The 113,690-nt window shown below is 65.7% G+C and carries 101 protein-coding genes, 2 tRNA genes and 1 pseudogene (2 of these 104 only partly in view); 76 read left to right on the top strand and 28 right to left on the bottom strand.

The features are described from left to right. A protein-coding gene (locus tag DFR31_RS03975; RefSeq protein WP_121441343.1) for a sodium:solute symporter family protein crosses the window boundary here: on the top strand, positions 1 to 1,311 show its 3' portion. It extends 471 nt beyond the left edge of the window; 1,311 of the gene's 1,782 nt are visible here — the last part of the coding sequence; the start codon falls outside the window, past its left edge; it ends in the stop codon at positions 1,309 to 1,311. A 224-nt stretch (positions 1,312 to 1,535) separates the two neighbouring features. Next, on the top strand, positions 1,536 to 2,621 hold the full coding sequence (locus tag DFR31_RS03970; protein ID WP_245971122.1) for a DUF294 nucleotidyltransferase-like domain-containing protein: 1,086 nt from the start codon (positions 1,536 to 1,538) through the stop codon (positions 2,619 to 2,621). A 33-nt stretch (positions 2,622 to 2,654) separates the two neighbouring features. Here DFR31_RS03970 and DFR31_RS03965 read toward each other — a convergent pair whose 3' ends face one another. From DFR31_RS03965 to DFR31_RS03940, 6 genes are all read right to left on the bottom strand, one after another. Beyond that, positions 2,655 to 3,752: a histone deacetylase family protein gene (locus DFR31_RS03965; protein ID WP_211328229.1), complete on the bottom strand. Its 1,098-nt coding sequence runs from the start codon at positions 3,750 to 3,752 to the stop codon at positions 2,655 to 2,657. A gap of 45 nt (positions 3,753 to 3,797) precedes the next feature. Continuing rightward, the gene (locus tag DFR31_RS03960; protein ID WP_121441341.1) at positions 3,798 to 6,836 is read right to left on the bottom strand and encodes a molybdopterin dinucleotide binding domain-containing protein; all 3,039 of its coding nucleotides are present in this window, start codon (positions 6,834 to 6,836) and stop codon (positions 3,798 to 3,800) included. A gap of 3 nt (positions 6,837 to 6,839) precedes the next feature. Next, positions 6,840 to 7,973, bottom strand: a complete 1,134-nt coding sequence (gene nrfD / locus DFR31_RS03955; protein ID WP_121441340.1) for an NrfD/PsrC family molybdoenzyme membrane anchor subunit — start codon at positions 7,971 to 7,973, stop codon at positions 6,840 to 6,842. A 5-nt stretch (positions 7,974 to 7,978) separates the two neighbouring features. Then, positions 7,979 to 8,689 (bottom strand): sulfate reduction electron transfer complex DsrMKJOP subunit DsrO, encoded by a 711-nt coding sequence (gene dsrO / locus DFR31_RS03950; protein WP_121441339.1) that lies wholly within the window; start codon positions 8,687 to 8,689, stop codon positions 7,979 to 7,981. Positions 8,690 to 8,831: 142 nt separating this feature from the next. Beyond that, a complete protein-coding gene (locus tag DFR31_RS03945) occupies positions 8,832 to 9,476 on the bottom strand; it encodes a response regulator transcription factor (protein ID WP_121441338.1) in 645 nt (214 codons plus the stop codon). Beyond that, positions 9,473 to 11,371 carry a sensor histidine kinase gene (locus tag DFR31_RS03940; protein WP_170153586.1) on the bottom strand — a complete coding sequence of 633 codons (1,899 nt, stop codon included), beginning with the start codon at positions 11,369 to 11,371 and terminating at the stop codon, positions 9,473 to 9,475. The genes DFR31_RS03945 and DFR31_RS03940 overlap by 4 nt, the downstream gene beginning before the upstream one ends. 360 nt (positions 11,372 to 11,731) lie before the next feature. On the opposite strand from DFR31_RS03940, the gene DFR31_RS03935 reads away from it, so the two are divergent. The 5 genes from DFR31_RS03935 to DFR31_RS03915 all read left to right on the top strand — a co-directional run bounded on the left by DFR31_RS03935 (position 11,732) and on the right by DFR31_RS03915 (position 17,311). After that, positions 11,732 to 12,853 carry a TRAP transporter substrate-binding protein gene (locus DFR31_RS03935; protein ID WP_121441336.1) on the top strand — a complete coding sequence of 374 codons (1,122 nt, stop codon included), beginning with the start codon at positions 11,732 to 11,734 and terminating at the stop codon, positions 12,851 to 12,853. Between the two features lie 68 nt (positions 12,854 to 12,921). After that, the gene (locus DFR31_RS03930) at positions 12,922 to 13,482 is read left to right on the top strand and encodes a TRAP transporter small permease subunit (protein ID WP_121441335.1); all 561 of its coding nucleotides are present in this window, start codon (positions 12,922 to 12,924) and stop codon (positions 13,480 to 13,482) included. A 4-nt stretch (positions 13,483 to 13,486) separates the two neighbouring features. Continuing rightward, complete coding sequence (locus DFR31_RS03925; protein ID WP_121441334.1) at positions 13,487 to 14,812, top strand: TRAP transporter large permease; 1,326 nt, start codon at positions 13,487 to 13,489, stop codon at positions 14,810 to 14,812. Between the two features lie 79 nt (positions 14,813 to 14,891). Next, a complete protein-coding gene (locus tag DFR31_RS03920) occupies positions 14,892 to 16,493 on the top strand; it encodes a gamma-glutamyltransferase family protein (protein ID WP_121441333.1) in 1,602 nt (533 codons plus the stop codon). After that, the gene (locus tag DFR31_RS03915; protein ID WP_121441332.1) at positions 16,490 to 17,311 is read left to right on the top strand and encodes a sulfite exporter TauE/SafE family protein; all 822 of its coding nucleotides are present in this window, start codon (positions 16,490 to 16,492) and stop codon (positions 17,309 to 17,311) included. The genes DFR31_RS03920 and DFR31_RS03915 overlap by 4 nt, the downstream gene beginning before the upstream one ends. Before the next feature lie 25 nt (positions 17,312 to 17,336). Here the strand turns inward: DFR31_RS03915 and DFR31_RS03910 are convergent, their stop codons facing one another. After that, entirely contained in the window at positions 17,337 to 17,780 is a 444-nt protein-coding gene (locus tag DFR31_RS03910; protein WP_121441331.1) for an Lrp/AsnC family transcriptional regulator, read from the bottom strand. A gap of 428 nt (positions 17,781 to 18,208) precedes the next feature. Between DFR31_RS03910 and DFR31_RS03905 the strand changes: the two genes are divergently transcribed. The 3 genes from DFR31_RS03905 to DFR31_RS03895 all read left to right on the top strand — a co-directional run bounded on the left by DFR31_RS03905 (position 18,209) and on the right by DFR31_RS03895 (position 22,104). Beyond that, positions 18,209 to 19,621 (top strand): cytochrome ubiquinol oxidase subunit I, encoded by a 1,413-nt coding sequence (locus tag DFR31_RS03905; RefSeq protein WP_121441330.1) that lies wholly within the window; start codon positions 18,209 to 18,211, stop codon positions 19,619 to 19,621. A gap of 7 nt (positions 19,622 to 19,628) precedes the next feature. Then, positions 19,629 to 20,633: a cytochrome d ubiquinol oxidase subunit II gene (gene cydB / locus DFR31_RS03900; protein WP_121441329.1), complete on the top strand. Its 1,005-nt coding sequence runs from the start codon at positions 19,629 to 19,631 to the stop codon at positions 20,631 to 20,633. A gap of 199 nt (positions 20,634 to 20,832) precedes the next feature. Next, a complete protein-coding gene (locus DFR31_RS03895; RefSeq protein WP_121442161.1) occupies positions 20,833 to 22,104 on the top strand; it encodes a sigma-54 interaction domain-containing protein in 1,272 nt (423 codons plus the stop codon). 20 nt (positions 22,105 to 22,124) lie between these two features. Here the strand turns inward: DFR31_RS03895 and DFR31_RS03890 are convergent, their stop codons facing one another. After that, entirely contained in the window at positions 22,125 to 23,183 is a 1,059-nt protein-coding gene (locus DFR31_RS03890; RefSeq protein WP_121441328.1) for an EAL domain-containing protein, read from the bottom strand. Between the two features lie 93 nt (positions 23,184 to 23,276). Beyond that, the gene (gene serB / locus DFR31_RS03885; protein ID WP_121441327.1) at positions 23,277 to 24,491 is read right to left on the bottom strand and encodes a phosphoserine phosphatase SerB; all 1,215 of its coding nucleotides are present in this window, start codon (positions 24,489 to 24,491) and stop codon (positions 23,277 to 23,279) included. An 88-nt stretch (positions 24,492 to 24,579) separates the two neighbouring features. Between serB and DFR31_RS03880 the strand changes: the two genes are divergently transcribed. The 6 genes from DFR31_RS03880 to htpG all read left to right on the top strand — a co-directional run bounded on the left by DFR31_RS03880 (position 24,580) and on the right by htpG (position 30,545). Continuing rightward, positions 24,580 to 25,302 carry an SIR2 family NAD-dependent protein deacylase gene (locus DFR31_RS03880; protein WP_121442160.1) on the top strand — a complete coding sequence of 241 codons (723 nt, stop codon included), beginning with the start codon at positions 24,580 to 24,582 and terminating at the stop codon, positions 25,300 to 25,302. Between the two features lie 37 nt (positions 25,303 to 25,339). Further along, entirely contained in the window at positions 25,340 to 25,732 is a 393-nt protein-coding gene (gene msrB, locus DFR31_RS03875; RefSeq protein ID WP_121441326.1) for a peptide-methionine (R)-S-oxide reductase MsrB, read from the top strand. A 142-nt stretch (positions 25,733 to 25,874) separates the two neighbouring features. Beyond that, the gene (gene ilvB / locus DFR31_RS03870) at positions 25,875 to 27,752 is read left to right on the top strand and encodes a biosynthetic-type acetolactate synthase large subunit (protein ID WP_121442159.1); all 1,878 of its coding nucleotides are present in this window, start codon (positions 25,875 to 25,877) and stop codon (positions 27,750 to 27,752) included. Between the two features lie 30 nt (positions 27,753 to 27,782). After that, positions 27,783 to 28,259, top strand: a complete 477-nt coding sequence (locus tag DFR31_RS03865) for a methylated-DNA--[protein]-cysteine S-methyltransferase (protein WP_281273342.1) — start codon at positions 27,783 to 27,785, stop codon at positions 28,257 to 28,259. Then, entirely contained in the window at positions 28,260 to 28,445 is a 186-nt protein-coding gene (locus tag DFR31_RS03860) for a hypothetical protein (RefSeq protein WP_121441325.1), read from the top strand. A 141-nt stretch (positions 28,446 to 28,586) separates the two neighbouring features. Continuing rightward, positions 28,587 to 30,545, top strand: coding sequence for a molecular chaperone HtpG (gene htpG, locus DFR31_RS03855; RefSeq protein WP_121441324.1), 1,959 nt, complete (start codon positions 28,587 to 28,589; stop codon positions 30,543 to 30,545). Between the two features lie 63 nt (positions 30,546 to 30,608). On the opposite strand, the gene DFR31_RS03850 is transcribed toward htpG, so the two are convergent. From DFR31_RS03850 to DFR31_RS03840, 3 genes are read right to left on the bottom strand one after another with little or no spacing between them, the layout of a single operon-like run. After that, on the bottom strand, positions 30,609 to 32,798 hold the full coding sequence (locus DFR31_RS03850) for a 3'-5' exonuclease (protein WP_121441323.1): 2,190 nt from the start codon (positions 32,796 to 32,798) through the stop codon (positions 30,609 to 30,611). 15 nt (positions 32,799 to 32,813) lie between these two features. Beyond that, positions 32,814 to 33,959: a DUF294 nucleotidyltransferase-like domain-containing protein gene (locus DFR31_RS03845; protein ID WP_121441322.1), complete on the bottom strand. Its 1,146-nt coding sequence runs from the start codon at positions 33,957 to 33,959 to the stop codon at positions 32,814 to 32,816. 14 nt (positions 33,960 to 33,973) lie between these two features. Next, on the bottom strand, positions 33,974 to 35,842 hold the full coding sequence (locus DFR31_RS03840; RefSeq protein WP_121441321.1) for a putative nucleotidyltransferase substrate binding domain-containing protein: 1,869 nt from the start codon (positions 35,840 to 35,842) through the stop codon (positions 33,974 to 33,976). Between the two features lie 407 nt (positions 35,843 to 36,249). On the opposite strand from DFR31_RS03840, the gene DFR31_RS03835 reads away from it, so the two are divergent. The 3 genes from DFR31_RS03835 to DFR31_RS03825 all read left to right on the top strand — a co-directional run bounded on the left by DFR31_RS03835 (position 36,250) and on the right by DFR31_RS03825 (position 39,304). Continuing rightward, a complete protein-coding gene (locus DFR31_RS03835) occupies positions 36,250 to 38,427 on the top strand; it encodes a sodium:solute symporter family protein (RefSeq protein WP_121441320.1) in 2,178 nt (725 codons plus the stop codon). A 63-nt stretch (positions 38,428 to 38,490) separates the two neighbouring features. Then, entirely contained in the window at positions 38,491 to 38,730 is a 240-nt protein-coding gene (locus DFR31_RS03830) for a hypothetical protein (RefSeq protein ID WP_121441319.1), read from the top strand. After that, positions 38,723 to 39,304, top strand: coding sequence for a tetratricopeptide repeat protein (locus DFR31_RS03825; protein WP_121441318.1), 582 nt, complete (start codon positions 38,723 to 38,725; stop codon positions 39,302 to 39,304). The genes DFR31_RS03830 and DFR31_RS03825 overlap by 8 nt, the downstream gene beginning before the upstream one ends. 33 nt (positions 39,305 to 39,337) lie before the next feature. Here DFR31_RS03825 and DFR31_RS03820 read toward each other — a convergent pair whose 3' ends face one another. Then, a complete protein-coding gene (locus DFR31_RS03820; protein ID WP_121441317.1) occupies positions 39,338 to 39,520 on the bottom strand; it encodes a hypothetical protein in 183 nt (60 codons plus the stop codon). 331 nt (positions 39,521 to 39,851) lie between these two features. Here DFR31_RS03820 and DFR31_RS03815 point away from each other — a divergent pair, with 331 nt between their 5' ends. Then, the gene (locus tag DFR31_RS03815) at positions 39,852 to 40,595 is read left to right on the top strand and encodes a S24 family peptidase (protein ID WP_121441316.1); all 744 of its coding nucleotides are present in this window, start codon (positions 39,852 to 39,854) and stop codon (positions 40,593 to 40,595) included. 31 nt (positions 40,596 to 40,626) lie between these two features. On the opposite strand, the gene DFR31_RS03810 is transcribed toward DFR31_RS03815, so the two are convergent. Beyond that, a complete protein-coding gene (locus DFR31_RS03810) occupies positions 40,627 to 41,508 on the bottom strand; it encodes a LysR family transcriptional regulator (protein ID WP_121441315.1) in 882 nt (293 codons plus the stop codon). Positions 41,509 to 41,599: 91 nt separating this feature from the next. On the opposite strand from DFR31_RS03810, the gene DFR31_RS03805 reads away from it, so the two are divergent. The 4 genes from DFR31_RS03805 to minE all read left to right on the top strand — a co-directional run bounded on the left by DFR31_RS03805 (position 41,600) and on the right by minE (position 44,610). Beyond that, positions 41,600 to 42,559 carry a cation diffusion facilitator family transporter gene (locus tag DFR31_RS03805; protein ID WP_121441314.1) on the top strand — a complete coding sequence of 320 codons (960 nt, stop codon included), beginning with the start codon at positions 41,600 to 41,602 and terminating at the stop codon, positions 42,557 to 42,559. 195 nt (positions 42,560 to 42,754) lie between these two features. Next, positions 42,755 to 43,486, top strand: a complete 732-nt coding sequence (gene minC, locus DFR31_RS03800; protein ID WP_121441313.1) for a septum site-determining protein MinC — start codon at positions 42,755 to 42,757, stop codon at positions 43,484 to 43,486. Between the two features lie 33 nt (positions 43,487 to 43,519). After that, the gene (gene minD, locus DFR31_RS03795; RefSeq protein WP_121441312.1) at positions 43,520 to 44,329 is read left to right on the top strand and encodes a septum site-determining protein MinD; all 810 of its coding nucleotides are present in this window, start codon (positions 43,520 to 43,522) and stop codon (positions 44,327 to 44,329) included. A 2-nt stretch (positions 44,330 to 44,331) separates the two neighbouring features. Next, positions 44,332 to 44,610 (top strand): cell division topological specificity factor MinE, encoded by a 279-nt coding sequence (gene minE / locus DFR31_RS03790; RefSeq protein WP_121441311.1) that lies wholly within the window; start codon positions 44,332 to 44,334, stop codon positions 44,608 to 44,610. A gap of 96 nt (positions 44,611 to 44,706) precedes the next feature. Here the strand turns inward: minE and DFR31_RS03785 are convergent, their stop codons facing one another. Both DFR31_RS03785 and gloB read right to left on the bottom strand, forming a co-directional pair. After that, positions 44,707 to 46,311, bottom strand: coding sequence for a lytic transglycosylase (locus DFR31_RS03785; protein WP_121441310.1), 1,605 nt, complete (start codon positions 46,309 to 46,311; stop codon positions 44,707 to 44,709). A gap of 59 nt (positions 46,312 to 46,370) precedes the next feature. Further along, positions 46,371 to 47,141, bottom strand: coding sequence for a hydroxyacylglutathione hydrolase (gloB, locus tag DFR31_RS03780; protein WP_121441309.1), 771 nt, complete (start codon positions 47,139 to 47,141; stop codon positions 46,371 to 46,373). A gap of 151 nt (positions 47,142 to 47,292) precedes the next feature. Here gloB and DFR31_RS03775 point away from each other — a divergent pair, with 151 nt between their 5' ends. The 6 genes from DFR31_RS03775 to pdxH all read left to right on the top strand — a co-directional run bounded on the left by DFR31_RS03775 (position 47,293) and on the right by pdxH (position 52,076). Next, complete coding sequence (locus DFR31_RS03775) at positions 47,293 to 48,063, top strand: methyltransferase domain-containing protein (RefSeq protein ID WP_121441308.1); 771 nt, start codon at positions 47,293 to 47,295, stop codon at positions 48,061 to 48,063. After that, positions 48,041 to 48,505 (top strand): ribonuclease HI, encoded by a 465-nt coding sequence (gene rnhA / locus DFR31_RS03770; RefSeq protein WP_121441307.1) that lies wholly within the window; start codon positions 48,041 to 48,043, stop codon positions 48,503 to 48,505. Before DFR31_RS03775 ends, rnhA begins: the two co-directional genes overlap by 23 nt. Next, positions 48,502 to 49,233 carry a DNA polymerase III subunit epsilon gene (gene dnaQ, locus DFR31_RS03765; RefSeq protein ID WP_121441306.1) on the top strand — a complete coding sequence of 244 codons (732 nt, stop codon included), beginning with the start codon at positions 48,502 to 48,504 and terminating at the stop codon, positions 49,231 to 49,233. The genes rnhA and dnaQ overlap by 4 nt, the downstream gene beginning before the upstream one ends. After that, entirely contained in the window at positions 49,226 to 49,927 is a 702-nt protein-coding gene (locus tag DFR31_RS03760) for an HAD family hydrolase (protein ID WP_121441305.1), read from the top strand. Before dnaQ ends, DFR31_RS03760 begins: the two co-directional genes overlap by 8 nt. A gap of 82 nt (positions 49,928 to 50,009) precedes the next feature. Further along, the gene (locus tag DFR31_RS03755) at positions 50,010 to 51,422 is read left to right on the top strand and encodes an NfeD family protein (RefSeq protein ID WP_121441304.1); all 1,413 of its coding nucleotides are present in this window, start codon (positions 50,010 to 50,012) and stop codon (positions 51,420 to 51,422) included. A 63-nt stretch (positions 51,423 to 51,485) separates the two neighbouring features. Beyond that, positions 51,486 to 52,076, top strand: a complete 591-nt coding sequence (gene pdxH / locus DFR31_RS03750; protein ID WP_121441303.1) for a pyridoxamine 5'-phosphate oxidase — start codon at positions 51,486 to 51,488, stop codon at positions 52,074 to 52,076. Here the strand turns inward: pdxH and DFR31_RS03745 are convergent. Beyond that, positions 52,066 to 53,286, bottom strand: coding sequence for a hypothetical protein (locus tag DFR31_RS03745; RefSeq protein ID WP_121441302.1), 1,221 nt, complete (start codon positions 53,284 to 53,286; stop codon positions 52,066 to 52,068). The genes pdxH and DFR31_RS03745 overlap by 11 nt on opposite strands. 361 nt (positions 53,287 to 53,647) lie before the next feature. Between DFR31_RS03745 and DFR31_RS03740 the strand changes: the two genes are divergently transcribed. Then, entirely contained in the window at positions 53,648 to 53,965 is a 318-nt protein-coding gene (locus DFR31_RS03740) for an H-NS histone family protein (RefSeq protein ID WP_121441301.1), read from the top strand. A 72-nt stretch (positions 53,966 to 54,037) separates the two neighbouring features. Here DFR31_RS03740 and DFR31_RS03735 read toward each other — a convergent pair whose 3' ends face one another. Genes DFR31_RS03735 through DFR31_RS03725 form a run of 3 tightly spaced genes read right to left on the bottom strand, consistent with a single transcriptional unit; the run spans position 54,038 to position 57,093 of the window. After that, positions 54,038 to 55,381, bottom strand: a complete 1,344-nt coding sequence (locus DFR31_RS03735) for a nicotinate phosphoribosyltransferase (protein ID WP_121441300.1) — start codon at positions 55,379 to 55,381, stop codon at positions 54,038 to 54,040. A gap of 4 nt (positions 55,382 to 55,385) precedes the next feature. Further along, the gene (locus DFR31_RS03730; protein WP_121441299.1) at positions 55,386 to 56,168 is read right to left on the bottom strand and encodes an ABC transporter permease; all 783 of its coding nucleotides are present in this window, start codon (positions 56,166 to 56,168) and stop codon (positions 55,386 to 55,388) included. After that, complete coding sequence (locus tag DFR31_RS03725) at positions 56,161 to 57,093, bottom strand: ABC transporter ATP-binding protein (RefSeq protein ID WP_121441298.1); 933 nt, start codon at positions 57,091 to 57,093, stop codon at positions 56,161 to 56,163. Before DFR31_RS03725 ends, DFR31_RS03730 begins: the two co-directional genes overlap by 8 nt. Before the next feature lie 241 nt (positions 57,094 to 57,334). On the opposite strand from DFR31_RS03725, the gene carA reads away from it, so the two are divergent. The 4 genes from carA (at position 57,335) to DFR31_RS03705 (ending at position 62,738) form a co-directional block, all read left to right on the top strand. Further along, a complete protein-coding gene (gene carA / locus DFR31_RS03720; RefSeq protein WP_121441297.1) occupies positions 57,335 to 58,471 on the top strand; it encodes a glutamine-hydrolyzing carbamoyl-phosphate synthase small subunit in 1,137 nt (378 codons plus the stop codon). 52 nt (positions 58,472 to 58,523) lie between these two features. Beyond that, positions 58,524 to 61,745 carry a carbamoyl-phosphate synthase large subunit gene (gene carB / locus DFR31_RS03715; protein ID WP_121441296.1) on the top strand — a complete coding sequence of 1,074 codons (3,222 nt, stop codon included), beginning with the start codon at positions 58,524 to 58,526 and terminating at the stop codon, positions 61,743 to 61,745. Then, positions 61,742 to 62,218, top strand: a complete 477-nt coding sequence (greA, locus tag DFR31_RS03710; protein ID WP_121441295.1) for a transcription elongation factor GreA — start codon at positions 61,742 to 61,744, stop codon at positions 62,216 to 62,218. The genes carB and greA overlap by 4 nt, the downstream gene beginning before the upstream one ends. Positions 62,219 to 62,279: 61 nt before the next feature. Continuing rightward, complete coding sequence (locus DFR31_RS03705; protein WP_170153585.1) at positions 62,280 to 62,738, top strand: DUF4149 domain-containing protein; 459 nt, start codon at positions 62,280 to 62,282, stop codon at positions 62,736 to 62,738. On the opposite strand, the gene yhbY is transcribed toward DFR31_RS03705, so the two are convergent. Beyond that, the gene (yhbY, locus tag DFR31_RS03700; protein ID WP_121441293.1) at positions 62,725 to 63,027 is read right to left on the bottom strand and encodes a ribosome assembly RNA-binding protein YhbY; all 303 of its coding nucleotides are present in this window, start codon (positions 63,025 to 63,027) and stop codon (positions 62,725 to 62,727) included. The genes DFR31_RS03705 and yhbY overlap by 14 nt on opposite strands. Positions 63,028 to 63,044: 17 nt before the next feature. On the opposite strand from yhbY, the gene DFR31_RS03695 reads away from it, so the two are divergent. From DFR31_RS03695 to DFR31_RS03580, 24 genes are all read left to right on the top strand, one after another. Further along, positions 63,045 to 63,323 carry a hypothetical protein gene (locus tag DFR31_RS03695; protein ID WP_121441292.1) on the top strand — a complete coding sequence of 93 codons (279 nt, stop codon included), beginning with the start codon at positions 63,045 to 63,047 and terminating at the stop codon, positions 63,321 to 63,323. Continuing rightward, a complete protein-coding gene (rlmE, locus tag DFR31_RS03690; protein ID WP_121441291.1) occupies positions 63,310 to 63,939 on the top strand; it encodes a 23S rRNA (uridine(2552)-2'-O)-methyltransferase RlmE in 630 nt (209 codons plus the stop codon). Before DFR31_RS03695 ends, rlmE begins: the two co-directional genes overlap by 14 nt. Positions 63,940 to 64,020: 81 nt before the next feature. Beyond that, entirely contained in the window at positions 64,021 to 65,961 is a 1,941-nt protein-coding gene (gene ftsH, locus DFR31_RS03685; protein ID WP_121441290.1) for an ATP-dependent zinc metalloprotease FtsH, read from the top strand. Beyond that, complete coding sequence (gene folP / locus DFR31_RS03680) at positions 65,961 to 66,854, top strand: dihydropteroate synthase (RefSeq protein ID WP_121441289.1); 894 nt, start codon at positions 65,961 to 65,963, stop codon at positions 66,852 to 66,854. Before ftsH ends, folP begins: the two co-directional genes overlap by 1 nt. A gap of 4 nt (positions 66,855 to 66,858) precedes the next feature. Then, positions 66,859 to 68,214, top strand: a complete 1,356-nt coding sequence (glmM, locus tag DFR31_RS03675; RefSeq protein WP_121441288.1) for a phosphoglucosamine mutase — start codon at positions 66,859 to 66,861, stop codon at positions 68,212 to 68,214. A 65-nt stretch (positions 68,215 to 68,279) separates the two neighbouring features. Next, a complete protein-coding gene (gene tpiA / locus DFR31_RS03670) occupies positions 68,280 to 69,032 on the top strand; it encodes a triose-phosphate isomerase (RefSeq protein WP_121441287.1) in 753 nt (250 codons plus the stop codon). A gap of 48 nt (positions 69,033 to 69,080) precedes the next feature. After that, on the top strand, positions 69,081 to 69,437 hold the full coding sequence (secG, locus tag DFR31_RS03665; protein WP_121441286.1) for a preprotein translocase subunit SecG: 357 nt from the start codon (positions 69,081 to 69,083) through the stop codon (positions 69,435 to 69,437). A 110-nt stretch (positions 69,438 to 69,547) separates the two neighbouring features. Continuing rightward, positions 69,548 to 69,632 (top strand) — tRNA-Leu (locus DFR31_RS03660). A 137-nt stretch (positions 69,633 to 69,769) separates the two neighbouring features. After that, positions 69,770 to 70,126 (top strand): NADH-quinone oxidoreductase subunit A, encoded by a 357-nt coding sequence (locus tag DFR31_RS03655; protein WP_121441285.1) that lies wholly within the window; start codon positions 69,770 to 69,772, stop codon positions 70,124 to 70,126. After that, positions 70,117 to 70,593, top strand: a complete 477-nt coding sequence (locus tag DFR31_RS03650; protein WP_121441284.1) for a NuoB/complex I 20 kDa subunit family protein — start codon at positions 70,117 to 70,119, stop codon at positions 70,591 to 70,593. Before DFR31_RS03655 ends, DFR31_RS03650 begins: the two co-directional genes overlap by 10 nt. A 10-nt stretch (positions 70,594 to 70,603) precedes the next feature. Next, on the top strand, positions 70,604 to 71,347 hold the full coding sequence (locus DFR31_RS03645; RefSeq protein ID WP_121441283.1) for an NADH-quinone oxidoreductase subunit C: 744 nt from the start codon (positions 70,604 to 70,606) through the stop codon (positions 71,345 to 71,347). Next, positions 71,340 to 72,593 carry an NADH-quinone oxidoreductase subunit D gene (locus DFR31_RS03640; RefSeq protein WP_121441282.1) on the top strand — a complete coding sequence of 418 codons (1,254 nt, stop codon included), beginning with the start codon at positions 71,340 to 71,342 and terminating at the stop codon, positions 72,591 to 72,593. Before DFR31_RS03645 ends, DFR31_RS03640 begins: the two co-directional genes overlap by 8 nt. Next, positions 72,590 to 73,090, top strand: coding sequence for an NADH-quinone oxidoreductase subunit NuoE (nuoE, locus tag DFR31_RS03635; protein WP_121441281.1), 501 nt, complete (start codon positions 72,590 to 72,592; stop codon positions 73,088 to 73,090). The genes DFR31_RS03640 and nuoE overlap by 4 nt, the downstream gene beginning before the upstream one ends. A gap of 3 nt (positions 73,091 to 73,093) precedes the next feature. After that, positions 73,094 to 74,371 carry an NADH-quinone oxidoreductase subunit NuoF gene (nuoF, locus tag DFR31_RS03630; protein WP_121441280.1) on the top strand — a complete coding sequence of 426 codons (1,278 nt, stop codon included), beginning with the start codon at positions 73,094 to 73,096 and terminating at the stop codon, positions 74,369 to 74,371. A gap of 2 nt (positions 74,372 to 74,373) precedes the next feature. Continuing rightward, positions 74,374 to 76,767 carry an NADH-quinone oxidoreductase subunit NuoG gene (nuoG, locus tag DFR31_RS03625; RefSeq protein ID WP_121441279.1) on the top strand — a complete coding sequence of 798 codons (2,394 nt, stop codon included), beginning with the start codon at positions 74,374 to 74,376 and terminating at the stop codon, positions 76,765 to 76,767. Between the two features lie 31 nt (positions 76,768 to 76,798). Next, a complete protein-coding gene (gene nuoH / locus DFR31_RS03620) occupies positions 76,799 to 77,818 on the top strand; it encodes an NADH-quinone oxidoreductase subunit NuoH (RefSeq protein WP_121441278.1) in 1,020 nt (339 codons plus the stop codon). Between the two features lie 11 nt (positions 77,819 to 77,829). After that, positions 77,830 to 78,321 (top strand): NADH-quinone oxidoreductase subunit NuoI, encoded by a 492-nt coding sequence (nuoI, locus tag DFR31_RS03615; protein WP_121441277.1) that lies wholly within the window; start codon positions 77,830 to 77,832, stop codon positions 78,319 to 78,321. A 95-nt stretch (positions 78,322 to 78,416) separates the two neighbouring features. Continuing rightward, positions 78,417 to 79,013 carry an NADH-quinone oxidoreductase subunit J gene (locus DFR31_RS03610; RefSeq protein WP_121441276.1) on the top strand — a complete coding sequence of 199 codons (597 nt, stop codon included), beginning with the start codon at positions 78,417 to 78,419 and terminating at the stop codon, positions 79,011 to 79,013. 43 nt (positions 79,014 to 79,056) lie between these two features. Continuing rightward, positions 79,057 to 79,362 carry an NADH-quinone oxidoreductase subunit NuoK gene (nuoK, locus tag DFR31_RS03605; protein WP_121441275.1) on the top strand — a complete coding sequence of 102 codons (306 nt, stop codon included), beginning with the start codon at positions 79,057 to 79,059 and terminating at the stop codon, positions 79,360 to 79,362. 5 nt (positions 79,363 to 79,367) lie between these two features. Further along, a complete protein-coding gene (nuoL, locus tag DFR31_RS03600) occupies positions 79,368 to 81,329 on the top strand; it encodes an NADH-quinone oxidoreductase subunit L (protein WP_121442157.1) in 1,962 nt (653 codons plus the stop codon). A gap of 63 nt (positions 81,330 to 81,392) precedes the next feature. Continuing rightward, complete coding sequence (locus DFR31_RS03595; RefSeq protein WP_121441274.1) at positions 81,393 to 82,898, top strand: NADH-quinone oxidoreductase subunit M; 1,506 nt, start codon at positions 81,393 to 81,395, stop codon at positions 82,896 to 82,898. Positions 82,899 to 82,978: 80 nt separating this feature from the next. Beyond that, the gene (gene nuoN / locus DFR31_RS03590; protein ID WP_121441273.1) at positions 82,979 to 84,445 is read left to right on the top strand and encodes an NADH-quinone oxidoreductase subunit NuoN; all 1,467 of its coding nucleotides are present in this window, start codon (positions 82,979 to 82,981) and stop codon (positions 84,443 to 84,445) included. Continuing rightward, positions 84,438 to 84,797, top strand: a complete 360-nt coding sequence (locus DFR31_RS03585; protein ID WP_121441272.1) for a DUF2818 family protein — start codon at positions 84,438 to 84,440, stop codon at positions 84,795 to 84,797. Before nuoN ends, DFR31_RS03585 begins: the two co-directional genes overlap by 8 nt. Before the next feature lie 75 nt (positions 84,798 to 84,872). Then, the gene (locus DFR31_RS03580; protein ID WP_121441271.1) at positions 84,873 to 85,586 is read left to right on the top strand and encodes a pseudouridine synthase; all 714 of its coding nucleotides are present in this window, start codon (positions 84,873 to 84,875) and stop codon (positions 85,584 to 85,586) included. Between the two features lie 64 nt (positions 85,587 to 85,650). On the opposite strand, the gene DFR31_RS03575 is transcribed toward DFR31_RS03580, so the two are convergent. Next, complete coding sequence (locus DFR31_RS03575; RefSeq protein WP_121441270.1) at positions 85,651 to 86,871, bottom strand: hypothetical protein; 1,221 nt, start codon at positions 86,869 to 86,871, stop codon at positions 85,651 to 85,653. Positions 86,872 to 87,192: 321 nt separating this feature from the next. Here DFR31_RS03575 and DFR31_RS03570 point away from each other — a divergent pair, with 321 nt between their 5' ends. The 10 genes from DFR31_RS03570 (at position 87,193) to pnp (ending at position 98,855) form a co-directional block, all read left to right on the top strand. Continuing rightward, positions 87,193 to 87,747 (top strand): DUF2058 domain-containing protein, encoded by a 555-nt coding sequence (locus DFR31_RS03570; protein WP_121441269.1) that lies wholly within the window; start codon positions 87,193 to 87,195, stop codon positions 87,745 to 87,747. Between the two features lie 7 nt (positions 87,748 to 87,754). Further along, positions 87,755 to 89,890, top strand: a complete 2,136-nt coding sequence (gene rlmKL / locus DFR31_RS03565) for a bifunctional 23S rRNA (guanine(2069)-N(7))-methyltransferase RlmK/23S rRNA (guanine(2445)-N(2))-methyltransferase RlmL (RefSeq protein ID WP_121441268.1) — start codon at positions 87,755 to 87,757, stop codon at positions 89,888 to 89,890. A 155-nt stretch (positions 89,891 to 90,045) separates the two neighbouring features. After that, positions 90,046 to 90,122: transfer RNA gene (locus DFR31_RS03560), tRNA-Met, on the top strand. A gap of 127 nt (positions 90,123 to 90,249) precedes the next feature. Further along, positions 90,250 to 90,708 (top strand): ribosome maturation factor RimP, encoded by a 459-nt coding sequence (gene rimP / locus DFR31_RS03555; protein ID WP_121441267.1) that lies wholly within the window; start codon positions 90,250 to 90,252, stop codon positions 90,706 to 90,708. Between the two features lie 25 nt (positions 90,709 to 90,733). Then, a complete protein-coding gene (nusA, locus tag DFR31_RS03550) occupies positions 90,734 to 92,230 on the top strand; it encodes a transcription termination factor NusA (protein ID WP_121441266.1) in 1,497 nt (498 codons plus the stop codon). Positions 92,231 to 92,309: 79 nt separating this feature from the next. Then, positions 92,310 to 94,967: a translation initiation factor IF-2 gene (infB, locus tag DFR31_RS03545; protein WP_121441265.1), complete on the top strand. Its 2,658-nt coding sequence runs from the start codon at positions 92,310 to 92,312 to the stop codon at positions 94,965 to 94,967. Positions 94,968 to 94,974: 7 nt separating this feature from the next. After that, positions 94,975 to 95,361: a 30S ribosome-binding factor RbfA gene (gene rbfA / locus DFR31_RS03540; RefSeq protein ID WP_121441264.1), complete on the top strand. Its 387-nt coding sequence runs from the start codon at positions 94,975 to 94,977 to the stop codon at positions 95,359 to 95,361. An 11-nt stretch (positions 95,362 to 95,372) separates the two neighbouring features. Next, positions 95,373 to 96,296 (top strand): tRNA pseudouridine(55) synthase TruB, encoded by a 924-nt coding sequence (gene truB, locus DFR31_RS03535; RefSeq protein ID WP_121441263.1) that lies wholly within the window; start codon positions 95,373 to 95,375, stop codon positions 96,294 to 96,296. 96 nt (positions 96,297 to 96,392) lie between these two features. Continuing rightward, entirely contained in the window at positions 96,393 to 96,662 is a 270-nt protein-coding gene (gene rpsO, locus DFR31_RS03530) for a 30S ribosomal protein S15 (protein WP_121441262.1), read from the top strand. A gap of 96 nt (positions 96,663 to 96,758) precedes the next feature. Further along, on the top strand, positions 96,759 to 98,855 hold the full coding sequence (gene pnp / locus DFR31_RS03525; protein WP_121441261.1) for a polyribonucleotide nucleotidyltransferase: 2,097 nt from the start codon (positions 96,759 to 96,761) through the stop codon (positions 98,853 to 98,855). Positions 98,856 to 99,035: 180 nt separating this feature from the next. Here the strand turns inward: pnp and DFR31_RS03520 are convergent, their stop codons facing one another. Both DFR31_RS03520 and DFR31_RS03515 read right to left on the bottom strand, forming a co-directional pair. Next, positions 99,036 to 100,319, bottom strand: coding sequence for a TRAP transporter large permease (locus tag DFR31_RS03520; protein WP_121441260.1), 1,284 nt, complete (start codon positions 100,317 to 100,319; stop codon positions 99,036 to 99,038). A 66-nt stretch (positions 100,320 to 100,385) separates the two neighbouring features. Beyond that, positions 100,386 to 101,213 (bottom strand): TRAP transporter small permease, encoded by an 828-nt coding sequence (locus DFR31_RS03515; RefSeq protein ID WP_121441259.1) that lies wholly within the window; start codon positions 101,211 to 101,213, stop codon positions 100,386 to 100,388. Between the two features lie 258 nt (positions 101,214 to 101,471). Here DFR31_RS03515 and dctP point away from each other — a divergent pair, with 258 nt between their 5' ends. Then, positions 101,472 to 102,533 carry a TRAP transporter substrate-binding protein DctP gene (gene dctP / locus DFR31_RS03510; protein WP_121441258.1) on the top strand — a complete coding sequence of 354 codons (1,062 nt, stop codon included), beginning with the start codon at positions 101,472 to 101,474 and terminating at the stop codon, positions 102,531 to 102,533. A gap of 179 nt (positions 102,534 to 102,712) precedes the next feature. Continuing rightward, positions 102,713 to 103,297: a thioredoxin family protein gene (locus DFR31_RS03505; RefSeq protein WP_121441257.1), complete on the top strand. Its 585-nt coding sequence runs from the start codon at positions 102,713 to 102,715 to the stop codon at positions 103,295 to 103,297. Between the two features lie 22 nt (positions 103,298 to 103,319). Here DFR31_RS03505 and DFR31_RS03500 read toward each other — a convergent pair whose 3' ends face one another. Beyond that, on the bottom strand, positions 103,320 to 104,114 hold the full coding sequence (locus DFR31_RS03500; RefSeq protein ID WP_121441256.1) for a cytochrome C assembly family protein: 795 nt from the start codon (positions 104,112 to 104,114) through the stop codon (positions 103,320 to 103,322). Between the two features lie 179 nt (positions 104,115 to 104,293). Between DFR31_RS03500 and ffh the strand changes: the two genes are divergently transcribed. The 3 genes and pseudogenes from ffh to DFR31_RS03485 all read left to right on the top strand — a co-directional run. Then, positions 104,294 to 105,673, top strand: a complete 1,380-nt coding sequence (gene ffh, locus DFR31_RS03495) for a signal recognition particle protein (RefSeq protein WP_121441255.1) — start codon at positions 104,294 to 104,296, stop codon at positions 105,671 to 105,673. A gap of 162 nt (positions 105,674 to 105,835) precedes the next feature. Beyond that, complete coding sequence (locus tag DFR31_RS03490; protein ID WP_121441254.1) at positions 105,836 to 107,461, top strand: methyl-accepting chemotaxis protein; 1,626 nt, start codon at positions 105,836 to 105,838, stop codon at positions 107,459 to 107,461. A gap of 103 nt (positions 107,462 to 107,564) precedes the next feature. Further along, a pseudogene (locus DFR31_RS03485) lies at positions 107,565 to 108,857 on the top strand (SLC13 family permease); the annotation flags it as partial. A 386-nt stretch (positions 108,858 to 109,243) separates the two neighbouring features. Here the strand turns inward: DFR31_RS03485 and DFR31_RS03480 are convergent. Beyond that, positions 109,244 to 109,858 carry a glutathione S-transferase N-terminal domain-containing protein gene (locus DFR31_RS03480; protein WP_121441252.1) on the bottom strand — a complete coding sequence of 205 codons (615 nt, stop codon included), beginning with the start codon at positions 109,856 to 109,858 and terminating at the stop codon, positions 109,244 to 109,246. 2 nt (positions 109,859 to 109,860) lie between these two features. Then, positions 109,861 to 111,063: a YbfB/YjiJ family MFS transporter gene (locus tag DFR31_RS03475; protein ID WP_121441251.1), complete on the bottom strand. Its 1,203-nt coding sequence runs from the start codon at positions 111,061 to 111,063 to the stop codon at positions 109,861 to 109,863. Positions 111,064 to 111,184: 121 nt separating this feature from the next. On the opposite strand from DFR31_RS03475, the gene DFR31_RS03470 reads away from it, so the two are divergent. Beyond that, positions 111,185 to 112,066 carry a LysR family transcriptional regulator gene (locus tag DFR31_RS03470; RefSeq protein WP_121441250.1) on the top strand — a complete coding sequence of 294 codons (882 nt, stop codon included), beginning with the start codon at positions 111,185 to 111,187 and terminating at the stop codon, positions 112,064 to 112,066. Here the strand turns inward: DFR31_RS03470 and DFR31_RS03465 are convergent. Continuing rightward, positions 112,028 to 113,167, bottom strand: coding sequence for an NnrS family protein (locus DFR31_RS03465; protein WP_121441249.1), 1,140 nt, complete (start codon positions 113,165 to 113,167; stop codon positions 112,028 to 112,030). The two genes, DFR31_RS03470 and DFR31_RS03465, sit on opposite strands and share 39 nt — an antisense overlap. 132 nt (positions 113,168 to 113,299) lie before the next feature. On the opposite strand from DFR31_RS03465, the gene DFR31_RS03460 reads away from it, so the two are divergent. Then, positions 113,300 to 113,690, top strand: partial view of a putative zinc-binding protein gene (locus DFR31_RS03460; RefSeq protein WP_121441248.1) — the 5' portion only. It continues 23 nt past the right edge of the window; the window shows 391 of its 414 coding nt (coding positions 1-391); the start codon lies at positions 113,300 to 113,302; its stop codon lies off the right edge, out of view.

Below are 113,690 nucleotides of genomic sequence, written 5' to 3'. Positions count from 1 at the left end.
ATCTCCGGCATGTTCGTGGTGTTCCTGTACGCGGTGTTCGGCGGCATGAAGGGCATCACCTACACCCAGATTGCCCAGTACTGCGTGATGATCTTCGCCTACACCGTGCCGGCGGTCTTCATTGCCATCGCCATCACCGGTGTGCCGATCCCGCAGATCGGCCTGGGTAGCACCCTGGTGGGTTCCGATACCTACCTGCTCGAGGCGCTGGACCAGACCCTGGTGGACCTGGGCTTCACCGCCTACTCGGCCACTGAGGGCGGCATGAACATGCTCAACATGTTCCTGCTCACCGCCTCGCTGATGATCGGTACCGCCGGTCTGCCGCACGTGATCATCCGCTTCTTCACCGTGCCGCGTATCCGCGACGCGCGTAAGTCCGCCGGCTGGTCCCTGGTCTTCATCGCCATTCTGTACACCACTGCCCCGGCCGTGGGTGCGATGGCCATGTGGAACCTGATCGACACCGTGGTCACCGACCGTCACAACATTGGTCAGGAAGAGTCCCATCTGGCTTACGACGAGATGCCGGCCTGGATGGAGCGCTGGAGTGAGACCGGCCTGCTGGCGTTCGAGGACAAGAACAACGACGGCCGTATCCAGTACTACAACGATGCGAACGAAGAGTTTGCCCAGATGGCCGAGGAAGAGTGGGGCTGGGAAGGCTCTGAGCTCACTACCTTGGACCGTGACATCATCGTGCTGGCCAACCCGGAGATCGCCGGTCTGCCGACCTGGGTGATCGCCCTGGTGGCTGCGGGTGGTATCGCGGCGGCCCTGTCCACCGCGGCGGGTCTGCTGTTGGCCATCTCTTCGGCGATCTCTCACGACCTGCTCAAGGGTGTGTTCAAGCCGGATATCAGCGAGAAGAACGAGATGCTTGCGGCCCGTATCTCCATGGCCGTGGCGATCATCTTCGCCGGTTACCTGGGGCTTAATCCGCCCGGCTTCGCGGCCGAGGTGGTGGCACTGGCCTTCGGCCTTGCCGCAGCCAGCCTGTTCCCGGTGCTGATGATGGGCATCTTCTACCGCAAGATGAACCGCGAGGGTGCCATCGCCGGTATGCTGGCCGGTCTGATTGTCACCCTGGGCTACGTGTTCACCTACAAGGGCTTCCTGTTCTTCCCGCAGCTTGCCCTGCTGCCGGACACCGCCGAGTACTGGCTGTTCGGTATCAACCCGGGCAGCTTCGGGGTGATCGGTGCCTGCGTGAACGCCATCGTGGCCTTCAGCGTGGCCAAGATGACCGCGCCGCCGCCGGCCGAGATCCAGAAGCTGGTGGAAAGCGTGCGTGTGCCGCGCGCCGACTGATCGCTGACTGGAGCGATCCGGATGCCGCACCAGCCGGTGCGGCATCCGCCTCACTGATTCTCTTGAGCCCGCCTTTTGGCGGGCTTTTTTCGTATCGGTCGGCGGTTTCTCCGCGAGGCGCCGGCGAGCCCCGGTAGGGCGGGGCCCCTTGGTGCGCTAAGCTCAATCCCATAGCTGCTTCCGGCACCGCCGGGAAGGGGAGCGTGTTGACCGACTTGAACACAGTGATTGGGCCCGTCGTTGAGGGGCTTGCCACCGGCCCGCCGGCGGCGGTGGCCGACCTCGCGCAGGCACTGGGCAGGGCCGAGGGCCAGCCTGCCCTGCAGCGCCTGGCGGGTGAGTTCGTGCCGCTGCAGGCCTCGCTGGCGCACTCGGGTATGGCGGGCACCGCCCAGGCCCGCCTCATCACCGGGCTGGTGGATACGCTCACCCGGCGTCTGATCGCCCTGGCGGAGGCGGAGCTTGCCGAACCCGCCCCCGGCCCTTGGGCCTGGCTGGCTTGCGGTTCCCAGGGCCGGGCGGAGCAGACCGTGCATACCGACCAGGACAACGCCCTGGTTTATGCCGACGGCCTGCCCAAGGGGGCGGATGACTGGTACCGCGCCCTCGCGCAACGGGTGACTGGCGGGCTCGATGCCTGTGGGCTGCCCCATTGCCCCGGTGGTGTCAGCCCGGCGAACCGGGAGTGGCGGCGCAGCGTGTCCGGTTGGCGGCAGGCGATGCGCTCGGTGGTCGAGGCCCCGGAGCGCAAGGCCGTCATGTTGGCCACCCATTACCTGGACCTTCGCGGGGTGGCCGGTGACCCCTCGCTGTTCGAGCCGGTCCGCGAAGAGGCCTTGGCGGCGGCCGCAGCCAACCGGCGTTTTATTGCCCGGCTGAGCGATGGCGCTACGCGGCCACGACCCCCGTGGCATGCGTTGGGGCGCATCTGGACCCCCTGGGTCGGCGAGCACGCGGGCCGGGTGGACCTGAAACAGGGCGCGATCCTGCCGTTGGTCCAGCTGGCTCGGGTGTACGCCGTGCGCGCCGGAGTGAGCGCCCGCCACACGCTGGAGAGGTTGGAGCAGGCGGCTGCGGCCGGTGCATTGGCCGAGGATGACGCCGAGCGGCTGATGGCCGGCTACCGTGCCGTGATCGCGACCCGGGCCCGCCTGCACGCGGAGGCCATTCGGGCCGGGCGCCCGTTGCACAACCAGGTACCGGTCGCGGACCTGACGGGGGCGGAATACCGGGCCGTGCGGGGTGCCTTTCGCGCCATTCTGCGCCGGCAGCGGGTACTGCGTCAGGCAGTGATCCGGGAGGGGTTGTAATCGTTGTCGCCGGGCGGGGTGGAGGCCCCGGGCTCAGGGCGCCTGGAAGGCGTCCCGATGAAACTGGATGGCGTCCTCCACCTCGTCCATACCGGTTTCCGCCACGGGCGTCGGTGCCCGGCCGGCCAGGACTTCCAGCACCGTCCGCGCACCCCGTGACAGGGCTTCAACGTTGTAGCCCCCTTCCAACACGAAGGCGATACGCCCGCGACTGTGCCGGTCGGCAATGTCCTGTACGACGCCGGTCAGGGCCGCAAAGCCCTCGTAACTGACGTCCAGTGCCTGATCCAGCCGGTGCGGGTCGAACCCGGCGGACACCAGCACCAGGTCGGGGCGGAACCAGTCGGCGGCGGGTACCAGGACGTCCCGGAAGGCGCGCAGCAGGGCGGCGTCCCCGGCTCCGGCGGGCAGCGGTACGTTGACAGTGGCCCCTTCACCGAGGCCGTCACCGATCTCCTCCAGCCGGCCGGAACCGGGGTAGAAGGGAGGGGCCCGATGGGTGTCGAAGAAGAGTACGTCGGGGTCTGCGCGGAAGATATCCTGGGTGCCGTTGCCGTGGTGGGCGTCCCAGTCGACGATCAGTACCCGCTCGCAGCCCAACGCCGCCTGGGCGTGGGCGGCTGCGACGGCCACGTTGTTGAACAGGCAGAATCCGCGCGCCCGCACCGCCTCGGCGTGATGCCCGGGTGGCCGCGCCAGGGCGAAGGCGGCATCCGCCTCACCGCCGAACACCGCTTCCACGGCGGCGATGGCAGTACCGGCGGCCACTTCGGCGGCGTCCACGCTGCCGGGGGAGACCGCGGTGGTGTCCACGTCCAGCCAGGCGTGTTTACCGCGTAAGGCGTAGATGCTCTCAAGGTAGGAGTACGTGTGAACCCGGGCCAGCTCCGCCGGGGAGGCGGTGCGCCCGGCGCGGAAGGTCACCCCGGGAACCGGCTCACGTACCAGCAGGTCGACGATGGCGGTGAGCCGGCCCGGGTGTTCCGGGTAGTTCCACTGGATGGTGAGCCCGTCCAGCATGCGCTTCACGCGGGTGGCCAGCCGGCCCGGCTGGTATGCGTCCTGAACATCCGGCCGGTGCTCCAGCATCCGGGCGTCGTGGAAGGCGATGACGCGGCGGTCTCCAATCACGCCGTGCTCCTGTGGCGGAACCTGACTAGATCATAGTCGATCCTCTCAGGCTGGTGTGATACGCGCCGGCAGGCCCTGCCGCACTGTACTGCCGGCCACGGGGTCCACCCAGACGGAACTGCCGGACCGGGTGGGGTCCGCCAGCCCCAGATCGTTGAGGTTGAGCCCGGCCGCCAGGGCCCCCTCACCCCCGAAGTCCTGATCGCCGATCCGGTGCTGCCGCGCCCCCAACTCCTTGTGCCCGAAGCTGTGCTCCACGGCGATCACGCCCCGCTGCACCCCCCGGCGCAGCTGCACGATGGCGGTTTCACTGCCTCCGGGGGTGGTGATGCGTACGCTTTGGCCGTTGCGCAGGCCCCAGCGCGCCGCGTCCTCCGGGTGGACCAGTACCGGGTTGTCCGGATGCAGCTGGCGCAGGCGTTTCACCGCGATGCTGTAGGAGTTCTGCAGCGGTGACTTGAAGCTGATCAGTTGCGCCGGCCACTCCGGTTCCGGGTAATGTTCGGCGACCTTGCTACCGTCGGCGAAGCGGGCCGGGTACCAGGTGGGGGTGCCGGGGAAGCGCTCTTCCATGAGGCCGTTGCTGGCCGTGCCCACCTCCTCGCGGTAGAGGTGCATGGGGCCGCCAAAGCGGTGCCGGGTCTTGGTCCCCTCGAAGGCGCGGGCTTCGTCCTCGTAGCGGCCGCCCCGGGCGTAGACGTAGGCCACCCGCCGCCACTCCTCGGGCTTGAGGCAGTCTTCCAGCACCGGGCGAATGTGGTCCACGCCGCTCAGGGCCAGCTCGGTGTCATTCACCTCCGGTACCGGGTCATCGGCCCAGGCCACGTTGGCGCCGGCGCGGACGTAGTAATCCTCCGGCCGGTGCAGGGGGTGCAGTCGGCCGTCGGCGTCGGGGATGGCGTCGTCGCCGAAGCCGGGGAGGTCCATGGCCTTGGCCAGGCCGATGAACAGGCTCTCCATGCAGACCGGGCTCCCCTCCGCCGTGCGGGCGTTGGGGGACTCCACCGCCGGCCAGCGGGCGGTGGTTACCCGGGTGGGCACGCCGGCCCACGGGGCGGCCCAGCCCCAGGCCTCGTACATGAAGGTGTCCGGCACCACGTAATCGGCGTAGGCGGAAGTCTCGTTCATGAAGGGGTCGATGGAGACCAGCAGCGGGATGCGCCCGGGGTCGCGCAGCTTCTCTTCCAGGTGCTTGGCCATGCCCGGGATGCCGTAGAGCGGGTTGGCGTTGCGCAGGAAGAGTGCCTTCAGGCCATAGGGGTAGCCGTCCAGCGCAGAGCTGAACAGCTCCACGGTGAGGTTGGGCGCCACCGGGAACCAGGGCGCCTCCACGGGCCGATCGGTCAACGGCTGGCTGTTGCGGCTGACATGCCGGCCGCGGGGGGCCACCTTGCCCGGAAAGTCCACCAGGTTGTAGCGGGGACCCGGGGCCACCTCCGGGTAGCGCCCGCCGGCCACCACCGTGCCCCCCTTGCAGTTCAGGTTGCCGATCAGGGTGTTCAGCATCACCACCGCCCAGGCGTTGTAGAAGCCGTTGCCGGCCATCATGCCGCCGTGGGTGTTGGCCGCCGCCCGCTTGCCGTGGCGGGTAAAGGTATCGGCCAGGTCAATCAGGGTCTGCTCGGGGATGCCGCAGATCGCCGAGTACTCGGCCAGGGTGTGCTGCTCGGCCGCCTCGCGCAGCAGGGTGAGGCTGGTGGCGACGGTCAGGCTCTCCCCGTCGGCGGTGGTCACCTGGCCACGGAAGTAGCGCCGGGCAGGGCCGGTCAGACGGTCGTGCGCCACCGGCTCGTCCCCGTCGTCCGGGAGGACCACGTACTGCTCGTCGCTACCCAGGCCCAGGTCGGCGGCCCGGAGCATGCGGCCGTCGCGGCGATCACCGGGGGTCTGCACCACCAGGTGGGTAGCATTGCTCCAGCTGGCCTCGCCGGCGGCCTCGGCGGCGTCCGGGTTGGGTTGGGCCAGGTAGGTCTGGTCCTCCCGCTTGTTGTCCAGGATCCAGCGGATCAGGGCCATGGCCATGGCGCCGTCGGTGCCGGGCTTGATGGGTACCCAGCGGCCGGCGTGGGCGCTGGGCTTGTTGCCGGCGTGGGTGAGCACCGGGTCGATGACCACGTACTCGAAGTTGCGCCCGGCGTCGCTGCGGGCGTCGGCGATCTGCCGGCCCTGGCGCTTGAAGGGGTTGCCCGCGTTGCCGGGCGCGGTGCCGATGAACAGCACGAAATCCGCGTGGCGGAAGTCGGGCTTGGCGTGGGGCATCTGCCGGAGGTGGCCGAACATGGCCGCCGAACCGGAGCGGTAGGCCCCGCCGCAGTAGGAGCCGTGGCCGGCGTAGTTCTGGCTGCCGAAGGCCAGCCGGGAGAAGCGCTGGGCGAAGGCGCGGCCGCCGTCGTTGGCGGCGTCGATCACTGCCAACTGGTTGGCCCGGGGGCCCAGTTCCGGGCGTTCCGGGTCGATGGGGGTGTCCAGGTCGCGGATGGCGCGGAGGCCGTCCACGTGCCCCTCGCCGAACAGGTCGCCCCCTTCCACCAGCTCCTCGATCAGTTGCTCGAAGGAGATGGGCTGCCACTCGCCGCCGTTGCGCGGGCCGACCCGCTTCAGGGGCTGGGTCACCCGGTGGGGCGAGCGCATCTGCTCCAGCACTGCTGCGCCCCGGCCGCAGGCGGTGGAACGGCCCTCCAGACCGCGTTTGCCGTGGCGGGAGAGACTGTGCAGCGCCTCCTCCACCGGTGTCTCCCAGGGCAGGGCGGGGTCCGCGGAGAGGGGGCTGTAGGGGTTGCCGGCCACCCGCAGTACGTCACCGCTCTGCCGGTCGATGCGCAGGCGCACGCCGCAGAAGGTGGTGCAACCCATGCACATGGTGAAGGCGGTGCGCTGGTCCGGATTGGGGGTGATGGCGCCGGTGATGGCGTCCACCTGGAACTCCGGTGCCAGCGACTTGCCGTGCAGGGCGCTGGGCGGGCGCTCCCCGGCCCACTGGCCCTGGCTCATCTTGCCCAGCACACCGGAATAACCCACGGCGGCGGTGGCGAGGGCGGCGCCCGCGGCGCCGGTCTTCAATAGATTGCGACGGGAACGGTCCATGGCTCAGACCTCCTCGGGACGGTGGCCCGGCAGGGTGGCCGGGGCGTGGTGAGTCAGGGCGGGAAGGGCGGGGCGCTGCCAGGGCAGCAGGCTGCTCAGTACCAGCACCAGGAAGACCACCAGGCCCGCGGTGCCGACGATGCCCAGCAGGCCGTCGGTCCCGAAGGGCAGGACGTAGGGCTGGTAGCCGGCGGCGGCCTTGGGCAGGGACTGGACGTCCATGAAGACCGACCAGCGGAACATCCAGGCGAAGTGCAGGGCGAGCAGGCCGCTGAGCCAGCCGTGCCGGGGCAGCAGCCAGGCGGCGGCCACCGGCGCCACCAAGGCCAGCGCTGTCCAGGCGGCGTTCAGCTGCCAGCCGGGGTTGCGGGTGAGCTGGGTGATGGCCTGTTGGTAGGAGGGGCTGGTGCCACTGAAGCCCAGGAACAGCCAGAGCAGGCCGATGGCCGCTACACCGATGGCACTGCCGATCAGCAGCCGCTGCAGGTGGCGCACGGTATGGGCATCACCGGCACCCACCAGCAGCCGCTGGAGCAGCAGGGCCATGCCGGCGGCGCCCACCAGCGCGGTGGCGAAGAGCTGCCAGGGCAGCAGGGGCGTGTGCCAGAGAGGGCGGGCTGCCACTACGGCCAGTTCCATGCCGGTATAGGTCAGCACGGCCAGGGCCGCCAGCAGCGCGGCCAGGCCGCTGGCCTGCTGGAGCCGGGGGCGGGCCTCGCCGCCAAGGCGACGAAACAGCCCGGACAGCAGACGGGGCCCGGTCTCAGCCTGTTCGCTGAGAGCAGGCCGGTAGACCAGCCAGGCGTGCATCACCAGCAGTAGCACGTAGGCGGGCAGGAAGAAGGCCCCCCAGGCCATCCAGGAACTGGTCTGCGGGTAGAGGTAGAAGTGGTAGAAGCGGAAGGGCTGGTGCAGGTCCGCCAGCAGGGCCACGGGTGCGGCCAGGCCGGTGATGAGTGCCACCAGCAGGGCGATGGCACTGACCCGCTGCCAGCGCGGCAGGCCGAACAGGGTGCCGGGCAGGGCGATCAGCAGCGCGCCGATGCTCAAGCCGATCAGGAAGAAGTACTGCACCGCCCAGGGCAGCCAGGCCACCTCGCGGCTGACGTTGACCATCTCGATGATTGTGGGGTCCATGGCGATTACCTCCGCTCGGCGCGGGCGTCCCAGAGCACTGGCTCGGCGTCCACGTCGCCGGCAAACTCCGGTTCCAGCCCGATGTAGAAGACGTGGGGTGCGGTGCCCTGTTCCGGGCGCAGCACCTTGAGCGATTCGGCCTCGTCCATGGCCCGGCGCAGGTCGCCGTCCGGCTCGTTCAGATCCCCGAAGATGCGCGCACCCCCCACGCAGCTCTCGACACAGGCCGGGAGCAGTCCCGCCTCGACTCGGTGCAGGCAGAAGGTGCACTTGTCGGCGGTCTGGGTCTCGTGGTTGATGAAGCGGGCGTCGTAGGGACAGGCCTGGACGCAGTAGCCGCAACCGACGCAGCGCTCGTTGTCCACCAGCACCGCGCCGCCCGGCTCGGCCCAGGTGGCGCCGACCGGGCAGACCGGGACGCAGGGGGGATTAGCGCAGTGGTTGCACAGGCGGGGTAGCATGTAAGCGTCCACCCGCCCCTCTGAGGCCACCTCGTAGGTGGTCACCACGGTGCGGTAACTGTCCTCGGGGACGGCGTTTTCGTGGATGCAGGATACGGTGCAGGCCTGGCAGCCGATGCACTTGCGCAAGTCAATGAGCATCGCCCATCGGGGTGTGGGCTCGGCGGCGGCCTCCGCGGCGGCCGCCGGGGCGCTGGCCGTGCCGGCTGCCAGAACCCCGGCACTTTTCAGGAAGCTACGGCGGTTGATCTTCATGGTGCTGACTCCCGGGGTGGTTTCGATGCCATTGGAAGTCAGCGTACGGCGGGGGGCGTAGGCGCGGATATTGTGGGGTTTCCGCGTCGGTCTAAAGGAATTACTGGTAGGTTATTAAAACACTCGGGTATTGCGGTGGGGGTCAGTGGTTGCCCTCGGCGGGCTGCCCGGGCTTCAGCCCGGCCGCCAGGCAGAGCTGGATCAGTTCCGCCAGGGAGGCGGCCTCCATCTTCTCCATCACGTTGTGGCGGTGGACATCCGCGGTGCGGGGGCTGATGTGCAGGCGGGCGGCCATGACCTTGCCCGGCGCCCCCTCCAGCATCAGCGCGAGCACGTCCCGCTCCCGGGGGGTGAGGCGGGCGATGCGCTGCTCAATGCCTGCGCGGCTGGCGGCTTCAGCCAGGGCGGCCCGGTGTTGCTGGATGGCGGCTTGCGCCCGCTCCAGGAGTTCCTGGTCGTTGAAGGGTTTTTCAAAAAAGTCGTAGGCGCCGGCCTTCAGCGCACGCACGGCCATGGGGACATCGCCGTGGCCGGTGATCAGGATGACCGGCAGCAGTGGGTGGTCGCGGGCCAGCAACTGCTGTAGCTCCAGCCCTCCCATCCCGGGCATGCGGATATCCAGCAGGACACAGCCCGGTCGGGTCGGGTCCAACGCCTCCAGGAAGGGCTCGGCGCCGGGAAACTCGTGCACCGCCAGGCCGACCGACTCCAGCAGCCAGGTGAGGGAACGACGGACCCGCTCGTCGTCTTCCACCACCCAGACCCGGTCGCTGTTGGCTGGGCTCATGCGTCGGTCTCCTCCTGCAGCGGCAGTTCGATGGTGGCCAGTGTACCCCCAGACTTGCGGGGGCGCAGGCTCAGCCGCCCGCCGTGCTCCTGTACCAGCGAGTGGCTGAGGGAGAGCCCGAGCCCCATGCCCCGGTCCTTGGTAGTGAAGAAGGGCTCGAAGGCGCGGGCACGGACGGCGTCGGCCATGCCCTCGCCGGGGTCGGCCACGGTGATGCGCACCCGATCGCCGGCACGTTCGCTGGAAAGATGGATGAAACGCGCTGTTGCGGGCAATTCGGCCTGGGACTCCAGGGCGTTGCTCAGGAGGTTCAGCAGCACCTGGACCAGCTGCACCGAATTGCCCCGTACCGGCGGCAGGCCCGTGCCCAGTCGGCATTCCACCCGGGTCTCCGCCCGCCGCAGGGCGACCGCCATGAAGCCCAGCGCCTCATCGATGATCTGGTTGACATCCACTGGCCGGAACTCGCCCGGTTCCTTGCGCAGGAAGGCGCGCAGGTTGCGGATGACCTCCGCCGCCTGCCCACCGTGCTCGGCGATATGCCTTGTGGCCTCTAGTAGCCGGGCCTTCTGCGGTACCTGCCGCTCGTCCATGGGCTCCAGGTAGCGGCGGCAGCCGTTGGCGTAGTTGACGATGGCAGCGAGGGGTTGGTTGAGCTCGTGCGCCAGGCCCGCCGCCAGCTCCCCCATGGTACTGATGCGCGCCACGTGGGCCAGCTCTTCCTGGCGGTGGCGGGCGGCCTCCTCGGCGGCCTCGCGCTGGCGCATGGTCTCGTGCAGCGCCTGAGTGCGTTGCCGGATCAGGTATTCCGCCCGCACGTGGTGGCCGAAGCCGATCAGCATCACCAGCAGGCCCGCCAGCAGGGGCCAGCGGTAGCGGTAGAGCAGTTCCGCCAGCGGGTTCTCTGGAAAGTCGGCGTAGGGGCCGATGCGCAAGCGCTCAAACAGCTCGTTGACCGGTTGGTAGGAGAGCGGCACCGTCCAGCCCAGGGCCTCGCTGTCTTCGGGCGGTGCCATCTCCATGAGCGCGATGGCCACGCGCCGCGCCAGGTCACGATCGGTATGGGCCAGGCGGGCGAAGGGCCAATCGGGGTAGAGCCGGCTCGACAGCCGGCAGGGGAAGCCCGGCTCGGCGCGCTCCCCCACCACCCGGAACTGCTCCGGCTCAACCAGGCCCTCCGCCACCAGGCTTTCCAGCAGGCAGCTTCGGATGATACCGGCGTCTGCCGCCCCGACCCGCACCTGGTCGACGATCTGGTCCATGGGAAAGCCGGTGTAGCGCAACTCCTGCAGATCGCGCCGCGGTTGGATGCCCACCCGGCGCAACTCGTCCTGGATGATCTGGAAGCCGCCGAAGGCCTCGGGGGAGACGGCCAGGAGCCGTTGGCCGGCCAGGTCACTGAGCGCCTGCAGGTCATCACGGTCCGCCCGGGCGATCACCACGGAGCCCAGGGCCTGGCTGGGCGTCTGCAGTGTGTGGGTCTCCAGGGTGGCGATGCGCCCGACGCCGTGGGTGTTCTCCAGGTGAACGTAGTGCCCGGGGTTGGTGATGAGAAAGTCCAGTTCGCCGCTGGCGACGGCCGTTTCCATCTCCTCGAGCCCCAGGGGGACCAGGCGGATCGCATGGTCGGGCAGGCGTTCACGCAGGTGTTCGGCGGTGGGCATCCAGCTCGAGAGGGCGCGCTCAGACCCGCGCCAGGCGAGTACACCGATCCGGAGGGGCTGGGCGTTCGCCGGGGTGGTGGGCGCGGCCGCGGTGGGTAGGCCGCCAGCGCCGGTGTCCGGGCCGCCCGCTGCCGGGGGCAGGGCACAGAGCAGCGGGAGCAGGGCAATGGCCAGGGTGAGGGCTCTCAGCGGTGGTTCCTCCCGTGCGTGTAACCGGCAGCAGCGTAGCACGATGGCAGCGGTTTCGGGCGCACCAAAAAGGTGCGGGCGCGCCGATGCGGCGCATTGCGACCGGTTGTCAACCACATGACGTGGCGGACTGACCATTTGTATCGGCCAAGGGTGAGGTGCTGCACGGAATGGTGCCCAGCGACGTCTGAGCCCCCCGTTCCGGCCAACGGCTGACCGGGTGCCGGGCCTCGGGCTGGTGCAAGAGCGGGGGCGCTTGTGGGTGATGGTTCTGATGTTTTTTCGCTTTTTATAACAATAGCCTATGTCGTTTTTCCGGGGTTTGGCCCGGCTCTTGCTGACCGTATCTCCAAGCGCGACCCCGGTCGTGCGGACTATCGGATCTCTGCAGGAGAAAAGCCAATGACCATCAATCGACGCAAGTTCCTCAAGCTGGGCGGCTCCGCGGCCGCCGTGACCGCGGGCACGGTGGCAGCGCCGGCCGTCGTAAAGGCGCGGGAGACCTTCCAGTGGCGGATGACCACCACTTGGCCCGCAGGGCTGCCGTTCTATCAGACCGGACCGGGCAGCGCGACGGACTTCGCCAAGCGGGTGGAAGAGATGTCCGATGGCCGTATCCAGATCCGCGTCTATGCAGCGGATGAGCTAGTGCCGGCGTTCGACGGTTTCGATGCGGCGTCCAGGGGTCGGCAGGTCCAGCTCAACCACGGCTGCTCCTACTACTGGGCCGGTGAGAGCTGGGCGGCGCAGTACTTCACCACGGTGCCCTTCGGCATGACCTTTCAGGGCTTCAATGCCTGGCTGACCGACGGTGGCGGCTATGAGCTCTGGAAGGAGGTGTACGAGCCCTTCAACCTGATCCCCTTCGCTGTGGGTTGCACCGGGGTGCAGCCGGTGGGCTGGTTCCGTAACCCGGTAGAGAGCCTGGATGATTTCCGTGGCCTGAATATCCGGATGCCCGGGCTGGCCGGCGATGTCTACAACGCGATCGGTGCCAACGCCCGACTGCTGCCCGGCGGTGAGATCTTCCCCGCCCTGGAGCGTGGCGCCATCGATGCCGCCGAGTGGGTCGGTCCCTACCTGGATCGGGAGCTCGGTCTGCACAACGCGGCCGATTACTACTACTCCAGTGGCTGGCACGAGCCCTGCACCACCACCGAGGTCGCCATCAACCGGGATGCCTACGGCGAGCTGCCGGCCGACCTGCAGGCGGTGATCAAGAACGCCGCCCAGGCGTGCAACCTCACCTCCCACGCCTGGCTTGAGGCGCGCAACGGCGAGGCGCTGCAGGACCTGATCCAGAACCACGGGGTGAAGTTCGAGGCCCTGCCCGAGGATGTCATCGACGCGCTGTTCGAAGCGACCCGCGACATCATGAGCGATGAGTCCGCCAAGGACCCGCTGGTGAAGAAGGTCAATGAGTCCTTCTGGACCTTCAAGAAGAAGCACGACGAGTGGCAGGAGAACAGCGAGACCATCTTCCAGACCCAGATTCGTGACAAGGGTCGGAAGATGCTCGGCTAAGCCCTCCCTCTTTCCTGATGCCCAATCCACACCGTGGGGGTGCGTCCTGCACCCCCGGGAGAACTGTCATGCTGCGCACGACGCTATTTCTCGAAACCTGGCTGCACCGCATCAGCGGGCTCGCGGGCCTGCTGGCCGGGGTGGCGCTGGTGGCCATGGTGATGCTGGTCTTCGGCAACGTGGTGGCCCGCTATGCATTCGGCTTTGGTGCGGTCTGGGCGCAGGAGCTGGAGTGGTACCTGCTGGCCTTCTCGGCCATGCTCGGTATCGCCTATGCCATGCGCAACGATGACCACGTGCGGGTGGACATCATTTCGCACCGTTTCAACCGCACCGGCACGCTTTGGCTCAACTTCCTCACGGCGCTGCTTGTGGCACTGCCCTGCGCCGCGCTGATTATCTATTTCGGTTACCCCTTCGCAGAGAGCTCCTTTGTGAGGGGTGAGCGGTCGCCGAACTCCTCCGGACTGCCCTGGCGTTTTATTCCCAAGGCGCTGGTGGTGGTGGGCTTTGTCTTCGTGGCCATCGAGGCCCTGGCGCAAACGCTGACCAACGGCCGCAAGCTGGTCTATCACTATCACGCCCTTTGGCTGCAACGCAGCCAGGCTGCGGCGCTGAAGGGGGCCTGAGACCATGCCGCTTGAATACTATGCGCTGGCGATGATCATCGGCTTTTTCGTGCTGGTGCTCACCGGCATGCCGGTGGGCTTCGCCATCGCCGCGACCGGGTTCGTGTTCGGCTTCATCGGCTTCGAGGGCTGGCTCTTCGAGCTGCTGCCCTCGCGGATCTACGGGGTGATCACCAACTACACCCTGCTGGCCATCCCCCTGTTCGTCTTCATGGGGGTGATGCTGGAGAAGTCGCGAATAGCCGAGCGAATGCTGGACGTGATCGGCCACGCCTGTGGCGGCCTGCCCGGCGGCATGGCCCTTGCCGTGATCCTGGTGGGCGTGCTGCTGGGGGCCGCGACCGGCATAGTCGGCGCGGCGATCGTCACGCTCACCCTGATGGCACTGCCCACCCTGGTCCGGCGGGGGTACAAGCGAAGCGTGGCCTGCGGGACCATCTGCGCGGCCGGGACCCTGGGCCAGATCATTCCGCCCAGCCTGGTGTTGCTGGTGCTGGCGGATATCATGAACATCTCCGTCGGCAGCCTGTTCGCCGCCGCGCTGGTTCCGGGGCTGCTGCTCTCCGGCCTTTATCTGGCCTACCTGCTGGCGCTGGCGTTCTTCTCCGCCGGGGATGTGCCGGCGATCTCCGCCGAGGAGCGGGCTTCGGTCAGCCGGATGGCGCTGGCCAAGGATCTGGCCATCGTGGTCTTGCCGCCCCTGGGTCTGGTCTTTGCAGTGCTCGGCTCCATTGTCGGCGGCGTTGCCGCGCCCACCGAGGCCGCGTCGGTGGGCGCGGTGGGGGCCTTCCTGCTGACCCTGTTCACCGGGCGGCTGAACCGGACGGTGTTCAGCGAGACGGTGACCATGACGTTGAGGATCAGCTGCATGATCTTCTTCGTGCTGATCGCATCGCAGGTCTTTGCCCTGGCGTTCCGGGGCCTGGACGGGGAGTTGCTCGTGCAGGCGATGTTCGACTGGGTGCCGGGTGGCTTCTACGGCACGCTGATTTTCATGCTGGTCCTGATCTTCTTTCTGGGCTTCTTCCTGGAGTGGATTCAGATCAGCTACATCGCCGTGCCACTGTTCCTGCCCTTCCTGGGCGGTAACCCCGAGATCTCCATGGTGTGGGTGGCCATCCTGATCGCCATGAACCTGCAGACCTCCTTCCTGACGCCACCCTTCGGCTGGTCGCTGCTGTTCCTGAAGGGCGTGGCACCGCCCGATGTGAAGACCAGCGAGATCTACCGTGGTGCCGTGCCCTTCGTGGCCATTCAGATCATCACGCTGGCGGTATTGATGTACTTCCCCGGCATTGTGCTCTGGTTGCCGGAGCTGATCGGCTGGTGACCCGGGTGGACCGGGAACCGGTCCTGTGAAAAGAATGCAAGGCGCATCCAATCAACTGAGAACAGGTGGAGACAAAACCATGCTTGCCAATAATGAGCCGCTGCGGGCAGCGGTCACGGCACCGCACTATCTGGCAGCGGAGGCCGGTGCCGGGGTGCTGGAGGAGGGAGGAAACGCCATTGAGGCCATGGTGGCCGCGGCGGCCACCATCGCGGTGGTCTACCCCCACATGAACGGGCTCGGGGGCGACAGCTTCTGGTTGCTGCGTGAGCCCGGCAAGGCACCGCTCGGCGTGGAGGCCTGTGGCACGGCGGCGGCCCGGGCCACCCCGGCCTGGTACCGCGAGCAGGGCCTGGACGAGATCCCCCACCGCGGGCCGGTGGCCGCCAATACGGTGGCCGGGACGGTGGCCGGCTGGCGGAAGGCGCTGGCGCTGAGCGAGGCGGAGTGGGGCGGTCGCTTGCCCCTGGGTCGCCTGCTAGCACCGGCCATTGTCCATGCCCGCGACGGCTTTGCCATGACCCGCAGTCAGGCCGAGGCTACACGGGACAAGCACAGCGAGCTGGCCCCCCAACCGGGGTTCGATGCGCATTTCCTGCCCGGCGGGGCCTTGCCGGTGCCCGGGGAGGGGTTCCGTCAGCCGGCACTGGCCGACACGCTGGAGCGGCTCGCCCGTGCGGGGCTGCAGGATTTCTACACCGGCGAGTTGGGCCGGGCGCTCGGCGAGGGGCTGGCTGCCGCCGGCAGCCCGCTGCAGCCTGAAGATCTGGCCGCTTATGCCGCCCGTCAGGTGGCGCCGCTGGAGATGAACCACAGCCTGGGTACGCTCTGGAATATGCCGCCGCCCACCCAGGGGTTGGCCTCGTTGATCATTCTCGGGGTGTTCGACCGGCTGCAGCGGCGCCATCCGGTGGCGGCCGAGAGCCCCGAGTGGGTGCACGCGATGGTGGAGTCCATCAAGCAGGCCTTTCTGGTGCGAAACCGCGTGGTCACCGACCCGGACCACCTGCCGGAGGACCCGCAGCAGTGGCTCAGGCCCGAAGCGCTCGATGCCCTTGCGGATGCGGTGGACCGGGAGCGGGCGCTGCCCTGGCCGCAGCCCGCCCACCTGGGCGATACCGTCTGGCTCGGCGCCATCGACGCCGAGGGCCGTTGCGTGAGCTTCATCCAGAGCCTGTTCCACGAGTTCGGCAGCGGCGTGGTTGTCCCGGAGACCGGGGTGACCTGGCAGAACCGTGGCTGCAGTTTCTCGCTCGACCCCGGGGCGCTCAACGCCCTGCACCCGGGGCGCCGGCCCTTCCACACCCTGAACCCGGCCATGGCCTGCCTGGAGGACGGGCGCACATTGGTTTACGGCACCATGGGGGGCGAGGGGCAGCCACAGACCCAGGCGGCGGTCTTTGCCCGTGCGGCGGTGTTCAACCAATCACCGGGCGAGGCGGTGGCGGCACCGCGCTGGCTCCTGGGCAAGACCTGGGGCGCTGGCACGGACACCCTGAAGCTGGAGGCCGACTTCCCGCCGGCGCTGGTGGAAACCCTGCGCGGCCAGGGGCACGACCTGGAAGTGGTGCCGGCCTGCAACAGCGCCATGGGCCACGCCGGCTTGCTGGTGCGCGATGATGCGGGCAACATCCTCGCCGCATCCGATCCGCGCAGCGATGGGGGAGTGGCGGGCGTATGAATGGTCTGGAGCTGGTGTTACTGGTCGTGGGGCTGCTGGGCACCGGGGTGCTGGCCGGCATCATGGCCGGGCTGCTCGGGGTGGGGGGCGGTATCGTCATCGTGCCGGTGCTCTTTTACGTCTTCACCCTGCTGGAAGTGGACCCCGCGGTCCAGATGCACCTGGCGGTGGGCACGTCGTTGGCAGTGGTGGTGCCCACCTCGCTCCGTTCGGCCATCAACCACCACCGCAATGGCACCGTGGATGTTCCGCTGCTCAGAACGCTCTGGCCGGCTCTGTTGATCGGCGTGCTGTTGGGGGTGGCCCTGAGCGCCTGGGTTTCGGGCGCGGTGTTGACCGGCGTGTTCGGTTTCGTCGCTCTCCTGGTGGCATTGAACATGGCGCGTGCGGCCCCGCCGCCGCATCTGGCGGAGCGAACGCCCGGCATCTGGGGCCAGCGCGCCATCGGCGGCTTCGTGGGCACGGTCTCCACCATGATGGGCATCGGTGGAGGGACCCTGAGTGTGCCCATCTTCCAGGCGCTCCGGTTCCCCATGCACCGCTCGGTGGGAACGGCCGCGGCCATCGGCTGCATCATCTCCATCCCCGGGGTCATCGGGTTTCTCTGGGCCGGCCTCGGGGTGCCGGACCGGCCGCCGTTCAGCATCGGTTACGTGAGCCTGCTCGGCTTCTTGTTGATCGCCCCGGCCACGGTGTTCTTCGCACCCTACGGCGTGAAACTGGCCATGCGCCTCAATACGGTGCAGCTGCGCCGCGCCTTTGCACTGTTTCTGTTCATTACCGCAGTGCTGATGCTGCACCGCACCTTCTTCGGTTGACGGCCCCGCCTCCGGCGCGGCGGCCCTACAGCCTGGGCCCGCCGCGCCGGTGCTTCACCCGTTCCATCAGCAGCTTGCAGTCCAGTCGGACAATGTGGTCGCGACCAAGCAGGTGCTCGCGGATGAAGCGGTCCAGTCCGGCGTTGTCCGCCGTCAGGGTGTGGATGTGCAGGCTGCGCATGTCGCTCATGATGTAAAGGCTGACCACCTCGTCGGTGGCGGCCAGTTCCTCCGCGGCCGCCTCCAGCCCCTTCGGCGCCACCTCCACGTCCAGGAAGGCGGATACCGTGCGCCCGAGCTTGTCCGGGTTCAGCACCACGGTGAATTGCTCGATCACCCCATCCTCAACCAGACGTTGCACCTGCTCGCGGGCGTGGGCGCGGGAGCAGCCCAGCTCCCTGGCCACCTCGGCGTACGACATCCGGCTGTTGCGCATGAGCATGCGCAGGATGGCGGTCTGTTGTTCCATCTGTGGGCACTCCTTGGTTGATCCGCAAGTCCCGGTTTGCTTTGCAAGCTGCACGCCAGAGTGGAATGGTCGGGTTCTGCCGTCATTGGCAGAAATTCCGCGGCCGATTGTCGCAGGGTGGAGCAAAGCGGGTGGGGCCATGATCTATGATATGTAGCGTGGTCGGTAAGTTAGCGACGCGCAACCGAGAGATCACTGGCCGGGAAGCGCTGCCAAAAATGACAGTCAGGTGACAGCCGTGTCTGTCATATGCCGCGTCGGTGATCCGGTGATGTGACGGGGCCGAGTGCCATATCTATGTGTAAGCCCATGATCCGGTGAAGGAAAAAGGGACGTCGCATCGAAGTGGTGCACCGTGGCATACGGCTTGCTACCGACGCGTACGAACAGCTCGCTGCAGCGTCGCAGTGTTGCAACGGAGGTTGATAATGGAGCTGGATCCGGTTTTTCTCTCGCGACTACAGTTCGGGTTCGTGGTGTCGTTCCATGCCATATTCCCGGTCTTTACCATCGGGTTGGCGTCCTACATTGCCACCCTGGAGGCGCTGCTTTACCGCACCGGCAACCCGGTGTACGAGCGCCTCGCCAAGTTCTGGACCCAGGTCTTTGCCGTGGTCTTCGGCATGGGCGTGGTGTCCGGCATTGTCATGTCGTTCCAGTTCGGGACCAACTGGAGTGACTTCTCTTACGCCTCGGCGAACTTCCTCGGCCCGATTCTCAGCTATGAGGTAATCACGGCCTTCTTCCTCGAGGCGGTGTTCCTGGGCATTCTGCTCTTCGGGCGGAACAAGGTGCCCCGGGGCACGCACCTGTTCGCGGCCTGCATGGTGGCCATCGGGACGTTCATCTCCTCTTTCTGGATCCTCTCTGCCAATAGCTGGATGCAGACCCCGGCCGGTACCGAGCTGCGGGACGGGGTGTTCTTCGTGACGTCCTGGATGGAGGCGATCTTCAATCCTTCCTTCTGGCCGCGTTTCTTCCACATGGCCCTGGCCTCCTTCCTGACCGCCGGGTTCGTGGTGGCGGGCGTCAGCGCCTGGTACCTGCTGCGTGACCGGGCGGTGGTGGAGTCCCGCAAGGCGTTGGGCATGACGGTGGTGCTGCTGGCCATCGTCGCACCCGCGCAGCTGGTGGTGGGCGACATCCACGGCCTGAACACCTTCGAGCATCAGCCGGAGAAGGTGGCGGCGATGGAGGGGGTCTGGGAGACCCAGGAGGGCGCGCCGTTGCTGCTGTTCGCCATCCCGAGCATGGAGCAGGAGCGCAACTTCCTGGAGATCGGCATCCCCTACGGGGCGAGCCTGATTCTCACCCATTCCCTGGATGGCGAAGTTCAGGGGCTCAAGGACTGGGCCGCGGAGGATAGGCCCAACATGCCGATCGTGTTCTGGGCCTTCCGCATCATGGTGGGTATCGGGATGCTTATGATCCTGATGGCCTTCGTCGGTGCCTGGAAGCGCTGGCGCGGCACCCTGTGGGAGTCCAATGCCACCCTGCGGGTGTTCAGTTGGATGATTCCGCTGCCCTTCATCGCGGTGCTGTCCGGCTGGTTCGTCACCGAGGTGGGGCGCCAGCCCTGGGTGGTGCACGGCATCATGCGCCTTGAGGATGCCGTTTCGCCGTCGCTCACCGGTGGCATGGCCCTGTTCACCCTGATCGGTTACATCACGGTCTACGCGGTGGTGTTCACTGCCGGGGTTTATTACGTGACCCGGCTGATCCGCAAGGGCCCGGAGGCCATCGAGGTGGAGACGCCGGCCACCGGCGGGCACCCCAAGCGCCCCATGTCCGCGGCGGGTTCCGCCTTCGACGACGAGATGCCGCAGCCCAGCGGGAGGTAATAGCGCAATGGAATTACTTGATCTGACACTGATCTGGATCGCCATCATCGGGCTGGGCGTGTTCATGTACGTCCTGCTGGACGGCTTCGACCTGGGCGTGGGGATCCTTTTCCCCTTCGCCCGGAGCGAGGAAGACCGGGATGTCATGATGAACTCCGTGGCCCCGGTCTGGGACGGCAACGAGACCTGGCTGGTGCTCGGTGGGGCGGGCCTGCTTGGGGCCTTCCCGCTCGTCTACTCCGTCTTCCTGCCGGCCCTCTACATCGGCGTGTTTCTGCTGCTTGCCGGGCTCATCTTCCGGGGTGTGGCCTTCGAGTTCCGGTTCAAGGCCGGTTCGCGCTCGCGGCCGTTGTGGAACTGGGCCTTTACCCTGGGCTCCGGGGTGGCCGCCTTCGCGCAGGGGGCCGTGGCCGGCGCGTATATCCAGGGCTTCGAGACCGAGGGCTTTACCTACGTGGGTGGTCCGCTGGACTGGTTGACGCCCTTCACCGTGATGACCGGTCTGGGTGTTGTGGTCGGTTATGTGCTCCTCGGTTGCGCGTGGCTGATCATGAAGACCGAGGGCGATCTTCAGGAGTGGGCCCGCGGCATCGCCAGCAAGGCGCTGATCGCGGTGTTGGCCTTCTTCGTGATCGTCAGCCTGTGGACGCCGCTCGCCCATGAAGAGGTGATGAACCGCTGGATGGACAACCTGCACTGGCTGTGGGTGTTCCCCGCGATCACCGTGGTCGTGAGTTACTGGTTGTGGCGGGCGCTGGAGCTGCGTCAGGAGGGCACGCCCTTTGTCGCCGCAATGACCCTGTTCGCCTCTTTCTACGTGGGGATGCTGATCAGCAAGTGGCCCTATGCGGTGCCGCCGGAGCATACCTTCTGGGATGCGGCTTCCAGCCCGGATACCCAGCTCTTCCTGCTTATCGGCATGCTGTTCGTGCTGCCGGTGGTCATGGGGTATACCGGTTGGACCTACTGGGTCTTCCGCGGCAAGGTGCGCCCGGGTGAGGGCTACCACTGAGCCGCCGGGGGCAATGGGCTATCATGGGGCCATGAGTGACGATCCTCGTGGCCCCTGCGCCCGCAACGCCCCCGATCAATGCATCCTGCGGGATGCCGAGGTGGACCCCTGCCCGTACTACGCCCAGGGCGACTGCGTGTTGCCCGAGCAAGTGGCGCGGGTGGGGGCGACCGCCCGCTGGTTACCGGACGCCCAGGCCATGCTCGAGGCCTTCGAGGAGCCGGCCATTCTTATCGGCCTGGATTACGTCATCCTGGCCGCCAACCGCGCCTACCGACGCCTCTACGGGGATATCCCCCTGCGCGAGGGGGTGCGCTGCTTCGAAGTCTCCCACCATTACCAGGTCCCCTGTGACCAGGCCGGCGAGGCCTGTCCGCTGCGTGCGTCGCTGAATACCCGGCGCCGACAACGGGTGCTGCACGTTCACCATGGCCCCCATGGGCAGGAACACGTGGACGTGGAAACCTGGCCTGTCCCCGGGGCGGAAGGGGATACCCGCTTCTTCATCGAGGTGCTGCGGCCTCTGCCCGTGGCCAGTGCCCAGGCCAATGGCAGTGAGCTCACGGGGCGCTCCCGGGCCTTCAACCGGATGCTGGGGCTGGTCACCCGGGCCGCACCCAGCGATGTCTCCGTGCTGCTCCAGGGTGAGACGGGCACCGGCAAGGAACTGATTGCCCGGGCCGTGCACAACGCCAGTCTCCGCCACGAGGCGCCCTTCGTGCCGGTGGACTGCTCCGGGCTTACCGAGACCCTGTTCGAGAGCGAGCTGTTCGGTCACGAGAAGGGGTCCTTTACCGGCGCCGTGTCCTCACGGATCGGACTGGTGGAGGCCGCGGCGGGAGGGACGCTGTTCCTGGACGAGGTGGGGGATATTCCGCTGTCGTTGCAGGTAAAGCTGCTGCGGCTGCTGGAGACCCGCAGCTTCCGGCGCGTGGGCAGTGTGGAGCCGCGACGGGCCGATTTCCGGCTGGTGGCGGCGACCCACCGGGATCTGCGCCGGATGGTGGAGCAGGGCCAGTTCCGGGAAGACCTGTACTACCGGATCTCCACCTTTCCGATTAACGTGCCGCCGTTGCGTGACCGGCTGGATGACCTGCAGATCCTGTGTGAGGCGATCCTCCGGCGGCTGGAGTATGGCCAGGGGCGTCAGCTCTCCGAGGAGGCATTGGCTGGCCTGCAGGCCTATGACTTCCCGGGCAATGTCCGGGAGTTACGCAATGTCCTGGAGCGGGCCAGCTTGTTGGCGGATGGCCCCGAGATCCTGGTGGAGCACCTGCCGCCGGAGGTGGTGGGGCAAAAGGGCCTGGCGGTGCTGCCGGAGGACGAACTGCTGACGCTGGAGGAGGCGGAGGCGCACTACTTGGGCCGGGCCCTGGCGTTGCACCAGGGCGATCGCGCCAGCCTGGCGCAGATGCTGGGCGTGAGCGAGCGCACCTTGTACCGCAAGCTACGCCGCCACGGTCTGGGCTGACCCCGGGGTCGTCCTGTGGGTCAGTCCAGCGTCGGTGGCGGGCTGGCCGGCCGAGCGAAGTAATAGCCCTGGACGTAATGCACCCCCCGCTCGCGTAACCAGTGCCAGTCCTCGGCCTGCTCGATCCCCTCGGCGATGATCTGCACCTGGAGGGTTTTGCCCATCTCGATCAGGTGGGAGGTGATGGCGGCCTTGTAACGGTCCCAGTGCACGCCGTCTACCAGCTCCCGGTCCAGCTTGATGAAGTCGGGGCGGATCTGCTTCATCAGCGTCAGCGAGCCGAAGCCGGCGCCCAGATCGTCCAGGGCAATCCGAAAGCCCTGGCGGCGGTATTCCTCCAGGATGGACTTCAGGTGCGCTTCGTCGGCCACCGAGTCGGTCTCCACCACCTCGAAGACGAAGTTGTGCGGCTCGATGCCCAGCCGGCGCACCTCTTTGAATGTGGTCCGCAGGCAGAACCCGGGGTCGTAGACCGCGGTGGGGTTAAAGTTGATAAAAACCGGGTGACGGATGCCGTGCTGGTGGGATTGGCGGATCGCGCTGACGCGGGCCGCCCGGTCCAGGTGGAACATGAGGTTGGCGGCCCGGGCGGCGGGGAAGAGTTCGCCCGGGGAAATGAGTCCGCCGTCGGCGTCCAGCCCCCGGGCCAGGGATTCGTAGGCGAAGACGGTGCGGCCGTCGTCGGCGTGGACGATGGGCTGGAAGTGCATCTGCAGTCGCTGCTCATCGATGAGGTCGCTGAGCCATTGCGACTGGCTGCGGGCCACCAGTACGTCCAGTGGGCGCGTGGCCAGCAGCGCCTGCGGTGACCAGCTGTCGCCCTCGGTGAAGAAGTTGGCCAGGCAGGCGGCCTGTTCCTGCGGCGTGAGCGCCTCGTTCAGCGCACCCATCACGGTGCCGAGTTCGCCATCGGGGACCGGTACGGAGAGTACCGAGTCGCCCTCGCGCTCCAGGGGCCAGCCCTTGCCGATGACCGCCTCGGCGATGGTGGCCGCGGCGTGGGGCTGGGCCGGCAGGATGTAGAGCGTTCCCGCGCCCTGTTGTTGTTCCGGGACCTGCTCGCAACCTGGACAGCTCATCTAGCCCCCTCGTGTTCTTGATATTCCGTCACCGATTCCCCTGATGGATTATCAGCAAATAATCGGGCAGCGTAAATATTTATTGTCGTTGACTCAGGCCGGGGTTTCGGTGTCCTTGATGCCCATCAGGTACAGCGTGGCGTCCAGCCCCAAGGTGGAGATGGACTGCCGGGCGCTCTCCCGTACCACCGGCTTGGCGTGGAAGGCGATGCCCAGCCCGGCCAGACGCAGCATCGGCAGGTCGTTGGCGCCGTCACCGATGGCGATCACCTGGTCGAGGCGGATCTGCTCCTGCTGGGCGATCTCGCGGAGCAGTTCGGCCTTCCGCGGCCCGTCGACGATGGGCCCGGTGACGCGGCCGGTGAGGTGGCCGCCCTCGATCTCCAGCTCGTTGGCGAAGACGTAGTCGATGCCCAGGCGCTCCTGCAGCATGCGGCCAAAGTAGGTGAAGCCGCCGGAGATGATCGCCGTGCGGTAGCCGAAGCTTTTCAGGGTGCGCACCAGGCGCTCCGCGCCCTCGGTCAAGGTCAGCCGCTCCGCGACGGTCTGCAGGGTGGATTCCGGTAACCCCTCCAGGCAGGCGACCCGCTGGCGCAGGCTCTCCTTGAAGTCGATCTCGCCGCGCATGGCCGCCTCGGTCACCTCGGCCACCTGTTCACCGGCGCCGGCTGCCTTGGCCATCTCGTCGATCACCTCCTGCTGGATAAGGGTCGAGTCCATGTCGAAGGCCACCAGGCGGCGGTTGCGCCGGTAGACATTGTCCTCCTGGAAGGAGATGTCGATGCCCAGCTCGCCGGATATCTCGAGGAAGTCGCGTTTCATGGCGTCCAGGTCCACCGGCTGGCCGCGGACGGTCAGCTCCACACAGGCCCGGGAATGCTCCCCTGCCTTGTGCAGCGGCCGGCGTCCCGACAAGCGGATGACATCCTCGATGTTCTGCCCCTGGGCGCTGATCACGCTGGCGATCCGGGCGATCTGTTCGGCGGTGATCCGTCGGCCGAGCAGCGTGATGATGTAACGGGCGCGGCCGGCCCCTGCCACCCAGGCGCTGTACTCCGCCTCGCTAATCGGGGTGAAACGGACCTGCATCCCCTTGTCGTGCAGGTGGAAGAGCACATCCTTGAGTACCGGCGAGACGTTGGCCTCCTCCGGCACCTCGATGAGGATGCCCAGTGACAGGGTGTCGTGGATCATCGCCTGGCCGATGTCCAGGATGCCCACGTTGTACTCCGCCAGAATGCCCATCAGCGAGGAGGTGAGACCGGGCTGGTCCTGACCGGAGACGTTGATGAGGATGATCTCGCTCATAATCGCTTGGGTTCCCTCTGGCTGATGGGTCATGCTGGTGAGGTGGCCATTGTAGCGAATGCGGGAGCGGGATGTGGCGAGCGAGGCAATGAATCAGCATCTGGTCACCCGGTTGCGCGCTGCCCGCCGGCCGGTGGTGCTTACCGGTGCGGGCATGTCCGCGGAGAGCGGCGTGCCCACCTTCCGCGAGGCCCAGTCCGGGCTCTGGGCGCGTTTCGACCCCATGGAGCTGGCGACACCGGAGGCGTTCGAGCGCCACCCGCAGCGGGTGCTCGACTGGTACGCCTGGCGTCGTGAGCTGGTGGCCCGCGCCAAGCCCCACGCCGGACATCGGGCGCTGGCCCATTGGGAGGCGGCCAACCCGGCGCTGTGGGTGATCACCCAGAATGTCGACGGCATGCACCAGCGTGCCGGCAGTCACCGGGTTGTGGAACTCCACGGCCGCATCGATCGAGATCGCTGCCACCACTGCGCGGCGGTGGCCGAACCACCCGCCAAGGCCTGCGCCCGCTGCGGTGGCCCCCTGCGCCCGGACGTGGTCTGGTTCGGCGAAATGCTGCCGGAGCAGGCCCTGCGCCAGGCCTTCCAGGCAGTCGTCGAGGCCGACCTGGTGCTCAGCGTGGGCACGTCCACGCTGGTGCAGCCGGCGGCGTCCCTGCCCGAAGAGGCGCTGGCCGCCGGGGTGCCGGTGGTGGAGATCAACCCCGAGGCCACCCCGCTCAGCGACCGGGTGGATCATTGGCTGCCCGGCACCGCCTCGGCCTGGCTGCCGCGCCTGGTGGCGGTTGTGACCCGGGAGAGCCAATATTAATAACACCCTAACGACCAGCTGAAGGAGGACATGCCCCATGGCCAGGGTGGAGAAGAGCGATGCCCAGTGGCGGGCGGAGCTGACCGATGAGCAGTACGCCGTCTGTCGTCAGGGCGGTACGGAACGGCCCTTTACCGGGGCGTACTACCACTGCAAGGAATCGGGCACTTATCACTGTGTCTGTTGCGACACGCCGCTGTTCAGCAGCCGGACCAAGTACGACTCCGGGTCGGGCTGGCCCAGCTTCTGGGCGCCGGTCTCCGACGACGACCTGCGGATTCTCCAGGACCACAGCCTCGGGATGGTGCGCGAGGAGGTGCGCTGCGCCCACTGCGATGCCCACCTGGGGCACGTCTTCCCGGATGGCCCGATGCCGACCGGGTTGCGCTACTGCATCAATTCCGTCTGCCTGAGCCTGAAACCGGGCTGAGACGGCGCCCCGGGACGGGCTGGTGCATTCTGCCGCGGGTTCCAGTTTGGGCTGTCCCACCGTATGATGGTGGGTCACCCTGCCGGCCATCCGTGCCGGTGAACCTGGCAGACCGTTAATCCGCAACAGGTATATGAGCACCATGGACAGCGCAACCGCGAAGACCGAACAGCACACCGACCCGCAGGCCCACCCCGTTGCCGGTGAAACCATGTCCGGCTCCGACATGATCGTCGAGGTACTGGCCCAGGAAGGTGTAGACACGGTATTCGGTTACAGCGGCGGCGCCATCCTGCCCACCTACGATGCTATCTTCCGCTACAACGAGCGGCATCGCCCGGATGGCAGCGAAGACGACCCGATCAAGCTGATCGTGCCCGCCAACGAGCAGGGCGCCGGCTTCATGGCTGCCGGCTACGCCCGGGCCAGCGGTAAGGTGGGGGTGTTCATGGTCACCTCAGGCCCCGGGGCCACCAACACCGTTACCCCCATCCGGGACTGCATGGCCGATTCCATCCCGGTGGTGGCCATCACCGGCCAGGTGCCTACTCACGCCATGGGCACCGACGCCTTCCAGGAGGCGCCGATCGTCAACATCATGGGGGCGTGCGCCAAGCACGTGTTCCTGGTCACCAAGCCGGAACAGCTGGAGGCGACCATCCGCACCGCCTTCGAGGTGGCCCGCTCCGGCCGGCCCGGCCCGGTGGTGGTGGACGTGCCCAAGGACAGCCAGAACTGGATCGGGCAGTTCCAGGGCACGGGCCTTCTGGACATGCGCGGCTACCGCCAGCGCATGGAGTCGCTGCGCTCCGCCAAGCTCTCCGATCGCAAGTGCCGCCAGTTCTTCGAGATGTTGGCCAAATCCCGCCGGCCGCTGATCTACGCCGGCGGCGGTGTGATCAACGGTGATGCGGCCGAGCAGCTGCGGGACTTTGCCCGACACTTCCGTATCCCGGTGGTCACCACGCTGATGGGCCTCGGTGCGGTCGACACCACCGACGAACTCTGCATGGGCATGCTCGGCATGCACGGCTTCGCCCACGCCAACTACGCGGTGGAAGACTGCGACTTCCTCATCGCCGTGGGCTCGCGGTTTGATGACCGGGTGGCGGGCAAGGTGGCGGACTTTGCCCCGCTGGCCGAGCAGATCGCTCACATCGACATCGACGCCGCCGAGATCGGCAAGGTGAAGTCGGTGGACTGGGCCCACGTGGGAGAGTCGGGCCGCAGCCTGCGCCAGCTCCTCCGTTACGGCGAGTCCATGGGCTTCAAGGGCGACTTCCAGGCTTGGTTGGACCACTGCACGGCGCTGCGTGAGCGTCACGGCATGAATTACGACCGCGAGAGCGAGGTGATCCAGCCCCACTACGTGCTGGAGGAGATGAACAAGGTCACCGGCGGCCGGGCCGTGATCGCCACCGGCGTCGGTCAGCACCAGATGTGGGCGGCGCAGTACTGCGATTACCGCGACCCGCGCCTCTGGCTCACCTCCGGCAGCATGGGCACCATGGGCTTCGGCCTGCCGGCCGCCATCGGCGCCCAGTTTGCCCGGCCGGATGCGCTGGTGATCGACGTGGACGGCGACGGCAGCTTGCGCATGAACCTGGGCGAGCTGGAGACGGCCACCACCTACGGCCTGCCGGTGAAGGTGCTGCTGCTGAACAACAACGGCGACGGCATGGTCCGCCAGTGGCAGCGGCTCTACTTCGGTGACCGCTTCTCCGGCTCGGACAAGTCCCTGCACCGCAAGGACTTCATCAAGTGCGCCGAGTCCGACGGCTTCGAGTTCGCCCGGCGGGTCACCGACAAGGCCGAGGTGCCGGAGGCGCTCAAGGCCTTTATCGAGTTCGACGGGCCGGCCTTCCTGGAGGTCATGATCGACCCGGAGGCCTCGGTGCTGCCCATGGTGGGCCCGGGGGCCGGTTACAAGGAGATGGTCACCGGTGACTGGATCACGCCGCGGGAGCGGCCGATGCAGACCCGGGACACCGACGAGAACGAGACCCCGGACCTGTTCTGATCCGGCGCGGGCCGGGCGGGGAGGTGTGCCGTGCCAGTGACCTGGCAGATCACGCTGGATACACCCCTCGGCCCGCTGTCGCTTCGCGGTGATGCGCGAGTGATCACCGCGGTGGACTGGGACGATGGCGCGACCGTTGGTGCGGTGGGTTCCCGGCACCCGCTGGCGCACCGTGCCGCCGAACGCCTGGCTGCCTGGTTTGCGGACCCAAGCGTGCCCCTGGATCTACCCCTGGCGCCGGCGGCCACCCCTTATCAACAGCGCGTTCGGACCGCATTGCTGGCCATTCCCGCCGGCGAGACCCGCACCTACGGCGAGCTGGCGGCCGAGGTGGACAGCGCGCCGCGGGCGGTGGGGACGGCCTGTGCGGCCAACCCGCTGCTGATCCTGGTGCCCTGCCACCGGGTGGTGGCCCGCCAGGGGCTGGGCGGTTACCGGGGCGGGGCGCCGGACCGGGCGCTGGAACGCAAGCGCTGGTTGCTGGTGCACGAGCGAGGACAACGCTGAATGACTCTGAACCGCATGACACTGGGCCATATCTTTCTCGGCCTGTCGGTGCTGGTACTCTTCTTCGTCGGCCCACTGTGGGAGCGGCTGGGTGTCGGTGTGCTGGTGCTCTGGGTATTGTTGGCCGGGGTGGGCATGTACTTCTTCCTCTCCGATCGCAGCGAGGAGCCGCCCGGCCCGCAGTAGCCCGCCCCTGACTCTGCCGCCTGCCCCCCGGCATCAGTCCGGCCCCTTGAAAAATCCCCGTGCTGGCCCCAGATCTCGAGCAGTTCCGAATTGACGGCAACCCCGTGATTCACTGCCAAATCGAGGAGAGGCCAGACAGCCATGGCGACAGACGCACACAAGGAGACCCTGGAGTTCCAGGCCGAGGTGCAGCAGCTCCTGCACCTGATGATCCACTCGCTCTACTCCAACAAGGACATCTTCCTACGCGAGTTGATCTCCAACGCTTCGGATGCCATCGACAAGCTTCGCTTCCAGTCCCTGCAGGATGAATCCCTGCTGGAGGGCGAGGGCGACCTGCGCATCCGCGTCTCCGTGGACAAGGACGCCCGCACCATCACCGTGGCCGACAACGGCATCGGCATGACCCGTGATGAGGTGGCGGAGAACCTGGGCACCATCGCCCGCTCCGGCACCAAGGCCTTCCTGGAACAGCTTACCGGCGACCAGCAGAAGGATGCCAAGCTCATCGGCCAGTTCGGCGTCGGCTTTTACTCCGCCTTCGTGGTGGCCGAGCACGTCACCGTGCACACCCGCAAGGCCGGTCTGGGCGCCGAGCACGGCGTGCGCTGGTCCTCCGACGGAAAGGGCGCCTACACGCTGGAATCCGAGGAGAACCCCGAGCGCGGTACCCGGGTCGTCCTGACCCTGCCCGAGTCCCAGAGCGAGTACCTGGACGACTGGCGCTTGAAGGGCATCATCCGCCGCTACTCCGACCACATCGACGTGCCCATCCAGATGCCCGCCCAGGCTGAAGACAAGGACGAGCAGGAAGACGAGGCCGAGAAGGCCGAGGCGGCCGAGACCTGGGAGACGGTGAACAACACCAATGCCCTGTGGACGCGGCCCAAGTCGGAGATCAGCGACGACGACTACAAGGCGTTCTACAAGCACGTGGCCCACGACTTCGACGACCCCATGGTGTGGCTGCACAACCACGTGGAAGGGCGCCAGTCCTACACCTCGCTGCTCTACATCCCGAAGAACCCGCCCTTCGACCTGTATGAGCGGGAGCCGGCCCACGGCATCAAGCTCTACGTGCGTCGCGTGTTCATCATGGAGGACACCGAGAAGCTGATGCCGCGCTACCTGCGCTTCGTGCGCGGGCTGGTGGACTCCGACGACCTGCCGCTCAACGTCTCCCGCGAGCTGCTGCAGCACAACCCGCTGCTGGACAAGATCCGCAGCGCGTCGGTCAAGCGCATCCTCGACCGCCTCGAGAAGATGGCCAAGAACGAACCGGAGCAGTACGCCGAGTTCTACGGCAACTTCGGCAAGGTGCTGAAGGAGGGCGTGGCCGAGGATTTCGCCAACCGCGAGCGCATCGCGAGGCTGCTCCGCTTCTCCACCACCCAGGACGAGGACGAGACCCCGGCGGTCAGCCTGGACGACTACATCGGCCGGATGAAAGAGGGCCAGGAGGCCATCTACTACGTCACCGCCGAGAGCTTCAACGCGGCGCGCAACAGCCCCCACCTGGAGGTCTTCCGCAAGAAGGGCGTCGAGGTGCTGCTGCTCCCCGATCCGGTGGACGAGTGGGTCATCACCCACCTGAACGAGTACGACGGCAAGCCGCTGAAGTCGGTGGCCAAGGGCGGCCTGGACCTGGGCGACCTGGAGGACCAGGAGGAGAAAAAGGCCGCCGAAGAGGCCACCGAAAGCCACAAGGACCTGCTGGAGAAGCTCAAGGGCGCACTGGAGGACAAGGTGAGCGAGGTGCGCGTCTCCACCCGCCTGACCGACTCCCCGGCCTGCCTGGTGGTCGGCGAGTACGACTTCGGCATGGGGATGCAGCGGCTGCTCAAGGCCGCCGGCCACGCCATGCCCCAGGGCAAGCCGGCACTGGAGATCAACATCGACCACCCCATTGTGCAGCGCTTGGACAAGGGGCTGGACGATGCCCGCTTCAGCGACTGGGCGGCGGTGCTCCACGACCAGGCCCTGCTTACCGAGGGCGGGCAGCTCGAGGACCCGGCCGCTTTCGTCAAGCGCGTCAACGCCCTGCTCACCGAGCAGGCCCGGGCCGGTGAAGCGAAGGACAGCGCCGCCCGCGAGGACTGATCCACAGCAGTAGCGGGGTGCGGGGCGGTTCACCGCCCCGCACCGGCGCCTCCCCCCTCTTCATCAGAACTGCGCCTGTTGCCGGCGCACCTCCACCATCCGCTCCGATGCCGCCACCGCATCCCGCAGCGTGTGAACCCCGCGTTCGCGCAGCAGCGGTAACAGGCGGGCGAGCACCCGCGCCGTGACCAGGGCATCCCCCCAGGCGGTATGCTGCGCAGTCACCTCCACCCCGAGTCGGGCGGCGATGGCCTCCAGAGTGTGGTCCGCGGTGTGGTCGTGGAGAAAGACGGAGAGCAACAGCGTGTCCAGCACCGGGTTGTCGAAGCGCACGCCGCAGCGCTGCTCCTTCAGCCGGATGAACTTCATATCGAAGGCGGCGTTGTGGGCCACCAGTACGGAGTCGCCGACGAAGGTGTGGAATCGCGGCAGTACGGCTTCGATGCGGGGCTTGTCCGCGACCGTCGTATCGTGAATGCCGTGGAACAGGATGGAGCTACGGGGGATGGTCCGGCCCGGGTTGACCAGTTGCTCGAATCGTTCGCCGTCGAGAATACGGCCGTTGACCATGCGTACCCCGGCGATGGAGACGATCTCGTCCCCCTCCGCCGGTGACAGGCCGGTGGTCTCGGTGTCGAACACGACATAGGCCAACGCGTCCAGGGGGCGGTCGAGCAGGGCAACCTGGTCCCCCGCCTGCTCGGCGAGGGAGAAGTCGTAGAACTCCGGTCGCGGGGGGAGCCGCTCCCCGGGCGGGTTCCACTGGCGACTGGACGCGGGCAGGGGGAGGCGCAGGCAGGCCCGGCCGGGCAGCTGGCCAACCCGTTGGCTCCAGGCCAGGCTGTTGTGCCGCTCCAACACGGCGCGGGCGGTCAATTCCCCGGTGGCCTCCGGCAACGGCGCCTCGAGCCATTGCTCCAGGATAGGGCCGGGCAGCGGATCGCCCGCCCAGGAGATATCCAGGTAGACCCGGCGGTTGCCCATCAGGGCTTCGATGCGCACGGCCTGGACGCCGTGGTCCCGCCTCAGGTGGCGCAACAGGTGGGTGAGCACCAGGCCGATGGCATGGCCCTCCGCGTGCAGCCACAGCGGCAGCCCGGCCAGTGTCACCCGGGGCAGGGTGTCGTGGTGGCGCAGCAGCACGCTGTCCACCAGGTCGTCGCTGCTGATATCGGCCATGGTCCAGGGGGCGGAGACGTGCGCCTGGGCGGCCTCCGCCATCCGCTCGAAACGTTGTACCAGCACGCGGCTCTCCTTGGCCACGATGTCAATGAACCGGCGGCGGGAGTCGTCGTCGATCTGCGGGTACTCGCTCAGCAGTTCCGCCGCCACCGACGCGGCGGCCAGGGGCGAGCGCAGGGCCTCCACGGCGCTGCGCACGGCCTGGTCGCGGCGCGCCACCCCTTCGATCCGGTGGGTGATGTCCTCCAGGGTGATGACGAAGGCCGAGCGCAGCGGACCGTGGGTGGGCAGCAGGCTCATCTGGCAGCGGAGCAGGGCGCCATCATCGACGGTGGTGCAGACGAACTCCACGCCATCGTCAGCCACCGGGTCGCTCTCCTCCTGGCCCAGTCGGTGTTGCAGCAGTTGCCGGGGGTGCTCAATGGCGGCGGGGTTCAACAGTTCATGAATGGAGCGGCCAAGCCCCAGCGCGTCACTGTGGAGCAGCTCACCCGCGGCGGGGTTGTAGAGCAGGATCCGCCCGTCCGCATCACAGACCACGACGCCCTGGCGGATGGCGCGCAGCACCACCTCCAGTCGCGCCTTCTGGGCCTCGGCCTGCTCGGCGGCCGCTGCCGCTGCCGCCTCCACCTCACGGCGCCGGACCTGCAACTGGCGGGCGAGGTTGCGCAGTGTCCCGGGCAACTCCCCGAGCAGGTGCACCGACGGTAGCTGAAGCCGGTGATCGGGGTTGGTGTAGGCCAGTATGGCGGCATCCCGGGCCAGCGCGGAGAGGGAGCGCAGCACGGTGGCATCCAGCAACAGCCAGATGGCCGTGATCGCCGCCAACAGGAGCAGTCCCGCAGCGCCGAAGGCGACCACCAGGGGTGTTGGGTCGGCGTCGGTGGGCAGCGCGGAGAGGGAGAGATAGGCGAGACCGAGCAACAGCGCTGTCAGCAGAACGGCCAGCCCCATTGCCGGCGCCCAGAACAGCAGTCGGCGGCTGGTGTGGCCGGTGGGCGTGGCGTGCCGGCCGAGCAGACCCCGGCTGATCCGCTCCACCCAGTGTTCACTATGATCAGAGACAGACATGGTCTTCGTGCCTCCTCAGAAGATCTGTCCGGTGATGTCATTGCGCGCCTGGTCGCGCAAGCGGCGAATTCGCTTCAGGGCCTGTTTCAAGGCGTGCCGCTCCCCCGTCGGCAGGGCCTTCGGGTCGAGGAAATAGTCCGCTGTCTGCCCTTCCTGCAGCTGCCGGAGCTGGTGACGCAGGACTTGGTCCGCCAGGGTGTCCATGGCCGTCTGCAGGGCTTGGTGGTCGGCTTCGGTGAGGGCGTCCCGGCGGTGGAGGCCCCGTAAGCGCCCCCGGGTGCTGAGTGCGGGGACACGGTGGTAAAGGGCCAACTGCCGTGTGGCGGTGATGAAGGGCAGCAGGGCGGTGTGCTTGAGGTTGATGCACCCCTGGTGGGGATCGGACCGGTCCATGGTGACCAGACGGTTGAACCACCCCAGTCCGACACCGCGGTCGGTATGGGCCGTAACCATGGCCTTCAGGAACGCCGGTGTGGTCAGTTGCCGGTTCAGCGCGGCGCGCAGGGCGCGGGCCAGTGCCGGGGGGCCGAACAGCGGGCGGCAGTCCAGTAGTACATCGGCGAGGCAGAGACTGACCGAGTCAGCCCGCCGCGCCCAGGTGCTGACCTGCTGCCTCCACTGCTCTAGCGTCTTGCGCCAGAGCGGGTTGGTGCACATGACCTCGCCGGTATCACGGGGGAAGCCGGCGGCTGCCAGGCGATCGACCAGGTCGTTGCTGTAGTCGCGGAACCAGGTATCGACGGCGTCGTGATCCCGGTCGGGATAGTCCGCCAGGACCAGGCCGTGATCCTGGTCCGGTCCCAGGAAGTGCTCGTCACGGGCGCTTGATCCCATCATCAGCAGGCAGAAGCGCACCGGTGGCGGACCGGCGCCGCGGCGCATCGCCACCGCCACCGCCTGCCGGGCGAGCCGGCGGATGACCGTATTGTTCAGGGTGGTAAGCCGGCGCTGTATACGACCCGCGGGCAGGCCCCGGGCCTGGAGCCGTTCCACCAGATGCACCTGTGCCGCGGCAACCCGGGCCGGACCCCCACCCGTCCGTGGCCCGCGTGCCGCCTCCAGGCGCGCTGCGATCAGCTGGCGCTCGGGGGCCGGGGCGGGGGCTGGGCGGTGGCCGCAAAGGTGGTGTCCGTTCCGGAGGGGCAGGGTGGTGCCAGGCATCAGTGAGCACTCCGCTAAAGGCCGAAGACGCCTTGCACCCGGTCCTGGAACCGGCGAATGGCGCGCAGGCTGGTGACCAGCGCCTGGCGCTGCATCTCGTCCAGCCTGTCCGGGGCGATGTACTTGTCCGGGCGCCGGCCCTCGCCCCACTGCCGGAGCTGGTGGTCCAGCAGCAGGCCCAGCAGGGCCTCCTGGGCGGCCACCAACGAATCCACCTTGTCCGGCGTGAGCACGCCGTGGTGGCGCAGGGCCTGCAAGCGGGCCAGGGTGCCGGTCGCCCGCACCTGGTGGCCAAGGGCGTAAATGCGGCAGCCATTGGCCAGGATGCGCATGCCGTTACGTTTGATATCGACCCGACCCCGCGCCTCTTCGCGTTCGGAGGTGACCAACCGGTTGAACAGCCCGAGCGCCGGTGAGCCCTCGGCGTCGTCGGCGGCCATGAACCGCAGCAGCTTTCGGTGCTGCGCAACGGCCTCCAGGACCGCCCGCCAGAGCGCATCCACCAGGCCGGCATCGCCCTGCAGCAGTTCAAAGTCCAGAAAGATATTGGCCCAGCGGGCCCGGTCTCCGTTCGGGTGTCGGGTCGCCGTCATGACCCATTGCCGCCACTCACCCAGTTGACGGTGCCATACCGGCGTGCGGGCCATGATGTCGCCCTGGCACCAGTCGTAGCCCAAGGCGTCCAGCCGGTGATTCAGGCGATCGGCGAAGGTGTCGAACCAACGTTGCTCGCGGTCGTCGAGGGGGCTCGGCTCCGTCTCGCCAGGCCGGTTATCGGCGATGATCAGGGCATTGTCCTGGTCCGGATTGAGCAGCGACTCCCGCCGGGCCAGGGAGCCCATGATTAGCAGTGCATAGCGCCGGGGCGGGGGGCCAAGACCTTCCGATGCCAACTCCGTGAGGAGCATCTCGACGCAGCGTCGCTGGAGCTGTATGTGGAATTCACTGAGCTGGGTGACTGCCCGGCTGGCTTCGCGGTTGGCCTCACGCGCCTGGCGGGCGACGGTGGGTAACTCGGCGGCCAGGGCCTGCAGGTCGGTCAGAGTGACCGCACGGGCCACCCGGTCCCGCAACAGGGTCTGGTGGGCGCGAATGGTCTCGATGATGTTGCTCTGCGAGAGCATGCCCAGCGGTTGGTCGTTTTCGGCCACCACCAGGTACTTCAGCGCCTCCCGGGCCTGGATCTCCTCCGCCTGCCAAAGTGCTGCATCCGGCGGGATGCGCCGGGCCGGCATGGCGGCGGTGGACAGCTGCGCATCCGGGCTCTGCCGTTCGATGAGCACGCTCTGGGCAAGGGATTTGATGGTGGCCAGCCCGATCAGCCGGTCCTGTGCATCCACCACCCCCAGGCTACCGATGCCGCGGGCGGCCATGAGCTGGTACGCCTCTGTCAGACGGGCGCTAGCCGGCAGGCTGACGAGGGGCGCGGTCATGGCCCAGCGGACGGGCTGCGAAAGGGCACCCACTGCGCCCGTGCGCCACTGGGTGGTCCCGGCGCGGATGCGGTCGGCAATGATGTGACTCAAGGCGTCGGCGAGAGCAGGGTGCTCCCGCTCCAGGCGCCGGACAGCACTGAACGGCACTTCGATGAGGTGGCAGGGGCCCGTCGCCCGGGCAGTCAGCGAGTAGGGCTCGTCGTCGAAGTAGCTAGACAGACCGAGCAGCGCCACGGCTTCGTACAGGGTGCTGGTCCCGTCCGTACCGGTCAGGGTGACGCGGCCGTCGTAGACGATGTACAGGATGTTCTGATCCGGCTCCCCGACACGAAAGATGATCTCGCCATCCTCCAGGCGGTGCTCTGTGCCGTGGGCCAACAAGGCGCTCAGGGCCTCGTTGCCTACGGCACCGAAGGCCTCTGCCGAGGCCAGGCGTTCAATCTCCATGTGCTGTCAGTCCTCTGCATCCGCTTGTGGATCGGGATCCATTGTGGCGTGCCGTCAAAGATAGCCGCTTTTGCCAGGAATGTTGACTGGCAAAAAAGTGCCTGAAGTGCCGTCTAGAAATGGCTCGTTTTTTATTCCGTCGCCAATAAAAAGGGAGGAACGCAGGCGGTTTTTCTCTTTTTTGAGAGCGGCGGGAAAGTTTTTTTGGGCGCGTGTGAAAAAAGTGAAAGTTTGTCGCTGAAAAGTGGAAAAATACTTCAAAAACAGCAGATTGGAAAACGATATCCGCTGGACTAGAATCCGGATCAGAGTGGTCTCGAGCCGATTTAATTGCTTCTCGTTGTAATGCCGGGTCGGTGCTGCTCTGCAATATAAATAAGTTGAATATGTGATGGAGGGGAGAAATAATGGAACCCAAGGCCATATGGCTTTTGGTTTTCGTCGGCCTCTATTGGGGCTACTGTATTTTCTGGGGCATCAAGGGTGCCCTGGCGACGAAAACCGCCAGTGACTATTTTATTTCCGGGCGGTCGGTGCCCATGTGGGTATTCATACTCGCAGCTACCGCCACATCGTGGTCCGGCTGGACCTTTGTCGGTCACCCCGGTCTGCTCTACATGACCGGGTTGCAGTACGGTTATATCGGGCTGTACGCCATCGGTATCCCCATCTCGGGTATGTTGTTCCTAAAGCGGCAGTGGATGATCGGGCGCCGCTGGGGGTTCGTGACACCGGGTGAGATGTACAGCGCCTACTTCCGCAGCAATGCCATTATCTGGCTGGTGGTGATCGTTGCCACCATCTTCGCGATCCCCTATCTGGGTATCCAACTGCGGGCCTCCGGGTTCCTGTTCAACATCCTGACGGACGGTGCGCTGGGCACCAACGTGGGGATGTGGGCCCTCTCCGCGATCGTCCTGTTCTACGTGGCGTCGGGCGGCTTGCGAGCCGTGGCCTACGTGGATGCCATGCAGTGCATCCTGCTGCTGTTCGGCATGACCGCGATCAGCTTTGTGGCCATCAACTACATGGGTTCCATCGGGGATCTGTCCCGCGCCATCGCTGCGGCGAGCCAGTGGGATCTGGTCACCGGCGGTCAGGAAGCCGGCCGGCCCGGCCTCACACCGGCCGGACACAGTGGCTACGTGGCGACACCCGGGGTGATCCAGTGGGTCAGCAACGTCGGGGATGCCACCGGTGGTGCCTGGACCTCGGTGATGGTGCTCAGCTACATGATGAGCATGGCCGGCATCATGGCCTCGCCGTCCTTCACCATGTGGGCCTTCTCCAACAAGGACCCGCGGCCCTTCGCCCCGCAGCAGACCTGGGCTTCTGCGCTGATCTCCGGTGCGGTGATCGTGGTGTTGCTGGCGGTGCAGGCCATGGCCGGTCACGGCCTGGGCGCCAACACGGACCTGGCCCGCGATGTCCACAACCCGGCCTATGAGGAGACCCTGGGGGAGTACCGGGATCTGTACGACACCCGGGAGGACGTGGTGCTGCAGCGTGGCCTGATCGCGACCTTCAACCCCGAGTTGAGCCGCGACGAGGTCAACCAGATGATCGACGATGGTCTGGACGCCTTGCGTGCCGGGGAGGATCCGCGTGAAGCCTCTGGCTGGGTGGACCTGCGCCGCGAGGGCGGTGGTGACACCGGTCTGGTGCCGCAGCTGATGGGTCTGCTGGAGGGGGTTGCCCCCTGGTTTGTGGGTCTGCTGGCGGTCTGTGCGCTGGGCGCGTTCCAGTCCACGGGTGCGGCCTACATGTCCACCACGTCCGGGATCTATACCCGCGATGTGCTCCGACGGTTCATCAACCCCAATGTCAGCCACAATGTCCAGAAGCAGGTGGGTCGTATCGTGGTGACCATCCTGGTGTTCGCGGCGTTGCTCGTGGCGACCTTCACCACGGATGCCCTGGTGTTGCTGGGCGGTACCGCGGTAGCCCTGGGTCTGCAGATGTGGGTGCCGCTGATCGCGGTCTGCTACTGGTCGTGGCTGACCCGGCAGGGTGTGGTGGCCGGCCTGATCGTCGGTATCCTGGCCGTGCTGTTCACCGACAACATGGGCCTGGCACTGGCGAGCACGCTGGGGCTGGATCTGCCCTGGGGCCGTTGGCCGCTCACCATCCACTCCGGTGGTTGGGGGATCGTGCTGAACATGGGTGTGGCCATCGCGGTGTCCGCGTTCACCCAGGATGCCCGCGAGACGGAACACAAGGAGACGTTCCACAAGTGGCTGCGGGAGCATGCCGGGGTGCCGCAGGACAAGCGGCGGCTGATCCCGGTGGCCTGGGGCATCGTGGCGGTTTACTACATCTTCGCCATTGGCCCGGGCAACATCATCGGGACCTACCTGTTCGGTAACCCGAGTGATCCGTCGACCTGGTGGGTGTTCGGCTTCCCGTCCATCTACGCCTACCAGATTCTTTGCTGGCTGTTCGGCGTGTTCATGATGTGGTTCCTCTGCTACAAGATGGAAATGAGCACCGTGCCGAAGAAGGAGATCGAGATCCTCTACGACGAGGACGCGGCCACCACGGATGCGGATGCGGGTGAGCCCGAGCCGGAACCGGCCAGGAGCTAACCGGTGAGGGACACGGCGGGTCGGCCTTGGCCGGCCCGCCGTTCTGCTTCGAGGAGGGTGTCGATGACGCCATTTACGTTTGCAATGTACGTTATCGCTTTTGCAATTCTTTTGTCTTTTCCCGTGCGGCACCTGATTTTCAATTTCAGCGTGCGCCGATTGCAGATACGGGTGCAACGGGAACTGTCTGATGAGGAGTTGGCGGGCCAGAAAAGGCGCGCCTGGGTGTTGGCCACCTTTATCAGCATCGCATTTTCCTTCATTTTCAGTCTGAATATCGTGGGTATGCCGACCTATGGATGAACTCAGCAGCCGAATCCTGACCCGAATTGCCGTGGCCGTGATGGTGCTATCCACCGGCTGGATTATTTTCGAGGCCCTGCGCACAGACCCGGCGCCAGGCGAGGTGGCCCATAAAGCGGCGGACCGTGCCTTTGCCGATGGCAACTATGAGCGGGCCCTGCGCAACTACCGCGACTCCCTGCAGGCGGACCCCGAGCGCACCGATGCCATCCGGGGGAAGGCCCGCGCCCTGCTCCAGAAGGGGCGTCATGAGGAGGCCATTAGCTGGTTTGATCAGGCCATTGAACAGCAGCCCGAGTTTGCCGGGACCTACGCCAACCGCGGGATCGCCTACGACCGAATGGGGCTGTTTGAGGAGGCGCTGGCGGACTATGAGGTTGCAATGCACCTGGATGACGCGGTGGCGGAAGGACCGGGCTTGATCACCCGCCTGTTGCACATGAATGAGCCTCCGCCAACGGTGGCGGACCGCGCCGATTACCTGCGGGCGCAGCTGGCACTGCCGGAGGAGGAGCGCATGCTGAGCATGCCGGAAGAGGATAAAGCGCAGCGGACTTACCGGCAGCGGCCCTGATCCGGCGGCGGGCCGCCGCCGGTCCGGTGGGTATCAGCCGGATGTGGGCACACCCGGGATCGGGAGTTCCATGATGTCCACCAGCAGGAAGCGGAGGCAGAACATCAGGGCAATGCACCCGAACAGCAGGTGCACAGGGGGGTGTTCACCGTTCTTGTCGCGATAGGTGAGTCCGTGCCAGGCAACCAGGCCGGTGACGATAACGTAGATCCACATGGCTCGACTCGCTCCTGAGTGTGAGTCTTTTGTTTTTTGTTGGAAATAATGACAAAAAAAGCTGAATTTAATGGGCGCTCAAGGGCCTCTGTTTTGTTCAATAATAAGCGACCAGGCGTCGCAGGGCCAGTCCGTTTTTTCGGGGCTTGTAGTTTTTTATTATATGCCGGTTTAGCGTGCCGGAAAAATGCAAACATTAGTGGTATGGTTACCCTAAGGTAAAGAGGAGAAGCAGCCGGCGCGGTCGACGACCGCGGCGGTGGTGATCAGTGCGTCAGCGGCCCCGGCCGGCAAGCGGCGAGTGCCCTGCGCCAGACTCTGAGGCGTCACTATGCATAAAACACAAGAGCAGCAGCGGCTCGAGGCAGTCATTACAGGGGGAGGGCCCGAGCCGGAGAGCGTGGGTGCAGCGTTTTCCCGCCGTCTGCGCCTGGCGATCGGTGACCAGCCGGTGTTCCGCTTCGCGCAGCGGTGCGGCATCAGCGACAGCCTGATCCGGAAGTATCTAGAGGGCTCGATGCCCGGGCTTGAGAAGTTGATCATGATTGCCCGCGCCGCTGACGTACGGGTCGGTTGGCTCGCTACCGGCGAATTGCCGGTGCGCGAGTGCGGAGAGGCCGCCGGGCTTCGGGTCGCAAATACCCTGCAGGCGCGGTATGCCGGTGAGTTTGCTCTGATTCCCTGGTACGAGGCCCAGTGCGACAGCGCCGCCGACCAGTCCCCGGATGAGCGGATGGCGGAGCGCTTGGCGTTCCGTCGTGATTGGCTGCTGGGGGAGGGACTGGCCCCGGAGGGGCTGGTGCTGGTCTGCGCGGGGGGCGATTCCATGGTGCCCACGGTGGCGGACGGCGACCTGCTTATGGTCGATACCCGGGAGCGGGACCTCGCCGAGGACGCCATTTACGTCCTGCGCCTGGATCACCACGTGGTGGCCAAGCGCCTGCAGGTGGACTGGAAGGGGGGGCTGTGGGTACGGAGTGATAACCCGCAGTACGCGGACCAGCACATAAGCACTGAAGACGCCGCCGAACTCAACATTGTCGGGCGGGTGGTCTGGATGGCGCGCCGCATCTGACGCCGGGGTGCGGGCGCCCCTCCGCGGGGGCTCAGCTGATCCGGCTCAGGTACGCCTCCAGTTCATTGGCCAGCCAGGTCACCACCGGCCCGCCGTGGGCTTGCTCGGACTCCAGCACGCAGAAGGTCTTCCACCATTTTGCGCCGGGGTGCGGGATGGTGCGTAACTGCTCGTGGCGCAGCGCATGGCTGATCAGCGGCAGGGGCAGATCCGCCCACCCCGCGCCCTCGATCACGGCATCCCGGATCAACTCATACTGCGTGAAGGCCAGGTAGTTGTCCGTCTCGGGCGATTCCGGAATCAACCCGTCCTTGTCCAGATAAGCCAGCACGATTTCGGTGTGCCCGACCAGGTCGTCCTGTGTGACTCGGGGCAGGGTCGCCAGCGGGTGGTCGCTGGCCGCCACCGTCAGCATGCGGACATCCGCCAGTTCCCGGAACCATTGGTAGCCCACGCTGAGTATCTGGGGCATCAGGCCGTAGGCCACGTCCACGGCCTGGCGCTCCACCAGGTCGGGCAGCTCCCGGGGCGGGGCCAGGTAGACCGAAACGCTGGTGTGCGGGAATGCGCGTTTCATCCGGCGCAGCAGGTCCCGCCAGGCGGCTTCGGGCAGGGCGTCATCGCGGGCGATGCGCAGGGCGGACTCAGCGCCGCTCATATGGTGTCGGCAACGGGCCTGTATTTGCCCGACCACCTGCTGCAGGCGCTGGCAGTCCGTGACAATGCTGCCACCCACCGGCGTGAGGTGCAGCTGGTTGCCGCTGCGCTCGAACAGCGGCACACCCAGTTCATCCTCCAGCGCGCTGAGCGCGGTGCTCACCGTGGTGCGGCTGCGTCCCAGGGTGCGGGCGGCGCCCGCCACGCTGCCGTGTTCCACCACGGCAAGGAATATCTCGATCTGACTGTCTTTCATGGTGTTAACGCGACGGGAATTCCGTCGCTCAGCGACTCACGCTTGCCAAATGGTGGCCCTAGAATAACCGTCGAATTAACGGGAGGTCATCATGATTTCGTTCTGGGCGAGGGAAAACACGGCGCTGAAACTGTCGGCGGCCATTGCCGGGCTGTTTGCGCTCGGCGGCGTCGGCTGGGGGTTATGGATCAACTCCCTGGTCATCCTGTTCGACGGGGCCTACTCGCTGGTCAGTCTGGTGTTGACGTTGCTCTCGGTTTACGCCGCCCGGGTGGTCCGGAAACCGGCCAACCAGCGCTTCCCGTTTGGGCGGGGAGCCATCGAACCGCTGGTGATCACGGTCAAGGGGTTGACCATCACCCTGATCTGCCTGCTCTCCATGGCGTCGGCGGTGCACGCGCTGTTGACCGGCGGTCGTCTGGTGGAGCCGGGGCTGGCCATGGCCTTTGCGGGTATCAGCGTGCTGGCCTGTGCCCTGGTATGGGGCTACCTGCGCTGGGCGCAACGCCATGTGGGCAGTGGTCTTGTCACGGCCGAGCGCCGTCAGTGGCTGATGGACACCGTGCTGAGTCTGGCCGTGTTGCTCGGTTTTGGGCTGGCAGCCGCACTGGAACGCACCCACTGGGGCGATTACGCGGCCTATGCGGACCCGGCCATGGTGCTGTTGGTGGCGGGTTACTTCATCGTCGTGCCGATGAAAATGACGTCCGAGGCGGTGCGCGAGCTGGTTCTGGCCGCGCCGCCGGCCGAGCTGCAGGCCCGGGTGGCCGAGGCGTTGGCGAAGGCGGATGTGCCGGCCGAGCAGGCGCGCTCCACCAAGATGGGGCCCTATCTCCTTCTGGAGATCCGTCTACCGGCTGATCGCATGCCGGAGATCACTCGCCTGCGGATCCGGCTCTACCGGCTGCTCTCCGGCCTCTCGGTCCGGCCGGTGGTCATCATTCACCCAGAGGCCCGCGGTCCGCGGTGGCGTGATGCCGAACCATTACCGACCCGCCGAGGTGCAGTCTTTCCGGATCGCGCCGCTGGCAGACTGATTTCGCCGCCCTGATTGCATGGCGGGCGGCTGTTGGGCGCATTCCGCCGAATTGGCTTGCTTTACGGGTTGATTGCTCATGCTGCAGCGCGCTATAAAGGGCGCGGCGCTCCGGCCGGGACGGTGGGGGCGCCGCCTTGTTTTCTGAACCCTGCAGGAAGCCATGATCACCAAACGTGAGACCCTATCCCCCGCGAGGGTGGGCATCGCATGAGCGTGGAGGCCACGCGTGTGAGCGCCCTGGAATTCAAAGGGCGGATGATGACCGTCACGGTGCTGCGTCTGTTGACGGCGCAGCAGGCGGATCTGCTGGACAGCCTCGCCGCCCGCGTTGCAGAGGCCCCCGAGTTTTTCCGTGGGCTGCCGGTGTTGCTCGACCCCGAGCCGCTGGGTGAGGCGGTGGCCGGGCTGGACGGCGAGGCACTGTGCCAGGCGCTGCAGGCGCACGGCCTGGTGGTGCTGGGGGTCAAGCCGGCCGGTGACGAGGCCGGTGCCTTCGCCTCGGCCGCGGGCCTGCCGCTGATCGAGGCCAGTGGTCGGGAGCCGGCACCGCGGAAGGCCGAGCCCATGCCTGAGGCGGCCCCGGCCCCCGCCCCCGCGCCGGAGCCGCAACCGACCCGATCGATGCTGATCACGCAGCCGGTGCGCTCCGGCCAGCAGGTCTATGCCCGGGGTGGCGACCTGATCGTGACCTCCATGGTCAGTGCCGGTGCCGAGGTGCTGGCCGACGGCCACATCCACATCTACGGCGCGCTCAAGGGACGCGCCATGGCCGGCGTGCAGGGGGATACCGAGGCGCGCATCTTTTGCGCCCGGTTGGACCCGGAACTGGTCTCCATCGCCGGCCAATACCGCGTCAGCGAGCATATCGGCGATGACGAGCGTGGCAAAAACGTACAGATCTACCTGGAAGGCGACAGCCTGAAGGTGGCCCCGCTGTAAGAGGCGGACCCAACAGATCGAGGAGATAACCCCGTGGCAAAGATCGTCGTAGTGACCTCCGGCAAGGGCGGGGTGGGCAAGACCACCACCAGCGCCGCCATGGCGGCAGGCCTGGCCAAGGCTGGCCACCGGACCGCCGTCATCGATTTCGACGTGGGCCTGCGCAACCTGGACCTGATCATGGGCTGCGAGCGCCGGGTGGTGTATGACTTCGTCAACGTCATCAATGGCGACGCCAACCTGAACCAGGCCCTCATCAAGGACAAGCGCGTGAAGGACCTCTTCATCCTTCCCGCCTCACAAACCCGGGACAAAGACGCGCTGACCCACGATGGCGTGGAAAAGGTGCTGGATGAGCTCTCGCAGCAGTTCGACTACATTATCTGCGACTCGCCGGCCGGCATTGAGCGCGGCGCGCTGATGGCCGCCTACTTTGCCGACGAGGCCATCGTGGTCACCAACCCCGAGGTCTCCAGCGTGCGGGATTCTGACCGGGTGCTCGGCATCCTGGCCAGCAAGACCCGCCGGGCGGAGCAGGGGGGCGAGCCGATCAGCGGTCGGCTGCTGCTTACCCGCTACTCGGCGGAGCGGGTCGAGCGTGGGGACATGCTCTCCGTGGAAGACGTGGGCGAGATCCTGGCGGTGGAGCTGCTGGGGGTCATCCCCGAGTCGCAGGCCGTGCTGAACGCGTCCAATGCCGGCGTGCCGGTCATCCTGGACGACGAGTCGGATGCCGGGCAGGCGTACCAGGACGCGGTGGCCCGCTTCCTGGGCGAGGAGCGCCCGCATCGGTTCCTGACGGTGGAAAAGAAAGGCTTCTTCGGACGCCTGTTCGGGGGGTAAGCATGGGATTCCTCAGCTACTTCCGTTCGCAGAAAAAACGCAGTGCCTCGGTCGCCAAGGAGCGCTTGCAGATCATCGTGGCGCGGGAGCGTTCGCAGACGGCCACAGGGCCGGATTACCTGCCGATGATGAAGGAGGAACTGCTGGACGTGATCCGCAAGTATGTTCAGGTGGAGCGGGATGCGGTGAACATCCAGCTGGACCGCGAGGGTGATTGCGAGGTGCTGGAGTTGAATATCACGCTGCCGGAGCAGCACAACCCGCATCAGGCGCGGGAGTGATGACAGGCGCACGCTGATGCGTGGGCCTGCTCGCGGCTGAGCCGGGCCCGCGCCCGCCCCTTGCCGGGGCTGGACGCGGCTGACCCCGGGCCGTATTCAGATCCCGGCCGACTGGTTTGTGACGTCTACTTCCAGGGTAAGACTGTCGCCCGGCTGCAGGTATTGCCCCGGTTGGATGTTGTTCCAGCGCTTCACGTCCTGGGTCGAAACGTTGAATTGGCGGGCAATGGTGTAGACGGAGTCGCCGCTGCGCACGGTGTAAGACACCTGTTGCATGCGCTCGCCGGGGCCACCATTCTGATCACCGCCAGAGCCTTCAGTCCAGATCACAAGCCTGTCTCCCGGGCGGAGTGGGTCGCCCGGCGCCATGTCATTCCACCGGGCAAGTTCCTGCACGCCCACCCCGTGCCGACGCGCCAGGTCCCAGAAGGTATCCCCCGACTGGACCTGGTGCTCTTGCTTCTCCCGGCCGTTACGCTCACGCGACTGGTTGGCTGCCCGTCGGTTGTCCGCACTCAGGGCGTAGGCTTCGCTGTCCTCGCTGGCCGTGGGCACGAGCAGGGCCTGTCCTGCGCGAATATTGTCACCAGTGAGGTCGTTTGTCTCCCGGAGCACCGAGGTGGAGGTGCTGTACTGGCTCGCGATCCCGCTGAGCGTGTCACCCCTTTGGACCTCATGACGCTGCCAGCGCACCATCTCGGAAGGGTCCAGCTCGGCCAGTGCGGACTTGAAATCGGCTTTGCTCCGCTTGGGAATCGCCAGCTGGTGGGCCCCGTCCGGAAGTGTGGCCCAGCGGTTGAATCCGGGGTTGTAATGGTAGATTTTTTCTACATCCACGTCGGCCATGTCCGCGGCCAGGGCCAGGTCCAGCTGGTTATCCAGTTCCACGATGGCCAGGTACCGCTCGTTCTCGATGGACGGCAAACGGATCCCGAAGCGGTCCGGTTCGGCGAAGATATCGCGCAGGGCCAGGACCCGCGGCACGTAGGCCCGGGTCTCGGCGGGCAGGCTCAGGTGCCAGAAATCGGTGGGCTCGCCCGCCCGTTCATTGGCGCGCACTGCCCGCTGCACCCGGCCCTCGCCGGCATTGTACGCGGCCAGGGCCAGTAGCCAGTCGCCGTCGAAGAAGTCGTGCAGGTACTCCAGGTAGGTGAGGGCCGCATCGGTGCTGGCGATCACATCGCGGCGCCCGTCGTACCACCAGTTCTGCTCCAGGCCGAATTGCTTGCCGGTAGCGGGCACGAACTGCCAGAGACCAGCCGCCTGCCCGTGGGAATAGGCGAAGGGCTGGAATGCGCTCTCCACCACGGCCACCAATAAGAGGTCGGTGGGCAGGTTCCGTGCCTCCAACTCCGAGACGATGTGATAGAGGTAGGGGCGTGCCCGTTGGCCTATCGCATCAAAGTAGTTCTGCTGGCCGGTAAATCGCCCGCGCTCCTGGTCGATCCGTTCATGGCTTTGCTCCGGGAACTGGAAGCCGGCGCGCAATCGGGCCCAGATGTCGTCCTCGGCGACGGCCTCGGGCGGGGCGTCCTCCAGCTCGTTCGATGGGACCGGCACCACGGCTTGGACCTCGCCAGGGCTCAGTTCGGGGGCACTGGCACTGTCTCCGGTAGGGGCTTCGCGGTCCAGGTTGGCGCAGCCGCTGGCGGTCAGCACCAGCGTCAGGCACAGGGGGGTCATAAGGCGCGTACGGGGCACGGTCAGGGTCCTCGCCACATTGTTTTGGGTTATGGGCTGTCTGGCTGGCGACGTCCCTGTCAGCCTTGATCCTTCCAGCGGCGCAGCGCCGCGAACACCGCCACTGGCTCATCCAGCACGGCGTCAGCCCAGCGCTCGGCGGACGCCCGCAGGGCGGGTTCATGGGCGCGCAGGAAGGGGTTGGTAGCGCGCTCGTCCGCCATCCGGCTGGGAAGCGTCGGGCGATCCTGCTCGCGGGCGGTTTCCACCCTGCGCAGGCGTTCGGCGACGGCGGCGTTGTCTGGGTCCGCCTTCAGGGCAAAGCGCAGGTTCGCCAGGGTGTACTCATGGCCGGCGTAAACCAGCGTGTCGTCCGGGAGTTCCGAAAGCTTTTTCAGACTGCTGAACATCTGTTCCGGCGTGCCTTCGAAGATGCGGCCGCAGCCACCGGCAAACAGGGTGTCGCCGGCGAAGACCAGGCCGTCACCCACCAGGGCGATATGCCCCGCGGTGTGGCCGGGGACCTCCAGCACCTGCAGGGCCATGCCCACCCCGGGGACGTCGAAGCGCTCGCCCTCGCGCAGGGCGTGGGTGCGCCCCGGGATAGATTCATCCGCGGGACCGTAAACGGGTACCCCGTGACTGCCGGCCAGGGCCTGAACCCCGCCGGTGTGGTCGTGGTGGTGGTGGGTGATCAGAATGGCGGTGAGCTCCAGCCCGGCAGCCTCCAGTGCTGCCTCCACCGGCTCGGCATCGCCCGGATCGACCACGGCGGCCACCCGGCGGTCTCTGTCCACCGCCAGCCAGATGTAATTGTCGCTAAACGCGGGTACGGCTACGATTTCGATCATCTCGGCATCGTAAACGCTTTTTCCCCGGCGTTCAAAATCTTGGCGACACCGTGCCGCACCATCAACCGACCTTTGGGCTGCCGGGGATGAGGCGGGGAGGGCAAGCCGGTATGCTGTCTGGACAGGGCGGCGTGCGTGGCCGGTCCCTTGAATGATGCCGTCCAGTCGGGAGGTGCAGGCCTTGGATTCGCTGCTGCAATGGTTCCAGACCCCGGCGGGGCGTGACCTGGCCCGAATAGAGCAGCAGGCGGTCAGTGACTGCCTGCACCAGCGGCTGATGACCGACCCGTGCGCGTTCGTGGTCCGGGTCGGCGGCAGCTGGTTGGGCGACAAGGTGCTGAGGCAGGCGCCCACGGCCCGCTGTTGGGCGCTGGACTGGGAGGCGGTCGCGGGCAGTGATGCGCTTACCGGGCTGGAACTGCTGCCCCTGCGAAAGCGGAGCGTGGATTTGCTGGTCCTGGCTCACGCCCTGGATTGCAGTACCGACCCCGACTCACTGCTGCGTGAGGCGGCGGAGGTGTTGGCGCCGGAAGGCGATCTGCTGGTGATCGGCTTCAACGCCTGGAGCACCTGGGGGTTGCGGCACCTGCGCGGCGGGCCGGTCAGCCGCTGGCGGCAGTTGCCGGGGGCGGCGGGGATGGCGCTGGCGGTGGAGCGCCACGGGCTGGAACGCCGCCACCAAGCCTACCATTGCCTGCAGTTGCCCTGGCCCAAAGGCACGCCGCGTCCGCAGCCGAACCGCCGCTGGGAGCAGCGCCTGGCCCCCGTGCTGGCGGGCATCCATGTATTGAGGGCGCGCAAGCGGTGCCCGGCCCCGATCAGCATGAAATCACTCTGGCAGTCGCCGGCAGACACTGCGCCCGGGCGGCTGGCCCAACCTACATCGAGAACGAGAGCCCATGTCCAAAACCGAAAAACCTGAAGTCCACGCCTGGACCGACGGCGCGTGCCGCGGCAACCCGGGCCCCGGCGGGTGGGGGGTGCTGCTGCGTTGCCGGGGGCAAGAGCGCACACTGCACGGCGGTGAGCCGCATACCACTAATAACCGGATGGAGCTGACCGCGGCCATCCGCGCCCTGGAGGCCCTGGAACGCCCCTGCGTGGTGCATCTGACCACCGACTCGCAGTACGTGCGAAAGGGCATCAGTGAGTGGATGGCGGGCTGGAAACGCCGGGGCTGGCGCACGGCGGCGAAAAAGCCGGTGCTCAACGAGGACCTGTGGCGTCGGCTGGATACCCTGAACCAGCAGCATGAGGTGCACTGGCACTGGGTGCGCGGTCACAGCGGTCACGAGGAGAATGAACGGGCGGATCAGTTGGCGAACCGCGGAATCGACGAGATGCAGGAGGCGCGGGCCACATGAGGCAGATTGTCCTGGACACCGAGACCACCGGCCTGGAGTGGAGCCAGGGCGACCGGGTCATCGAGATCGGGTGCGTGGAACTGATCGACCGTCGCCCCACGGGCAACAACTTCCACGAGTATCTCAACCCGGACCGTGAAGTGCCCCAGGAGGCGGTGCAGGTGCACGGCATCACCAACGAATTCCTGGTCGACAAGCCGCGTTTTCACGAGGTGGCGGAGCGGTTCGTGGAGTATATCCGGGGCAGCGAACTGGTCATCCACAACGCGGCGTTTGACGTTGGGTTTCTCGACTACGAGCTGAGTCGCCTGGGCAAGGGTTGGGGTCGGGTCGACGATTTCGCGTCGGTGCTCGACACTCTGCTGGTGGCACGGGAACGCCACCCGGGTCAGCGCAACTCGCTGGATGCGCTGTGCAAGCGCTATGACGTGGACAACACCCAGCGTGAGCTGCACGGGGCGCTGCTGGATGCGCGGATCCTCGCCGACGTCTACCTGGCGATGACCGGCGGGCAGAAGGCCCTGTTTGCACTGGACGACGATGAGGGGCAGGCCAACGACCAGGGGACGGAACGTGGTATCCGCCGTTTGTCAGCGGACCGCCCGGTGCTGGCCGTGGTGCGGCCCGGCGAGCGGGAGTTACAGGCCCACGAGGCGCTGCTGGACCGGATCGACAAGGCATCGGGCGCTGCCCGGTGGCGCCAGCAGGGGGGCGCCGGTGATGCCTGAGCCGGGAGCGATCCGGGCGGTCACCTTCGACCTGGACTTCACCCTCTGGGACTTGGAGCACGTCATCCAGCGGGCAGAGGAGCGCATGCAGCGCTTTCTGGCAGCGCGCTACCCCCGGGTGGCCGAGTGCTACGATGCCGAGGCAATGCGCCAGCTGCGCATGGAGGTCGCCGAGGCGCACCCGGAGCTGCGCATCAACGTGAGCGCCATGCGCCGTGCGTCGCTGCGCCGTATCGCCATGACCTGCGGTTATGGCGAGGATATGGTCGAGGCCGCCTTCGAGGTGTTCATGGAAGGGCGTCACGAGGTGCACCCCTACGACGACGTGGTGCCCGTGCTGGAGCGGTTGCGTCCCCATTACCGGATCGGCGCGGTGAGCAACGGCAATGCCGACGTGCACCGCCTGCAGTTGGGGGCCTATTTCGATTTCAGTGTCTCCGCCATCGAGGTCGGCGCGGCCAAGCCTAGCCGGATCATCTTCGAGGCCGCCTGTCACCGGGCCGGTGTGACGCCTGCAGAGATGGTCCACGTGGGCGATGAGGTCCATAGTGACGTGGTGGGCGCGGTGCGTTACGGCATGGGCGCGGTCTGGCTGAACCGCCGTGGTGAGCCCTGGCCGGACGACCTGGCGCCGCTGCCCTACGTGGAGTTGGCGGACTTGAGCCGGCTGCCGACGGTGCTTGCCCGTTGGTGATAACCGAACACCGGCCGCCCGGGTGATGTCTCACCTTGTACAGAGGCACGTCCAGTGAGCCTGAGGGGTCTTGATTACTGCCATGAAAAAGATTCTCGCCGTCTTTCTGCTCTATCTGGCTTCGGCATTGCCCCTGGGCGCCGGGGCGGACCGTCTGGCCCTCGTGCTGGAGGTGGACGGCCCCATTGGCCCGGCCACCAGCCATTACATTGAGCGCGGCCTCCAGCAGGCCGAGGAGAGGGAGGCCGAGGTGGTCATCCTGCGCATGGATACGCCGGGCGGGCTGGACAGCGCCATGCGCGAGATCATCAAGAACATCCTCGGCTCTCCGGTGCCGGTGGCCACCTGGGTGGGGCCGGAGGGTGCTCGGGCGGCCAGTGCCGGCACCTACATCCTCTACGCCTCGCACGTGGCAGCCATGGCGCCCGCGACCAACCTGGGCGCGGCGACCCCCGTGCAGATCGGTGGGGGCGGCGGTTTGCCCGGCATGGGTGATGATGAAGAAGAGGACGATGCCAACGGGGCGGCCAATGGTGAGGAAGAGGAGGGCGAGGAGCGTCCGGACCGGACTCCCGCCGGCTCCGCCACCGAGCGCAAGGTCTTGGAAGATGCGGTCTCGTACATCCGCGGGCTGGCCGAACTGCGTGACCGCAACGCGGACTGGGCCGAGAAGGCGGTGCGCGAGGCGGCCAGTGCCAGTTCCAGCGAAGCACTGGAGCTGGGCGTGATAGAACACCGGGTGTCTAACCTGGAGTCGCTGCTCGAAGCGATGGACGGGCGCACGGTGCAGACCAGCCGCGGCGACGTGACCCTGGATACCGCCGGCGCCACGCTGGAGGTCATCGAGCCGGACTGGCGCACTCAGCTGCTGTCCGTGCTTACCAACCCGAACGTGGCCTACATGCTGATGCTGATCGGCATTTACGGCATTATCTTCGAATTGATGAACCCGGGGAGCCTGGTGCCGGGCGTGCTGGGTGCCATCTGCCTGTTACTGGCGCTGTTCGCCTTCCAGGCCCTGCCGATCAGCTACGCGGGGATGGCGCTCATTCTGCTCGGGCTCGGCTTTATGGTGGCGGAGGCCTTTGCCCCCAGTTTCGGCATACTCGGTATAGGGGGGGTGATCGCCTTCATATTGGGCTCCATCATGCTGTTCGATACCGACGTGGAGGGCTTCCAGGTCTCCATCGGTATAATCGTCGGCTTCGGTGTCGCCAGCCTGATTGTGGTGCTGGGCATTGCCACCATGGCCCTGAGGGCGTGGCGACGGCCGCGCAAGGGCGGTCGTGACAACATCATCGGGGCCCGTTGCGAGGCGTTCTCCGATTTCGAGGACCACGGCCGGGTGCGGATCCAGGGTGAGCTCTGGAATGCGATCTCCGACGAGCCGGTGCAGGCCGGGCAGCAACTGGTGGTGGTGGACATGGAGGGTCTGACCGTCCGCGTCGCGCCGGCGGAATCCGTGAGCCACCACGAGGGCCTGCAGCACACCTGAATTTGACTCAGCGGCGGGGCAAGTCCCCGCCCGTAACCGCCCCGGGGGCGGAAAGGAAGAGGAATGCAGCTACTGAAAGAGGCGCTGAGCCGCTTTGGGGCGATCTACGGGCGGGCGGCGGAGGCAGCGGATGTGGTCGATCACACCGCGGTCAGCCTGGCTACCTGCGGGGCTACCGGCTGGCCGCAGGTGCGGACGGTGCTGTTGAAGGGGTACGACGAGCTCGGTTTTACCTTTTATACCAACCGCCACAGCCGCAAGGGCAGGGCGTTGGCGGAAAACCCTCGGGCGGCGTTGTGTTTCCACTGGGCGCCGTTGGCCGAGCAGGTGGTCATCGAAGGCGTGGTAACGCCGGTGGCGGAATCGGAGGCGGATGCGTACTGGGCCAGTCGGCCGCGTGAGAGCCAGATCGGCGGTTGGGCCTCGCAGCAATCGGCCGCCCTGGAGACGCGGGAGGTGCTCGAACAGCGGGTCGCGGAGTACGCGGCCCGCTTCCCGGAAGGCGAGCCGGTGCCCCGCCCGCCGCACTGGTCCGGTTACCGGCTGGCACCGGTGCGTATCGAGTTCTGGCGGGCCCGGCCCGGGCGACTCCATGAGCGGGATGTGTACGAACACACCGCCGAGGGCTGGGCCTACCGGTTGCTCAATCCGTAGGCCACTGGCCGCGCAATTGCGCCGGGTTGTCGGCCTCGGTGAGTACCTCACCCGGCCGCAGCAGCTTGAACGGGACGCCCAGGGCGCTGGCCTGGGCCTCCCAGTCCGACTGAATCTGCTGCAGTGCGCCCGGGTGCAACGGGTAGTCGTGGGCCTGGCGTAGCAGGCGGCCGGAGGCGTCGCGCAGCTCCGCCGTGTAGGCGATCGGGCCCAGGTCCGGGATCAGCTGCTCGGTGAGGGTCAGCACGCTGGCGGCCTTCACGTCGCCGTTGCCACCGCTGACGGGCTCCTCGCGCAGACGTTCCCCACCGCGAATCGCCCGCTCCTCCAGCAGGGCCACGCCCTTGTTGGCGCAGGCCCCGGCCAGCGCCGGATCCGCCTGGCAGGGCAGGACCTGCAGCCCGTGAGCGCCCAGACCGGCCATGTACTGGCGCTGCACCCGCAACCACTCCGCGTACCCTTCGATCCCGCTGCCGTGCTCGGTCTGCCAGGTGGCCAGGGTGTGAAAGGGCGTGAGGGCCCGGCCCTGGTCCAGCCAAAAGGCATTGCCGCTGTCCAGCCGGGTTACCTGGCGCCGGTCGCTGTGGAACAGGGCACCCTCCAGCAACGCCCAGAGCTCGGCGAAGCCGTGCTGTTGGAGTTGCAGCCGGAGCATGGCACAGAGGTCATTGAAGGTGGCGTACGCCAGGTTCACGGCCGGCACCTGGAAGTCCTGCTCCATCAACTCGCGGGTGCGCAGGCCGGCGCGGCCTTTTTCCAACAGGTTGGTTTCCAGTCGCTGCTCCAGGTCCGGCATGGACTCAGCCGGTCCGACAAAGACCAACGGGAGGCCCAGCATGGGGCCAGCCCCGGGGCTGCGCTCGGGGGCGATGGTTGCCACCGGCCAATGACCCTCGTGGGCCCCGATGGCCATCAGTTGTGGCTGGAAGGGGCCGCCGCGCAGGCCGCCGCGGTAGAGTTCCATCAGAATCTCCACCATGGGCAGCCCCGGGCGCAGCAACTCGGTGAGGTCGTAAAGGGCGGCCGGGAGGACCAGGCCGTATTCCTGCAGGTCGCCCAATACCCCCTGCAGATCCGCTGCCAATGCCCACGCCAACTCCTCGCCGCGGTCGCGCTCCAGCGGTTGCGGCGGTCGATACCCCTGGGCCACGGCGTCCGGGGCTAATTCCACGGTGAGAACGGCGGCGATGGCGGACAGCTGGCTGGACATGATCAGGGCCTTCTTCTCGGTGGCTCGGAATCTGAGCGGGCAATTCTTGCAGATGCGGGGCTGCCACGTCCACGGGAATGAATGGTCCGCCGGTTTATACGCCAATACCGCGGCCCAAAAGTGGCACGAAAAGCCCCGCTGCGCGTCAAATTGGCGCAGGGCATAGTCAGATTGATAGACGATGAATGATTGTGACAACAGAGCGCCCCATTTGTTGCACCACGTCGCATTAAACGGGGAATAGCGGGAATGGGCCGTAACCGGATTTGTTGCGAAACCCAAAAGGCTGCCATAAAATGCGCGATAACGAAGGATCGTGCCGTTTTTAGAACCGAGACAACTTTTCCCAAGAGGAGATCCAATGGACCTTTCCGGCTACTCGATCAGCGAGCTGAACAAACTCAAAACCGACATCGAACGCGAGGTTCGTCAACGCCGTAAGCAGCAGGCGAAAGAGGCGCAGCGTGAATTGAAGGCGGTGGCCGATAAGTATGGTTTCTCCCTCAACGAACTGGTGGGGAATGCCTCCACGGGTGGCGGTCAGAAGGCCAAGGCCAAGGCCGTTTACCAGCACCCGGAAGACCCCTCCAAGACCTGGTCCGGTCGGGGGCGTCGCCCGCGCTGGATCAACGAGTGGGAGCAGCAGGGGCGCGATATCGACGAATTGCGCGTCAGCTGAGCGGGGTTCGCTCACCGCGTCGCTAATGGGGGCTGCCCGTAATGGGTGGCCCCCAATTGGTTTGGGGCGGGCTCATTCGCTGCAATAACCGGTGATTCGGTCCGCCTCCCGGGCCGCGGCTTTCAGTGCGCGGGTCGGTGTTACCGGCACCGGCGTGGGGTCATGCAGGTCCCGGCACAGGGCTGGCAGGGCCTGGATGCTCTTCCGGGTGCGCTCGCGAATGGTATCCAGGTGTTCCGGCGCCTGCAGCGGCCGGCCGTCGAGCATGACTCGCTCCAGCATCGGCTGCCCGTCGGGTGCCGGCTGCTCGTCTGCCAGGCCCAGCCGGTCTCCGCTGACCCGCCCTTGCGCGTCGTGGCTGCGCCAGAATTGCTTGCGGCCGGCCCAGTGCCCCTTGCCCTCTGAGCGCTTGCGTCGGGGCAGTTCCTCGTAGGCCATCAGCTTGTAGGCGCATTCCAGGAAGGGCTGCTCGGCGGCGGTGTCGATCCGGGTGCCCAGGCCGAAGCCGTCGATGGGGACGCCGGCGGCGACCATCGCCGCCACAGCGTACTCATCCAGATCACCACTGGCCAGGATCAACGTCTCCTGTAAACCGCCCTGGTCGAGGATCCGGCGGACGCGGTGGGCGTGGTCGGCCAGGTCCCCGCTGTCGAGGCGGACCGCCGATGCCTTGAGCCCCTGCTGGGCGAGGGCAACCACCTTGTCTGCACCGGCCTCGGTGTCGTAGGTGTCGATCAGCAGTACGGCCTTGTCGGGATGGGCCTCCAGGAAGGCCTTGAAGGCTTCCATCTCCTCGGCGAACGCCAGAATGTAAGAGTGCGCCATGGTGCCGGTCACCGGGATGCCGTATTCGGCCCCGGCGAGGACTGTGGCCGTGGCGTCGAAGCCGGCCAGGTAGCTGGCCCGGGCGGCGAACATCGCGGCCTCGGCGCCGTGGGCCCGGCGCATACCGAAATCCACCACGCGGCGCCCTTGCGCGGCGTCCACGACCCGCGCTGCCCGAGTGGCAACAAGGGTCTGGAACTGGAGCAGATTCATCAGCCGGCTTTCCACCAGCTGGGCCTCCGGTAGCGGGGCGGTGACCTGGATGATCGGCTCATCCGGGAACACGGCGGTCCCCTCGGGCAGGGCGTGTACCTCGCCGGTAAAACGCCAGTCTGCCAATCGGTCCAGAAAGGCGGGCTTGAAAAGCCCGCTCTGTTCCAGCCATTCAAGCTCGTCCGGCCCGAACCGGGCGTGTTCCAGCCATTCCAGCGCCTGCGCCAGCCCGGCGGCTACCAGGTAGCCGCAATGCGGGGGCAGCTTCCGGGCGTAGAGCTCAAAGGTTGCCGGCGCCACCATGCCGCGCTCGTAGTAGCTCTCCAGCATGGTCAGCTGGTAGAGGTCGGTCAGCAAGGGTGAACGCATGGGGTCCATGGCATCAGCTCCTCAGCCCGGTGCCGCGGTGCAATAACCACAGGCTAATACTTCCGAGGAGCACGATGAACCCCAGGATCAGGCTGTAGGCGGTGATGATGTGGATATCGGATTGCCCCAATATGCCGTAGCGGAAGGCATTGACCATATGCAGTATGGGGTTCGCCATGGAGACTCCCTGCCAGAAATCGGGGAGCAGGGTGATGGAATAGAACACGCCACCGAGGTAGGTCAGGGGGGTCAGGATAAAGGTCGGCACCAGCGCAATATCGTCGAACTTGCGCGCAAATACTGCGTTGATGAACCCGCCGAGCGAGAACAGCACGGCCGTCAGAAAGACCACCGATATGGTAATGAACAGGTTGTGGATCGGCAGGCGGGTGAAAAACAGGGCAACGATGGTCACGATGAGCCCCGTGAGCAGTCCGCGGCCCACCCCGCCGGCCACGTAACCGAGCAAAATGATGTAATTCGGCGTGGGTGAGACCAGCACTTCCTCGATGTGGTGCTGAAACTTGGCCCCGAAGAAGGAGGAGACCACGTTGGAGTAACTGTTCGTGATCACGGCCATCATGATGATCCCCGGCGCGATGTACTCCATGTAGGAATACCCCTCCATGGGACCGATGCGCGGGCCAATCAGATTGCCGAAGATCACGAAATAGAGCGTCATCGTGATCGCCGGTGGCACCAGGGTTTGCACCCAGATGCGCAGGTACCGGTGCGTTTCCTTCCAGGCGAGGGTCTGCAGCGAGATCAGTGAACGCGAGAATTGCGAGCTATGCACCTTGGTGCTCCTCCTTCTGCACCAGCCGGACAAAGGTCTCTTCCAGCCGGTTGGCCTTGTTCTTCATGCTGGCCACGCGGATGCCCGCCTCATCGAGCTGGGCGAACAATTCCGTCAGGTTGTTGTGGCGGTCCACCTCTACCTCGAGGGTGTGGTCATCGAGCGTTTTCAACCGGTAGCCGCCGCTCACCTCCGGCAGGTGGTCCGGCGGCGCGACCAGGTCGAGAATGAACGTGTGCGTGGAGAGGCTACGTAGCAGGGTGCGCACATCCGTGTTTTCGATGATGCGCCCGCCATCGATGATCGCCAGGTTCCGGCAGAGGCTCTCCGCCTCCTCCAGGTAGTGGGTGGTCAGGATGATCGTGACCCCCTCGTCATTGATGTAGCGCAAAAAGTCCCACATGGAGCGGCGCAGTTCGATATCCACCCCGGCGGTGGGCTCGTCCAGGATAAGCAGCCCCGGCTCGTGGACCAGGGCGCGGGCAATCATCAGGCGGCGCTTCATGCCGCCGGAGAGGTTGCGCGACACCGTGTTCCGCTTGTCCCACAGGCCGAGCGCCTTGAGGTACTTCTCGGCGCGGCCGCGGGCCTGGCGCCGCGGCACGCCGTAATAGCCCGCCTGGTTGAGCAGGATCTGCTCAACGGTCTCGAAGTTGTTGAAGTTGAACTCCTGCGGCACGAGCCCCAGGTTGCATTTCGCCCCCCAGGGATCGCGGTCCAGGTCGTGGCCGAATACACGGACCTGGCCGGTGCTTTTTCGGACCAGCGAGCTGACAATGCCGATGAGCGTGGACTTGCCGGCACCGTTGGGTCCGAGCAGGCCAAAGAATTCGCCCTTGCTGACGTTCAGGTTGATATCGCTGAGCGCGACGGTGCCATCGTCGTAGGTCTTGCTAATGCGGCTAAGGGAAAGAGCGGTCATGATTCCCCTTGGGTGATCGGGTGGGTGGCCGGGGCGGCCGGCCTATCCGGGCCAAACGCTCTATCTTACATGAGCCCCGGGCCCATGCGGCGGTGAGGCCGGCTCGGCCAGCGGCTGGGCGCAATGGTTGGACATGCCGCGTCAGGTAGCGGTAAAATTCCCGCCACATCGGACTGTAGTCATCGTGAGCGGGAGGGCATCCAAGGATTCCCTCCCGTTTTTGCGCGCGCAACCAGGAGGTCTCTTGAGCAAGCCCGCTATTCTCGTTCTGGAGGACGGCACGGTTTTTCGCGGCCGGTCCATCGGGGTGGACGGCCTGGTGACCGGCGAGGTGGTGTTCAATACCGCCATGACCGGCTATCAGGAGATCGCCACCGACCCTTCTTACACGCGTCAGATCGTCACCCTGACCTATCCCCACATCGGTAACACCGGCACCAACGACGTGGACCCGGAAAGCGCCGGCGCGCGCCTGTCGGGCTTGGTGGTCCGCGACGTCCCTCCGAGGATCAGCAACTGGCGGGCCAACAGCGACCTTCCCGGCTGGCTGGCGGAGCACGGGGTGGTCGGGATCGCCGGCATCGATACCCGGAAGCTCACCCGCATTCTGCGGGAGCAGGGCAGCAAGAACGGCTGCCTGATGGCCGGCGAGGTGGACGAGGACAAGGCGCTGGCCGCCGCCCGGGAGTTCCCGGGGCTGAAGGGCATGGACCTGGCCTCTGACGCGGGTACCGATGCGCCCTACGAGTGGCGCCGGACCAGCTGGACGCTGGATCACGGCACGGTGGATGCCGGTGACGGCCCGGCGGACCGCTTCCACGTGGTGGCCTGGGACTACGGCATCAAGCACAACATCCTGCGCATGCTGGCCGATCGCGGCTGCCGGGTGACGGTAGTGCCGCCGCGCACGTCGGCCAGCGAAGTGCTGGGCATGAACCCGGACGGGGTGTTCCTGTCCAACGGGCCCGGCGACCCGGAGCCGCTGGACTACGCGATCGAAGCCATCCGCCAGGTGGTGGATTCAGGTATGCCCACCTTCGGTATTTGCCTGGGGCACCAGCTGCTGGGTCTGGCCAGCGGCGCGCAGTCGGTGAAGATGAAGTTCGGCCACCACGGTGCCAACCACCCGGTGCAGGACCTGGACACCGGCCGGGTGATGATCTCCAGCCAGAACCACGGTTTCGCGGTGGACGAGGACAGCCTGCCCGATAACCTGCGCGCCACCCACCGCTCGCTGTTCGACGGTTCCCTGCAGGGGGTGCACCGTACCGACCGGCCGGCCTTCAGCTTCCAGGGTCATCCGGAGGCGGGGCCCGGCCCGCGGGACGTTCAACCCCTGTTCGATCACTTTATCGAATTGATGGCGGCCGGGCGCAGCTGATGCACCCGGTCAACCAACCCCATTCGCTCACCCAAGGCTGAGACTGCGCGGCATGCCCAAGCGTACCGATATCAAGAGCATCGTCATCATCGGCGCCGGTCCCATCGTGATCGGCCAGGCCTGTGAATTCGACTACTCCGGCGCCCAGGCCTGCAAGGCCCTGCGCGAGGAGGGTTACCGGGTCATCCTGATTAACTCCAACCCGGCCACCATCATGACCGACCCCGAGACGGCGGACGCGGTCTACATCGAGCCCATCGAGTGGCAGACGGTGGCGCGTATCCTCGAAAAGGAGCGGCCTGACGCGGTGCTGCCCACCATGGGGGGGCAGACGGCGCTCAACTGCGCGCTGGATCTCTCCCGTGAGGGCGTGCTGGACCGGCTGGGCATCGAGATGATCGGTGCCAACAAGGAGGCCATCGATATGGCGGAGGATCGCGAGTCCTTCCGCGAGGCGATGGCCCGTATTGGCCTGGAGACGGCCCGCGCCGAGATCGCTCACTCCATGGAGGAGGCCCTGGATGCGCAGAAGCGCATCGGCTTCCCGACCATCATTCGGCCCTCGTTCACCCTGGGCGGCTCCGGCGGTGGTATTGCCTACAACCGCGAGGAGTTCGTCGAGATCTGCGAGCGCGGCCTCGACCTGTCGCCGACCAACGAGCTGCTCATCGAGGAGTCGGTGCTGGGTTGGAAGGAGTACGAGACCGAGGTGGTGCGCGACAAGGCGGACAACTGCATCATCATCTGCTTCATCGAGAACCTGGACCCGATGGGCGTCCATACCGGTGACTCCATCACGGTGGCGCCGGCGCAGACGCTCACCGACAAGGAATACCAGATCATGCGCGACGCCTCTCTCGCCGTGCTGCGGGAGATCGGCGTGGAGACGGGCGGCTCCAACGTGCAGTTCGCCATCAACCCGGAAGACGGGCGCATGGTGGTGATCGAGATGAACCCCCGGGTGTCGCGCTCCTCGGCGCTTGCCTCCAAGGCCACCGGCTTCCCCATCGCCAAGGTGGCCGCCAAGCTGGCCGTGGGCTATACGCTGGATGAACTGCGCAACGAGATCACCGGTGGGGCCACCCCGGCCTCCTTCGAGCCGACCATCGACTACGTGGTCACCAAGATCCCGCGCTTCACCTTCGAAAAGTTCCCCAAGGCTCCGGCGCGGCTGACCACGCAGATGAAGTCGGTGGGCGAGGTGATGGCCATCGGCCGGACCTTCCAGGAGTCGCTGCAGAAGGCCCTGCGCGGTCTGGAGAATGACTTGGTCGGGCTCGACGAGCGGGTGGACCTGGCCGCCGACGGGGCCAACGACCTGATCCGCCAGGAATTGCGCCAGCCCTCGCCCGAGCGGCTGTTGTACGTGGCCGACGCCTTCCGGGCCGGCTTCACGCTGGAGCAGCTGTTCGACCTGACCTGGATCGACCCCTGGTTCCTGGCCCAGCTGGAGGACCTGGTGGCGGTGGAGCAGGCGCTGCGCAACGGCGGGCTCAAGTCGCTGGACCGGGATCGACTGTTCGAGCTGAAGCAAAAGGGCTTCTCCGACAGCCGGCTGGCCAAGCTGCTGGGCGTGCGCGAGGCGGACGTGCGTGCCCGCCGCCAGCAGCTGGAGGTGCGCCCGGTGTTCAAGCGGGCAGACTCCTGTGCCGCGGAGTTTGCCTCGGCCACCGCCTACATGTATTCCACCTACGAGGAGGAGTGCGAGGCGGAGCCGACGGACAAGCGCAAGATCATGGTGCTCGGTGGCGGCCCGAACCGTATCGGGCAGGGCATCGAGTTCGATTACTGCTGTGTGCACGCGGCCTTCGCCATGCGTGACGACGGCTACGAGACCATCATGGTCAACTGCAACCCGGAAACGGTGTCCACCGACTACGATACCTCCGACCGGCTGTACTTCGAGCCGCTGACCCTGGAGGACGTGCTCGCCATCGTCGAGATTGAGCGGCCCGAGGGGATCATCGTGCAGTACGGCGGGCAGACCCCGCTCAAACTGGCCCGTGACCTGGAAGCGGCCGGTGCCCCCATCATCGGTACCACCCCCGACTCCATTGACCTGGCCGAGGACCGCGAGCGCTTCCAGGGCCTGATCAACAAGCTCGAGCTGAAGCAGCCGCCGAACCGGACCGCTCGCAGCGCCGACCAGGCCTTGCGCCTGGCCGCCGAGATCGGCTACCCGCTGGTGGTGCGCCCCTCCTACGTGCTGGGCGGCCGCGCCATGGACATCGTCTATGGCGAGGATGAGCTGATGCAGTACATGCACGAGGCCGTGCGGGTCTCCAACGACTCGCCGGTGCTGCTCGACCGCTTCCTCGACGATGCGGTCGAGGTGGACGTGGACGCCATCTGCGACGGTGAGCAGGTGCTGATCGGGGGCATCATGGAGCACATCGAACAGGCGGGCGTGCACTCCGGCGACTCCGCCTGCTCCCTGCCCCCCTACACCCTGGCGCCGGACGTTCAGGACCGGCTGCGCGAGGAGACCCGGGCGCTGGCGCTGGAACTCGGCGTGGTGGGGCTGATGAACATCCAGTTCGCTATCAAGGGCAGCGACGTCTACCTTCTGGAGGTGAACCCCCGCGCCTCGCGCACCGTGCCTTACGTCTCCAAGGCGATCGGGACGCCGCTGGCCAAGGTGGCAGCCCGCTGCATGGCCGGCCAGACCCTGGCCGAGCAGGGGGTGACCCACGAGGTGATCCCGGCCTACTACTCCGTGAAGGAGGCCGTGTTCCCCTTCATCAAGTTCCCGGGCGTGGACCCGATCCTGGGGCCGGAGATGAAATCGACCGGCGAGGTCATGGGTATCGGCCGGAGCTTCGGCGAGGCGTACGCCAAGTCGCAGGTTGCGGCCAGCGTCAGGCTGCCGCGTGGCGGGCGCTGCTTCATCAGCGTGCGCGACGTGGACAAGGCCGGTGCCATCGACGTGGCCCGGGAGCTGATCCGCAAGGGCTTCAGCCTGGTCGCCACCCGCGGTACCGCCGCGGCGCTGAGTGAGGCCGGTGTCGAGTGTGACGAGATCAACAAGGTGCTCGAGGGGCGCCCGCACATCGTCGACGCCATCAAGAACGACGAGATCGATCTGATCGTGAACACCACGGAGGGGCGTCAGGCCATAGCCGACTCCTACTCCATTCGCCGGGAGGCCCTGCAGCACAAGGTGTGTTACACCACGACCCTCAACGGGGCACGGGCAACGCTGATGGCGCTGGACTACCTGGACGCCGCCGACGTTAACCGTCTGCAGGATCTGCACAGGGAGGCAACCGCATGAGCAAGATTCCGTTGACCGCACGGGGCGCGGAGAAGCTGCGCGAGGAGTTGCAGCGCCTGAAGAGCGAGGAGCGCCCCCGCATCATCCAGGCCATCGCCGAGGCCCGTGAGCATGGCGACCTGAAGGAAAACGCCGAGTATCACGCGGCCCGTGAGCAGCAGAGCTTTGTCGAGGGGCGGATCAAGGAGATCGAGGGCAAGCTCTCCAATGCCCAGGTCATTGATCCGGCCACCGTTAACGCTGAGGGCAAGGTGATCTTCGGCGCCACCGTCGATCTGATGGACGAGGACACCGGCAAGGAGGTGACCTACCAGATCGTTGGCGAGGACGAGGCGGACATCAAGCAGGGGCTGATCTCTGTCAACTCCCCCATCGCCCGTGCCCTGATCGGCAAGGAGGAGGGCGATCTGGCAACGGTGCAGGCGCCCGGCGGGGACCGCGAATACGAGATCGTCGAGGTGCGCTATTCCTGATCGAAAGGGACGGCCTACCGGTGTCGGGGTCTTCCGGCCCCTACTGCCGCTGCTCCGGCCGGTGGAATGGCTGCTGCTGGTGCTCTGGGCCGGTAGCCTTTGGACGGTGGGTTACGTGGTGGTGCCCGGCCTTTTCGAGACCCTTGACGAGGTCACGGCGGGTGAGGTGGCCGGCGAGATCCTAAGCCGGATCAACACCATTGGAATGGCCTGCCTTGTTGCGCTGTTGCTAGGGCAGTTGATCCGGCGGGTGCGGCCCTGGGCCACCCACTGGCGGTTCTGGTTGATTCTTGGGGTGCTGGCACTGACTGCGTTTGCCGAGTTCGTGCTCGCGGCGCAGATGGCGGAGGTGAAGGCGGCCGGCGACGCCGATACTGATGTGTTCGCCTCGCTGCACCGTACGGCCGCCTCCATCTACCTGGTGCAGAGCGTGATTGCCTTCGTGCTGGTGCTCGCGGGCACCGGGCCGGCACCGTGGCCCGTCGACGAGTCGTCGGGCCCGGCGGTCAGGGCAGACTGATCCGCTTGCCGGGCTTGCGCTCGGGGTTGGGGCGGTAGAGCACGGCGACCTGTCCGACCTTCTGCACCAGTTCTGCGCCGGTCTCGTCGCAGACCTGCTCGATCGTCGGTTGCCGCTCCTCACGCTCCAGGCCCACCAGCTTTACCTTGATCAGCTCGTGGGAGGTCAGCGCCAGCTCGATTTCGGCCATCACGGCCTCGGTGAGCCCGGCGTTGCCGGTACGTACCACCGGTTTCAGATCGTGGGCCAGGCGCCGCAGGTGGCGACGCTGGGACTCGTTGAGCCGCATTGAGGAACTCCTGAAATATGTCGGATAGCGATGGGCGCGAAAGACTACCACGCCGGCTGCTCCTGCGCACGGATAGCGGGCCGCTGAGCGGGGTCAAGCTGGAGCTGGGCGTTATCACGCTGCTGGCGCTGTGCGCGGCGCTGGTGGTGGTGGCCACCGACCTGGGGCTGCTGGCGGACCTGGCCATTTTGCTGACCGTTGGCGCCGGCGGTGGGGGCTGGCTGGCCTGGCGTACCCGACAGGTGGTCCGGGCCCATGAGCAGGATGAGCAGGAGCGCGACGATGGGGCGTCGTAAACGCACGGCGAGCAGCCGCCGCTGGTTGAGCGAGCACCACGGTGATCATTGGGTGCAGCAGGCCCAGAAGGCCGGCTACCGGTCACGGGCAGCGTTCAAGCTTCTGGAAATACAGGAGAAGGACCGGTTGATCCGTCCCGGGATGACGGTTGTGGACCTGGGGGCGGCCCCCGGTGGCTGGTGCCAGGTGGCGGCCGAGCTGGTGGGCGAGCGGGGCGCCGTTTTCGCCCTCGATATCCTGCCCATGGACGCGCTCCCGGGGGTGCACTTCATCGAGGGGGATTTCACCGAGGACGGCCCCCTGAAGGCGCTTTTGCAGGCGCTCGACGGCCGGCCGGTGGATGTCGTGCTCTCCGACATGGCGCCCAACCTGTCAGGCGTGAAGGCGGTGGATCAGCCGGCGGCCATGTACCTGGCGGAACTTGCTCTTGATTTCGCGGGTCAAGTATTAAAGCCCGGTGGTGATTTCCTCACCAAGGTGTTCCATGGCGAGGGGCTGGATGACTATCGGCGCGATCTGCAGACTCAATTCAGTAAATTGCTCACCCGAAAGCCACGCGCCTCGCGTGCCCGCAGCCGGGAGTCCTACCTGCTGGCCCGTGGATTCGGTCTGTAGTAGGGTTCTATGGATTGCATTCAGCTCACTGAAGGCCGGCCCGCCGGGTCGGTCCCACGAAAGTGAAGGAGAGGTCGGCCCGTGAATGACATGGCCAAAAATCTGATCCTCTGGATCATCATCGCTGTGGTCCTGATGTCCGTGTTCAGTAATTTCCAGGAACGCGGCACCGCAGGCCCGGAGCAGATGAAATACTCCGAGTTCCTCCGCAGCGTGGAGGCCGGGCAGGTGCGCGAGGTCATGATCCAGGGCGACAAGATCACCGTGGAGCGTGCCGACGGGAGCCAGGCCCACACTTACAACCCCGAGTCGGATAACCGGGCGCTGATCGGTACCCTGCTGGAACACGACGTCACCATCGATGCCCGCGAGCCGGAAGGCCGCAGCATGCTGGTGCAGATTCTGATCTCCTGGTTCCCGTTCCTGCTCCTGATCGCCGTCTGGATCTACTTCATGCGCCAGATGCAGGGCGGTGGGGCTGGCCGTGGTGCCATGTCCTTCGGCAAGAGCAAGGCCAAGCTCATGACCGAGGAGCAGAGCAAGGTCACCTTCAGCGACGTGGCCGGCTGCGACGAGGCCAAGGACGACGTGGCGGAGCTGGTCGACTTCCTGCGTGATCCGTCCAAGTTCCAGCGCCTCGGCGGCACGATCCCCCGCGGTGTGCTGATGGTGGGCCCGCCCGGCACCGGTAAGACCCTGTTGGCTAAGGCCATCGCCGGCGAGGCCAAGGTACCCTTCTTCAGCATTTCCGGCTCCGACTTCGTCGAGATGTTCGTGGGTGTCGGTGCCTCCCGCGTCCGCGACATGTTCAGTCAGGCCAAGAAGCACAGCCCCTGCATCATCTTCATCGACGAGATCGACGCGGTGGGTCGCCAGCGCGGTGCCGGCCTGGGTGGTGGTCACGATGAGCGTGAGCAGACCCTGAACCAGCTCCTTGTGGAGATGGACGGTTTTGAGGGCAACGAGGGGGTGATTGTCATCGCCGCCACCAACCGCCCCGACGTCCTTGACCCGGCACTGCTGCGCCCCGGGCGGTTCGACCGTCAGGTGGTCGTGCCGCTGCCCGACGTCCGCGGCCGGGAGCACATCCTCAAGGTGCACATGAAGAAAGTGCCCCTGGACGATGACGTGACGCCCGAGATTCTGGCCCGCGGCACCCCCGGCTTCTCCGGCGCTGATCTGGCCAACCTGGTCAATGAGGCCGCGCTGTTCGCCGCCCGTGCCAACAAGCGGTTGGTAGACCAGGAAGACTTCGAGCAGGCGAAGGACAAGATCATGATGGGCTCCGAACGGAAGTCCATGGTGATGAAAGAGGAAGAAAAGAAGCTCACCGCCTATCACGAGGCCGGCCACGCCATCGTCGGGCTGGTGACCCCGGATCACGATCCGGTGCACAAGGTCACGATCATCCCCCGCGGGCGTGCCCTGGGCGTGACCATGTTCCTCCCCGAAGAGGACCGTTACAGTTACACCAAACAGCGGCTGAACAGCATGATTGCCAGCCTGTTTGGTGGCCGTATCGCCGAGGAGATCATCTTCGGGCATAACTACGTCACCACCGGTGCGTCCAACGACATTCAGCGGGCCACGGATATTGCCCGCAGCATGGTGACCAAGTGGGGCCTTTCTGCCCGCCTCGGGCCGTTGGCTTACGGGGACGAGGAGGGCGAGGTATTCCTCGGCCATTCCGTGACCCAGCACAAGGATGTCTCCGAGGAGACCCAGCACGCCATCGACGAGGAGGTGCGCGCCATCATTGACGCCAACTACTCGGCGGCTGAGGTGATCATCAAGGACCACATGGACCAGCTGCACGTGATGGCCGATGCGCTGATGCGGTACGAGACCATCGACCGGGCGCAGATCGACGACATCATGGCGGGCCGGGATCCGCGCCCGCCGAAGGGCTGGTCCGGCCCCTCCGGCGGTGGCGACGGTGACGATCGTGCTGCCGGTGAGAAGGCGGGCAAGGACGACCGTGACGAGGGTCGTATCGGCGGCCCCGCCACCACCGAGAACTGATGGCGGTTCCACCCGAGCAGGCCCAGGCGCAGCAACTGCGCCTGGGCCGGCACGTTCTACCCCTGTCGCGCCCCTTGGTCATGGGGGTGCTCAATGTCACCCCCGACTCCTTTTCGGACGGGGGTGCGTTTGTTTCCCCTGAGACAGCCATTCGCCAGGCCCAGCGCCTGGTGGCGGAGGGGGCCGACATCATCGACATTGGCGGTGAGTCGACCCGACCCGGCTCGCAGCCGGTGTCTGTCCAGGAGGAGCTTGATCGAGTCTTGCCGGTGCTTGAGGCCGTCAGCACCCGGCTGGACGTGCCCGTCTCCGTCGATACCTGCAAGCCTGCTGTCATGTCCGCCGCGGCCAGTGCCGGCGCCGGGCTGCTCAACGATGTCTACGGGTTGCGCGCCGAGGGCGCGGTCCAGGCAGCGGCGGCCACCGGGCTGCCGGTGTGCGTGATGCATATGAAGGGGGAGCCGCGGACCATGCAGCACGACCCGCGCTATGCCGAGGTGGTTGATGAGGTGCGCGAGTTTCTGCTGGAACGGGTCCGCGCCTGTGAAGCGGCGGGTATCCCGCGTGAGCGACTGATCTTGGACCCGGGCTTTGGGTTCGGAAAAACCCTGGACCATAATTACCGCCTGTTGGGGCGGCTGGACGAGATCACCGGGCTGGGCATGCCAGTGCTGGTCGGCATGTCGCGAAAGTCGATGCTTGGTGGGGTAACCGGGCGGCCCTTGGACCAGCGGCTCGCGGGCGGTCTGGCCGCCGCCGTGGTCGCGGTCACCCGGGGGGCGCGTATCGTTCGCGCACACGACGTGGCCCCGATGGTGGATGCCCTGCGGGTGGCCGGCGCCGCGTTGGATGCAGCCGCGGGACGGACGGTGGAGGCACGGGAGAGGCCCTGAAGCAATGAAAAAACAGTATTTCGGCACCGATGGCATCCGTGGGACCGTCGGTGAGCTGCCTATTACTCCGGATTTCATGCTGAAGCTGGGCTGGGCCGCCGGGCGAGTCCTGGCCCGCAGCGGACAGTCCTCGGTGCTGGTGGGCAAGGATACCCGCATCTCCGGCTACATGCTGGAATCCGCCCTGGAGTCCGGCTTCTCCGCGGCCGGGGTGGACGTCAAGCTGCTGGGCCCGATGCCGACCCCGGCGATTGCCTACTTGACGCGGACGCTGCGGGCCGCGGCCGGGGTGGTGATCAGCGCGTCCCACAACCCGCACGAGGACAACGGCATCAAGTTTTTCTCGGACGACGGCGAGAAACTGGACGATGCCACGGAATTGGCCATCGAGGCGGAGTTGGCCCAGGCTCTGAAGCCCGTTCGCTCTGCCGAGCTTGGCAAGGCATCGCGGATTAGTGACGCCCCCGGCCGCTACATCGAATTCTGCAAACGCGCTTTCCCGTATGAGCTCAGCCTGCGCGGCGTTCGGCTGGTGGTGGATTGCGCCAACGGTGCGACGTATCACGTGGCGCCGGCGGTGTTCCACGAGCTGGGCGCGGAAGTGGTCACCCTGGCGGATGAGCCAGACGGGCTGAATATCAATGCCGGGTGCGGTTCCTTGCACCCGGAGCGCCTGCAGGCGGCGGTACGCGAGCATCAGGCCGACGCCGGCATCGCCTTCGACGGCGATGGCGACCGGGTGATCATGGTGGACCACCGCGGCGAGGTCATTGACGGGGACGGGCTGCTCTATATCATCGCCCGCCAGCGGGTGGCCAACGGCGGCCTCGCCGGGCCGGTGGTCGGGACCGTGATGAGCAACCTGGGCCTTGAACAGGGCATCGACCGCCTGGGCCTGGCGTTCCTGCGGGCCAAGGTCGGGGACCGCTATGTCATGGAGGCCCTTCGCCGCGAGGGAGGGGTGCTCGGCGGCGAGTCCTCCGGCCACCTCATCTGCCTGGACCGGACCACTACCGGGGACGGTATCGTTTCGGCCCTCCAGGTGCTGGAGGCGATGGCGGCGCAGCAGCGCAGTCTCGCCGACCTGGCGGATGGGATGGAGCGCCTGCCGCAGGTAATGGTCAACGTGCCCATCACCCGGGGCGTGCCGGTGCACGACCATCAGCAGGTGTCTGAAGCGGTGGCGGCCACCGAGGCCCAGCTTGCCGGGCGGGGCCGCGTCCTGCTGCGGCCCTCCGGTACCGAACCGGTGCTGCGCGTGATGGTGGAGGGCCCGGACGAGGCGGAGGTGACCCAGGCCGCTAATGCCCTGGCCGATGTGGTCCGTGATGTGCATGCCAGCATCAACACCGCCCGCTAAATTGACCCCTTTCCAGCCCGACGGTATTCTTCCGGGCGGTTAAGACCCAAGGCAAGGAGTAGGCCATGCGTAAGCCAATGGTGGCTGGGAACTGGAAAATGAACGGCTCGCTCGCGCTCGTCGCACAGGTGGGCGAGGCGTTGAGTGACCTGGACGCGCCGGACGTCGACGTAATCGTCTGTCCGCCGTTCCCCTATGTCGGCCCGCTGCGCCGGACCCTGCCTGATACCTCCCCGGTGGGCGTTGGCGGTCAGGATGTCTCCGCCCAGGATAGTGGTGCGTTTACCGGTGAGGTGGCCGGATCGATGCTCGCCGAGATGGGGTGCTCCCACGTCGTTGTCGGGCATTCCGAGCGGCGCGCCCTGCACGGTGAGACGGATGCACTGATCGCGGAAAAGGTTCAGGCAGCGCTGCGTGCGGGTCTGACGCCAATAGTATGTGTTGGCGAGACGCTGGAAGAGCGGGACGCCGACCGCACCGAGGCTGTGCTCGGTGCCCAGGTGGACGCCATCCTGGCGCTCGGCGCCTTCGTGGTGGAGAAGCTGGTCATCGCCTACGAACCGGTCTGGGCCATCGGCACCGGTCGGACGGCGGCCCCGGAGCAGGCTCAAGCGGTCCATCAGTTCATCCGGGCGCGTGTTGCGGCCGCGTTGGGCGACGACGTGGCGCAGAACCTCGTGCTCCTTTACGGCGGCAGCGTGAAGCCCGCGAACGCCGCCGAGCTTTTTGCCTGCGAGGACGTCGACGGCGGGCTCATCGGCGGGGCAGCGCTCGATCCCGCGGCATTCCTGGATATTGTTGCGGCAGCGCGCACTTAGCGTTTGCCGTTCACCCCTAGCTAGTAACCCAATCGTACAAGAGGCCCCATGTTTCAGATTCTGCTCGCTATACACGTCATTATCGCTGTCGTGCTCGTCGTCCTGGTCCTGCTTCAGCAAGGCAAGGGTGCCGATATGGGCGCGGCTTTCGGTAGCGGGGCCTCTTCCACGGTGTTCGGTTCCCGCGGCGCCGGTAGCTTCCTGTCCCGGGTGACCACCGGGCTGGCCATTGCATTTTTCGGCACTAGTCTGGCGCTGGCTATCCTTGCCGCCCGCGGTACCGACGCCCCGGCCAGCCTGCTCGAGCGTGAGCAGGACGTCGAGGAGACAGTGCCGCCGGCTGCGGATGAGCCGGAGGCCCCCGAGGTCGACGACGAGCTGCCTCCGCCGCCTGCCGAGGAGTGATCCCGGCGGGCGTTTTTCGTTGAGATCGCGGGGCCGAACTGGTAGACTTTACCCCGCTTTCAACGAGCACCACTTGGCCCCCTGATGGGCCAAGAACCACCAAAGAATTTGCCGATGTGGTGGAACTGGTAGACACGCTGTCTTGAGGGGGCAGTGGCGAAAGCCGTGCCGGTTCGAGTCCGGCCATCGGCACCATATACAAGCAATAAAAAGAACAGAGTCCCGGCCACCGCCCGCTGCGGGCGAACAACCAATACCGGTCGGGGAGCAGCCCCAGGGTGGCCGGCCTCGCAAGGGGCCGGTCGGGGCAACCAGCAGAGAGGCGAGTCTAGATGCTGGAAAACTATCTGCCCATTCTGGTCTTCATCATCTTTGGGCTTTTATTCGGGATGGTCTTTCTGGTTGCAGGGTTCCTCCTGGCGCCCTCTAAGCCGGATGCGGAGAAGCTCTCCCCCTACGAATGCGGTTTTGAGGCATTCGAAGATTCGCGCATGAAATTCGATGTGCGTTATTACTTGGTGGCCATCCTGTTCATTATCTTCGATCTGGAGATTGCCTTCCTTTTCCCGTGGGCGATCGTTCTGGACGATATCGGCATGTTCGGCATCCTGTCGATGGCGCTGTTCATCGGCCTGCTGCTGATCGGCTTCCTCTATGAGTGGAAGAAGGGGGCGCTGGAATGGGAGTAGAAGGCCTGCTCGAGAAGGGCTTTGTCACCACTTCGGCTGACAAGGTTATCAACTGGGCCCGCACCGGCTCCTTGTGGCCGATGACCTTCGGTCTGGCGTGCTGCGCGGTGGAGATGATGCACGCTGGCGCGGCCCGCTACGACATGGACCGGTTCGGCGTAATCTTCCGGCCCAGTCCGCGCCAGTCCGATGTCATGGTGGTGGCCGGTACCCTCTGCAACAAGATGGCGCCAGCGCTGCGCAAGGTTTACGACCAGATGCCGGAGCCCCGTTGGGTGATCTCCATGGGTTCCTGCGCCAACGGCGGCGGCTACTACCATTACTCCTATTCTGTAGTGCGCGGTTGTGACCGGGTGGTCCCGGTGGACGTCTATGTCCCGGGTTGCCCGCCCACGGCCGAGGCCCTGCTCTGGGGCATCATTGCGCTGCAGAAGAAGATTCGCACCACGAACACCATCGCCCGCTAAGGGGAGTCGGATGGCCAAGAAGCTGGAAAAACTCCAGGCCGCGGTACAGGAGCGGCTCGGGGAAAGATTGCGAGATTCCGCGCTCGATGCTGATCGCAACGAGCTGTCCATTGAGGTCGCTCCGGCGGACCTGCACGACGCGATGACCACGCTGCGGGACGCCGAAGGGCTGCGTTTCGACATGCTGATGGATATCGCAGGTGTCGACTACGCGGCCTGGGGCGAAGACGAGTGGTTTACGGACACGGCCGAGGGCACCGGCTTTAGCCGCGGTGTTGCCGGCAATAACTTCGCCCGCCTCGGTATCACCGGCATCTACGGCGTTCAGGAGATCAGCGAGAATACCGGGCGTCGGTTTGCATCCGTCTATCAGCTGCTCTCCGTGGAGCTGAATCACCGCTTGAGGGTTCGCTGTTTCTGCGAAGACGACCGCTTCCCAGTGCTCGACTCGGTCGTGGACATCTGGAACGGGGCGAACTGGTTCGAGCGCGAGGCCTTCGACCTCTACGGCATCATCTACGACGGCCACCCCGACCTGCGACGCATCCTCACCGACTACGGCTTTGTCGGCCACCCCTTCCGCAAAGATTTCCCGCTCATTGGCAACGTTGAAGTCCGCTACGACGAACAGAAACGCCGGGTGGTCTACGAGCCGGTGAGTATCGAGCCGCGGGTCCTCGTGCCGCGGGTGGTGCGCGAGGACAACCGCTATGCCGATCGCAAGCACCGGGAGGAGGGTGCCAGCGATGCCTGAGTTCAAGAGCTACACCGTTAACTTCGGTCCCCAGCACCCTGCCGCCCACGGCGTGTTGCGGATGGTGCTGGAGATGGAGGGTGAGACCGTCCGCCGTGCCGACCCGCACATTGGGCTGCTCCACCGCGCCACCGAGAAGCTGGCCGAGTCCAAGCCCTACAACCAGTCCATCGGCTACATGGATCGGCTGGACTACGTGTCCATGATGTGCAACGAGCACGCTTACGTCATGGCCATCGAGAAGCTGCTCGGCATCGAGGCGCCCATCCGCGCCCAGTACATCCGGGTGATGTTCGACGAGATCACACGGATCCTGAACCACCTCATGTGGCTGGGCGCGCACGGGCTGGATGTCGGCGCGATGACCGCCTTCCTCTATTGCTTCCGCGAGCGCGAAGACCTGATGGACTGCTATGAAGCGGTCAGCGGCGCCCGCATGCACGCGGCCTACTACCGTCCGGGGGGCGTCTACCGCGACCTGCCGGACAGCATGCCGAAATACGAGCCCAACAAGTTCCGGAGCAAGAAAGAACTCGAGCTCATGAACGCGGCGCGGCAGGGTTCGATGCTGGACTTCATCGAGGAGTTCACCCAGCGTTTCCCGGCGTGTGTCGATGAGTACGAGACTCTGCTCACGGAGAACCGGATCTGGCGCCAGCGCCTGGTCGATGTCGGCGTGGTGTCGCCGGAGCGCGCGCTGCAACTTGGTTTCAGCGGCCCGATGCTGCGTGGCTCCGGGATCGAGTGGGATCTGCGTAAAAAGCAGCCCTACGAGGTCTACGACCAGGTGGAATTCGATATCCCGGTGGGCACCAACGGTGACTGCTACGACCGCTACCTGGTGCGAATCGAAGAGATGCGCCAGTCCAACCACATCATCAAGCAGTGTGTGGATTGGCTGCGACAGAACCCCGGCCCGGTGATGATCGACGACTACAAGGTCGCGCCGCCGACCCGGGAGCAGATGAAGGACGACATGGAGTCCCTCATCCACCACTTCAAGCTCTTTACTGAGGGCTACACCACCCCGCCCGGCGAGGTCTACGCTGCGGTGGAGGCCCCGAAGGGTGAGTTCGGCTGCTACATGATCTCTGATGGCGCCAACAAGCCCTACCGGGTGAAGCTGCGGGCGCCCGGGTTCGCCCATCTGTCCGCCATGGACGAGATGGCACGCGGGCACATGCTGGCCGACGTGGTGGCCATCATCGGTACACAGGACATCGTTTTTGGGGAGATTGACCGTTGAGCAGCGGGCTTGCAGAACAGTTGCTGACGCCCGAAATGCGGGCGGAGATTGACCACTGGTTGACCAAATATCCCGACGACCAGAAGCAGTCGGCGGTAATCCCGGCGCTGCACGTGGTCCAGGACAACACCGGTGGTTGGTTGCGGCGTGAGTACATGGATGCCGTCGCGGAATACCTGGAGATGGATCCGGTGGCCGTCTACGAGGTCGCTACCTTCTACTCCATGTTCGACCTGGAGCCGGTGGGCCGCCACAAGGTGAACATCTGCACCAACATCTGCTGCTGGCTGAAGGGCGCCGAGGATATCGTCGCCTATACCGAGAAGAAACTGGGTATCAAGCTCGGTGAGACCACGGCCGATGATCGGATCACCCTCAAGATCGAAGAGGAGTGTCTCGCCGCCTGCACGGGGGCGCCGATGATGGTGGTTGACGGCCATTACTACACCGATCTGACCCCCGAGAAGATCGATCAGATTCTCGACGCGCTGGAGTAAAGCATGGCCAATCAGGTGTGTCTGACCACGCTGGACAAGGAAACCCCCTGGAGCCTGGAGACCTACCGGGCAATGGGTGGTTACCAGGCCTGGGAGAAGATTCTCAAGGAGAACACCCCCCAGGAAGAGATCATCGAGACGGTCAAGAAGGCCAACCTGCGCGGTCGTGGTGGCGCGGGCTTCCCTGCCGGCGTCAAATGGAGCTTCATGCCCCGCAATGCGCCGGGCCAGAAGTACATCGTCTGTAACTCGGATGAATCCGAGCCGGGGACCTGCAAGGATCGCGATATCCTGCGCTTCAACCCCCACGCGCTGGTCGAGGGCATGGCCATTGCCGGGTACGCCATGGGTGCCACGGTCGGTTACAACTACCTGCGCGGCGAGTTCCACCATGAGCCGTTCGAGCGCATCGAGCAGGCCGTGCGGGAGGCCCGCGAGGCGGGGCTGCTCGGCCGTAACATCATGGGCTCGGGTATCGACTTTGAACTGCACAATCACATTGGCGCTGGCGCCTACATCTGTGGCGAGGAATCGGCGCTGATGGAATCCCTGGAAGGGAAGAAGGGGCAGCCGCGCTACAAGCCGCCATTCCCCGCCCAGGTGGGTGTCTACGGCCGGCCGACCACCATCAACAACACCGAGACCCTGTCCTCCGTGCCGTCGATCATGCGCAACGGCCCGGACTGGTTCCTGGAGTTGGGCAAGCCGAACAACGGCGGCGAAAAGATCTTCTGCGTCTCCGGGCACGTGGAAAAGCCGGGCAACTTCGAGATCCCGTTGGGTACTCCCTTCAAGGATCTGCTGGAAATGGCCGGCGGCGTGCGCGGTGGCCGCAAGCTCAAGGCCGTCATCCCGGGCGGCTCCTCCATGCCGGTGGTGCCGGGTGAGGTGATGCTGCAGTCCACCATGGACTACGACGGGCTGGCGGAAATCGGGTCTGCCCTTGGCTCCGGCGGCGTCATCGTCATGGACGAGACCACCGATATGGTCAAGGCCATTCTGAGGATCTCCCGGTTCTACTTCGCCGAGTCCTGTGGCCAGTGCACCCCCTGCCGGGAGGGCACTGGCTGGATGCAGCGGGTGCTGCGCCGCATCGTCGAGGGCAAGGGCCGGCACGAAGATATCGAACTGCTGGAAGCGGCCGCCGGCCAGATAGCGGGTCACACCATCTGCGCCTTCGGTGAGGCGGCAGCCTGGCCGGTGCAGAGCTTCCTCAAGCACTTCCGTCACGAGTTCGAATACTACGTGGAACACAAGCGTTCCATGGTGGAGGCCGCCTGAGCATGAGTGCCAAGGTCGAAGACAAGCCGCAGGACATGGTGACCATCGAGGTCAACGGCGAGCAGATTCAGGCGCCGAAAGGCTCGATGATCATAGAGGCCACCGACGCCCGGGGCGTGGATGTCCCGCGCTTTTGTTACCACAAGAAGCTGCCCATCGCGGCCAACTGCCGGATGTGCCTGGTAGAGGTGGAGAAGGCCCCCAAGCCGCTCCCCGCGTGCGCCACGCCGGTGGCGGACGGCATGAAAATCTTCACCGACTCGCCGCGGGCCGTAGCCGCCCAGCGCGGGGTGATGGAATTCCTGCTCATCAACCACCCGCTCGACTGCCCGATCTGCGACCAGGGTGGTGAGTGCGAGTTGCAGGATGTCGCCATGGGCTACGGCCGGGGCGTCTCCCGGTTCACCGAGCGCAAGCGCGTCGTGGACGACGAGGACCTCGGCCCGCTCATCTCCACCGAGATGACCCGCTGCATTCACTGCACGCGCTGTGTGCGCTTTCTTGATCACATCGCCGGCAAGCGCGAGCTTGGGGGCATGAACCGCGGCGAGTACACCGAGATCTCCACCTTCGTGGAGGGCGGGGTGCACTCCGAGCTCTCCGGCAACATCATCGACCTCTGCCCGGTGGGCGCGCTGACCAACAAGCCCTTCCGTTTCCGGGCCCGGGCCTGGGAATTGCTGGCCCACCCCTCGGTGGCGCCGCACGATGCCGTCGGTTCCAACCTGCACCTGCACCATCTTCGTGGTGAGATCATGCGGGTGGTGCCGCGAGAGAACGAACTGGTCAACGAGACCTGGATCGCGGACCGGGACCGGTACAGCCACCAGGGCGTTTACAGCGAGGACCGGATCACCCGCCCGCTGGCGCGTGTGGACGGCGCTCTGCGCGAGGTCGACTGGCAGACTGCCCTGGAACAGGTAGCGGGCCTGCTCAGGGAGACGGTCGAGACCCACGGTCCCGCTCAGCTTGGCGCGCTGGTCGGCCCCACTACCACCGCCGAGGAGATGTACCTGCTCGGCCGACTGGTTCGGGGCCTGGGAAGCCGGAACATCGACCACCGCCTGCGCGATGGCGACGTCTCGGATCAGGATCAGGCGCCTGCGTTCCCCTGGCTCGGCCAGCCGATTAGTGCGCTCGAAGACGCCGATGCCGCGCTGCTCGTGGGCAGCTACCTGCGGCATGAGCAGCCGATCCTCAACCACCGGTTGCGGAAGGCCACCAAGGCGGGTGCGACGGTGTTCGCTATCAATAACCGCCGGTATGACTTCAACTACGATCTGGCCGAGGAGATCCTCGCCGGTCCCAGTGCCCAGGTCGGCGAGCTCGCCGCCGTGCTGCAGGCCGTTGTAACGGCCAACGGGGGCACGTTGCCGGAGGGTGCTGATGCGCTCTACCCCGGGAAGCCGGATGCGCGTCATCAGGCCATTGCGGAGCAACTGAGCAAGGCGGAGCGCGCCACCATCCTGCTCGGCAATCAGGCCAACGCCCACCCGCAGGCTGCATTGCTACGCGCCTTGAGCGCGGAGCTTGCCGAACAGACCGGTGCCGTGCTCGGTGTGCTGCCGGAGGCGGCCAACACCGTCGGTGGCTACCTGGCAGGGGCGGTGCCGCACCGTGAGGTGGGTGGTGTCGCGGCCGACAAGGCCGGACTGGATGCCCGGTCAATGCTGGCCGAGCCGCGCAAGGCGTACGTGCTCTATAACGTTGAGCCGGAGCTCGATTGCTGGAACGGTCAGCAGGCGCGGGCCGCGCTGGCGTCGGCAAACCGGGTGATCGCGTTCAGCAGCTGGCTGACGCCGGAGCTTGAACGCGAGGCAGATGTGATCCTTCCGATCGCGGCATTCGGTGAGACCTCCGGCACTTTCGTGAACCTCGAGGGCCGCTGGCAGAGCTTCCCGGGCGTGGGCAAGCCGGTTGGCGAGGCCCGTCCGGGCTGGCGTGTCCTGCGTGTGCTCGGCAACGTGCTCGAACTGGACGGCTTCGACCAGGAGTCCTCCGACGAGGTGCTGCACGAGCTGCAGGGTGCGGTCGGGGAAGTGGCGCCATCGAATGCCTATCCGTGGGTCGCGCCCAAGTCGGCGCCGGCTGGGGGCGAAGGCCTGGAGCGCGCCGGTGCGACCCCCATTTACGCCGTCGATCCGTTGGTGCGCCGGTCGCAACCCCTGCAGCAGACCAGCCACGCGGTCGCTGCCGAGGCCTGGCTCGCGCCTGCCACCGCTGAGCGGCTGGGCGTGGACGAGGGGGGGCAGATCCGGCTTGGCAGCGAGCAGGTGGAACTGCCGGTGCGGGTGTCCGCGGATATCGCAGAGGGGACCGTTTGGGTGCCCGCCGCGCTCCGGGAGAGCGTGGCAGTGGGGCCGATGAACGGCGAATTGGAGGTGGCCGGCCACTGAGCCGGCCAGGGGCTACGGGAAGCGTAATCGCATGGCGGTTTTCACAGAACTATTCTGGATAACGCTCAAGATCGTGGCGCTGGTGGTGCCGCTGTTTCTTGCAGTGGCATACCTGACCTATGCCGAGCGCAGGGTCATTGGCGCGATGCAGGACCGTCGCGGGCCCAACCGCGTTGGTTACCAGGGCCTGCTGCAGCCGTTCGCGGACGCACTGAAGCTGATCATGAAGGAGATCAGTATTCCGTCGAACGCCAACCGGGTGCTGTTCGTGGTCGCGCCGCTGCTGGCCATCATGCCGGCGCTGGCGGCATGGGCCGTCATCCCGGTGGCCGAAGGGTGGGTGATCGCCGATATCAACGCCGGCCTGCTCTACGTCCTTGCCATGACCTCCCTCGGTGTTTACGGCATCATCATCGCGGGCTGGGCGTCCAACTCCAAATACGCGCTGTTGGGGACGCTGCGGGCGTCGGCGCAGGTGGTCTCTTACGAGATCGCCATGGGGTTTGCGCTGGTGGGCGTGCTGATGGCCGCCGGATCGATGAACCTTGGCCAGATCATCACCGCCCAAGAGGGGGGGATTTTCAGCTGGTTCTGGCTGCCCCTGCTGCCCCTGTTCCTCGTCTACTGGATCTCCGGTGTCGCGGAGACCAACCGCGCACCCTTCGACGTGGCCGAGGGTGAATCCGAGATCGTGGCCGGCTTCCACGTCGAGTACTCGGGGACGTCCTTCGCGGTCTTCTTCCTGGCTGAATACGCCAACATGATCCTCATCTCGGCCATTGCGGCCGTGATGTTCCTCGGGGGCTGGTATTCGCCGTTCCACGGCTGGCCGCTGCTGGGCCCGATGTTCGACTGGGTGCCCGGCATTGTCTGGTTCCTGCTGAAAACCTGTTTCTTCATCTTCTGCTATCTCTGGTTCCGTGCGACCTTCCCCCGGTACCGCTATGACCAGATCATGCGGCTGGGGTGGAAGGTGCTGATCCCGGTCACCGTGGTTTGGCTGATCGTGCTGACCATCTTCATCGTCACCGGCTTCGGGCCCTGGTTCTAATAGGAGACGCCATGTCTGCCGTCAGGGATTACGTCAAGAGTTTCCTTCTGGTCGAGCTGCTGCGCGGGCTGCAGCTTACCGGAAAGCATTTTCTGCGCCGGAGTGTCACTCTGGAGTACCCGGAGGAGAAGACGCCGAAGTCCCCGCGTTTCCGCGGGATGCACGCCCTGCGTCGCTACCCGAACGGTGAGGAGCGCTGCATCGCCTGCAAATTGTGTGAAGCCGTTTGCCCCGCCCTGGCCATCACCATCGACGCCGGGCCGCGGGAGAGCGACGGCACGCGGCGCACGACCCGCTACGAGATCGACATGTTCAAGTGCATCTACTGCGGGTTCTGCGAGGAGTCCTGCCCGGTGGACTCCATCGTGGAGACCAGCGTGCACGAGTACCACATGGAGAACCGTGAAGAGCGGGTCTTCGACAAGGCGCGACTGCTGGCCAACGGCGACAAGTACGAGGCGCAGATCGCGGCCGACCGTGCCGCTGACGCTCCGTACCGCTAATCGGCGGCGGAAGATAACGATAATCCGATTCGGCCTGCCGTGCCCCTGACCCGCACGGCAGCAGGCATCCAAGCACAGGCATTGGGGACACACCCATGGAGCAGGTCATTTTTTACATTTTCGCGGCGATACTGCTTTTCGCCGCGACCATGGTCATCACCGCACGCAACCCGGTTCATTGCGCGTTGTTCCTGGTGCTGGCCTTCTTCAACAGCGCCATCCTCTGGGTGATGGCGGGCGCCGAGTTTCTCGGGATCGCTCTGGTGGTGGTCTACGTCGGCGCGGTGATGGTGTTGTTCCTGTTCGTGGTGATGATGCTCGATATCGGACGCAGCATTCACAGCGAAGGGTTCACCCGCTACCTGCCGGCCGGTGCGCTAGTGGCGGTCCTGATGGCGCTCCAACTCGGTATCGTGCTGCTCTCCGGCCATACCGGCATCGGTGGGGGCGTGGTCCCAGAGGTGCCCGCGGACGTGAACAACATCCGCGGCATCGGGCAGTTGCTCTACACCCACTATGTCTATCCCTTCGAGATTGCCGCGGTGATTCTGTTGGTGGCGATCATCGCGGCAATCGTGCTCACCCTCCGCCGCCGGGAGGGCACCAAGCATCAGGACGTAGGGAAGCAGGTGCACGTACGCCGTGAGGACCGGGTCCGCCTGGTCAGCATGAAGTCCGAGGGGCGGGAATGAGCCCCCGCAAGGGGAAACAACGCGTCGGAGTAAGCGAACAATCATGATTGGACTTGCCGACTATCTGGTTCTGGGGGCACTGCTGTTCTCCCTGGGCGTGGCTGGGATCTTCATTAACCGGAAGAACCTGATCGTGCTGCTCATGTGCCTCGAGCTGATCCTGCTCGCGGTGAACATGAACTTCATCGCCTTTTCGGCTTATCTGCAGGACTTTGCCGGGCAGATCTTCGTGTTCTTCATCCTCACCGTCGCGGCGGCGGAAGCCGCTATTGGCCTGGCCATCGTGGTGGCGCTGTTCCGTAATCGGGGCTCCATCAACGTCGGCGATCTGGACAGCATGAAGGGCTGATGTTCATGGAAACGATATATCTCGCCATTCCGCTCATTCCGCTGCTCGCAGCGATTATCGCCGGGTTCTTCGGCCGCCAGATCGGTCGCGCTGCCTCCCACTGGGTGACCATCCTGGGCGTGGGCGCGTCATTCGTGCTGTCCGCGGTGGTGTTGTATGACCAGGTCTGGGGTGCCGCCCAGGTCTACAACGAGACTGTCTACACCTGGGCCGTGGTTGGCGGCCTGCAGATGGAGGTCGGGTTCCTGGTCGACCGCCTGACCGCGGTAATGATGACCGTGGTGACCTTCGTCTCGCTGATGGTGCACATCTACACCATCGGCTATATGCACGACGACGACGGCTACCAGCGCTTCTTCTCCTATATCTCGCTGTTCACTTTCGCCATGCTCATGCTGGTGATGGCGAACAACTTCCTGCAATTGTTCTTCGGCTGGGAGGCCGTGGGCCTGGTCTCCTACCTGCTGATCGGCTTCTGGTACAAGCGCGATACCGCGATCTTCGCCAACCTGAAGGCGTTCCTGGTCAACCGCGTCGGCGACTTCGGCTTCCTGCTCGGTATCGCGCTGATCGTGTTTTACTTCGGGACGCTGGACTACCAGGAGGCGTTCGCGGCCGCCGAGGAGAACGCCGGGCTGACACTGTCGATCTTCGGCACCGCGGAGTGGTCGGTGCTGACGGTGGCCTGCATCCTGCTGTTTATCGGTGCCATGGGTAAGTCGGCCCAGGTCCCGCTGCACGTCTGGCTGCCCGATTCCATGGAGGGTCCGACCCCGATCTCTGCGCTGATCCACGCGGCCACCATGGTGACGGCCGGTATCTTCCTGGTTGCCCGGATGTCGCCCCTGTTCGAGCTGTCCGAAGTGGCGCTCTCCTTCGTGCTGGTGATCGGCGCCGTAACAGCGCTGTTCCTTGGGCTGGTCGGCCTGGTTCAGAACGACATCAAGCGGGTGGTGGCCTACTCGACGCTCTCGCAGCTGGGCTACATGGTGGTCGCGCTCGGCGTGTCTGCGTACGCCGCGGGCGTGTTCCACCTCATGACCCACGCCTTCTTCAAGGCGTTGCTCTTCCTGGGCGCGGGCTCCGTGATCATCGCGATGCACCACGTGCAGGACATGCGCCAGATGGGCGGCCTGAAAAAGTACATGCCCATCACCTACTGGACGATGCTGTTGGGCACGCTGGCGCTGATCGGCTTCCCGGGCTTTTCGGGCTACTTCTCCAAGGATGGGATCATACTTGCCGTCGGGGAGTCCGAACGGGCCGGTGCGACCTTCGCGTACCTCTGCGTAATGCTTGGCGTGTTCGTCACGGCGCTGTACAGCTTCCGGCTCTTCTTCCTGGTCTTCCACGGCGAGGAGCGGATGGACGATCACACCCGATCCCACCTGCACGAAAGCCCGCGGGTGGTCACCGTACCGCTGCTGCTGCTGGCCGTGCCCTCGGTATTGATCGGTGCCTATACGGTTACGCCGATGCTATTCGGGGACTTCTTCGGCCCGGCCATCCACGTGGCGGAGGGTAATGATGTCCTGGCAGCCGTCGGCGCCAGCTACGGCTCGGCAATGGCGCTGTTGCTGCACGGCTTCGCGGCGCCGCCGGTTTACCTGGCCGCGGCGGGTGTGGTCACCGCCTGGTTCTTCTACATGAAGCGGCCGGACCTGTTGCCGGCGGTAAACCGGGTGTTCCGGGTGCCGATCCGGGTGCTTGAGAACAAGTACGGCTTCGACGACCTGTACATCAAGTACATTGCCGGCGGTGGTCGGGGCCTGGGTAACGCGCTCTGGCAAGGGGGCGACCGTAGCTTCATCGACGGCGCGCTGGTGAACGGTACGGCGAACCTGATTGGGCGAATCGGCGCCCGGGTCCGTCACCTGCAGAGCGGGTACCTGTACCACTACGCGTTCATCATGATTATCGGCCTGCTGGTGCTCATCGGCTGGTTCCTCGGGAGCCAGATGTTCTGAGTTGGGGCGAGCGCCTGGTAGGAATCCGTCTCGCGGACTTTGATTTGGTTAAGGAAATAGCGGATGTTTGACGGTTGGTTGCTGAGTCTGCTGATCTGGCTACCCATTCTCGGTGGGGTAGCGGTGATGGTCCTGGGGGACAGTGCGCCCGATCGGGTCCGCTGGACGGCTCTGGGTGTCGCGCTGGTGACCTTCTTGGCCAGCCTGCCCCTATGGTTCGGCTTCGATGCCGGCACCCACGAGATGCAGTTCGTGGAGCACCGCGAGTGGGTGGCCGCCCTTGGCGTGTATTACCACCTGGGGGTGGATGGCATCTCCATGCCGCTCATTATCCTGACCACCTTCTGCACGGTGCTGGTGGTCATTGCCGGGTGGGAGGTCATCCAGTACAAGCCCTCTCAGTACCTGGCCGCGTTCCTGATCATGGAGGGCATCATGGTGGGCGTTTTCTCCGCCCTTGATGCCATCCTGTTCTACGTCTTCTTCGAGGCAATGCTGGTGCCGATGTTCCTGATCATCGGCATCTGGGGTGGGGCAAACCGTATCTACGCCACCATCAAGTTCTTCCTCTACACCTTCCTCGGCTCGGTGCTGATGTTGGTGGCGGTGATCTACCTGCGCCTGCAGGCCGGTAGCTTCGGCATCCTGGACATGCACGGGCTTGACCTGGGGTTGACCGCGCAGGTGCTGATCTTCCTCGCCTTCCTGGGTGCGTTCGCCGTGAAGGTGCCCATGTGGCCAGTGCACACGTGGCTGCCGGACGCCCACGTGGAGGCGCCCACCGGCGGCTCGGTGATCCTGGCGGCCATCATGCTGAAGATCGGGGGCTACGGCTTCCTGCGCTTCTCGCTGCCCATCACGCCGGAAGCGAGCATGACGCTCGACTGGCTGATCATCCTCATGTCCCTGGTGGCGGTGGCCTACATCGGGCTGGTCGCCATGGTCCAGAAGGACATGAAGAAGCTGATCGCCTACTCATCCATCGCCCACATGGGTTTTGTGACGCTAGGGTTCTTCCTCATCTTCCAGATCGTCGCCAACGGCGGGGGCGAGGACGGCGGCCTTCTGGCGCTCCAGGGGGGCATGGTGCAGATGATCTCCCACGGGTTCATCTCTGCGGCGATGTTCCTTTGCGTGGGCGTGCTTTATGACCGCATGCACTCCCGGCAAATCGCCGATTACGGCGGCGTGATCAATACCATGCCCTGGTTCGGTGCCTTCTTCGTGCTGTTTGCCATGGCCAACGCCGGGCTGCCGGGTACCTCCGGGTTTGTGGGCGAATTCATGGTCATCCTGGCCGCGTTCCAGGCGAACTTCTGGTACGCCTTCGTGGCCGGCACCACGCTGATCTTGGGCGCGGCGTACTCGCTCTGGATGGTCAAGCGGGTCGTGTTCGGCGAGGTGGCCAACGACAACGTGGCGAAGCTCGAGGACGTTAACCGCCGCGAGGTCTTGGTGCTGGGGCTGCTCGCGGTCATGGTGCTCTGGATCGGGCTCTGGCCAGCGCCCCTGGTCGAGGTGATGGAGCCCAGCCTGCTGAATCTGTTGCAGCAGGTGACGGGCGTCTGACCCGGTACCTGACGAGAAACTACGAATCTGACACGGGAATGAGCGGCCGCGTTGATGTGGCCAGTTGCTGAGGATCTGCTATGACCGTCGATACGCCGGACTTCGTGATGCCGGATTTTTCCCTGGCGCTGCCGGAGATCTGGATGCTGCTGATGGCCTGCGTGGTACTGGTCGTCGACCTGTACAGCAAGGACGACCGGCGCGGGATGACCTTCATGCTGACCCAGTTCACGCTGGTGGTAGCCGGCGTGCTGGCCATCACGACGCACTGGGGAGAGCCTGCGGTCACTTTCAGCGGGACCTACGTCTCGGATAGCCTGGCGGGCATCCTCAAGGCCGCCATCGCGGGGCTGGGTTTCCTCAGCTTTGCCTACTGCCGCGATTATCTCGAAGAGCGAGGGTTGCTCAAGGGCGAGTACTTCGTCCTGGGGCTGTTCTCTCTGCTCGGGATGATGATCCTCGCCTCGGCGCACAACCTGCTGACGGTCTATCTGGGCCTTGAACTGCTGGCCTTGACCCTCTACGCCATGGTGGCGTTCAACCGGGACAATCTTCAGGCGACCGAGGCGGGCATGAAGTACTTCGTGCTGGGCGCGATCGCCTCGGGCATTCTGCTTTACGGGATGTCGCTCATTTACGGTGCCACCGGCTCGCTGGACCTGGCCGAGATCGCAGCCTACGCCGGCGATCAGGGGGCCAACGACTGGCTGCTCATCCTCGGCATGACCATGGTGGTCGTGGGTGTGGCGTTCAAGTTCGGTGCGGTGCCGTTCCACACCTGGATGCCGGACGTCTACCAGGGGGCCCCGGCGACCGTGGCCCTGTTTGCCAGCACGGCGCCTAAGGTGGCGGCGGTTGCGCTGTTTATCCGCCTGCTGGGTGAGGGGCTGGGCCCGGTACACGACCAATGGCAGCCAATGATCATCATGCTGGCTATCGCATCGCTGGTGGTCGGTAACCTGGCGGCGCTGGCGCAAACGAACATCAAGCGGATGCTGGCCTATTCCACCGCATCCCACGTGGGCTTCATCCTGCTCGGGTTTATTGCCGGCACGGCCGAAGGGTATTCGGCGGCACTGTTCTACGCCATCACCTACGGCCTGATGTCCGCCGGGGCGTTCGGCCTGATCATTCTCCTGTCGCACCGCGGCTTCGAAGCGGAGAATATCAGCGATTTCAAGGGGCTGAACGACCGCAGCCCGGTTATGGCCCTGATCATGTTGCTGTTGATGTTCTCCATGACCGGCATTCCGGGCACGGTCGGCTTCTACGCGAAGTGGCTTGTGCTCAAGTCGGTAGTGGATGTCGGGCTGGTCTGGCTGGCGGTATTCGCGGTAGTCTTTGCCGTTATCGGTGCCTTCTACTATCTGCGTGTGTTGAAGTTCGTCTACTTCGACAAGCCGGAGACCGAGGAGGCGCCTCAGGGCGGGTCCATGGCGATGCGGGGCCTGCTGGTGGCAAATGGTATTGCGGTGCTGCTGCTTGGGATCTTTCCGGATAGCCTGATCTCGGCATGCATGGCCGCCTTTGGCGTGAGTTATGGGTGAAAATAGCGCGATAGTCCTGATCTTCCTGCTTGCAGTCGTTTTCGCAAACCTGCCCTGGCTGAACGAGCGGGTCTTTCTGGTGGCCCCCGAGCCGCCGCGGGGCAAGCGCGAATGGATTCGCTTTGCAGAATGGGGGTTGTTCTACGGTGTCATGACCGGCGTCGGGTTCGGCCTTGAGTACGCCGCGACCGGCGAGATCTACCCCCAAGGCTGGGAGTATTACGTTACGACGCTGTGCCTGTTCGCAGTCGCGGCGCTGCCCGGCTTTATCTGGCGGCACGACCTGCGGAAGCACCTCCGCCGGCAGAAGAAGCGGAGCGACCGGCTGCGAACCGCCGAAGACCGGTCCTGATTGACCCATGGCCCCTGCCCGTCGCGCGGGGGCTGTTCCTAGTCTTCTTCCCCTCCCTGAAACCCTCTTCCTGCAATGTCTGAGTGCGTGAGCCCCCCGTTGCGGATTCTCTACCGGGACGAGCATCTGGTCGCGGTGGACAAGCCGGCCGGTATGGCCGTGCATCGCTCGCGCCAGCATCCTGACGCAGATGTCTTGCTACAGCGTCTGCGTGATCAACTCGGCCAGTGGGTCTGGCCCGTGCATCGGTTGGACCCACCGACGTCCGGCCTGGTCCTGTTTGCCTTGGACCCGGAGACCGCGCAAGCGCTTGGGCGGCAGTTTCGGGACCGCGAGGTGGAAAAACGCTATCTGGCTGTAGTCAGGGGCTGGCCGGAGGCGGCGGGCGTTATTGACCACCCGCTGCGGCGAGCCGGGCGCTCCGAACGGCAGGCCGCGCTCACGGAATATCGGGTGCTGGACACCACAGAGCTACCCATCCCGATGGCCCCGCACCCCACGGCGCGTTATGCGCTGGTGGAACTGAAGCCCGTTACCGGCCGGCAGCACCAGTTGCGGCGGCACATGAAGCACATCAGCCACCCGATTATCGGGGATACCACCTACGGCAAGGGGCCTCACAACCGGCTGTTCCGGGAACGGTTCAGTTCCGGTTCACTACTTTTAAGGGCAATGGGGCTTCGACTGAACTTGCCCGGGTCGGGGCAGCGCCTGGAACTGTCAGCGGGGCTGAACGAGGAGTGGCGAGGCGTCCTGGGTGGGGCGGGCCTGACGATGGACGTTCAATAAAAAAACGCGGAGCCCGGAGGCCCCGCGTCACGCTGGGAGGCGAGTAGTGTCGCCCCCTTGGCTATCAGAAGTAGTAGCCGACGTTGATGTTGAAGATGGTTTCCCAATCGTCCCGGACGTCGCTGTCGCCCTGCAGGGCGTAGCCTTGAGCCCCGACGAAGGGCATGTTCTTACCGCGGATCACATCCACGTAGGTGTAGATGTTGCCAGCAGTGATCGCCATGCCGGTCACGTTGAGTGCGGAGCTACGGTCATCCGTGGACTTCTGGCGGATGGTGGAGTAGTCGTTGTAGAACCGCAGGTTGCTGACCGGGCCGAACTCAACCGGGAGGTCATAGGCGACGTTGAAGGTGATAACGTCTGCTTCCGCCGGCGCGGCGTAGTTGAAGCCCTCGATGCTCATGTTGAGCACGTCATCACTAAACCCGTCGGAAACATCCGGGTCGTGGTCGTAGCTCAAGTACTGGGCCATGATGTTCCAGCGGTCGTATTGCCCGTTTACGTGCAGGGCATAAGCCGTGCTGTCACCTTCGTCACGGGTGTCATTGTTGTACAACTCCCCGTACATGCCCGAGAGGCCAACCTCGGTCGACGCGCTCTCGTTGTGGTCAAAGGTATAGGCGGCGCGAGCGTAGAACTGGTTTTGTTCCTCGTGAGCCAGTGTCTCGTCTTCGCGATCAGAATCGGGGCCGACGCCCGTGGAATAGTGGAAGCTGTCTCCGGACAGACCAGCCGGCGGGTTCGTGAATATGCCAGCATCAATGGCCAGCGGGCCGGCCTGATGATCCAGCGCCAGACCGATGGCGTGCTTGTCTTCGAAGCCGACGTAATAGTTGCCGCTGAACCAGAAGTTGTTGGACTGGTAAGGCTGCAGGCCGAAGGCTACTCGCTGTTGCCCGAGGCGCACGGTGGTCGTGTCGGTGAAATCGTATCCGACCCAGCCGGTATGCAGGAAGTCGCGACCGTCGTACCAACGGTATTCGGCGGCGAAGGTGATGTTGTCCTGACGCCCGTCGACGTTCACGCGGAAGGTGTCAAAATCGATGTCGCCACCGCTGTCACGACTCGCCTGACCACCGGCAGAATCGGTGTCATCGTACCGCGCATTAAAACGCAGCGCCCCGCCAAACCGGATACCATCACCGGTTGCCGGATCCGCCTCCAGCGCCTCCAGGCGCTCTTCCAGGTCGGCGATACGCTGCTCGTCCGCCATGGCGTTGCCGGCGAAACCCGCGCCTGCGACCAGCGCAGCGACACTGCAGTAGCAAGTCAGTTTACGCATCATGTGTTGCGTACTCCTCTTCAATGGATTGGCTTCTGCTACCCGAACCGACGGCGGGTTGCCCACCCGTCGGCGTTACCCCATGCCCGCGGAGCCGAAAGACGGGTGGCGCCGCGGGCGAGCAAACCCCGCAGCCAAACGCGCTGCGCGGTGTCTCGTCAAAACAACAAGCGTCTCGTATAAGACACATGCTTAACTGTAATGTATGAAACCTTGGTTTTCCACCGGGGTATTGCATTAAGGGCGGTGCTTGGCCGCCCGCCCGGCGACTGCTAGCCTTACAGCCCTTCCACACAGCAGCCACGGCGCAGCCGATCACCGACTATGGACTCCTTGCAGGAACAATTGCTGAAGGCCGGTCTGGCCTCGAAGGAACAGGCCAAAGACGCGCAGAAGGAATTGCGTGATCGCCGGCGTTCGAAAAACCGCCGCAAGGGCGGTAAACCGCAGCAGAAGAAGGATGCCACCGCCGATCAGGCCGCCAAGCTGGCCGCCGATGCCCAGGCACAGAAGCGTGCCCGCGACCGGGAACTCAACCGAAAGCGCGAGGCCGCCAAGGCCAAGAAGGCCGGCAAAGCGGGTATGCAGCAGATGATCCGCAAGGCGCGGGTGGACGATAACCTGGGTGATGTGGCGTACCACTTCCAGGTGGGGAGCAAGATCAAGCGGATCCTGGTCACGGAAAAGCAGGCCAAGGCCCTGGCCGAAGGGCAATTGGCCGTCGTCGCCCTGCATCGGGAGTACGTGCTGGTCCCCCGGGAGACCGGGGAGAAGGTGGGGGCGCAGAGCCCGGAGTTGCTGGTGCTGCTCAATGAGCCGGGTGGTGACGAGGACGAGGCCTACGCCGAGCACCCCATCCCTGACGACCTGATGTGGTGATAGGTCTGTGAGCGAGCAATATGCGTTATTCGCGGCCTGTCCCCGCGGGCTGGAAACCGCGCTGGCGCAGGAACTGGTTACGCTGGGTGCTGAAAAGCCCCGGGCGCTGCGGGCCGGGGTGAGTTGGGAGGGCGATCTGGTCCAGGCCCTGCGGGTCTGTCTCTGGTCGCGGCTGGCCACCCGTGTCCTGCTTGGTCTCGGCGCATTCCCGGTCACTGATGCCGACAGCCTGTACGAGGCCGCCCGCGGCGTGCCCTGGGACGAGCACCTCTTGCCCGGCGACACGCTGGCGGTGGACTTCCACGGCAGTAGCGAGGCCGTCCGCCATACCCGCTTCGGCGCCCAACGCGTCAAGGACGGGGTGGTGGATTATATGCGGGCGCAGGGGCAGCCCCGACCGGCCGTCGACACCACGGCTCCCGATCTGCGCATCAACGCGGTGCTGGCCGGCGGGCGGCTGCGCCTGTCCATCGATCTGTCCGGCGAGAGCCTCCATCGGCGCGGCTATCGTCAGGGCGGAGGCAGGGCACCGCTCAAGGAGAACCTGGCGGCCGGCATCCTCTGGCTGGCCGGCTGGCCGGAAGTGGCGGAGCAGGGCGGTGGGTTGCTGGACCCGATGTGCGGCTCCGGCACCCTGGTGATCGAAGGGGCTATGATAGCGCAGGACCGGGCCCCGGGCCTGGCCCGTGAGCGCTGGGGCTTCGAGCGCTGGGCCGGGCACGTGCCGGTCCACTGGAAGCGGCTGCTCGAGGAGGCGCGTGAACGCGCCGCGGCGGGCGCACAGCGCCGCCTGGCCCTGGTCGGTTATGATCAGGACCCGTCAGCGATCCGCATTGCCCTGGCGGCCCGGGAGCGCGCCGGGCTGCGTGATGCCGTGCATTTTGAGCGCCGCGACATTGATCGGGCCGAGCCGGTGGGCCAGTCCCCGGGCCTGGTGGTGGTCAATCCACCCTACGGCGAGCGGCTTGGCCAGCGCCAGGCGCTGGTCAGTCTGTATACCGCGCTCGGCGCCCGCTTGCGTTCGGATTTCGGGGGCTGGCGGGGGGCGGTATTCACCGCGGCCCCGGAGCTCCTTGATTACCTGGGGCTGTCACTGGATAGCCGCCATGCCCTGTACAACGGCGCCCTGGAAAGCCGCCTGGCGGTCTTCTCGCTGCGCGAGCAGCGCGGCCAGCAGCGCAGCGCCGGCGCGAACGCGCTGGCGAATCGGTTGCAGAAGAACCACCGGCACCTCAGGCGCTGGCTTCGGCGCGAGTCGGTGTCCGCCTGGCGCCTTTACGACGGTGATTTGCCGGAGTACGCCCTGGCGGTGGATGTCTACGAGACGGAGTCGGGGCGGCACGCGCACGTGCAGGAGTACCAGGCGCCGCGCAGCGTGGATCCGCGCAGCGCCCGGCGGCGTTTGCGCGAGGCGCTGGAGGTGATCGCCGAACACCTGGAGATCGGTCCGGACCAGGTGCACCTGAAGGTCCGGCGCCGTCAGAAAGGCGCCGCCCAATACCGTCCGGTGGATCAGACCGGTGAGCGGCTGGTGGTGAGGGAGGGCGCAGCGCGGCTCTATATCAACCTGCGCGACTACCTGGATACCGGGCTGTTTCTTGATCACCGCATGACGCGGCTGCGGCTCGGCGAACTGGCCACCGGCCGGCGGTTTTTGAACCTGTTTGCCTACACCGGGGCGGCCACGGTGCACGCCGCACTGGGTGGGGCAAAGCACACCACCACGGTGGATCTGTCCCGGACCTACCTCGACTGGGCGCGGGATAACCTGCGGCTCAACGGCGTCGAGCCAGGGGCGCAACACCACCTGGAGCGGGCGGACTGCCTGGCCTGGCTGGCCGAGCAGAGCAGGCAACGGCCGGGCCAGTACGACCTGATCTTCATGGACCCGCCGACCTTTTCCAACTCCAAGCGCATGCGCGAGAGCTTTGATGTGCAGCGGGATCACCCCCGGCTCGTGCGCCAGGCCATGCAATTGCTCGCGCCCGGTGGGTTATTGGTCTTCTCCTGCAACCGGCGTGGGTTCAAGCTGGACGAAGGGGTGGTTGCCGAGTTCTCCTGCCGCGACACCACCCGGGATACGATCCCGCCGGATTACACCCGTAACCCCGGGGTTCACGTCTGCTGGGAGATCCAGCATTAGCGTGGCGTCGTACCCGGGTCGGGGCTTGCAAAGCCCGGTCTCCCTGTGTCACTATCCGCCTCCCCTGAACGAGGGGCGCCCCACGGGGCGGCCGGCAAACGAAGGCAAGGCCCTTGCAGTAAGCCGGCAGCGCATGTAGAATGCGCAGCATCAGTTGCGGGGTGGAGCAGTCTGGCAGCTCGTCGGGCTCATAACCCGAAGGTCGCAGGTTCAAATCCTGCCCCCGCTACCATCTTTCTACGAAAAGGGCCGCTTGCGGCCCTTTTTTGTAGCTGGGGGAAGGCCCAGGGCAGTTTGCCCAGGCCTCCTGCCGGCACAGGGAAGGGGCCTTGGGCCCTTTTTTTATTTGTACAGGTGCTATGGCGGCAACCGAAGACACCCTTTACGCGCTGATTGACCCCCTGCTCGGGGGCATGGGTTACGAACTGGTGGGCATCGAATACGGTGGCCCGCCGGGTAAGCGCCTATTACGCATTTATATCGACAGCCCCAACGGGATCACGCTGGAGGACTGCGAGACCTGCAGTCGACAGATCAGCGCGGTGCTGGACGTAGAGGATCCGATCCCGGGGGAATTCACCCTCGAAATCTCCTCGCCGGGTCTGGACCGGCCCATCTTCAAGGCCTCCGATTACGATCGCTTTGCCGGTGAGCGGATCAAGATCCGCCTCAGCACCACCTGGGAAGGGCGGCGCCGGTTCAAGGGCGTGCTGGCCGGGCTGCATGACGAGGGTGTGCGGGTTGTCGAAGAGCCGGGGGGTGAAGTGATCATTCCCCTGGACCTTATCGAAAAGGCAAGGCTGATCCTGGAACCGTGATCGGCCTTACGGTGGAGACGGGAGCATGAGCAAAGAAATCCTGCTGGTTGTCGAGGCGACCTCCAACGAGAAGGGCGTGGACCGCGAGGTCATCTTCGAGGCCATCGAGGCCGCGCTGGCCTCCGCCACGCGCAAGCGTCATCCGGAGGACATCGATGCCCGGGTCGAGGTGAACCGCAACACCGGCGATTACAGCACCTTCCGGCGTTGGTGGGTGGTGGAGACCGAGGACGAGGTCGAGGCCCCGGCCCGCCAGATCACCCTCGAGGCCGCTCGCGAGAAGCAGCCGGAGGTCGAGGTGGGCGAGTGCATCGAAGAGCCCATGGAGTCGGTCGAGTTCGGCCGGATCGCCGCCCAGACCGCCAAGCAGGTCATCGTGCAACGGGTCCGCGAGGCCGAGCGTGCCAAGGTCGTGGAGGCCTTTGAGGATCGCATCGGCGAGCTGGTGACCGGAACGGTCAAGCGCCTGGAGCGCGGCAGCGTCATCATGGACCTGGGCGGTAACGCCGAGGCGCTGATCGCCCGCGAGGACATGATCCCGCGGGAGGCGGTGCGCCGTGAGGACCGCCTGCGCGGCTACCTCAAGGAAGTGCGCCCGGAGCCCCGCGGACCGCAACTGTTCGTGACCCGGACCGCGCCGGATTTTCTCATCGAGCTGTTCAAGCTCGAGGTGCCGGAGGTGGGCCAGGAGTTGATCGAGATCATGGGCGCAGCCCGTGATCCGGGTGTGCGCGCCAAGATCGCCGTGCGCAACCTCGACCCGCGCATCGACCCGGTGGGTGCCTGCGTGGGCATGCGCGGCTCCCGGGTGCAGGCCGTGTCCAACGAGCTGGCGGGCGAGCGCATCGACATCATCCTCTGGGATGACAACCCTGCGCAGTTCGTGATCAACGCCTTGGCGCCTGCCGAGGTGGAGTCCATCGTCGTGGACGAGGACAGCCAGAGCATGGATATTGCGGTGGCCGAGGAGCAGCTCTCCCAGGCCATCGGCCGGGGCGGGCAGAACGTCCGTCTGGCCAGTGAGCTGACCGGTTGGGAGCTCAACGTGATGACCGCCGAGGAGGCGGAAGCGAAGAACCAGGAGGAGGCGGCCCAGTACCAGCAGCTGTTTCAGGACAAGCTGGACGTGGACGAAGAGATCGCCGCCATCCTGGTTCAGGAAGGGTTCTCCAGCCTGGAAGAGGTGGCCTATGTGCCCACCAATGAACTGCTGGAGGTCGAGGAGTTCGACGAGGATATCGTCGAGGAGCTGCGGGCGCGGGCCCGGGACGTGCTGGCCAGCGAGGCCGAAGAGCGCGAGCAGGCCGGCGAGGGCCCGGCGGAAGACCTGCTTAACATGGAAGGCATGGACGAGCGGCTGGCCCAGTCCCTGGCCGCACGCGGTGTGCGCACCATGGAGGACCTGGCCGAGCAGTCCGTCGATGAGTTGATGGAGATCCAGGGCATGGACGAAGAGCGGGCCGGCCAGCTCATCATGAAGGCCCGTGAGCCGTGGTTCGCGGACCAGCAGGACGACGAATAGCACCCGGTTGCGCCGCAGGTGCGGGGTGGCCACGGGGCCACCGATTACGGCAACAGGGCATGCGGGAGAGAGAGTAGAGATGGCTGAAAACAAGGTAAGTGAGTTCGCGGAAACGGTCGGCATCCCGGTGGAGCGCCTGGTGTCCCAACTGGAGGCGGCGGGCATCAGTGGGCGTGGGCCGGAGGATCCCCTTTCCGACCAGGACAAGGCCACGCTGCTCGATCACCTGCGCAAGGGCCGTGACGGTGGTGAGCAGGACGACGACCAGTCGCCCAGCAAGATCACCCTGCGGCGCAAGAAGGTCAGCACCCTGAAAATGCCGGCCAGCAGTTCTGGTAGTGGCAGCGCCCGCGGCCCGCGGCAGACGCGGACGGTCAACGTGGAAGTGCGCAAAAAGCGCACCTACGTGAAACGCAGCGTTGTCGAGGCCGAGGAGTCCAAGCACGACGTCGAGCGCCTGGAGCGGGCCCTGATCGAGGACCGCAAGCGTGCCGAGGAGCGCGCCCGGCGGGAGGCCGAGGAGGCCGAGGCACGGCGTCGCGAGGAAGAGGAAGCCGCCCGCAAGCAGGCCGAGGAAGAGGCTGCAGCCGCGCAGAAGGCGCAGGCGACCGAGCAGGCGACCACCGCCGAGCAAGCCGAGCCTGAGCCGGAGGCCGCGGAGCCCCAGCCAGATCCGGAGGCGGCCCGCCTGGCCAAAGAAAAGGAAGAGGCGCGCAAGCGCGAGGAAGAGAAAGAGCGTCGGCGTCTGGAGCAGGAGGCCCGCCGGGAGCGTGAGGCGGAGGAACGCGCCGCCCGCAAGACCGGTGCCACCGCCCCCGGCGGCAAGGGCAAGCAGAAGAAGGGGCGCGACAGCCTGTCTGTCGGTGCCGGCAAATCCGGCCGTCGGGCCGGCAAGAAGGTCGGCCGGCGCGGGAGCGCTGTGGGCGGCGAGGCCGCGAAGCAGCTCCAGCACGGCTTTGCCAAGCCGACCCAGCCGGTGGTGCGCGAGGTCGAAATCCCCGAGAGCATCACCGTCGGTGACCTGGCGCAGAAGATGAGCGTCAAGGCCGCCGTGCTCATCAAGGAGATGATGAAGCAGGGCGTGATGGCCACCATCAACCAGGCACTGGACCAGGAGACCGCGGTTCTGCTGGTCGAGGAGATGGGGCACAAGCCGGTGATCGTCCGCGAGGATGCGCTCGAGGAAGAGGTACTGCAGGACACCTCCGAGGCCCAGGAGGGCGACAAGGTCTCGCGCCCGCCGGTGGTAACCGTGATGGGCCACGTCGATCACGGCAAGACCTCGCTGCTGGACAACATCCGCCGGGCCAAGGTGGCGGACGCCGAGGCGGGTGGTATCACCCAGCACATCGGTGCCTATCACGTGGAGACCGACCGGGGCATGGTCACCTTCCTGGATACCCCCGGTCACGAGGCCTTCACCGCCATGCGCGCCCGTGGTGCGCAGCTGACCGACATCGTGGTGCTGGTGGTGGCCGCTGACGACGGCGTCATGCCCCAGACCGAGGAAGCCGTGCGCCACGCCAAGGCCGCCGAAGTACCGCTGGTGGTGGCCGTGAACAAGATCGACAAGCCGGACGCCGATCCGGACCGGGTCAAGCAGGAGCTCTCGCAGCTTGAAGTCATCCCCGAGGAGTGGGGCGGTGACGTCCAGTTCGTGCACGTCTCCGCTAAGCAGGGCCAGGGGCTGGACGATCTGCTCGAATCCATCCTGCTGCAGTCCGAGCTCATGGAGCTGGAGGCGGTGGCCGACGGCAATGCCTCCGGCATCGTGCTCGAGTCCAGCCTGGACAAGGGCCGCGGCCCGGTGGCCACAGTGCTGGTCCAGAGTGGCCGCCTGAAGAAGGGCGACAGCCTGCTCTGCGGCACGGAATATGGCCGAGTCCGTGCCCTGATCGACGAGACGGGCATGCGCGTGGACGACGCGGGCCCCTCCATCCCGGTGGTGGTGCTGGGCCTGTCCGGCCTGCCGTCGGCGGGCGATGACATGGTCGTGGTTGCCGACGAGAAGAAGGCCCGCGAGGTGGCGGAGATGCGCAAGGGGCGCCAGCGTGACAAGCGCCTGGCGCAGCAACAGGCTGCCCGCATGGAAAACCTCTTCAGCCAGATGAAAGAGGACGAGGTCAACACCGTCAACCTGGTGGTCAAGGCCGACGTGCAGGGCAGCGCCGAGGCGCTGCAGCAATCGCTGGCCAACCTGTCCACCGACGATGTGCAGGTGAAGGTGGTCTCCACCGGCGTGGGCGCGATCAACGAGTCCGACGTCAACCTGGCGCTGGCTTCCAACGCCATCCTGATCGGCTTCAACGTCCGCGCCGACGCGGCCGCCCGCCGGCTCGTCCAGGAAAACGAGGTGGACCTGCACTACTACAGCGTCATCTACGACGCCATCGAGCAGGTCAAGAACGCCATCTCGGGCATGCTCGAGCCGGAGCTCGAAGAACGCATCATCGGTCTGGCCGAGGTCAAGGATGTCTTCCGGTCGTCCAAGCTTGGCGCGATCGCCGGGTCCCTGGTCACCGAGGGTGTGGTGCGGCGGCGTAACCCCATTCGCGTGCTGCGTGACAATGTGGTCATCTACGAGGGCGAGCTGGAATCGCTGCGCCGCCACAAGGATGACGTTACCGAGGTCAAGTCGGGCACCGAGTGCGGTATCGGCGTGAAGAACTACAATGACGTCCGCATCGGCGACCAGATCGAGTGTTACGAGCGCGTCGAGGTGCAGCGCCAGCTGTGAGGTAAAAATGCCCAGGGATTTCCCGAGAACACGCCGGGTCGGCGAGCAGATCCAACGCGAGCTGGCTGAGCTGATCCGTGACGAACTCCGCGACCCGCGGCTGGGGATGGTGACCGTGTCGGAGGTGGAGGTCAGCCGTGACCTCGCCCACGCCAAGGTCTTTGTCACCGCCCTGGGCGGCAGTGCCGAGGAGAACGCCGAGACGGTGGCCGTGCTCAGCAAGGCCTCCGGTTACCTCCGCAAGCTGCTCGGACAGCGCCTCCGGCTTCGTCAGGTACCGGCGCTACACTTCCACCACGATACGGCGTTTGACCGCGGTGACCGGCTCAGCCGGCTCATCGACGAGGCCGTGGAGGAAGACCGCCACCAAGACGACGACAAGCCGAAGGGCTGACGGGGCGCTGAATGGCACGCAAGCATCTCCGCCGTGTGAACGGCATCCTGCTGTTGGACAAGCCCGTGGGCCTGTCATCCAACCAGGCCCTGCAGCGCGCCAAGCGGCTGTTCAAGGCGCGCAAGGCCGGGCACACCGGCAGCCTGGACCCATTGGCGACCGGGCTGCTGCCCCTGTGCTTCGGTGAAGCCACCAAGGTTTCCGGCTTTCTGCTGGACGCCGACAAGCACTACCTGGTGCGCTGTCGGCTTGGCGTGACCACCGATACCGGTGATGCCGAGGGCGAAGTGGTGGCCCGTGCCGAGGTCCCGGCGCTGGACGCCGCTGCGGTGGAGGCCGTTCTGGGGCGTTTCCGCGGCGATATTGAGCAGATTCCCCCGATGTACTCCGCCCTCAAGCACAAGGGCCAGCGGCTGTACAAGCTGGCTCGCGAGGGCAAGGAAGTGGTGCGGGAGCCGCGCCCGGTTCGCATTCATGCCCTGACGATGACCGCGCTCAGCGGTGATGAACTGTCACTGGACGTGCGCTGCTCGAAAGGTACCTACGTGCGCACGCTCGTCGAGGATATCGGGCAGGCGCTGGGCTGCGGTGCCCACGTGACGGCCCTTCGCCGGACCGGGCTCGGGCCTTTTGATGACCCCGCCATGCATACCCTGGAGTCGCTGGAAGCCCTCGCCGAGCAGGGTTTTGAAGCGTTGGACGGCTGCCTGGAGCCCATGGACAGCGCCCTGGTGCAGTGGCCGGCGCTGGAATTGGCGGACGATGTCGCATTCTTTTTGATGCAGGGGCAGCCGGTCTGGGTGCCCCGCATACCGGATGCCGCCTGGTTGCGGCTCTACACCCGGGAGGGTCGTTTCCTGGGCATGGGTTGCCCGGATGCCGAGGGTCGTGTCGCGCCAAAGCGCCTGTTGGCGACGGGCGGCGGCAACCGGTAACCGGATGTTGCTTGTTACCCCCGGCGGCCGGGGGCTAAAATACGCCGATTAACCATCAGGTCCATAAACTGTTTGAGTTTTTCAGGAGTCAGTTACATGTCGCTTTCCGCTGAGCACAAGGGCGAAATCGTCAAGAAGCACGCACGTTCCACCTCCGACACCGGTTCTCCCGAGGTGCAGGTGGCCCTGCTGACCGCCCGCATCCAGCACCTGAGCGGTCACTTCGCCGAGCACAAGCAGGATCACCACTCCCGTCAGGGGCTGCTCAAGCTCGTAAGCCAGCGCCGCAAGCTGCTGGACTACCTCAAGCGCAAGGATCGTCAGCGCTACCTCGATCTGATCGAGAACCTGGGTCTGCGTAAGTAAGCGCACCCGCCGCACGCCGGGTCGCCGTGCGTGCACCGGGTGTCCTGCAGGGGTAGGGCACCTCGTCAGTCATCTCAAGAGTAGCCGGATATTATCGTGAAATCAGTCAAGAAGAGCTTTCAGTACGGAAACCACACCGTCACTCTGGAAACCGGTGGCGTAGCGCGGCAGGCCGATGGGGCCGTGCTGGTCAACATGAGTGACACGGTGGTGCTCGTCACCGCTGTCGGTCGCAAGGAGGCGGACCCGAGCAAGGGCTTCTTCCCCCTGACGGTCAACTACCAGGAGCGGACCTACGCGGCGGGCAAGATCCCGGGAGGCTTCTTCAAGCGTGAGGGCCGCCCCTCCGAGAAGGAAACCCTCACCAGCCGGCTGATTGACCGGCCCATCCGGCCGCTGTTCCCGGAAGGTTTCTACAACGAGGTTCAGGTGGTGGCCACGGTGCTGTCCATGAACCCCGAGGTAGACGCTGACATTCCGGCCCTGATCGGTGCCTCCGCCGCCCTGTCCATCTCCGGTATCCCGTTCGACGGCCCCATCGGGGCGGCACGCGTGGGGTATCGGGACGGTGAGTACCTGCTCAACCCCACTTTCGAGGAGACCGCCGCCTCCGACCTGGACCTGGTGGTTGCGGGCACCGAGGACGCGGTGCTGATGGTGGAGTCGGAGGCCAACCAGCTCTCCGAGGAGACCATGCTGGGTGCCGTGCTCTATGGCCACGAGCAGATGCAGGCGGCCATCGAGGCGATCAAGGCGCTGGCGGCCGAGGCCGGCAAGCCGCGCTGGGATTGGCAGGCCGCGCCGGGCGATGCCACGCTGGAGACGGCAATCAAGGACCTGGTCGGCGACGAACTGGCATCGGCCTACCAGGTGCCCGAAAAGCAGGAGCGGCAGAACCGGATCGGGGAACTGCGCCAGAAGGCCATCGAGGGGCTGGGTGAGAACCGCGACGAAGAGGGCGGCTGGCCCGAGAAAGATGTCGGCGACGCCTTCAAGGCGTTGGAAAAGGACATCGTGCGCGGCCGAATCCTGGCCGGCGAGCCCCGTATCGACGGCCGCGACAACCGCACCGTGCGGACCATCGACGTGGAAGTGGGCGGCTTGCCTCGCACCCACGGGTCGGCGATCTTCACCCGCGGCGAAACCCAGGCGGTGGTAGTGACCACGCTGGGTACCGGTCGTGATGCGCAGATCATCGACGCTATTGAGGGTGAGCGAAAGGAGCAGTTCATGCTCCATTACAACTTCCCGCCCTACTGTGTCGGTGAGACCGGCTTCATGGGTACGCCCAAGCGCCGCGAGATCGGCCACGGCAAGCTTGCCAAGCGCGGCATCCAGGCCGTCATGCCCGCCCCGGATGACTGCCCCTACGTCATTCGGGTGGTCTCCGAGATCACCGAGTCCAATGGTTCGTCCTCAATGGCCTCCGTGTGCGGGACCTCGCTGTCGCTGATGGACGCCGGCGTGCCGGTGAAGGCGCCGGTGGCGGGTATCGCCATGGGCCTGATCAAGGAGGACGATCAGTTCGCTGTGCTCACCGATATCCTGGGCGACGAGGACCACCTCGGCGACATGGACTTCAAGGTTGCGGGCACCGAAACCGGCGTGACCGCCCTGCAGATGGATATCAAGATCCAGGGCATCACCCGCGAGATCATGACCCAGGCGCTGGAGCAGGCCCGTGAGGGTCGTCTGCACATCCTTGGCGAGATGAACAAGGTCATCAGCCAGCCCCGCCAGGAGATGTCCGAGTACGCGCCGCGCCTGCTGACCATCCGCATCGACCCGGAAAAGATCCGGGACGTGATCGGCAAGGGCGGCGCCACGATCCGGCAGCTCACCGAGGAGACCGGTACGACCATCGATATCTCCGATGATGGCAAGGTGACGGTCGCCTCCGCGGACAAGTCTGCCGCGGACGAGGCCCGTCGGCGTATCGAGCTGCTCACTGCCGATGTGGAGGTAGGCACGATTTACGAGGGCAAGGTGTCCAAGCTGATGGATTTCGGCGCCTTCGTGAACATCCTGCCAGGGCGTGACGGCCTGGTGCACATCTCGCAGATCTCCAACGAGCGCGTGGAACGGGTTGCCGATTACCTGAAGGAGGGCGATACCGTGCGCGTGAAGGTGCTGGAGGTGGACCGTCAGGGCCGCATTCGTCTGAGCATGAAGGCGGTGCAGGAAGGCGAATAAGCGCTCCACGCAGCGTCTCGCTGTCCGTAAAGGAAACCCCGGGTGGAGCAGGTGCTCCCCCGGGGTTTTTTACGTATGAAGAAAGGTTTTGGTAGTACCTGTGGGGCTCGGTCGTTGCTCGGCTGCCCGGCAGGATTGAGGGGCCGGGTCGGGGGGCCGCCCCCCCGACCCGGCTCCGGCTCACCCGAAGGCCAGCTGCGGCAGGAACAGGGAGATCTGCGGGAAGGCGATCAGCACCGCCGTGCTCATCAACAGGATGAAGATGAACGGCGGTGTCCCCTTAATCGTGTCCCAATAGGGTCGCCGGAATATCGCGATGGCCGTGAAGATGTCGCAGCCGAACGGCGGCGTGGCGGAGCCGATGGCCGCCTGCAGGGTCACGATCACGCCGACGTGTACCGGGTCCAGCCCGGTAGCGTCCACCAGCGGGGTGAAGATCGGCGTGAGTACGAGGATGACCACGATCGGGTCCACGAACATGCAGCCAATGAAGTAGGCCAGGGCGATGACGATAAGCGCCAGTTCCGGATTGCCCGCTAGTGTTTCGATCAATGGTCCGATGAGCTCCCGCGGGATCCGGGCGGCGGAAATCACGTAGGAAAAGACCTGGCCCGAGGCTACGAGAACGAAGACCACGGCGGTGATCAGCCCCGTGGACAAGGCGATGGGCCAGATCTCCTTGATGTGCAGGGAACGGAAGATCACCACTTCCAGCAGGAAGGCGTAGGCCACGGAGACTGCCGCTGCCTCGGTGGGGGAGAAAAAGCCGGCGTAGATGCCACCGACCACGATCACCGGGAAGCCCATGGGCAGCAGGGCGCCGCGCAACGCCTTCAGCCGGAGGCCCCACGGCGTCTTGTCCTCCACGGGGATCGCCTTCATGCGGGAATAGATGTAGGTGTAGACGCAGAAGAAGAGTAGGATGAGCAGGCCGGGCAGAATGCCGGCGATGAACAGCTCCCGCACCGAGGTGCGGGAGACCACACCGTAGACGATCATGCCGATGCTCGGCGGGATCAGCAGTGCGATGTCACTGGCGTTGATGATCAGCGCCGTGGTGAAGCTGTCCTTGTAGCCGGCCTTGATCAGCTTCGGTCGCAGTGGGCCACCGATGGCCACCACCGTGGCCTGGGTGGAGCCCGAGACCGCGCCGAACAAAGTGCAGCTGACAGCCGCAGTAACCGGCAGCCCGCCGCGCAGGTGGCCGAAGAAGCTCATCACCAGGTCGAGCAGCCGATTGGCGGTGCGGCCCTTGGTCATGATGTCCGCGGCCAGGATGAACAGGGGCACGGCGGCAAGCACTGGCGAGGAGATCCCCGAGACCATCTGCGCGACGATCCGGTTGGTGCTGATGAAGTCCAGCTCGAAGAGCATCACGTAGATGGCCGCGGAGAGCAGCGGCACCATCAATGGGAAGCCGAGGAGCAGCAGCCCCACCATGATGCCGACCATGATCCAGATCATCAGCGATTCACTCCTTGGAGATTCTGCGAGTCACGCCGCTACTCCGGACGGCGCCCAGTGCATGCATCAGGGCGCATCCGGGTTGGCGTCCCCGTATTGTTCTTTCTGCGTGAACGAGCGGTAGATGCCTCGGCTCATCAGATTACGCAGGGCCGTCAGGAAGAACTGCAGGCCCCCCAGGGCCAGCCCCAGCGGTACCAATGCGTAGGGAATCCATTGCCTGAGCTGTGTCCGCCAACTCAGCGGGCCGGTACCGGGCTCGGCCAGCAGTTGCATGATGACCACCACCAGTACCCACCCCAGTGCCAAGCCGGCGGCCAATGCCGAGATCCAGACCCCGATATCAGCCCGTTTCAGTGCGCTGATCCAACTGGCCGGGCCGTGGTGGCCGCGGGCCCAGGTCAGCCAATAGCCCGCCCAGAGGGCCAGCAGCAGCGGCAGCAGGATGTGCATCTGCCAGGCGTAAATGGCCATGCCTGAAAAGGTGCGGTCCCGGCGGTGGAGGCTCGAGACGTAGTCGAAACCCAAATACGCGAGGTAGAAGAGCAGCACGGAGGTGCCGAGGCTCAGGAAGATAAGCATGCCCTTGCGCCAGATGCCCCAGAGCTGGTCGTACAGGGCGGTCATGGCGATATGCCGGCCCTGGCGGGCGGCGAAGCCAATCCCCATGAAGGTCACGATGACCAGCAGGATCACCGTGATGTCCTCGGTCCCCGGGATGCTGAAGCCGTGAAAGTTGCGGGTATACACGTTACTGATGGCCACCACGGCCATCAGCAGGACGCCGGCCCCCACCAGCAACCCCTCCACATGCTCCACGGCCTGATCAATCAGCCGCATCCCCTTTGCCAGTCGGCCTTCCGGGCCTTTGGCGGCATCAGGTTCAATGCTCATGCGCTATGACTGCCACCCTTATAGTGTGAAGTTGTTCTTATGCATCAGCATAAACTATAAAGTGCACTCCCGGTAAAGCCTAATCCACGGCGAGGGATTTCGCGATGTCCCTTTTCAAGGCTGACTGGCATGTTTCGCCCGACGGTGTGCTAGTGTTGTGAATGCACGCTTGGTTTTCCGGGCCCGCGCAATATGGCCCTGCATGGGGCATAGACCGGGCTCGGTGGGCGGTCAACGTAAGACAACAAGGAGACTCTGATGAAGAGAACGTCTTGGCTGATTTCCACGGCTGCTGTGACAGCTCTGGGTCTCTCGGCCTGCGGGGGGGATGCACCGGACACGGACGCCGACGGCGAGGCCGTTGCCGAGGTGCAGACCTGGCGCGTGGCGCTGGAAGAGATCGAGGGCAGTGTTCAGCACCGCTACGCTGAGCGCTTCGCCGAGCTGGTGGAAGAGCGGCTCGATAACGTCGAGTTCGTCATTTACAGCTATGGCGAACTGAGCCCGAGCTTCGACGAGATCTACAGCCAGTTGCAGGACGGGGCCGTGCAGTTCGGCTTCGGTTCCGGCTTCTTCGGCGGCGTGGTCCCCGAGAACGACGTCTTCAGCTTGAGCTTCGTGCTCACTGACGACGAATGGCTCAACACGCAGATTCTTAACGCCGAGGGTTTCCTGTGGAGCGATGACCTGCAGGAGGCCTATCGCGACCGCGACGTGCAGCTGCTCTCGCTGGTGCCGGAAGGCTGGCAGGTCTGGGCCGGCAACGAGGAAATCCGCAGCGTCGAGGATTTCGAGGGCGTGCGCATCCGCGTGATGGACAACCGCCTGCTGCGCGAGACCTACAGCGCGTACGGCGCTGACCCGACCTCCGTGGGCTACTCCGACATCTATGGCGCACTGGAAACCGGCGCGATCGACGCCAACATCCAGCCCGTCTTCGCCCACCAGGAGATGAGCTTCTACGAAGTCCAGGACTACATGATCTTCGGCCGCCACAAGCCGTTCATCGCGGCCTGGATGGCCAACCGGGACTTCTGGGACAGCCTCTCTGACGAGGAGCGGGAGGCAATCCGGGAGGCGAACGAGGAACTGGTGGAATACATCCATGAAGCGCAGGTGGAGCTGAACGAGCGCCGCATGGACCAGATCCTCGAGGCGCGCCCCGAGGTGGAGATCATCGACATCGATGAGGACACCCGCGAGGCCTTCCGCGAGGCCAGCATGCCGGTCCGCGATACCTACGTGGACATGGCGGGCGAGCGCGGTGGCCGCATCCTTGAGCGGCTGCTCGAGGAGGTCGAGGCCCAGCAGGAGGACTAAGCGCCTCCTCGCAACGGTTCCGCGCCCTGCGGGGCGGAACCCAGCGGGTTGAAAAGGCCTGCCGGCACCCGGCGGGCCTTTTCTATTTCCGGTGGCGGGCGGTACGTTGTGGGACAACACCCGGCCGGTCATGGCGGGGCCTGGATACCTGTGGTTGACCTCGGAAGGAGGGGATAGACATGGTCAAGACGGAATCGACAATGACGCCGTTAGGCACGCGGGCACCGGAGTTTCGGTTGCCCTCTACAGAAGGGGGCGAGATTGCCCTGGAGGCGGTGCGCGGCGAGCGTGGCCTGGTGGTGGCTTTCATCTGTAACCACTGCCCGTTCGTCAAGCATATCCGCGGTGCCCTGGCTGAGTTCGCTCGGGATTACGCGGCGCACGGCATCAACATGGTGGCCATCAGTGCCAATGATGTGGAGGCCTATCCCCAGGATAACCTCGAGGCCATGGTGAAGGAGAAGCAGGTGGCGGGGTACGAGTTTCCCTACTTGCTGGACGAGACCCAGGCGGTGGCCAAGGCCTACGGGGCGGCCTGCACCCCGGATTTTTTCCTGTTCGATGCCGACCTGAAGCTGGTTTACCGCGGGCGTTTTGACGCGGCCACGCCGGGCAACGATGAACCGGTGGACGGACGGGACCTGCGGGCGGCGGCGGATGCGCTGCTGCGGGGTGAGACGCTAGCCGCGGACGCACAGCGGCCGAGCCTTGGCTGTAACATCAAATGGAAGCCTGGGAACGAGCCGGCCTGGTTTCAGGGCTGAGCGGCGGCGGATCGGGATAGGGTCAGCCGAGCAGCAGTTCCAGCACGAACTTGCTGCCGAAGTAGGCCAGCGCCAGGGCGACAAACCCGCCCAGCGTCCAGCGCACTGCTGTTTGGCCGCGCCAGCCCATCCGCCAGCGGCCCACCAGCAGCGTGCCGAAGACTACCCAGGCCACAACGGACAGGGTGGTCTTGTGCACCAGGTGCTGGCCGAACAGGTCCTGGACGAACACCATGCCGGTGACCAGGCCGACGGTCAGCAGGACAAAGCCCAGCCAGAGCATGCCGAACAGCTGCTTTTCCATGGTGTGCAGGGCGGGGAGTTGGCGCACGAAACCGCCCATCTGGCGGTGGCGCAGGCGGTAATCCAGCACGGCGAGGATCACCGCCTGTATGGCCCCGAGGCCCAGGGTGCTGTAGGCCAACATGGAGCTGATGATGTGGGCGTCCACCCCAGGCTCGCGGGGCACCGGCGTGCCGCAGTCCGCGGTACAGGCCAGTAAAACGCCCAGGGCGGCCATGGGCAGCAGGATGATCCCCAGGTGGCAGACGGGCAGGCGGCTGGTGGCCACCAGCATCCCCGCCACCATGAATAGGCTGACCACCGCCCAGGCATTGAAAAAGCCCAGGTTGAGTCCGGCGTCGGTCCATACCGCCGACCAAGCGACGATCGCATGGAGCAGTGCACCGCCAGCGGCAAGCCACAGGGGCAGGTTTCGGCGCAAGGCATCCGTCTTGCCGCGTACCAACCCCTGGAGCAGCAGACCACCGGCCACGAGGTAAAGCGCCGCTGCCAGGATGGCGATGAAAAACAGCATGGTCAGGTGAAAACTCTCCGGGCAACCCCCGGGAAGCAGGGGGATTTGGACGGTGAATCTGCGCTGATCATCGCATACAAGGCCAGACACGGGAAGTCAGCGGCGGCTGGTGACGATATACTGTGGCCAAACTCCGGGTAGGCCCGGTGCCTGCCCCCGGTAAACGGGACGAGATACCTATGTTCGACAACCTCAGTGGACGCCTGTCAGAAGCCATGAACCGCCTGCGCGGCAAGGGGCGGCTGACCGAGGACAACATCAAGGACACGCTGCGCGAAGTGCGCATGGCCCTGCTTGAGGCCGACGTCGCGCTGCCGGTGGTGCGCGAGTTTATTGCCCAGGTCCGCGAGCGGGCCATGGGCGCCGAGGTAATGAAGAGCCTTACCCCCGGCCAGGCGCTGATCAAGATCGTCAAGGACGAGCTGGTCCAGGTGATGGGCGAGGAGAATGACGCCCTGGACCTGGCCGCCAAGCCACCGGCGGTGGTCCTGTTGGCCGGCCTGCAGGGCTCGGGTAAAACCACCAGCACCGCCAAGCTGGCCCGCTACCTGGTGGAGCGCGAGAAGAAAAAGGTTCTGGTCGTAAGCTGTGACATCTACCGGCCCGCCGCCATCGAGCAGCTGCGCACCCTCGCCGGCGAGGTGGGCGTGGAGTGGTTCCCCAGCGAGGCAAAGCAGGACCCGGAGAAGATCGCCAAGGCCGCGCTGGACCACGCCCGCAAGCAATTCTTTGATGTGCTGCTGGTGGACACGGCCGGGCGCCTGCACATCGACCAGGACCTGATGGACGAGGTCCAGCGGCTGCACAAGGCGCTCGACCCGGTGGAAACGCTGTTCGTGGTGGACAGCATGACCGGTCAGGACGCGGCGAACACGGCCCGGGCCTTCCACGACGCCCTGCCGCTCACTGGCGTGGTGCTGACCAAGACCGATGGTGATGCCCGCGGCGGTGCGGCGCTTTCCATCCGTCATATCACCGGCAAGCCGATCAAGTTCCTGGGCGTGGGTGAGAAGACCTCCGCCCTGGAGCCCTTCCACCCGGAGCGGGTCGCCTCCCGGATCCTCGGCATGGGCGACGTGCTCTCGCTGGTCGAGGAGGTGGAGCGCAAGGTTGATCGCAGCGAGGCGGAGAAGCTCAGCAAAAAGCTCAAGAAGGGCAAGGGATTCGACCTGGAGGACTTCAAGTCCCAGATGGAGCAGGTCAACAAGCTCGGCGGCATCGGTGGGCTGATGGACAAGATGCCCGGGATGGGCAACATGTCCGAGCAGATCAAGGGCAAGATGGACGACAAGCAGGTCCGCCGCCTGGTCGCCATCATCAACTCCATGACCCCCGATGAGCGTCGCCGCCCGGAGGTCATCAACGGCTCGCGCAAGCGCCGCATCGCCCAGGGCTCCGGCACCCAGGTGCAGGAGGTCAACCGTCTGCTCAAGCAATTCAAGCAGATGCAGAAGATGATGAAGCAGATGAAGAAAAAGGGCGGCATGCAGAAGATGATGCGCCAGCTTGGCGGAGGCGGCGGCGGTGGGCAGCTGCCACCGGGCATGGGGGGCTTCTAGAGGGGGGCCTTTGCCGCACCCGCTCAAGTTCCCTCGTAAGTAGTCGATGTTATGGTACACGGCGCGTGGGGTTTCCCTGCCGGTCCGCGGGGCTGGCCGTAGGAAGGCCGCGGGCCCATTACAAAGCCATAACAAGCGAAGACCTTACGGGGCAGGTGCTGCATGAATCTCGTCAAACGGTTCAACAACTGGCCGATCTGGGTGCGACTGCTGCTGGCCATCTGGCTGATGCTGGTGGTCGCCTGGAGCACGTTGATCGCGTGGTCGGTCTACGAGCAGCGGAACACCGCCCTGAATCAGGCGGTCACGTTCAGCGAGACCATGAACGAGATGACCATGGCCGGGCTCACCACGCTGATGATCCTCTGGGAAATGGACGAGCGCGATGAGTTCCTGGACCAGATCCTGGCCCTGCACAACATGGAGGACCTGCGTGTCCTGCGGAGCGAGGCCGTCAGCCGGCAGTTCGGCGAGGGGCTCGATATCAGTCAGCCGGCCAATGATATCGAGGCGCAGGTGCTGGAGACCGGTGAGTCGCATTTCGAGGTGGAAGAGGGCGGTGATTACCTCTACGCCGTGATCCCCAACCGCAACGTGCAGGACTACCTCGGCAAGAACTGCATGGCGTGCCACGCCATGGCCGACGAGGGCGAGGTGCTCGGCGCGGTCAGCATGCGCATCGGGCTGCACGAGGTGAACGAGGCGGTGTTCCGTTTTGGCACCATGGTCTTCGGGCTGGCGGTGCTCCTGAGCGTGCCGCTGCTTGGCGTGGTCTACCTGTTCATCAAGCGCTTTGTCTCGGCGCCGCTTGGCGACATGACCGATCGGCTGGAGGACATTGCCAGCGGCGACGGCGATCTGACGCGGCGGTTGCCGGAACGCGGGGAGGATGAAATCGGCCGGGCGTCGAACGCTTTCAACCACACCATGGACAAGTTCCACGACCTGGTGAGCCGCGTGGTGACCTCTGCCAGCCGGCTGACCGATGCGGCAGACCGTGTCTCCACCGTGACGGTGCAGACGAACAAGGGCGTACAGGCGCAACGCGAGCAGATCGAGCAGGTCGCCACCGCCATGAACGAGATGACTGCCACGGCCCAGGAGGTGGCGCGTAACGCCCAGGATGCGGCCCACGCTACCCGTTCCGGTGCCGATGCCTCCGATCGCGGGCGGGACGTGGTGGAGCGGACCATTGGCAGCATCGACCGGCTGGCCGAGGAGGTCCAGAAGGCCTCCGAGGTAATCCGCAAGCTGGCGGCCGACAGTGAGCGCATCGGGGAGGTCTCGGAGCTGATTCGCGAGATCGCGGAGCAGACCAACCTGCTGGCCCTTAACGCCGCCATCGAGGCCGCCCGTGCCGGCGATGCCGGCCGCGGCTTCGCCGTGGTGGCCGACGAGGTGCGCTCGCTGGCCAGCCGCACCCACGAGTCCACGCAGAGCATCCAGGAGATGATCAGTGGCCTGCAGGAAGAGACTCAATCCGCCGTGCAGGTCATGGAGTCGGGCTATCAGCAAACCCAACAGACCGTGGCGCAGGCCGGCGAGGCCGGTGAGTCGCTCCAGGAGATCGCCTCCTCGGTGCAGACCATCAGCAGCTCCAACGAGCAGATCGCCAGCGCCGCGGAGCAGCAGAGTGCTGTGGCCGAGGAGATCAACCGCAACATCACCAGCATTACCGACGGTGCCGAGCAGACCGCGGCCGGTTCGCGGGAGACCGCCAGCGCCGGCGATGAACTGGCCAAGTTGGCCCGTGAGCTGAAGCAACTGGTCGGGCAGTTCAAGGTCTGACAGTCGCGTGAGCCCACCGTCCGCCAGCCAGCAGCCCGAACGCCCGGCCCACCATTGGCGCCGGGTGTTCGGGTTTCTGTCCGGGCCGGCCATTTTCGCCGTGATGCTTTGGATCGGGCCACCCGGTGAGCTGTCGGTCGAGGCCTGGCGGGTAGCCGCATTGACCCTGCTGATGGCTACCTGGTGGGTGAGTGAGGCCCTGCCCCTGCCGGTCACGGCCATGCTCCCCATGGTGATGCTGCCCATGCTCGGGGTCAGCAGCGTGGAGAGCGCGGCGGCCCCCTATGCCAATCCCCTGGTATTCCTCTTTCTCGGTGGCTTTCTGCTGGCGCTGGCGATTCAGCGCTGGAACCTGCACCGGCGCATTGCCATCACCATCCTGAGCGTTTCCGGGCGCCGGCCGGATCTGCTGATCGGCGGTTTTATGGCCGCCACGGCAGGCCTGAGCATGTGGGTCAGCAATACCGCCACCGCTGCGATGATGCTGCCCATCGGGCTTTCGGTCATCGCGCTGCTGGAGGACCAGAGCGGCAAGATTGAGCGTGACTTCATCCTCGGGCTGCTGATCGGTATCGCATTTGCTGCGAATATCGGCGGTATGGGGACCCTGATCGGAACACCGCCCAACGCCTTGTTGGCCGGGTTCCTTTCCGAACGCCAGGGGCTTGAGATCGGTTTTGCCCAGTGGATGATCCTCGGCGTGCCGTTGGCGCTGACCCTACTGGCCGGTACCTGGTGGTTGTTGACCCACAAGGTCTACCAGGTCCGCCGCCAGTCCATGCAGGGTGTTTCCGAGTTGATCGAATCCCAGCGCAAGGCACTCGGGCGGATCAGTCGGGGGGAGCGCCGGGTGGCGATGATCTTCGCGCTTACGGCACTGGCCTGGGTGTGCCGGCCGCTGCTCCAGGCGGTCTGGCCGTGGGGGGAACTCAGCGACGCCGGCATCGCCCTGGCGGCGGGGGTCGCCCTCTTCCTGGTGCCGGTGGACTGGCGGCGACAACAGTTCCTGATGGAGTGGCAGGCCACCCGGGAGTTGCCCTGGGGGGTGTTGATCCTGGTCGGGGGTGGGCTCAGCCTCGGGGTGGCCATCGAGGACAGCGGGCTGTCCCACGCGATCGCCCTGACGTTGGTGGATCTGGCGGGCTGGCCGATCTGGTCGCTGATCGCGGTGATCGCGACCCTGACGCTGCTGCTGAGCCATGTCACCAGCAACACGGCGACGGCCGCCACGTTGCTGCCCCTGATGGTATCGTTGGCCCTGATGCTGGAGGTGGACCCGCTCCTGCTGGCCGTGCCGGTGGCCCTGGCCGCCTCCTGCGCCTTCATGCTTCCGGTGGCGACGCCACCGAACGCCATTATCTTCGGTAGCGAGCGGTTGCGGGTCACGGACATGGTCTATGCCGGGGCGTGGGTGACCCTGTTTGCGTTACCGGTCCTGGTGGTGGTGAGTACTATTGCGGTTGTCCCCCTCTTTTCGGGTGGGGGCTGATCGATGCAGATCACAAATCACGTTTTTGGAATGTCTCAAGGGTAGGCTTCGCTTGACCTAAGTCAATTCAACGGGCCGGCGATGGGAGTAGCTTACGTCCTCAGACAAGGATGTCTACCGTTGCACGGAGGCAACGGCCAATAACTTCAGCAGGATGCACCAAGAAGCGCAGCAGGGAAGCCCCGTCCGTGCTAGCGGAGGGCGCGGTCAGGAGAGCCGGAAGGCTATGTGCCCCACCTGGTGAAAGCCGGGTGGGGCTTTTTGTCTCCGGGTGGTTTTTGTTTTAAGGCGCGTTACTGAAAGCGAGTGGTACGGAAGCTTTCCCGGGCAATAACGGCCTCATGCCAGTCCGCGAGGGCCGGGTGACGGGGCTGCCAGTCGATTTCCGGCATGCGGAAGAGCAGGTAGTCCAGGGCCACGGCCACGGCGATATCGCCCAGGGTCACGGTGCCCCTGTTGTCCGGATTGTCCCCGCCCTCAATTACCTCATTGTCCAGTGCCGCCAATGTCCGTGCTATCGCCCGCGCCCGGCGTTGACCCAGAACGGAGTCATCGGCCGCCGCGCCCTGGTGTTTGCGCCCAATCACGGAATTGAACGCCGCCTCCATCAGGCCTTGGCCCAGACCGGCCCGGTGCAGTACCTCCGATTGTTGCGCCCCCGGCACCAGGTCGGGGCCTTGGCCAACGGCATCCAGGTGCATGGCAATCAACGGCGATTCGACCAACGCCGTGCCGTCATCGGTGGTCAGTGCCGGCACCCGACCCACCGGGTTCACCGCAAGCAGCGCCTCATCGTCACTCCATGGGTCGCACCAGATCAGTTCGACCCGGTCCGCCAGGCCCTTCTCCAGGGCTGCGATGCGGGCCACGCGGGCGTAAGGTGAGGTCGCGTTCAGGAAAAGCTGCATGGTTATTGCCTCCGGGCGGTTTCAGGTGTGATGGTGTAGATCGGAAAAGCGACCTTGCTGGTGAGGACGAGCAGGGTGGCGGCCATCAATACGAGGCTTCCCAGAAGGAACAGCGGCATATAATGCCCCTGTGCATCGTAATAGGCCGACATGCCCAAGCCAGCTGCCGCCTGCGCCGCGGCGAAGCTTGTAGTCGCGATGCCCCAGTATCGTCGATGCGCTTGAGGTCCCACGAGTTCAGAGAGGCGACCGGAGGTTAGCGTAACAATTCCGGGCACAAGTGCGCCGACGACGAATGATGAGATAGCCAAGCTGAATGGGCTGACCGATAACAGTGGGAGTGCGACAGCGACCCCCTTGGTGAGAAGAGCGAGTAGCAGAGAGGTAGCCCAACCCAGCCATTGGGCGGCAAGGCCAGCGACAAGCGGACCGAGAATCGCCCCCAATCCGAACAGAGCCCATTGCTGTGCCGCCAGGGTCTGGCCCAGCGCTGCCTCCCGGGCAATGAAATCAACCCAGAAGACGGTATGGGGCACGAATCCGATCGCATCCATGCTGTACGCGGCGATGACCAGCACAATGACCGCCATCGGTAAGCCGGTTTTGGGCCCAGTGGGAGAACCGGTTTCTTGAGCAAGGGGTGGTCGCTCCATATGGCGAAGACCCCATTGGCTTGCGAGCCCTGCGATCAGGCAAAGGGCGCCGAGATGCAGCCACGTCCACGCCAGGCTGACCTGCAAGAGCCAGGGGATCAGGGTCGCGGATAGCAGGGCCCCAACGCCTATCCCCGTGAAGATCAAGCCCGCCACCCGGGGACGCCGTTCAACGGGTGTGACCGAGAGCGCAAGCGATGGCCCCACCACCATGAGCACGCCTCCAGCAATGCCGGCAGCCAGGCGCCAGCCAAAGAACCAGGCGAAGGGCGCGGACTGGGCGCTACACAGAAAGCTGAGAATAGCCACCATGGCAGCCATCCAAATGACCTTATGTGCACCGGCCCGGGATGCCAGGTGATTCGCGGTGATTGCGCCAAGCAAGTACCCCAGCAAATTGGCTGCACCCAGGTAAGCCGCTTGAGCCGGCGGAAACCACTCGGCCTCTATGACAGCGGGTACTAGTGGGGTGTAGGCGAAGCGTGCCAAACCGACGCCGATCAATGTCGCCGCAAAGCCGACAGCCAGTGCCGGTAGGTCTTTCTGGAACATTCGCAATCAAGTGCTCCCTACCACGTCATGGACAGAGCGCAGGGTACGGCTGGTAGAGAATGCTTAAAAACGATAAATTGCGATTGCAATTATCGCTTTTTATGAATCTCGCGGGGCGTTGATGCAAATCAAGTCGTTACGTCTGTTTTTGGCGGTGGTGGAGAGTGGCAGTTTTGTTGCGGCGGCGGAGCGGATGCACACCGTGCAGTCTAATGTCACAGCGCATATCAAGCGCTTAGAGCAAGAACTCGATGCTCGCCTTCTGGACCGCCAGGCCAGGGTCCGCCTGACCCCCGCGGGCCGGAGTTTGGTGGCACACGCTGAGCGTATTGTGGGTGCGCATGATGAAGCGATTGCAGCCTTCCAAGGGCAGTGCTCGCCCAGCGGTGCGCTTCACCTCGGGGCCATGGAGACCACAATGGCCTTGCGCCTGCCGGCCCCGCTGGCCGCGTTCCATGCCCAATACCCAGACGTCGACCTGCGGGTTCGGACCGGGCCCACTGCTGACCTGGTCGAGGCGATGGCTGCGGGACGCCTGGACTGCGCGTTTGTCGCAGGCCGGGTGGAAGATCCGCGGCTTTACCAGGCCGTTGCATTCAATGAGCGGCTAGCGCTGGTAGCCGGGCACCCCCTCAGTACGTTGCCCTCCTCAGAACAATTGCAAGGTTCGACCTTTTTGGCCTTCCGCCAGGGCTGCAGCTACCGGCAGCGCGTTGAGCTCCTGCTCGCGAGCCACGGGATATCCTCAGCCAGAATTTTCGACTTTGGCACCTTGGATGCCATTTTGGGGTGCGTGGCCGCCGGGATGGGTTATGCCCTGCTCCCGCAGGCCGTGGTCGAGGCCCACGCCGATCGTTTTGGCATTCATGCCTGTCTGCTGCCGGAGGAAATCGGCGCGGTGGATACCTGGTTCGTTGCCCGCTCCCAAGAATGCTGGACCCCGACCCTGCAGCGGTTCGCTGAGTCAGTGTTGCCCCCGCGGCATGACGACCCAGAGCAGTAGCGCTAACTGGAATACCATTGCGCCAGTCCATAGTGCTGCTGCCGACCAGAGTCCGATCAGGGTATCGGCCCAGAGGATCCGCAGCAGCGCACTCAGGCTGACCAACGCGGTCACGAGCAGCAGCCAGCGATAGAACCCGGGCAAGCAGCGGTGGCGATGGCCCCAGGTCCGGGTGATGACCGCGGTACTCAGAGCCCCTAGCGCACCGACTGTGATGGCGTGGGTGGCGGTGCCCGGCGCGAGCCATCCGAACTGAACCGCACCGAGCAGCAGGGTGCCCGCCACCAGCCAGCCGTAACCGACCCCGAGCGCGACCAGGTCTGGGCGGTGGATGCAGCGCCAGAGCTGCCAGCGGAACAGGCGCGCCGCGGCCACGCCTGCCGTGGCCAACAGGGCCAGGCCAGCCGGCAGGCCAAGGCCGGGTATGGCCGCACACACGATGGCCAGCGCCATGAGCAGGAGCAGGGCCGCCTCCAGGCGGGGTTGCACCCGGGCTTCCAGCCGCCCGCCCTGGCGCTCGATCGCGCCCGCTACGGCCGGGGCGATTATCCGCCCCCCGACAAAGAGCATCAGCAGGGCAAACAACAGCACCGATTCGCGGAGCAACAGCCAGCTGACGCCGTAGTGATCCAGGCCCCGGGCCAGGTGGTAGAGGGCAGCCACCCCGCAGAGGGCCAGCAGCAGCCAGCCAAAGGCCTGGTTGCGCCACTTTTTCGCACTGCGAAGCAGCGGCGGCAGGATCTGCGTGGCCAGCAGAAAGACGAATAGTCCGTTGAGCAGCGCGGGCAGCGCCCCGTGGGGCATTACCGCGCCACTGACCCGTGCGGCGAGCCAGAGCGTGGCCAGGGTGAGCAGGGTGGGTAAGGTGACGCGGGTTGCCATGAAACCGGTGACCAGCGCGAGGCCATAACCGAACAGCAGTTCCTGGCCGTGATCCAGCGGTGTGGCCAGACCGGGTGCCAGGGGCTGATGGTGGTAGATTCCCTGGACGGAGAGCGGGACCGCGATCAGGGCAAAGAGGACCGCGGCAGGGAAGAAGAAGGTGTCGGCCTTGTGATACCGGCGACGGCGGGTCTGGGGCGTGCTGTGAGTCTGGGACATGGCTAAGGCACTTTAGGGCCAAGGTGGATAAAGAACAAATAGAATGCATCTTAATGTTGCCGCGCATCAACGCACATCGGGCCCTAAATGAGGCAGCCTGCGGGCGAAGTCCCTCTGCCGAGCGAGGCCTGAATGAGTCGTTTCACTAACGAAAAGCCCCTGGTCTATTCCTGTTCCGGTTGTTCCAGTGTCGCCCAGCTGGCCAACCACCTGGCCCTCCGCCTGCAATCGGAAGGGGTGGCGGAGATGTCCTGCATCGCCGGGGTCGGGGGCGATGTCCCGTCCCTGGTGAAAAAGGCCAAGTCCGGGCGGCCGATCCTCGCGCTCGATGGTTGCCAGCTTCAGTGTGTGCGGCACAGCCTGGCCCGCCACGGCATTCAACCGACCTGGCATGAGTTGCTCACCGACCATGGTGTCCGGAAGCAATACCGCAAGCCCTGGTCGGAAGCGGCAGCGGACAAGATTTTCCCGCAGCTGGTCGGGCAGTTGCAGTCCGACGCCAAGGGAGGGGCAGGCAGTCCGG

It is taken from the genome of Alkalispirillum mobile (assembly GCF_003664325.1).
GTDB classification, from domain to species: domain Bacteria; phylum Pseudomonadota; class Gammaproteobacteria; order Nitrococcales; family Halorhodospiraceae; genus Alkalilimnicola; species Alkalilimnicola mobilis.
Note: the sequence above shows the minus strand (reverse complement) of the source record. Positions and strands in the feature narration are given on the sequence as shown.

Bases quoted from the DNA above. Each gene is read 5' to 3' on its own strand.
- DFR31_RS03960 (WP_121441341.1), bottom strand. From the start codon at position 6,836: ATGGACCGTTCCCGTCGCAATCTATTGAAGACCGGCGCCGCGGGCGCC.
- nrfD (WP_121441340.1), bottom strand. From the start codon at position 7,973: ATGGACCCCACAATCATCGAGATGGTCAACGTCAGCCGCGAGGTGGCC.
- dsrO (WP_121441339.1), bottom strand. From the start codon at position 8,689: ATGAAGATCAACCGCCGTAGCTTCCTGAAAAGTGCCGGGGTTCTGGCA.
- DFR31_RS03945 (WP_121441338.1), bottom strand. From the start codon at position 9,476: ATGAGCCCAGCCAACAGCGACCGGGTCTGGGTGGTGGAAGACGACGAG.
- DFR31_RS03935 (WP_121441336.1), top strand. From the start codon at position 11,732: ATGACCATCAATCGACGCAAGTTCCTCAAGCTGGGCGGCTCCGCGGCC.
- DFR31_RS03930 (WP_121441335.1), top strand. From the start codon at position 12,922: ATGCTGCGCACGACGCTATTTCTCGAAACCTGGCTGCACCGCATCAGC.
- DFR31_RS03925 (WP_121441334.1), top strand. From the start codon at position 13,487: ATGCCGCTTGAATACTATGCGCTGGCGATGATCATCGGCTTTTTCGTG.
- DFR31_RS03920 (WP_121441333.1), top strand. From the start codon at position 14,892: ATGCTTGCCAATAATGAGCCGCTGCGGGCAGCGGTCACGGCACCGCAC.
- DFR31_RS03915 (WP_121441332.1), top strand. From the start codon at position 16,490: ATGAATGGTCTGGAGCTGGTGTTACTGGTCGTGGGGCTGCTGGGCACC.
- DFR31_RS03910 (WP_121441331.1), bottom strand. From the start codon at position 17,780: ATGGAACAACAGACCGCCATCCTGCGCATGCTCATGCGCAACAGCCGG.
- DFR31_RS03905 (WP_121441330.1), top strand. From the start codon at position 18,209: ATGGAGCTGGATCCGGTTTTTCTCTCGCGACTACAGTTCGGGTTCGTG.
- cydB (WP_121441329.1), top strand. From the start codon at position 19,629: ATGGAATTACTTGATCTGACACTGATCTGGATCGCCATCATCGGGCTG.
- DFR31_RS03895 (WP_121442161.1), top strand. From the start codon at position 20,833: ATGCTCGAGGCCTTCGAGGAGCCGGCCATTCTTATCGGCCTGGATTAC.
- DFR31_RS03890 (WP_121441328.1), bottom strand. From the start codon at position 23,183: ATGAGCTGTCCAGGTTGCGAGCAGGTCCCGGAACAACAACAGGGCGCG.
- serB (WP_121441327.1), bottom strand. From the start codon at position 24,491: ATGAGCGAGATCATCCTCATCAACGTCTCCGGTCAGGACCAGCCCGGT.
- DFR31_RS03880 (WP_121442160.1), top strand. From the start codon at position 24,580: ATGAATCAGCATCTGGTCACCCGGTTGCGCGCTGCCCGCCGGCCGGTG.
- msrB (WP_121441326.1), top strand. From the start codon at position 25,340: ATGGCCAGGGTGGAGAAGAGCGATGCCCAGTGGCGGGCGGAGCTGACC.
- ilvB (WP_121442159.1), top strand. From the start codon at position 25,875: ATGGACAGCGCAACCGCGAAGACCGAACAGCACACCGACCCGCAGGCC.
- DFR31_RS03860 (WP_121441325.1), top strand. From the start codon at position 28,260: ATGACTCTGAACCGCATGACACTGGGCCATATCTTTCTCGGCCTGTCG.
- htpG (WP_121441324.1), top strand. From the start codon at position 28,587: ATGGCGACAGACGCACACAAGGAGACCCTGGAGTTCCAGGCCGAGGTG.
- DFR31_RS03850 (WP_121441323.1), bottom strand. From the start codon at position 32,798: ATGTCTGTCTCTGATCATAGTGAACACTGGGTGGAGCGGATCAGCCGG.
- DFR31_RS03845 (WP_121441322.1), bottom strand. From the start codon at position 33,959: ATGCCTGGCACCACCCTGCCCCTCCGGAACGGACACCACCTTTGCGGC.
- DFR31_RS03840 (WP_121441321.1), bottom strand. From the start codon at position 35,842: ATGGAGATTGAACGCCTGGCCTCGGCAGAGGCCTTCGGTGCCGTAGGC.
- DFR31_RS03835 (WP_121441320.1), top strand. From the start codon at position 36,250: ATGGAACCCAAGGCCATATGGCTTTTGGTTTTCGTCGGCCTCTATTGG.
- DFR31_RS03830 (WP_121441319.1), top strand. From the start codon at position 38,491: ATGACGCCATTTACGTTTGCAATGTACGTTATCGCTTTTGCAATTCTT.
- DFR31_RS03825 (WP_121441318.1), top strand. From the start codon at position 38,723: ATGGATGAACTCAGCAGCCGAATCCTGACCCGAATTGCCGTGGCCGTG.
- DFR31_RS03820 (WP_121441317.1), bottom strand. From the start codon at position 39,520: ATGTGGATCTACGTTATCGTCACCGGCCTGGTTGCCTGGCACGGACTC.
- DFR31_RS03815 (WP_121441316.1), top strand. From the start codon at position 39,852: ATGCATAAAACACAAGAGCAGCAGCGGCTCGAGGCAGTCATTACAGGG.
- DFR31_RS03810 (WP_121441315.1), bottom strand. From the start codon at position 41,508: ATGAAAGACAGTCAGATCGAGATATTCCTTGCCGTGGTGGAACACGGC.
- DFR31_RS03805 (WP_121441314.1), top strand. From the start codon at position 41,600: ATGATTTCGTTCTGGGCGAGGGAAAACACGGCGCTGAAACTGTCGGCG.
- minC (WP_121441313.1), top strand. From the start codon at position 42,755: ATGAGCGTGGAGGCCACGCGTGTGAGCGCCCTGGAATTCAAAGGGCGG.
- minE (WP_121441311.1), top strand. From the start codon at position 44,332: ATGGGATTCCTCAGCTACTTCCGTTCGCAGAAAAAACGCAGTGCCTCG.
- gloB (WP_121441309.1), bottom strand. From the start codon at position 47,141: ATGATCGAAATCGTAGCCGTACCCGCGTTTAGCGACAATTACATCTGG.
- DFR31_RS03775 (WP_121441308.1), top strand. From the start codon at position 47,293: ATGATGCCGTCCAGTCGGGAGGTGCAGGCCTTGGATTCGCTGCTGCAA.
- rnhA (WP_121441307.1), top strand. From the start codon at position 48,041: ATGTCCAAAACCGAAAAACCTGAAGTCCACGCCTGGACCGACGGCGCG.
- dnaQ (WP_121441306.1), top strand. From the start codon at position 48,502: ATGAGGCAGATTGTCCTGGACACCGAGACCACCGGCCTGGAGTGGAGC.
- DFR31_RS03760 (WP_121441305.1), top strand. From the start codon at position 49,226: ATGCCTGAGCCGGGAGCGATCCGGGCGGTCACCTTCGACCTGGACTTC.
- DFR31_RS03755 (WP_121441304.1), top strand. From the start codon at position 50,010: ATGAAAAAGATTCTCGCCGTCTTTCTGCTCTATCTGGCTTCGGCATTG.
- pdxH (WP_121441303.1), top strand. From the start codon at position 51,486: ATGCAGCTACTGAAAGAGGCGCTGAGCCGCTTTGGGGCGATCTACGGG.
- DFR31_RS03745 (WP_121441302.1), bottom strand. From the start codon at position 53,286: ATGTCCAGCCAGCTGTCCGCCATCGCCGCCGTTCTCACCGTGGAATTA.
- DFR31_RS03740 (WP_121441301.1), top strand. From the start codon at position 53,648: ATGGACCTTTCCGGCTACTCGATCAGCGAGCTGAACAAACTCAAAACC.
- DFR31_RS03735 (WP_121441300.1), bottom strand. From the start codon at position 55,381: ATGGACCCCATGCGTTCACCCTTGCTGACCGACCTCTACCAGCTGACC.
- carB (WP_121441296.1), top strand. From the start codon at position 58,524: ATGCCCAAGCGTACCGATATCAAGAGCATCGTCATCATCGGCGCCGGT.
- greA (WP_121441295.1), top strand. From the start codon at position 61,742: ATGAGCAAGATTCCGTTGACCGCACGGGGCGCGGAGAAGCTGCGCGAG.
- yhbY (WP_121441293.1), bottom strand. From the start codon at position 63,027: ATGCGGCTCAACGAGTCCCAGCGTCGCCACCTGCGGCGCCTGGCCCAC.
- DFR31_RS03695 (WP_121441292.1), top strand. From the start codon at position 63,045: ATGTCGGATAGCGATGGGCGCGAAAGACTACCACGCCGGCTGCTCCTG.
- rlmE (WP_121441291.1), top strand. From the start codon at position 63,310: ATGGGGCGTCGTAAACGCACGGCGAGCAGCCGCCGCTGGTTGAGCGAG.
- folP (WP_121441289.1), top strand. From the start codon at position 65,961: ATGGCGGTTCCACCCGAGCAGGCCCAGGCGCAGCAACTGCGCCTGGGC.
- glmM (WP_121441288.1), top strand. From the start codon at position 66,859: ATGAAAAAACAGTATTTCGGCACCGATGGCATCCGTGGGACCGTCGGT.
- tpiA (WP_121441287.1), top strand. From the start codon at position 68,280: ATGCGTAAGCCAATGGTGGCTGGGAACTGGAAAATGAACGGCTCGCTC.
- secG (WP_121441286.1), top strand. From the start codon at position 69,081: ATGTTTCAGATTCTGCTCGCTATACACGTCATTATCGCTGTCGTGCTC.
- DFR31_RS03655 (WP_121441285.1), top strand. From the start codon at position 69,770: ATGCTGGAAAACTATCTGCCCATTCTGGTCTTCATCATCTTTGGGCTT.
- DFR31_RS03650 (WP_121441284.1), top strand. From the start codon at position 70,117: ATGGGAGTAGAAGGCCTGCTCGAGAAGGGCTTTGTCACCACTTCGGCT.
- DFR31_RS03645 (WP_121441283.1), top strand. From the start codon at position 70,604: ATGGCCAAGAAGCTGGAAAAACTCCAGGCCGCGGTACAGGAGCGGCTC.
- DFR31_RS03640 (WP_121441282.1), top strand. From the start codon at position 71,340: ATGCCTGAGTTCAAGAGCTACACCGTTAACTTCGGTCCCCAGCACCCT.
- nuoF (WP_121441280.1), top strand. From the start codon at position 73,094: ATGGCCAATCAGGTGTGTCTGACCACGCTGGACAAGGAAACCCCCTGG.
- nuoG (WP_121441279.1), top strand. From the start codon at position 74,374: ATGAGTGCCAAGGTCGAAGACAAGCCGCAGGACATGGTGACCATCGAG.
- nuoH (WP_121441278.1), top strand. From the start codon at position 76,799: ATGGCGGTTTTCACAGAACTATTCTGGATAACGCTCAAGATCGTGGCG.
- nuoI (WP_121441277.1), top strand. From the start codon at position 77,830: ATGTCTGCCGTCAGGGATTACGTCAAGAGTTTCCTTCTGGTCGAGCTG.
- DFR31_RS03610 (WP_121441276.1), top strand. From the start codon at position 78,417: ATGGAGCAGGTCATTTTTTACATTTTCGCGGCGATACTGCTTTTCGCC.
- nuoK (WP_121441275.1), top strand. From the start codon at position 79,057: ATGATTGGACTTGCCGACTATCTGGTTCTGGGGGCACTGCTGTTCTCC.
- nuoL (WP_121442157.1), top strand. From the start codon at position 79,368: ATGGAAACGATATATCTCGCCATTCCGCTCATTCCGCTGCTCGCAGCG.
- DFR31_RS03595 (WP_121441274.1), top strand. From the start codon at position 81,393: ATGTTTGACGGTTGGTTGCTGAGTCTGCTGATCTGGCTACCCATTCTC.
- nuoN (WP_121441273.1), top strand. From the start codon at position 82,979: ATGACCGTCGATACGCCGGACTTCGTGATGCCGGATTTTTCCCTGGCG.
- DFR31_RS03585 (WP_121441272.1), top strand. From the start codon at position 84,438: ATGGGTGAAAATAGCGCGATAGTCCTGATCTTCCTGCTTGCAGTCGTT.
- DFR31_RS03580 (WP_121441271.1), top strand. From the start codon at position 84,873: ATGTCTGAGTGCGTGAGCCCCCCGTTGCGGATTCTCTACCGGGACGAG.
- DFR31_RS03575 (WP_121441270.1), bottom strand. From the start codon at position 86,871: ATGATGCGTAAACTGACTTGCTACTGCAGTGTCGCTGCGCTGGTCGCA.
- DFR31_RS03570 (WP_121441269.1), top strand. From the start codon at position 87,193: ATGGACTCCTTGCAGGAACAATTGCTGAAGGCCGGTCTGGCCTCGAAG.
- rimP (WP_121441267.1), top strand. From the start codon at position 90,250: ATGGCGGCAACCGAAGACACCCTTTACGCGCTGATTGACCCCCTGCTC.
- nusA (WP_121441266.1), top strand. From the start codon at position 90,734: ATGAGCAAAGAAATCCTGCTGGTTGTCGAGGCGACCTCCAACGAGAAG.
- infB (WP_121441265.1), top strand. From the start codon at position 92,310: ATGGCTGAAAACAAGGTAAGTGAGTTCGCGGAAACGGTCGGCATCCCG.
- rbfA (WP_121441264.1), top strand. From the start codon at position 94,975: ATGCCCAGGGATTTCCCGAGAACACGCCGGGTCGGCGAGCAGATCCAA.
- truB (WP_121441263.1), top strand. From the start codon at position 95,373: ATGGCACGCAAGCATCTCCGCCGTGTGAACGGCATCCTGCTGTTGGAC.
- rpsO (WP_121441262.1), top strand. From the start codon at position 96,393: ATGTCGCTTTCCGCTGAGCACAAGGGCGAAATCGTCAAGAAGCACGCA.
- DFR31_RS03520 (WP_121441260.1), bottom strand. From the start codon at position 100,319: ATGATCTGGATCATGGTCGGCATCATGGTGGGGCTGCTGCTCCTCGGC.
- DFR31_RS03515 (WP_121441259.1), bottom strand. From the start codon at position 101,213: ATGAGCATTGAACCTGATGCCGCCAAAGGCCCGGAAGGCCGACTGGCA.
- dctP (WP_121441258.1), top strand. From the start codon at position 101,472: ATGAAGAGAACGTCTTGGCTGATTTCCACGGCTGCTGTGACAGCTCTG.
- DFR31_RS03505 (WP_121441257.1), top strand. From the start codon at position 102,713: ATGGTCAAGACGGAATCGACAATGACGCCGTTAGGCACGCGGGCACCG.
- DFR31_RS03500 (WP_121441256.1), bottom strand. From the start codon at position 104,114: ATGCTGTTTTTCATCGCCATCCTGGCAGCGGCGCTTTACCTCGTGGCC.
- ffh (WP_121441255.1), top strand. From the start codon at position 104,294: ATGTTCGACAACCTCAGTGGACGCCTGTCAGAAGCCATGAACCGCCTG.
- DFR31_RS03490 (WP_121441254.1), top strand. From the start codon at position 105,836: ATGAATCTCGTCAAACGGTTCAACAACTGGCCGATCTGGGTGCGACTG.
- DFR31_RS03480 (WP_121441252.1), bottom strand. From the start codon at position 109,858: ATGCAGCTTTTCCTGAACGCGACCTCACCTTACGCCCGCGTGGCCCGC.
- DFR31_RS03475 (WP_121441251.1), bottom strand. From the start codon at position 111,063: ATGTTCCAGAAAGACCTACCGGCACTGGCTGTCGGCTTTGCGGCGACA.
- DFR31_RS03470 (WP_121441250.1), top strand. From the start codon at position 111,185: ATGCAAATCAAGTCGTTACGTCTGTTTTTGGCGGTGGTGGAGAGTGGC.
- DFR31_RS03465 (WP_121441249.1), bottom strand. From the start codon at position 113,167: ATGTCCCAGACTCACAGCACGCCCCAGACCCGCCGTCGCCGGTATCAC.